Genomic DNA, 115,343 nt, shown 5'->3' with positions numbered 1-115,343 from the left:
CATGGCGCGCCAGGCGGCCGAGTACGTCCACGGTCTCGGCCGCCCCGTCGGAAGCCTGATCGCGTCCCCGCTGCAGCGCACGCGCGAATCGGCGGAGGCCTTCACCGAACTCCTCGGCATCGAACCCGTGATCGATGACCGGGTGATCGAGCCGACCAACGTGTTCGAGGGACGCCGGATGAGCCGGGCGATGATGAACCCGTTGAGCTGGCGACACCTCTCCCGCCCCGAGATCCCGTCGTGGGGCGAGCCTTACGCGCAGGTCGTCGACCGGATGCAGGCCGCGATGTCCGACGCGTGGCACGACACCGGATCCGGCGACGTCGTGATCGTGAGCCACCAGCTGCCGATCTGGGTCACCCATCTTTTCGTCGCCGGCCTGCCCACCCGTCACGATCCGCGCCGCCGGCGCTGCGCCCTCTCCAGCGTCACGAGCTTCGAGCTCTCGGGAGATGTGTGGCGCGAAGTGGGTTACGTCGAACCGGCGTCGACCGCCGGTGCGGTGGATGTGGGGGCGGTGTGATGCGCGGCATCCGTTCGTCTTCGACCCGTCGCATCGCGGCGCTCGCCGTCAGCGGCGCGCTCGTCTTCTCTCTCGCGGCCTGCGCGAACGACCCGCTCGCGGACCAGTACCGTCAGGGCGACAACAAGGGTTTCATCGCCGGCGACGGTGCCGTGCAGGAGATCGCGGAGGATCAGCGGGGAGAGCCTGTCGAGTTCGCCGCCACGACCGAGAACGGCGACCCGGTGTCCAGTGCGGACTACGCCGGAGACGTGCTGGTCGTGAACTTCTGGTACGCCGCGTGCGGACCGTGCCGCGCGGAGGCGAAGGATCTCGAGGCCGTCTACCAGGAGTTCGCCGGCGAAAACGTCGACTTCCTCGGGGTGAACACGCTGGACTCGCCGGCGGCCGCGACCGCGTTCGCGGAGAACTACGGCATCACCTACCCGAGCGCGATCGCCGCCGAGACGCCCGCGATCAAACTCGCGTTCGCGGAGAAGACGCCGATCCAGGCCACGCCGACCACTCTCGTCCTCGATGCGCAGGGCCGGGTCGCCGCCCGCATCATCGGCCCGATCGACCCGTCGATCCTGAAGACCCTCGTGCAGGACAAGCTCGCGGAGACCTCGTGAACCCGGGCGCCGTGATCGCCGACGGCGCGCTGTGGCTCGCGCTGCCGATCGCACTGCTCGCCGGGCTCGTGTCCTTCCTCTCGCCCTGCGTCCTTCCGCTGGTCCCCGGCTACCTGGGCTTCCTCGGCGGCGCCGTCGCGCCCCGCACGCCGAGCGGCGCGCCGACGGATGCCGCTCCCGCCGCGACCGCGACGGTCACCGAGACGGGGCGCGGCCGTCTGCTGGGCGGCGTGCTGCTGTTCATCGCCGGTTTCACCGTCGTCTTCATGGCGATGAACATCCTCGGCGGCGCGGTCGGGCTGTTCTTCCTCGAATACGCCGAGCCGATCACGCGTGTGATGGGCGTCGTGATCATCCTGCTGGGGCTCGTGTTCATCGGGCTGTTCGGGTTCGCCCAGCGCACGTTCAAGCCGCAGGTGCGCGGCAATCTCGGTCTCGTCGGGGCGCCGCTCCTCGGCCTGGCGCTCGGTATCGGCTGGGCTCCCTGCATCGGCCCGACCCTGGGCGCGATCCTCGCGATGTCGTGGAACTTCGGCGATCCGCTGCGGGCGGGGCTGCTCGGGCTCGCGTATTCGCTCGGTCTCGGCATCCCGTTCGTCCTCCTCGCCCTCGGCTTCGGCTGGGCGACGCGATCCGTCGGCTTCCTCCGCCGTCACATCCGCACGGTGAACATCATCGGCGGCGTCCTCCTCGTGATCCTCGGTGTCCTGATGGTCACGGGTGTCTGGACCGCGCTCATGGCTCAGCTGCAGGGGGTGTTCCTGAATGTCCCGCTCCCGCTCTGACGCACCCGGCGACGCGGCGCCCACCGAGGGGATGCTGCGCCCGGCCGATCACGCCGACTCCGGCGCGGCATCCGACGGCGACATCGCCCAGCCCGCGCTCGGGTTCGTCGGCTGGCTGCGGTGGGGCTGGCGGCAGCTCACGAGCATGCGCACGGCACTCGTGCTCCTCCTGCTCCTCGCGATCGCCGCGGTGCCGGGGTCGCTCGTGCCGCAACGCAGCGCCGACCCGAACGGCGTGACGCAGTACTTCACCGACAACCCCGACCTCGCGCCGGTCCTGGACAACCTCCAGCTGTTCGACGTGTACACGTCGGCGTGGTTCTCGGCGATCTACATCCTGCTGTTCATCTCGCTCATCGGCTGCGTGATCCCGCGCACGAAGCACCACTGGAAGGCGCTGCGTGCCCGCCCGCCGCGCACTCCGGCGCGGCTGGAGCGTCTGGCCGACCACCGTGAGTCGCTCGTCGAGCTGGCTCCCGGCGCCTCTGCCGAAGACGCGGCGGTGACCGCGATCGAGGCTGCTGCGCAGCAGCTGAAGCGCGGCGGCTACCGCGTCGAGCGGTACGACAGTCGCGGCACGCTGTCGGTCTCGGCCGAGCGCGGCTACGTGCGCGAGACCGGGAACCTCGTCTTCCACACCGCACTGATCGGCGTCCTCGTCGCGGTCGGCGTCGGAGGCGGCTACACGTACACCGGGCAGGGCGTGATCATCGAGGGCGGCACGTTCGTCAACACGCTGCTGGACTACACATCGTTCAACCCGGGGCGCTTCGTCGACGAGGGGACGCTCGAGCCGTACTCCCTGACCCTCGACGAGTTCGACGTGACCTACCAGCCGCTCGGCTCGCAGGGATCCGGCCAGGCCGGCGACTTCGTCGCGCACCTGACCACGCAGCTCGCCGGGCAGGAGCCGCAGGAGGGCGACGTCCGGGTCAACCATCCGCTGGAGATCGCCGGCGACCGCGTCTACCTGATGGGCAACGGCTACGCACCCACGATCACGATCCGCAACGCCGCGGGCGACGTCGTGTTCTCCGAGTCGGTGCCGTTCCTCGCCCAGGACACCAACATGACCTCTCTCGGTGTGGTCAAGGTTCCCGACGGCATGCCCGAGCAGCTCGGGCTCGTCGGCTTCTTCTACCCGACCCAGGCGCCGCTCGCGTCCGGGGCGTTCACATCGGCGTACCCCTCACTCACCCTGCCCGTGCTCACTCTCGACGTCTACGAGGGCGACCTCGGCATCGACGACGGCACGCCGCGTTCGGTGTACGCGCTGGACACCTCGGACATGACCCAGCTCACCGGCCGCAAGATCGACGTGCCCTCGCTCGAGCTCGAGCCGGGGGACACCGTCGATCTGCCGAACGGGCTCGGCACGATCACGTTCGAGGACGTCTCGCCCCCGGGTGCCCGGAGATCCGAAGAGTCCGTCAAGCGCTTCGTCTCGCTCTCGATCCACCGCGACGCCGCCGCGAGCTGGGTGCTGCTGTTCGCCTCCCTCGCCGTCGTAGGCCTGCTCGCCGCGCTGTTCGTCCCGCGGCGCCGGCTCTGGGTCAAGGCGACCGTCGACGGGCACACCCTGCGGCTCGAGTACGCCGGCCTCGCGCGCGGTGAGGATCCGACGATCGCGACGGCGCTGGACCAGTTCGTCCGCCGTCACGGGGATGCACTCGAGCCGCTTCTGAAGGACGCGCAGCCGGCTGATCCGGCCGGCTCGCGGCAGGGCTCGCCCGACGCGCCGCGCGTAGACTGAGACCATGCCCGAAGCCCTCACGCTCGACGCGGTTTCCGTGCTCCTGGTCTGGACCGCGATCTCGATCTACGCACTGGCCTTCATCGCCTACACGGTCGATCTCGCTCGCCGCGGGGCGAGTGCAGTGGAGAAGCAGGATGCCGCCGCCCGCGAACTCGTGACGGTCGGCGCAGCCGCCGCATCGGCGGACGGCGCTCCGGTCTCGGCGGGTCGGTCGGCGAACGACCGTCTGCGCGCGGAGGAACGCGACGCCGAGATCTCCTTCTCCGCGCGTCCCGCGGACCGGCCGCGCCTGGTCTGGGCGCGGATCGGCACGTCGCTCACCGTGCTCGGGCTGCTGTTCCACATCGCCGGCGACGTCACGCGCGGCATCGCCGCCGGGCGTGTGCCCTGGTCGAACATGTACGAGTTCGCCCTCACGGGGACGATGCTCATCGTCGCGGTCTACCTCTTCTCGCTCATCAAGTACGACCTGCGCTTCCTCGGGGCATTCATCACCGGCATGGTCGTCCTCCTCCTCGGCGGTGCCGCGCTCGCGTTCTACGTCGAGATCTCCCCGCTGATGGATCCCCTCAAGAGCATCTGGCTCGTGATCCACGTTTTCGTGGCCTCGCTCGCCACGGCGATCTTCGCGCTCGCGTTCGGCCTGTCGGTGCTGCAGCTCATGCAGGCCCGGCGCGAGCGCAAGACGGCTGCACTGGCGGACGCGTCAGCCGAGGCGGTCGCCGCCGCGAAGACCGGTCCCCGATTCCTCCGCACCCTGCCCAGCAGCGACGCCCTCGAGTCGATCGCGTACCGGTTCGCGATCATCGGCTTCATCTTCTGGACGTTCACTTTGATCGCAGGATCGATCTGGGCCAACGACGCATGGGGACGCTACTGGGGCTTCGACACGAAGGAAGTCTGGACCTTCGTGATCTGGGTGCTCTACGCCGGCTACATCCATGCGCGCGCGACGCGCGGATGGCGCGGCTCGCGCTCGGCGTGGCTGTCGATCATCGGCTTCAGCGCCGTGATGTTCAACTTCACGATCGTCAACATGTTCTTCAAGGGCCTGCACGCCTACAGCGGCCTGAGCTGAGCCGCCCCCGTTTGAGTGTCCAAGACACGCCGTCTTGGCGCGCGCGGACACGGCGCGTCTTGGACACTCAACGGGACGGCATCCAGCCGCGCGAGCTGAGGGCGCGACGAGTACGGGCCACGACCAGGCCGGGATCCGCGAGATGGTGCGAGAGCACGCGGATGAGGATCCAGCCGCTCGCTTCGATGTCCGCCCAGCGGTCGGCGTCCCGTTCGAACTGACGGTGTTCGGCGTGCTGACGACCGTCGTACTCGACCGCGACGCGGTAACGCGGGTAAGCCATGTCGAGGCGGGCGAGCAGCCGTCCGGATGCGTCGCGGAGGTTCCAGTTCAGTTCGGGCTCGGGCAGCCCGCCCCTCACGAGCAGTAGCCGGGTCTCCGTCTCCTTCGGTGACTCCGCGCCCGCCCGCGCCTGCTCGATCGCCTCGCGCAGGTCGACCGCGCCTCGTCGGCGCAGGCGGTCGACCGCCGTGCGCAGCATCTCGTGGTCGGCGAGGTGCTGGTGCAGGAGATGATCGGCCGCCACGGTGAGTCCATCGCGGTGCAGGACGGCGCCGAGCTGGGCCCACACCTCGGCGGGGTGCGGCACGGGAAGCGACCCGCGCAACGTCAGGTCATCCCACGTCAGGCTCAGGCGGTGTCCGACGACGCCCGGCGTGCGCGGCTCGCGCTCGGGCGCGATCGCCCCGACATGGATCAGCCCGTCGCTGCGGCGGGGGAGGGGGAAGCCCCAGAGTTCGGCCGCTGTGAGTCCGCAGAAGAACTGGGCAGCCGTCAATCGCGGCAGGTAGGCAAGACAGCGCTGCTCAGTCGACTCGATCGGCAGGGCTTCGGGTGCGCGGACACCGGCGTAGGGGCGAGTGAGGTCGTTCGCGCGGAGACGACGAGAGGGCACGCCCGCGATTCGCGCCTCGTCCGCGACGAACGGACGGCCCCGCAGCTCGTCGGGAAGGGGCCGCCGCTGCATGCGTCCCATCTCACCCGGCATCGACGAGACCAGATGCTGTCGACGACCGAGCGGTGCACTTCTGGTCAGCCGGGATCGTTGGGGAGGAGTCGACGCGATGCGCGACCCCCGTCGCTCCGGGCCTTGACCCGGCCCCGCCAGAGGTCTAGCGTGACCCGCGGATGAAGCGTCGACTTGGGGGTCCACGCAAAGCAGGGCCGGTTCGGGGGAGCCGCAGCCGCGGGACGAGGATGTGCCGGCGCTTTGTACGGTGTCGATCCGAAGAAGGCGCGATGGTCGAGGCAGATGCAGGTGAGTGCTTGGGCAGCGCCGCTCACGGCGTCCGCGCGCCCCGCCCGAACCCCGATCTTCGGCTCGCCCGCGAAGCGCCGCGCCGGCGTGGAATCCTCGCCGTTCGGCCACGAGAAGGTGCGCGCCGTCCACCGGACTGAGCCTGTTGCCGAGGGTGTTGGGGCGCCCTCGGCAACGCCACATCAGGCGGGGGAGACCACCAGCAGATCGCGCGGGCGGGCGACACGGCGTCTGGCCACGGCGATCGTCGTCGAGATGAACGCGAGCCCCGCCCAGATCAGGAGCCCGGCGATCGCGGATCCGAATCCGCCGGCATCCGTCAGCGCCGCCAGCATGCCGGTGTAGGCGGGCGACGTCGGGAGCAGCGAGGCCGCTTGCGAGAGAACCCCCGGCACGGTGGAGACCACCCCGGTGGCGACGGTCAGCACGCCGACCAACGCGGCGAGCCAGCGACCGGCACCCCCGAACACGGCCACCAGCGCCTGGTTGACCGCGGCGAAGGCGACGCCGGCGATCACGCACAGCAGCGCGAACAGCGACCACTGCCCGAGGTCGTACGTGGCGGCGAGCTGCACGACGCCCGCCACGAGCAGACCCTGGATCGCGCCGATCGCCGCCGCCGGGGCGAAGCCGCGCAGCGCGAGCGCCGCGGACGGCGATCGCGACGTCAGCGCGCGCCGGGACGCGGCCTGCAGGGCGATGAACGTCCCGAGCCCTCCGAACCACAGGGCGAGACTCGCCAGCAGCGGCACGGCGGAGGCTCCGAACAGCGACGAGCCGAGGCCGTCCGTCGTCACCGGGTCGGACACGACGTTCGCGAGGCTCGTCGCCTCACTGTCGGTGTAGCTCGGAAGAGAGTCGGATGCCGTGGCCAGGCCGTCGGCGAGGCTCGACGTGCCGGTCGAGAGCTGGGCGACGCCGTCCGCGAGCGAGGTCGCGCCGTCGGCGGCCTGCGTCGCGCCGTCGGCGAGCTGGGCGGCGCCGGACTGCAGTTCGCGCGCGCCGTCGGCCGACTGGGTCGTGCCGCTCGCGAGCTGGCCGAGGCCGGAGGCGAGGGTCCGGGTTTGGTTCGCCGCCTCCGTCAGTCCGGCGCTCGTCTCCGAGGTCAGCTGTGCGATGCCGGCTGCCGTCGGAGCAGCGTAGCCGCTCGCCGTGCCGGTGCTCGTCGCGGCGGCGACAGCGGCGGTCGCGGATGTACCGGCGGAGCCTGCAGCGAGGCCCAGCCGGGTGCAGAAGTCCGCTGATCCGCCCTGGGCGATGCACTCGGCCGAGAGTCCGCCCAGCGTCTGCGCAAGACCACCGACGCCGGCGGCGAGCGCAGCGGTCTGCGACGCGGCCGTCGCGGCGTTGGACGCACTCAACTGCGCGGCGCCGACGAGCTGCTGGTTGTTCACCTGCGACGCTGCAGTGTCGAGACCGGCGGCGAGCTGGGTCGCGCCGGACTGCGCCCCGCCGATGCCGCTCGCGATCTGGTCGAGACCGCCCGCCAGCGTGCCCGCGCCGGATGCGAGTTGAGATGCGCCGTCGCCGAGCTGCGTGATGCCGCCCGGCAGCTGGGCCGCGCCGTCCGCGGCGCTCGATGCGCCGTCGGCGAGTTGGCGCGCGCCGTCCGCAGCGGTGCCGAGCTGGTCGCCGAGCGTCGTGAACCCGAGGAAGACGTTCTCCAGGTACACCTCCGAGAGCTGGCGGCCGAGGATGGATGCCGCGGCCGAGGTCACCTGGGCGGTGATCGCATCGTCCACGACCTTCGAGTCGGGCGGGGTCGTGACCTCGATGGTCGCCCGCTCGGGAGTGCCGCCGGGGGCGGTCGACGTCGCCGCCGCGGAGAAATTCTCCGGGATCGTCACGACCGCCTGGTACGTGCCGTCCGCGAGGCCGGCGGCCGCGTCATCCGGGTTGGAGAGGGTCCAGTTCAGGTTGCTGGCGATCTCATCAGAGCCCTCGACAAGACCGGCCGTCAGCTGGCGGCCGAGCGGCACGAGCTGATCGTCGATCGTGACCGGCTCGTCCTGGTTCACGATCGCCGCGTTCATGTTGTCGAGGCGCTCGGCCGGGTTGTACAGGGCCGCGACGAGGATGCCGCCGATCAGTACCGGCAGAAGCAGCACTCCGATGAGGGTGAGCCAGGTGACGGGGCGCCGCGATCGCGCGCGCTCGATGTGGAGGGTCATGCGTGCACCTCGGTTGCAGAAGCATCGGTGGGTGCGGCGTCACGCCGCGGGAAGAGGAGGGACTCGGGATCATCCGTGTCCGCGGTCGATCCGGCAGGTTCGGGTTCCGACGGTGCGGCTTCGGGAACCGTCACGTCGACCTCCCCGATCTCGGTCCAGCCGGCGTCGACCAGGAGCGCCCGCGCGGCATCCGGTCTCGTCGTGGACACGAGGACCACCAGACCCGGCGCGTTCGCGGCCGCGTCCCGCAGGGCGACCGATGCGCCCTCGAGCGCGGAGCCCGGGGTGAGGGCGTCGAGACCCTCGACCACCACGATGCGCGGGCGCCCGGAGAGCGCGCGGCGCAGGTCGCGCAGCGGCTGCGTCGACCCGTCGAGCAGCGCGACTCCGACGTGCGCGCGGACCCACGCTTCACGTCCGGGAAGCAGATGGCCCCCCACGCGGGCGGCGCCCTCGAGCGGCGCGCGGCCGGCGAGCGCGAGCAGCAGTGCGCGGGCGCTGCGCGGGTCCTCGGAGGTCACGATGAGCGCACCTCCCGGCTCGACGCGCACGGCGGCGTCCTCGACGAGCGTCGTCGGGCCGGCGCTCACCCGCACACCCTCCGCGACGACCGCTGCGGTCGAGTTCGGCTCGGGCCAGTCGGTGAGCGCGAGCTCGCGCTCGACCGCTTCGCCCTCGATGTCGAAGTGGGGGAGGATCCGGTCGAGCCAGCGCGGCATCCACCACGCCTTGTCGCCGAGGAGCGCCATGACGGCCGGGACGAGCGTCATGCGGACCACGAACGCGTCGATCGCGATGCCGACCGCGAGCCCTAGGGCGATCGGCTTGATCGCGGTGTCTCCTTCGGGGATGAACGCGGCGAACACCGAGAACATGATGACCGCGGCGGCCGTGACGACGCGCGCCGACGCCGTGAAGCCGGAGCGCACCGCGCCGACGGCGATCTCGCGGTCGTGCAGGCCGCCGAGCGCGCGCACCTTGTGCACGTAGTCCTCGCGCATCCGGGAGACGAGGAACACCTCGTAGTCCATCGCGAGTCCGAACAGCACGCCCATCAGGATGATCGGCATGAAGCTGATGATCGGCCCGGTCTTCGCCACGTGCAGCAGGTCCGCACCGACGCCCTGCTCGAAGACGAGTGCGATCACCCCGAACGCGGCGGCCACCGAGAGCAGATAGCCCACGGCCGCCTTGATCGGCACCCAGATCGACCGGAAGACGACCATGAGAAGGATGAGCGAGAGCCCAACGACGAAGATCGCGAACGGGACGAGCGCTTCGCCGAGTCGGTCGGAGATGTCGATCGCGACGGCGGTGAAGCCGGTGACCTTCAGGTCGACGCCGTACTGCTCGAGCCACTCGTCATGGTGCGAGCGCAGTTCGCGCACGAGGTCGGCCGTTGCCGGGTCATCCGGCGCGGTCGTCGGGATGAGCTGCACGATTCCGGTGTCGGCGGTCTCGTTCGGGGTCGCGAGGGCCACCTCCTCGACACCGGGGATGCTCTCGACCTCGTCGGCGAGGTCCTGCATGAGTCCGAGGGGATCGGTCGAGGTGACGATCGTGCCGGTGAGGATGAGCGGTCCGTTGAAGCCCGGGCCGAAGTACTCCGACGTCAGGTCGTACGCCTGGCGGGCTTCGCTGGAGGTCGGCTGCATGCCGGCGTTCGGCAGGGCCAAGGTGAGCGTGGTCGCCGGGAGCGCCAGTGCGCCGAGGCCCGCCACCACCGCGACCGTCGTGATGACGGGATGACGGGTGACGCCGGTGACCCACCGGTCGGCGAAGCCGCGGCGCACGCGCGCCGGAGTCCCCTCGGTCGCGTCGGGGGCGGCATCCGATCGGCGGGCGGCGCGCCGCGGCCGGCGCTTCCACCCGACGACACGGCCCTTCGAGAACCCGAGGAGGGCGGGGGTGAGCGAGACGGCCACGAGCACCGCGATCGCCACGGCGACGGAGGCGGCGATCCCCATGGTCGTCAGGAACGGGATGCCGGCGAAGGAGAGCCCGATGAGGGCGATGAGCACGGTCACGCCGGCGAAGACCACGGCCGAGCCTGCCGTGCCGGTCGCGCGAGCGACCGACTCCTCGGGATCCACGCCGTCGCGGACCTGATCCTGATGTCGCGCGACGATGAATAGCGCGTAGTCGATGCCGACTGCGAGCCCGAGCATGATCGCCAGCAGCGGCGTCGTGGAGGAGATCGACGCGAAGGCGGTCGAGACGAGAATGAGCGAGATCGCCAGTCCGACGCCGATGATCGCGCTGATCAGCGGGAACCAGGCGACGGCGATCGAGCGGAACGTGATGATGAGGACGAACAGCGCCACGAGCACGCCGACCGCCTCGATGAGCGAGACGGCGGGGACGGACTGCGAGAACAGATCGCCGCCGATTGCGACCTGGGCGCCCGCCGGGAGGGAGTCTTCGAGCTCGGCGCTGATGTCGCGCAGCTGGTCCTTCGTCTCGGCCGACACGTCGGTCGCCTGGCCGTCGAACTGCAGGCGCACGATCGCGGCGTCGTCGTCCTCGGACACGAGCCCCGTCACCATCTCGTCGAACGGATCGGTGACCGCCAGGACGCCGTCAAGGTTCTCCAGCTGCCCGATCGCATCCTCGATCGCGGTGGAGTACGGGGCCTGATCCACGCGTCCGCCGTCATCGGCGACGATCACGAGCTGCGCACTCGTGCCGCTGGCCTGAGGGAACGAGCGGCTGAGCTGTTCGAGGCCTGCCTGAGCTTCGGTCCCCGGGATCGAGAACGAGTTGTCGGTTCCCTTCATGAACACCGCGGCGCTGCCGCCGGCGATGCCCAAGAGGAGCAGCCACGCGATGAGCACACGCCAGGAGTGACGGTACGACCAGCGCCCGAGCGCGTACAGAAGAGTGGACACAGCGCCTCCGGATGCCAGGATTCAGACAGATCGGATACAGCGTTGTATCGGATACATGAGTGTATCGTAGGGCGAGCCGCCCGGGCCAACCTGGGGACTAGATGTGAAGATGAGGCGAGGAGACGCATGACCGACACCGTCGACATGGACCCCGCCGGCACCGCCCCGGCGACGTCGCGCCGCCGCGAGGCGACGAGGCAGAAGCTTCTGGATGCCGCCGCCCAGGTCTTCGCCGAGGAGGGCCTGGATGCGGCATCCGTCGAGGCGATCTGCGAGCGCGCCGGCTTCACGCGCGGTGCGTTCTACTCGAACTTCGAGACCAAGGACGAGCTGTTCCTCGAACTCGCCGGGCGCGTCGCCCGGGCGCGCGTGCAGTCCGTCCGCGAGCGGGTCGCGATGCTCGAACGTGACGGGCGTCTCACGGATGTGGCGACCGATGCGCTCGCGGTCGTGCAGCAGGTGCTGGATGTCTCGGGCGATGACCGGCTCGCGATCCTGCTGATGAGCGAGATCCGCATCCACGCTCTGCGCGACCCGCGCCTGGGGGCGGCCTATCTCGCGCAGGACGCGGAGATGCGGGAGAGCGTCGCGCAGATCATCACCGACATCGCCGAAGCGAAGCTCATTCGGTTCCGGCTCCCCGCGGACGAGGTCGCCCGCCTGATGCTGACCGTCTGGGAGAGCGAATCGGTGCGTGCGACGATGGCCGGGCTCGACTATGCCGCGGTCTGCCGGCGCACGGGCGAAGAGCTCGCCCGCGTCGCCCCGCTCGTCATCGAGGTCTGACGCTCAGCGCCGCGCGAGCGGCCCACGCAGCCAAGGCCTGCCCGCCCGCCCCCGACCTTCGGCTTCACCGAGTTCCACCGGTCCCGGATACTGCTGGGTGCGACGGGTGGCGGGCGCCGCGTGCCGCGGAGTGCTCACCGGTCACTTACTGCAGTATCTCGGCACGTCGGCATCGGCGAATCAGACGCAGGAAGGGTGGTCACTGCACGGCATCGTCTGCGGCGCGCGCGAGCTCGGAATGACAGCGCGCGATTCGCGCGTGCCACCACTCGCGCCGCTCGTCCGGGGCCGCGTGGCGCTCGAGGAGGGCGAGGTCGGGTGTCACCCGCCCGACCGGCAGGGCGCCGTTCCGCGGCAGGAGTGCGGGGTCGGTGACGTCCGCAGCCAGGAGCGCCGCCGTGCCGAGCCCGCAGTCGTAGTCGAGATCGGGGAGGGCGGCGGCGAGCGTCGCGCCCATCGCCAGGCCGATCGAGGTGTCCAGCGCGCTGGAGACGACGGCCGGCAGGCCCGCCTCCGCCACGATCCGCAGGGCGCGCCGGATGCCGCCCAAGGGCTGGGCCTTGATGATCACGATGTCCGCGGCGCCGGCGCGGGCCACCGCCAGCGGGTCACTCGCCTTGCGGATGCTCTCGTCCGCCGCGATCGGGATGCCGAGGTACTTCACGCGGCGGCGCAGTTCGGCGAGCTCGTCGATCGTGCCGCACGGCTGCTCGACGTACTCCAGATCGAACTCGGTGAGCGCGTGGATCGCGTGCTCGGCCTCGTCGAGGTTCCACGCGCCGTTCGCATCGATGCGGATGCGGCACTCGGGGCCCATGAGGGTGCGGACCTCGCGCACGCGGGCGACGTCGTCGGACAGGCGCTGGCCGGGCTCGGCGACCTTGATCTTCGCGGTCCGGCAGCCGTCGAAGCGGCCGAGGATCTCGGCCACCGCGGCCGCGTCGACCGCCGGCACCGTGGCGTTCACCGCGATGGACGTCCGCCGCGCGGTGGGGGTCGGCATCCACCCGTAATCGATCGCGCCGGCGAGCCAGGTCGCGGCCTCGGCGTCGTCGTACTCGACGAACGGCGAGAACTCCGTCCACCCCTCGGGTCCCTCGATCAGCACGGCCTCGCGCTCGAGGATGCCGCGGAATCGGGTGACGAGCGGGAGGGACACCACTCGCGCCGTCTGGAGCAGGTCCGAAAGCGGAGGGAGGGCGGCGTCGGTGCTCACCCGACCATCATGCCCTGCGCCGGTCCCTTTGACCGTGAGACGACAACTGCACGTCGAGAGGGTGGGTGAACCCCACGGTCTTGACGTGCAGATGGCGTCTCACGGCTGCCGGGTGAAGTGTGTGGTTGACGATAGTGTGTGACGCACAGTACCGTGTGGGGCATGAGCGAAACCGAGGCACTCGAAACGCATCTGCAGGAGCTGCGGCGGGGGACCGTCGTGCTGGCCTGCCTGCGGCTGCTGCACGTGCCCGGATACGGGTACGGGCTCCTCGAGGAGCTGAGCACCCGTGGCTTCGAGACGGACGCCAACACGCTCTACCCCCTGTTGCGTCGCCTCGAGAAGCAGGGGCATCTCACCAGCGAGTGGAACACCGAGGACGCGCGACCGCGCAAGTTCTACCGCACGAGTGAGGCGGGAGCGCGCCTTGCCGCAGCCCTCGCCACCGACTTCCACGCGATCGCCGCGGCGATCGATGACCTTCCGGAGGACTGACATGAACGACACCGACCTGATCGACCGCTACGTCTACGCCGCAACCCGGAGCGTGCCCGAGCGTCAGCGCCGCGACGTCGCCGACGAGCTGCGCGCCTCGATCCACGACCAGATCGACGATCGTGCCGCCTCCGGCGAGGATCTGCGCACGGCCGAGCGCGCCGTCCTCCTCGAACTCGGCGACCCCGACAAGCTGGCGGCCGGGTTCAGCGACCGTCCCGCGTACCTGATCGGACCGCGGTACTACTTCGAATGGTGGCGACTGCTCAAGCTCCTGCTCTGGGTCGTCGTGCCGATCGCCGCCCTCGGTATCGCGCTCGGGCAGGTGCTGAGTGGCGCCGGCGTGGGCGACATCTTCGCCGGCGCGACTGTCGGCGCGCTCGCGGTGGCGCTGCACGTCTGCTTCTGGACGACCCTCGTCTTCGCGATCCTCGAGCGCAGCCCGGATGCCGCCGCACGGGCAGACCGTGGCGTACGTGGCACGCCGTGGCCGCAGTGGACGCTCGAGCAGCTGCCCGACCCCCGTCCGGCGGGCCTCGGCGTCGGTGACCTCGTGGCCTCGCTGGTCTTCCTCGGGATCGCCGCGATCGCGGCGGTCTGGGACCAGCTGGTGGGCTTCGTCCGCACGGACAGCGCGCCGCTGCCCGTTCTCAACCCCGACCTCTGGCCGTGGGGCATCGCGTTCCTGTTGGTGCTGATCGCGGCCGAGGCGATCTTCGCGGTCGTTCTGCACCGTGCGCGGCGCTGGACCTTCGCCCTCGCGGTCACGAACGCCGTGCTCGCGCTGGCCTTCGCGGCTCCCGCGCTGCTGCTGCTCCTGCAGGGCGAACTGCTCAACCCGGCGTTCTTCGACGAGGTCATCCCGGCGGATTCGTCGGCTGAAGTGTTCCGGGTGACCGCGGTCGTCACGGGCTGCGCGATCATCGGCATCGCCGGGTGGGACATCGTCGACGGTGGCTTCAAGGCCTGGCGGTCGCGCCGGATCACGGCATCCGATTCGCCGTCCGGGCGCCGAGGCCGCCGCGCCGGCTCCTAGGCTGGAGCAATGCCCCTTCTCGACACTCCGGTGCGCCTCGGCGTCCAGATCCAGCCACAGCACGTCACCTATCCGCAGATCCGCGACGCGGTTCTGCGTCTGGAGGAGATGGGGGTGGACATCCTCTTCAACTGGGACCACTTCTACCCGCTGTACGGCGACCCCGACGGCCTGCACTTCGAGTCGTGGACGATGCTCGCCGCGTGGGCGGAGCAGACCGAGCGCGTCGAGTTCGGTGCGCTGGTCAACTGCAACAGCTACCGCAACCCCGACCTGCAGGCCGACATGGCCCGCACGATCGACCACATCAGCGCGAAGGACGGCGGTGAAGGCCGGTTCATCTTCGGGACCGGGTCCGGATGGTTCGAGAAGGACTACGCGGAATACGGCTACGAGTTCGGAACCGCGGGCTCGCGCCTGAACGACCTCGCCGAAGGACTCGAGCGCGTGCACGCCCGCTGGGACGTGCTGAACCCCGCGCCGACCCGCAAGATCCCGGTGCTGATCGGCGGCAAGGGGGAGCAGAAGACCCTGCGGCTCGTCGCCCGCTACGCGGACTACTGGCACAGCTTCGTCACTCCCGAAGAGCTCCCGCACAAGCTCTCGGTCATCCAGAAGTGGGCCGACCAGGAGGGCCGCGACACGTCCGACCTCGTGCTCTCGAACGAGCTGAAGGACCGCGACCAGGCTTTCGCCGACCGACTGTTCGACGGTGGCGTGCGCCTGTTCACGGTCGGCTTCCCCGGGCCGGACTTCGACTACGACGCGATCCGTCGCTGGCTCGCATGGCGGGACGCGAAGAACGGCTGAGACGCGGTCGCCGTGTGACGCCGGCCCCGAGACGGCGTCATCGGCGCCGATAGAATCGCGCGGGTGACCGCCCGATCCGCTGCGCCCCGCTTCGATCTCGACATCGACGGGATTCCGCGGACGGAGCGCGCCGAACTGCTGCTGCAGACCCTCCGCGAGCGCGTCGTGATCGCCGACGGCGCGATGGGCACGCAGCTGCAGGAGCACGACCCGACGCTGGAGGACTACCAGCAGCTCGAGGGCTGCAACGAGATCCTGAACGTGAGCCGCCCCGACATGATCGGGGCGATCCACGACGCCTACCTCGCGGTCGGTGTGGATGCGGTCGAGACGAACACGTTCGGGGCGAACTGGTCGAACCTCGGCGACTACGGCATCGAGGACCGCATCACCGAGCTCGCCGAAGCCGGCGCCCGCATCGCCCGCGAGCGGGTCGAGGCGGCCGAGGGCCGTGATGGACGCGTCCGGTGGGTGCTCGGGTCGATGGGGCCGGGGACCAAGCTGCCGAGCCTCGGGCACACGACGTACGACCACCTGAAGCGCACTTTCACCGAGCAGGCGGTCGGGCTCATCGACGGCGGGGCGGATGCGTTCCTCGTGGAGACCTCGCAGGATCTGCTGCAGACCAAAGCCGCGGTCAACGGCTGCAAGCAGGCGATCGTCGAGCGCGGCATCCGCCTGCCGATCTTCGTCGAGGTGACCGTCGAGACCACCGGCACGATGCTCATGGGCAGCGAGATCGGTGCGGCGCTGACCGCCCTCGAGCCGCTCGGGGTCGACGCGATCGGCCTGAACTGCGCGACCGGACCCGCCGAGATGAGCGAGCACCTCCGGCACCTGTCGAAGCACTCGAGCGTGCCCGTCGCGTGCATGCCCAACGCCGGGCTGCCCGTGCTCACCGCAGACGGCGCGCACTACCCGCTTTCGCCCGACGAGCTCGCGACGGCGCACGAGCAGTTCGTGCGGGAGTTCGGGCTGGGTCTGATCGGCGGATGCTGCGGCACGACCCCGGCGCACCTGAAGGCCGTGGTCGATCGGCTGCGACCGGTCGGTGCGCCGTCTCCGCGCACGCCCGCGGCCGAGCCGGGCGTCGCGTCGCTGTATCAGCACGTGCCGTTCGCGCAGGATGCCGCGTACCTCGCGATCGGCGAGCGGACGAACGCGAACGGATCCAAGGCGTTCCGCGAGGCCATGCTCGAGGGGCGGTGGGACGACTGCGTCGAGATCGCGCGCGGGCAGATCCGCGTCGGCGCGCACCTGCTGGACGTCTGCGTGGACTACGTCGGCCGCGACGGCGTGGCCGACATCCGCGAGGTCGTCTCGCGCTTCGCCTCGGCATCCACTCTTCCGCTCGTGATCGACTCGACCGAGCCCGCCGTGATCCGCGCGGGCCTCGAGCTGATCGGCGGCAGGCCGGTGGTGAACTCGGTGAACTACGAGGACGGAGACGGGCCCTCGTCGCGCTTCGGACGCATCATGCCGCTCGTGAAAGAGCACGGCACCGCGGTCATCGCGCTCACGATCGACGAACAGGGCCAGGCGCGCACCGCGGCCGACAAGGTGCGGATCGCCTCGCGCCTGGTCGACGCGCTCGTCGGCGAGTGGGGGATGCGGGTCGAGGACATCATCGTGGACTGCCTGACCTTCCCGATCGCGACCGGGCAGGAGGAGACGCGGCGCGACGCGATCGAGACGATCGAAGCGATCCGGCAGATCTCGGCGAAGTACCCCGGGATCCAGACGACGCTCGGTGTCTCGAACGTCTCGTTCGGGCTCAACCCCGCCGCGCGGAGCGTGCTGAACTCGGTGTTCCTGCACGAGGCCGCCGAGGCGGGGCTGACCTCGGGCATCATCGACGCCGCCAAGATCGTGCCGCTCGCCTCGGTCCCGGACGACCGGCGCAGGGTCGCGCTCGATCTCGTCTGGGACCGCCGGGAGTACGACGCGGACGGGACCCTCACCTATGACCCGCTCGCGGCGATGCTCGACCTGTTCGACGGCGTCGACAGCGCCGCGCTCAAGGACCAGCGTGCCGCCGAACTCGCGGCGCTCCCGGTGAACGAGCGGCTCGAGCGGCGCATCATCGACGGCGAGGCCAAGGGTCTCGAGGAGGATCTCGACCTCGCGCGCGAGGGCGGGCTCAGCGCGCTGCAGATCATCAACGACCACCTCCTGGAGGGCATGAAGGTCGTCGGCGAGCGGTTCGGATCGGGCGAGATGCAGCTGCCGTTCGTGCTGCAGTCCGCCGAGGTCATGAAGACCGCGGTCGCGCTCCTGGAGCCGCACATGGAGAAATCCTCCGCGGCCGGAAAGGGAACGATCGTGCTCGCCACCGTGCGGGGCGACGTGCACGACATCGGCAAGAACCTCGTCGACATCATCCTCACGAACAACGGCTACGACGTGATCAACCTCGGCATCAAGCAGCCGATCGCCGACATCATCGCCGCGGCCGAGGAGCACGACGCCGACGTGATCGGCATGTCGGGGCTGCTCGTGAAGTCCACGGTCGTGATGAAGGAGAACCTGCAGGAGCTGCAGTCGCGCGGCCTGGCGAAACGGTGGCCGGTGATCCTGGGCGGTGCGGCGCTCACTCGGGCCTACGTCGAGGACGATCTCGCCTCGCTGTTCGACGGAGAGGTGCGCTACGCCCGCGACGCGTTCGAGGGGCTCGCGCTCATGGAGCCGCTCGTGAAGATCGCGCGTGGGGCATCGCCGTCGGAGGTCGGCCTGCCGGCCCTCAAGAAGCGGATCCACGCCGCCGGGGCGCGACTCACGCTCACCGAGCCGGAGGCCATGCCCGGTCGTTCGGACGTGGCCTCCGACAACGCCGTGCCGGCGCCGCCGTTCTGGGGAACCCGGATCGTCCGCGGCGTGGCGCTCGCCGACTACGCCGCGTTCCTCGACGAGCGGGCGACGTTCATGGGGCAGTGGGGACTCAAGCCCGGTCGCGGGGAGGACGGTCTCACGTACGAGCAGCTCGTCCAGAACGAGGGTCGGCCGAGGCTGCGGTACTGGCTCGACCGGATCCTCGCGGAGGGGATGCTGGACGCGTCGGTCGCGTACGGGTACTTCCCCGTCGTGGCGGAGGGCGAGGATCTGGTGGTGCTGCACCACGGCGACGACCCCGCCGGTGCGCTCGGCGTGCCGGGGCTGCTCGCGCCGGACGGCGGATCGGGCGGAGCGGTCGGCGCCGACCGTCTGCGATTCACGTTCCCCCGGCAGCGCCGCGACCGCCACTTGTGCCTGTCGGATTTCGTGCGCTCACGCGGATCCGGCCAGATCGACGTTCTGCCCGTGCAGCTCGTGACCGCGGGTGCCCACATCGACACCGTGACCGCCAGGCTCTTCGCGGCGGACCGCTACCGGGACTACTACGAGCTGAACGGACTCGTGATGCAGCTGACCGAAGCCCTCGCGGAGTTCTGGCATGCCCGCATCCGATCGGAGCTCGGCTTCGCGGGCGAGGACCCGACCGACACGGCGGGCCTGTTCAAGCTGCAGTACCGGGGTGCGCGCTTCTCGCTCGGGTATCCCGCGTGCCCCGACATGGAGGACCGGCGCAAGATCGTCGAGCTGCTGCGGCCCGAGCGCATGGGGGTCGAGCTCAGTGAGGAGCTGCAGCTGCATCCCGAGCAGTCCACGGACGCGTTCGTGTTCCACCACCCCGAGGCGAAGTACTTCTCGGTCTGAGATCGCGGTCAGCGCAGCGCGGGCACGGGGATCGCGGTCGGCGCGGTGACGGGCTTCGCGCGGCGCAGAGCCGTGAGCACCGGACGGCCGATGATCAGGATGCCGAGCACGGTCGTCAGCGCGCGCAGGGTGTCCCACGTCAGCGTCGAGGTCACGAGCGTGTACACCAGAAAGCTCGCGAGGTTCTGCCCGACCGGTGCACCGGCCTCGTACGAGATACCTGCCCCTGCGCCGACCGCGAACGGCCAGAACCACAGGTTCATGATGAGCCCGAACGCATACGACGCGGCGATGCCGTAGAGGCACAGCATCCCGATCTCGGCCCTGCCGCGCAGCCGTGGGAGGAGTCCGGCGCCCGCGCCGACCCAGGCGCACGCGAACATCTGGAACGGCGTCCAGGGTCCGATCCCGCCCCACATGAGGGAGGACAGGCCGATCGTGAGGATGCCGAGGAGCAGTCCGAAGCGCGGCCCGAAGGCCCGCCCGGCGAGGATCAGCAGGATGAACACCGCCTCGACGCCGCCGACGCCCGTGCCGGCGATCCGGATCGCGGCACCGATCGCGGCCAGGGTGCCCAGCAGCGCGAGGCTGTGCGCGGAGCGCACCGTGCCGTCCAGCAGCGCGAGCACCAGCAGCGCCGCGACCGGAACCAACGCGACCGCGATGACCGGCGCAGCCGCCTGCGCCTGCGCGGGAAGCGCGGCAGCCAGGAGGGGCCATGCGAACGCGGCCAGGGCGACCAGGTTCATCGCGAGCAGGCCGATCACCGGCAGCCGCGACCGGTCGACCGGCGTCCCCCCGATGCCGAATTCAGGCCGGTTCCGCACCGGGCTGTCATCGCTCGCGGAACCCAGGGGCCCACCGACCGGAATGCCCTCAGCATGGATCCCGCATCGAGGGGTGGGGTGTATCGGGTCGCCGAGCCGCCCGCCGGCGATCGGGAGGAGCCGGTGCGCGATCGCGTCGGCGAAGGCGCGGTCGTGCGTGGCGATCACGACCGCGGTGCCGCCCTCGGCGAGGTCGGCGAGGGTGCGGGCGAGAAGATCGCGGGCACGCGCATCCAGTCCGCGGGTCGGCTCGTCCACCATGAGCACCCGGGGAGCGCGGGCGAGCTGCAGAGCGACGGCGAGCACGCGGCGCTCGCCGGCGGAGAGATCGCGCGGATGCCGCTCCGCCCGCGGTCGGCTGCCGGCATCTGCGTCGAGGAACCGCGCGAACCGGCCCAGGGTCGTCCCGACCGGCAGGTGCGCCCGCCGGTCCGCGCGCCGGCATTCGTCGCGGACGGTGTCGCAGAGGAAAAGGTCATCCGAGGCGTCCGGCACGAGCGCGACGACGCCCTTGGCGTGGACCTCAGCGCGCCCCGGCAGGGCGAGCGCGGTCAGGAGGCTCGACTTCCCCGCTCCGTTCGGCCCGACCACCGCAACGATCTCGCCGGCTGCGACGTCGATCGCGGCGCCCTGCACCGCCACCCGATCCCCGTGCCGCACGGTCAGCTCCGCCGCCCGGAGGGCGACGTCTCCGAGTGGCGGGGAGGGCGTTCGCACCGGGTCGGTCACTGCAGCGACAGGTGCGCCGTCGATCACGAGTCCTTCGTCCGTGATCGTGAGCCATCGATCGGCCACGCCACCCAGTTCTGCTCCGCGGTGCTCCGCCACCATGACGCACATGCCCGCCCGGTGCGCAAGGTCGGCGAGGAGACCCACGATCCGCGCCCGGGAGGCGACGTCGAGGTCGGCGAGCGGCTCGTCCACGAGCAGTAGGACGGGCTGCTCGACGATCGCGGCCGCGACCGCGACGAGCGTCGCCTCGCCGGCCGACAGCCCGGACAGCCGCCGATCCAGCAGCGCGGTGATCCCCACGCGATCGGCGACCTCCGCCACCCGCGCGCGGATGATCTCCGGCGCGACGCCGCGCAGGCTCAGCGAGAGACCGATCTCATCGCAGACCCCTTCGGTCGTGAACGCCTCACGCGGATGCTGCAGCACGACGCCGACGAGTCGCGCCATGTCGCGCGGCGGCACGTTCGAGCGGTCATGTCCGGCGACGGTGACGAGCCCGGCCGCGGTTCCGCCGTCCAGGTGCTGGTGCACTCCGCTGAGCGCGCGGAGAAGGGTCGTCTTCCCTGATCCCGTCTGTCCCGTGAGCACGGTCAGCGTCCCCGGCGCGAGCCGGAGGTCCGACGCACGGACGATCGTGCGCCCGCGGTGCCCGATCTCGGCATCCCGCACCACGACGGGACGCGCGCAATCGCCCTCACGCGGTACGCCCGCCAGCCCCCGCAGCTCGAGCGCCGCGGCGACCGCGGTCGCGCGTTCGAGCGTGCGCTGCAGCAGCGGCGCGAGCATGCGCACCCCGGCCCGCTCGCCGCGCAGCCGCTGGGCGGAGCGCACCGCGCGCACCCCGTCGACCAGAGCGGGAAGCGTCGCCCATGCCACCGCGAGCGTCCGGGCGATGCCGCGGAGGGGGCCGCCGCGTGCACCCCGCCCGAACAGGCGCGAGATGTCCACGATCGCGTTCAGCAGGCCGAAGACGAGGATCACGAGCGCGATCGGGATCGCGCTCGCAGCGGCATCCCCCAAGCCCTGCGTCGTGGCGGGCCCGAACATCACCACATGCCCGAACGGCGGAGGCAGACGCAGTTCGGGGAGCGGAAGCACGACCTGTCCCGCCCCGTCCGCCCCGTGGAACAGCACGCGGTACACGACCCGCACCACGACGAACCCGGCGGCGAGGACGGCCGCCGCTTTCAGCGGTGCGGGGCGGAAGGTCATGCTCAGGGGGAGGCGGGCTCGCCGTTCAGGGTGAACAGGAGCTCGAGCGTGTCGCCGGGCTCGAGCGCAAGGGTCGACAGGCCCTCCTGCGCGTAGTCCCACTCGCCGCCGGCGGGCTTGACCCACAGCGCCCAATAGGCGAACGCGGCCGGCATCGACGCGCATTCCTCGCGATAGTCCGACCCGTCTTCCGCGGTCAGCACGAGATCGGCGGCAGGGACGCCGTCCACGCGGCAGACGACCTGATCACCGTACTCATCGGTCCCCTCGACCGGGATGCGAGCGAGGTCGAGCGCATCGGAGCCGACGATCGTCTCCTCGGTCGGCACGCACCAGGTCGCCGACGCCTCGTCCGCGTCGCCGAGCGCAGCAGCGTCGACGATCACCGTGACGCCTTCGGAGTCTTCGCACGTTCCCGCGAACGCCGGGATCACGATGTCGGCGGAAGCGGTCGGCGCTGCTGTCCCTCCGTCGGCGCATCCGGCGAGGGCCGCGACCAGCAGCGCGGCGGCGGTCACGGACAGCAGACGAGGCACGGAAGTCACCGGATCAGCGTAGGCGAGCGCGCCCCGAGCCGCCGCCGGATGACGTAACCCCCGCGCGTAGGCTGGGCGCGTGAGTGTTTCCGAGCTGTTCGACGAGAACGAATGGATGCCGGCCCCCGGGTCCGAGGCGTACACCGACATCACCGCGCACGTCTCGCGCGACGGCCGGATCGCGAGAATCGCCTTCGACCGTCCCGAAGTGCGCAACGCCTTCCGTCCGCACACCGTCGACGAGCTCTTCCGGGCGCTCGACATCGCGCGCCAGGACGCCCGGATCGGGGTCGTCCTGCTCACCGGCAACGGCCCGAGTCCGAAGGACGGGGGCTGGGCGTTCTGCTCCGGCGGCGACCAGCGCATCCGCGGGCGTTCGGGCTATCAGTACACGGGCGACGATCGCGACCCGTCGCAGTCCGCGCTCGGACGCCTGCACATCCTCGAGGTGCAGCGGCTCATCCGCTTCATGCCGAAGGTCGTGATCGCGGTGATCCCGGGGTGGGCGGCGGGGGGAGGGCACTCACTGCACGTCGTGTGCGACCTGTCGATCGCGTCCGCCGAACACGGCCGCTTCAAGCAGACCGATGCGGATGTCGGCTCGTTCGACGCCGGATACGGCTCGGCGTACTTCGCCCGGCAGATCGGGCAGAAGTTCGCGCGGGAGGTGTTCTTCCTGGCCGAGGAGTACTCCGCCCAGCGCGCGTACGAGATGGGTGCCGTGAACCGGGTCGTGCCGCACGCCGAGCTCGAGCGTGAGGCGATCGCGATGGCCCGGACGATCCTGACCAAGTCGCCGACCGCGATTCGCATGCTCAAGTTCGCCTTCAACGCCGTGGACGACGGGATGGTCGGGCAGCAGGTCTTCGCCGGCGAGGCCACGCGGCTGGCGTACGGCACCGACGAGGCAGTCGAGGGCCGGGATTCGTTCCTCGAAAAGCGCGATCCGGACTGGTCGCCGTACCCCTGGCACTACTGATGCGCGGCGCCGTGTGCACAACTCCTCGGATTCGCGGAGCGGCGCCGCGATTCGTGCCTGCAGGGCGGCCTCGCCGCATGGATCTGAGGAGTTCTGCACGCCCATGAGGCTCGAACCGGTCACGGGAGAGAACCCGCGCGAGATCCTGCGCGCCGTGCGCGGCGCTCTGCACGGCGCCGGTCCCGCCCTCGGCCTCGGGCTCATCGGCGACGCGCCCGCCGAAGTGCCGGCCGGCACGGCGGTCGTGCTCACCACCTCCGGCTCGACCGGCGTCCCGAAGAGCGTGGTGCTCAGTCGCGACGCGCTCACGGCGAGCGCGTTGGCCACCGTCGACCGCATCGGCGACGGGACCTGGCTGCTCGCGCTGCCGGCGACGTACGTCGCGGGCCTTCAGGTGCTCGTCCGCTCGGTCGTCGCCGACCGCGAACCCGCCTGGCTCACCGGAGCCTTCACCGCGCAGGGTTTCGCCGCGGTCGCGGCGACCATGGTCTCGACGGTGCGGGGTGAGCGCGTGCCCGCCTTCACGTCGCTCGTGCCCGCGCAGCTGTCGAAGCTGCTGGATGCCGCCGCCGACGACTCCGCCGTGCTCTCCGCACTGCGCTCGTTCGAGGCGATCCTCGTGGGCGGGCAGGCGATCCCCGCGGCGATGCTCGAGCGGGCGACGGATGCCGGAGCCCGGGTGGTCCGCACGTACGGGTCCACGGAGACCAGCGGCGGGTGCGTATACGACGGCGTGCCGCTGCGCGGCGTGAACGTGCGCATCGAGGACGGCGAGGTCCGGATCGCGGGGCCCACGCTCGCGGACGGGTATCTCGGCGCTCCCGAGCGGACGGCCGATGCCTTCGTCCGCGACGGCGACGGCACCCGGTGGTACCGCACCGGCGACGTCGGAGTGATCGAGCACGACGTGCTGCGCGTGCGTGGGCGCATCGACAACGTGATCGTCTCCGGCGGCATCAACGTGTCGCTGGACCGCGTCGAGAACGTGGTGCGCGGCATCCCGGGTCTGCAGTCCGCCGTGGTGGTCGGGGTGCCTGATCCGAAGTGGGGCGAGGCGTCCGTGGTCGTCGTGGCGCGCGGCGAGGCGCTCCGGCGCAGCGAGTCCACGCAGCTGGAGGCCGCCCGCAACGCTGTCGCCGCCGAGATCGGCGCGCACGCGCGGCCGGCCCGTCTCGTTCTGGTGGACGAGGTGCCCGCGCTCCCGAGCGGGAAGCCCGACCGGGAGGCGGTCAGGGCCGCGGTCGCCGCGTTCCACTGAGCGCAGGTCGCGCCGGTACCGAGGCCATAGGATGACTGCTCGTGGCAGGCACCCCCAGCAAGAAGCGCAAGCGTCCGGCTCCCCGCAAGAACACGCCCCGCGGTAATCCGCAGAAGGCCCACGTGTCCCGCGATCCACGGCACGTCGAGAAGGCGACCGTCGGTGACTGGATCGGCGCGGCCCGGCTGCGCACGCTGCCGCTCGCGGTCACGCCGGTTCTGATCGGCACGGGCGCGGCGATCCTGGTGGACGGGCTGTTCCACTGGGTGCTCGCGCTGCTGTGCCTCGTGGTCTCGGTGAGCCTGCAGATCGCGGTGAACTACGCGAACGACTACAGCGACGGCATCCGCGGCACGGACGACCATCGGGTGGGTCCCGCACGCCTGACGGCGTCGAAGAAGGCGTCTCCCCGCGCGGTGCTCGCCGCGGCCGGGATCTTCTTCGCGATCGCCGCCGCGGCGGGCCTCGCGCTCGTGATCCACAGCGCCCAGTGGTGGCTGCTGCTCGTCGGCGCGGTCTGCATCGCGGCGGCATGGTTCTACACCGGCGGCAAGCGCCCCTACGGCTACTACGGCCTCGGTGAACTGTTCGTGTTCGTCTTCTTCGGGCTCGTCGCCACGGTCGGGACGACGTTCGTGCAGGTGCTGTCCGTCCCGCAGGAGGCGTGGTTCGGCGGCGTCGGCGCGGGGCTCCTCGCGTGCGCGGTACTGCTGGCCAACAACCTGCGCGACATCGACCAGGATCGCGCGGCAGGCAAGCGCACGCTCACGGTGCTGATCGGCCGCCGCGGCACGCGTGTGCTGTTCACGGTCTTCGTACTCGTGCCGTTCGTGATCGCCGGGTATCTCGGGCTCTTCTACCCGATCGCGTGGCTCGCATTGCTCGGTCTGCTCGGAGCGCTTCCGGCGATCCTGATCGTCTGGACCTACCGGCTGCCGCGCGAGCTCGTCGTGGCCCTGAGCGTGACCTCGCTCACGTCACTCGCGTACGGTGCGTTCCTGCTCTGGGCGTTCGTCGGCTGAGTCGGTCGGCGGAGCCGGGTCGATGACCGCGTCCGCGGCGGCATCCTCGTCCTCTTCGTCGGTCGATGCCGACGTGTCTTTCGCGCGCCGTTCGGCGAGGCTCGTCGTGACCTCCGTCAAGGGTCGGCGCAAGAACAGCAGCGAAAGGCTCAACCCGATCAGCGCCGCGAAGATCGCAGCGAGCCAGTACAGGCTCTGGAACACCGGGAAAAGCATCAGGATGCCGAACGGCACCAGGAAGGCCAGGAGCCTCAACACCGTGTAGACGAGAGCGGAGCGGGCTTTCACCGTTCCATCGTAGGTCGGCGCAGACTCACGCCGAACGCATCTCGGTCCGGTCACAGCCTTCTGCCCGGACGGGGCCGCGTCGGCATAGCGCGCCTAGGATGGGAGATGTGACTCGGGTGCTGCTCATTCTGGCGCTGGTCCTGACCGCTTTCTGGGTCTACACCATCGTCGACTGCAGTGTGCAGCCCGCGAACCGGCACCGCGGCGTGAGCAAGCCGATCTGGATCCTCATCGTGGTCCTCGTCCCCGTCCTCGGCGGGTTGCTCTGGTTCGCCGTGGGCCGCGTCCGCAACTCCACGATCGCCGCGCGCCGCGCGCCCGACGACGATCCGGAGTTCCTCGAGAAGATCGGCACGCTGAGCGACCAGGACGAGCGCATCCGCCGCCTGGAGGAAGAGCTGGCGATGCTGGATGCCGAGGACGACGATCCGCGCTGGAACAGCCCCGGCGCGTCGACCGCCACGCCCGAGACTCCGCCGGCGACAGCCGAGACTCCGCCGAAGTCCGCCGAGCGCCCGACGGACGGCGACGACGACACCCGCGGCCAGCGCGGCGCCGTCGGCTGATCGTGCACGACCGCTCCGCGCCGGCGACCGACGCTGCGGCCGCTCTGGTGGGTGCGTTCGTCGAGCTCGGTATCCGCCACATCGTGGTGAGCCCCGGCTCGCGGTCGCAGGCGCTCGCGCTCGTCGCGGCCGAGCTCGAGAGGCTCGGCGCCGTGCGTCTGCACGTCCGCATCGACGAGCGGGTCGCGGGGTTCACCGCGCTCGGCATCGGCCGCGAGACGGGGATGCCGGCGGCGGTGATCTGCACGTCGGGGACGGCGGCGGCGAATCTGCTGCCCGCCGCGCTCGAGGCGCACCACTCCGGCGTCCCGCTGCTGCTGCTGACCGCGGACCGCCCGCCCGAGCTGCGCGGCGTCGGCGCGAACCAGACCACGCGCCAGCTCGGGATGTTCACGCCCAGTACGCGGCTTGAAGCGGACCTGCCCGTTCCGGAGGCGGTGGATCCGGACGGCGACGGCGAGCAGAGCCTCATGCTGCGCCAGGTCGCCGCAGATGCCGTCACCGCGGCCCTCGGCGAGGGGACGCGCGCGGCCGGCCCGGTGCACCTGAATCTGCCGTTCCGCGAGCCGCTCGGGGGAGTGATCCCGGGGTGGCTCGTGACACCCGTCGCCGAGCTGGACGCCGCCGTGACCGTCGACCCCGACGCCGCACCGGTGGACGAACCGGCGGACGAGGAGGCCTCCGGTGCCCTGTATCAGGGCGGCGGCGGCATCGGCGAGGCCGACCTGCCCGCCGAGCCCGACGAGCTGCCCTTCGTGCTGCCGCGCGGACCGCGCACGGTCGTCGTCGCCGGCGCCGACGCGGGACCGGATGCCGAGACCCTCGCCCACGCCGGCGGCTGGCCCCTGATCGCCGAGATCGTGAGCGGTTCGCGATTCGGGCGGAACCTCGTTCACGGATACCGGCGGCTGCTGGCGGATCCGCAGCTCGGCGGGCGCATCGAGCGCGCCGTCGTACTCGGGCACCCCACGCTCAGCCGCGAGGTGACCGCGCTCCTCTCCGATCCCGAGATCGAGGTCTTCGCGATGCGCGGACCCGGCGAGCCGCTGAACCTCAACGGCTCGACGACGGCACTCGATGCGATCGCGGTGCAGGTGGGGGAGGCGGACCGGGAATGGCTCGGTGCGTGGGTGCAGGCGTCGCGCGCGGCATCCGTCGATCTGAGTCCGGCGGCGCCCGATGCCGACGGCCTGGCCTCCGGCGTCCCGGCCGAACGGCTCGGTGCGATCCAGGCCGAGATGGCGGCGATCCGCGCGCCCTTGGACCGGCAGACCCTCGTGGATGCCGTGTGGCGGGCGACGTGGCCTCACGACCGGCTGTTCTTCGGATCGTCGCGTCTCGTGCGCGTCGCCGACACTGTGCTCGGCGGCAAGAAGGTTCCGGTTCACAGCAATCGGGGGCTCGCGGGGATCGACGGCACGATCGCGACCGCGACCGGCATCGCGCTGGCGTCCCAGGACGGACCGGGCGTGACGCGCGTGCTGCTCGGAGACCTCGCGCTCCTGCACGACGTCGGCGCGCTGCTGCTGCCGCCGACCGAGGCCGACCCGCGGCTCCAGGTGATCGTCGGCAACGACGGCGGCGGCACGATCTTCGACTCGCTCGAGGTGCGCGATGTCGCGTCGGATGAGGCGATGGATCGCGTGCTGTACACACCGCACACCGCGCGGCTGGAGCAGCTCGCTCTGGCGTACGGATGGGAGTACACCCGCGTGACGACCCGTGCCGCACTGGATCAGGTGCTGACGGCGCCCGTCGGCGGGCGGCAGATCATCGAGGTCCCCCTGCCGCGCTGAACCTCGCTTTCGGCATGATGGGCTTCATGACCCAGAACAGCGAGAAGAACTGGACCGGCGAGGTCGCCGATCTGCTGCGCGTGCGCGAGGGATTCGTCCTGTCCGGCGTCGACCCCGACTCCACGCCGGGCTACGCAGACGACAAGGATGCCGCGGCGCAGGATCTCGCCGCGGGCGCGGGCGACCTCGACGAACTGCAGGAGCGGCTGTATGCCCAGAGCCGCAGCGAGGTCTCCGACGCCTCGGTGCTGCTCGTGCTGCAGGCGATGGACTCCGCGGGGAAGGGCGGGATCATTCGGCACGTCGTCGGCTCGGTGGACCCGCAGGGCGTGCTGCTGACCGCGTTCAAGAAGCCGACCGCCGAAGAGCTCGCCCACGATTTCCTGTGGCGCATCGAGAAGCGGGTCCCGCAGCCGGGCTTCATCGGCGTCTTCGACCGGTCGCACTACGAGGACGTGTTGATCGGGAAGGTGCGCGCCCTCGCCGCGCCCGAGGAGATCGAGCGGCGCTACGGCGCGATCAACGACTTCGAGAAGCGTCTCGCCGACGGCGGGACCCGGATCATCAAGGTCATGCTGCACATCTCGTACGAGGAGCAGGGCGAGCGGCTCATGGAGCGGCTGGACCGCCCCGACAAGCACTGGAAATACAATCCGGGCGACGTCGACGAGCGCGCACGGTGGCCGCACTACATGGATGCGTATCAGACCGTGTTCGAGCGGACCTCGACCGCGCACGCGCCGTGGTTCGTCGTGCCGGCGAACCGCAAGTGGTACGCGCGTCTCGCGGTGCAGCACCTCCTGCTGGGCGCTCTGCGCGGCATCGACCCACAGTGGCCCGTCGCGACGTTCGACATCGCGGCCGAGAAGGCGCGGCTCGCGGCGACCTGAGCGCGCGCGGGTCTGCAGAACTCCACGGATCGGCCACCCCGGAGGCGTCGGGAACCGCGCACACCTCGATTCCTCACGCGATTCCGTGGAGTTCTGCAGTCGTGCCTATGGTGGGTCGGTGAGCCACCGCACCGACGCCGTCCGTGAGATCGCCGACCGCTACGTCGCGGAGCTCGCGACGCACGAACCCGACGCCGCGCAGGCGGCGGGCCTCCCGAATCCGCGGCCCCTCCCCGACATCGGGCCGGACTGGCTGCAGCGAAAGTACGCCCTGCAGGGCGAGGTCCTCGGCGAACTCGCGGCGCTGCCGACCGATGCCGGCGACCAGACTCTGCGCGCGGCGCTCACCGAGCGGCTCGAGCGCGAGCGTCTCCTCTTCGACACCGGATTCACCCCCCGCCTCGTCGCCGGGCTCGCGACCCCCGTGCACCTGATCCGCTACGCCGTCGAGGGGCTGACGGTGACGCCGGATGCCGCCGGCGAGAGCCTCGTGCAGCGTCTGGAGGCCGTGCCGGACGGGGTCGCGCAGTACATCGCGGCGTTGCGCTGGGCGCGCGACCACGCCACCCGCTTCACGGGGACCGGCGTCGCACCGGTGCGGCAGCTCGACACGCTCGCCGAGCAGATCGACCTGTGGATCGAGGCCGACTGGTTCGGCTCGGTCCCGATCGCCGAGGGCGTGGACTCCGACATCCGCGCGCGCGTCCGTGCCTCCGCCGACCGGGCGAACGGCGCGCTCGCCGATCTCGTCGACGTGCTTCGCGGCGAGCTGCGGCCAGCCGCCCCGACGACAGACGGCGTGGGCGCGCAGGTCTACGCCGATCTCGCCGCCGCGATGCTCGGCGCCCGCATCGACGTCGCCGACACGTACGCGTACGGCTGGCGCGAGCTCGAGCGCCTGGTCGCCGAAGCCCGCGCGCTCGCCCGCGATCTGGGCGGCACGGGTGACGACCCGGTGCGCAGCGTCGCCGCGCAGCTCGATGAAGATCCCCGGTATCGGTTGGACGGCGTGGCGGTGATCCGGGACTGGCTGGAGCAGCGCGTGACCGAGACGACCGACGCCCTCGCCGGCGCGTTCGACCTGCCGTCCGGCATCCGTCATGTCGAGTGCGTGGTGGCAGAGGCCTCGAGCGGCGTCGTGTACTACACGCCCGCACCGCCCGACGGCTCGGCGCCGAGCCGGATCGTGTGGACGATCCCGAGCGGTGTGCCGGTCGCGGCGACGTGGCAGGAGGTGACGAGCGTCCACCACGAGGGGCTGCCGGGCCATCACCTGCAGTTCGTCGTGACCGCGTCCGATCCGGACCTGCACCCCTGGCAACGACACTTGTGCCACATCCACGGCTATGCGGAGGGGTGGGCGCACTACGCCGAGCAGCTCTCCGACGAGCTCGGGCTCATCCGCGACCCGGCCGAGCGTCTCGGGCTGCTGCTCGGACAGATCTGGCGCTCGGTGCGGATCGTCGCCGACATCGGCCTGCACACCGACTTGCCGGTCCCGCCGAACACGCTCGTTCCCGACGCCGCGTGGACGCCCGAGTTGGCACAGCGGATGCTGGTCGATCTCGCTCTTGTGGAGCCCCACCTCGCGGGCTTCGAGGTCGACCGCTATCTCGGCTGGCCCGGCCAGGCGCTCGCGTTCAAGGTCGGCGCGCGGCTGTGGAACGAGGCCCGCGCCGCACGCGCGGCGGTGGACGGCGATGCGTTCGACCTGCGCGAGTTCCACCGCGCGGCTCTTGCCCTCGGACCCATGGGCCTCGAGCCGCTGCGGGCGCGACTGCTCGCCTGAGCTCAGTCGCGCAACTGCGGGAGCACCTCGCGGCCGAGCAGCGCGATGCCCTCGGCGGAGTCCGCGCCGTGCGGCGTGCCGAACTCGATGCGGTCGACGCCGGCATCGATCAGCAGCCGGCACTGCGCGGCGATGTCGGCCGGAGTGCCCGCGAAGCAGAACAGGTCGAGCACGTCCCGCGGGATCAATCGGCCCGCTCCCGCGTCATCGCCGTCGGCGAGTCGGGCGCGGATCGCCGGCAGCAGATCCTCGGGCAGTTCCACGGTCGGATCGAGCGCGGCGATCACATCCAGGTACATCGCCACTTCGCGCCGGGCGAGCGCTCGCGCGGCATCCCCGTCGCGATCGACGACGGTCACCGCGCCGAGCACGACGCCGACGGCATCCGACCGCCGGCCGGCGCGCGCCAGGCCGCGTGCCAGCCGCGAGCGCACGACCGCGACCATGGCCGGGTTCGCGCTGCCGCCGATCTTGATCTCGTCGGCGACCTCGCCGGCGAGGGACATGCCGAGCGGGCCCCACGATCCGATCAGGATCGGCGCGCGCGACCGCGCCACCGGGTACCGCAGCCGCACACCCTGCTCGACGCGGAACACCTCGCCCTCGTACCCCGCGCCCTCGCCCGAGAGCAGCGCCTGGATCACGCCGACCGCGTCGCGCAGGTGCGCGATCGGCTTCGGATCGTCCAACCCGATCGACGACAGCCACGACCCCCGCGCGAGTCCGAGGTAGGCGCGGCCGGCGGACGCGGCATCCACCGCGGCGAACTGACCCGCGATCTCGTACGGATGCAGCGTGTACGGGTTCCAGCACGCGCACCCCAGCCGCACCCGCGAGGTCGCCCTCGCCATCTCCAGGAGCGCCCCGATCGGCGGCTGGTAGAGCAGGTCGGAGAACACGCTCACGCCGTCGAAGCCGACGTCCTCGGCGAGCCGGGCGAGCTGCGCGTACGAGCCGGGCACCTTGTCGGTCTGCAGGCCGAGCGAGACCTCGACGCGGCTCACGTGAGGTCGTCCGTGGCGATCGAGCGGATGCCGGTCCGCACAATCCGCATGATCAGACGCTCTTCTGGATCGGGGCAGGCGACCAGGTCGTCGCGCTCGAGCCAGTCGCCCGGGGGCAGCTTCCGCTGCTTCGCGGGAAGAAGGGGGAGGACGGCCTGCAGCGCGTACAGGCAGAAGTGCCCGCCGTCCGGAAGACACAGGCGGCTGCTCTCGACGAGGTCGATGTGGTCGCCGACCTTCATGCCGCACACCGAACGCCCCTCGATGCGCTCGACGATCACGCTCAGGTCGTACAGCTCGGTCCGGTCGTCGGTCATCTCCGTGCCCCTGTCCGGCCGGCGTCGTCGCGGACGACGACCCCACCCTTCATCACGAGGTCGATCCCGCGCAGCGCCGCGATGTCGGCGGAGGGATCGGCGGGCATCGCGATCAGGTCGGCGAAGCGGCCCGGGGCGAGGACGCCGACCCGGTCGTCCGCGTCGAGCCATCGGGCAGGCGCGGCGGTGGCCGCGTGCACGACGCCGGATGCCGCCAGCCCGCCGGCCTGCATGTGCTCGAGTTCGCGCACCACGGCGCTCGTGCCCTCGAAATCCCAGAACGGCGGCATGTCGCTGCCGAGCAGGACGTCGACGCCGGCCTCGAGTGCGTACCGGTAGGACGCGAGGTGACGAGGTCCCGCGCCGAGCGAGCGCTCCTGCATCCACGGCGGCACGCCGAGGTCGTCGAAGAACGCGCCCGCGCGCGTCACGACGAGCGTCGGAACGAGGGCCACACCGCGCGCGGCCATCACCGCCGCGACCTCGGGCGTCAGCTCGTAGCCGTGCTCGACGCAGTCCAGGCCCAGCTCGATCGCCTCCGCGATGATCGCGGCGGGACCGGCGTGCGCGGTGACCTTGCGTCCCCACGCGTGTGCGGTGGAGATCGCCGCGGCCATCTCGTCCCGTGTGAGCTGGGGAGTGGTGATCTGCTCGTGCTCGCCGGCGATGCCGCCCGAGATCATGAGCTTGATGAGGTCGGCGCCGGCTTTGACCTGACTGCGCACGCCGCGCGCGAACGCGTCCGCGCCGTCGCACTCCACGGTGTCGTCGGCGTCGTGGCCGTGCCCGCCCGTGCAGCAGAGCGCCCGGCCGGCGGTGAAGATCCGCGGCCCCGGCACATGTCCCGCCTCGATCGCACGGCGGAGCGCGAAGTCCGCTCCGCCCTTCTCGGCCACGCACCGCACGGTGGTCACACCCGACAGCAGAGTCCGGCGAGCGCCGTCGGCCATGTGAAGGGCGAGCTCGTGCGGCTCCAGCGCGCTGACCGCGTCGCCGCCCGGCCCGGGAAGCGAGAGCGAGAAGTGCGTGTGCATGTTGATCAGACCCGGCATGACGTACGCGCCGCCGAGGTCGGTCGCGTCGGGACCGGCGTCCGCCTGCGGCACGATCTCGGCGATGCGGCCGTCGCGGACCACGATCGCGAGGCCCTCCTGCTCGTCGGGCGTGATGCCGTCGATCAAGCGCAGGTTCGCGAGCACCGCATCACCGCGGGTCGGCAGGGACGGCACGGCTCCGCTCATGCGAGGGCGTCCACGATCGGGCGGAACTTCACGCGGGTCTCGAGCATCTCGGCCTCGGGGTCGCTCCCGGCGACGATGCCGGCGCCGGCGTGGGCGCGCAGTGGGATGCCGTCGCCCGACGACCCCTCGAGGTCGAACTGCGCGCAGCGCAGGGCGATCGCCCACTCGCCGTCGCCGTTCGCGCCGACCCACCCCACCGGGCCGGCATAACGACCCCGGTCGAACGGCTCGAGCCGGCGGATCACCGCGATGGCGGAATCCGTCGGCGTGCCCGCGACCGCGGCCGTCGGGTGCAGTGCCGCCACGAGATCCAGGGCTGACGCGCCTCCGCTCAGGTCGCCTTCCACGTCGGTGGCGAGGTGGAACACGTTCGGAAGCTTGAGGAGGAACGGCTGCTCGCTCGCCGCGAGCGCGCTCGTGTGCGGACGCAGCGCCGAAAGCACGCTCTGCACGGCGTACAGGTGTTCGTCCTGGTCCTTCGCGCTCGTGGCGAGAGCGAGCGAGGCCTCGGTGTCGGCATCCGCATCCGCGCCCCGGGCGGTCGTTCCGGCCAGGACGCGCGCGGTCACTGTTCCCCCCGAGACCGTGACGAGCGTCTCAGGGCTCGCGCCGATGAGTCCGTCGACCGCGAACGTCCAGCAGTCGGGATACCCGGTGGCCAGCGCGCGCGCCAGACGCCGCAGGTCGGACCCCGCCGGGAGCGACCCTGCGAGGTCGCGGGCGAGGACGACCTTGCTGACTTCGCCGGACGCGATCGCGGCGAGGCCGCCGCGGACGGCATCCTGGTATCCGCTCGGGTCGAGCGCGCCGGGGCCGAGCGTCGCCGACCAGTGTGGACCGTACTCGGTGCGCGCGGGGGAGATGTCGCTGAGGTCGTCGCCGACGTGCGTGATGCGGGTCACCCAGGACCGCCCGCCGCGGCGACCCACCACGAGCCACGGCACGCTCAGGATGCTGCGGGCCGAGGACTGCGGATCGAAGGCGAACGAGCCGAAGGCGATGAGTCCGGTGCCGGGGAGCCCGATCGGGTCATCGATTTCGGCATCCGCCGCGACAGCACGCCACCAGTCCGCGAAGCCGGCCTCGGCGGGGCCACCCGCGCCGATGAAGCTCGTCGTCTCGCCGAGTGCGGCCATGACGTCGCCGCGACGGTTCCAGTAGGTCGGGTGCGAGGGGGAGGTGTAGGAGAGCACGTCCTCGAGCGGGTCGATCTCCCGGGTCACCACCCGAAGCCGCGGTGCGGGCGGGAGGCGCGGGTCGGTCACCGCTCCAGCCTAGGGTCGGCGGGGCGGTCCGGGGTGTGCCCCCGCGTTCGGCCGCGGACCACCACGGCGTCCGGAGCCGGTCATAAGCTGAACCGTGATGAGCACTGAACCCGACCGTCCTGCCCCGGGCACACCCGTGCTCTTCCGGTGGCGCAAATGGGACGGCAGCGCGCACTGGGTGCACGAATGCGTCTACCTCGGCAGCGACCGCTGGGGCGACTGGGTCGGTCAGCGAGCGGGGTGGCGCAGCCACCGGCCGGAGCGCGACTACCAGGTGGACGGCGACAACGTCACGCTCATCCCGCCGAGCGGGCAGTACGCGCTCACGGTCAATGTCGCGCCGCCGGCGACGTACCGCATCTACATCGACCTCGGGTGGGACGTGCGGTGGGAGGAGCGCGACGGACAGCGCGGTCCCTACGGCATCGACATGGATCTCGACGTCGTCAGCGCCGTCGATGGGCGCGGCATCTGGATCGATGACCGTGACGAGTGGGACGAGCATCGCGTCGCCTACGGCTACCCGCTGCACATCGTCACCGAGCTCGAGGACGTCGCGATCGATCTGGAGCAACAGGTGCGGGCGGGCACCCCGCCGTTCGACGACGCGACCGCCGACGGATGGCTCCGGCGCCTGGCCGCTCTGGATCTGCCCGACCGTAGACTTGGGGAGTGATCCCCGAACCTCCGCACACCCGCGCCGACCTGCAGAAGGACCCTGCGCGCGTGAGCGGCATGTTCGACCAGGTCGCCAAGAACTACGACCGCACGAACACCGTGCTGAGCATGGGCAACGACCGCTTCTGGCGGGCTGCGACTCTGCGTGCGGTCGCTCCGAAGCCCGGCCAGCGGATCCTCGACCTCGCAGCGGGGACGGGTGCGAGCTCTGTCGCGCTCGCGCGCAGCGGCGCCGAGGTCGTCGCGGCCGACTTCTCGCCGGGCATGATCGCGGAGGGCCGACGTCGCTACGGTGCGGGGTCCGCGGGCGGCGGCATCCGCAATCTGTCGTTCGTCGAAGCCGACGCGACCGCCCTGCCGTTCGGTGATGACGAGTTCGACGCCGTGACGATCTCGTTCGGGCTGCGCAACGTGAACGAGCCGAAGAAGGCGCTCGCCGAGATGCTGCGGGTCACCAAGCCCGGCGGCCGGCTCGTGGTGTGCGAGTTCTCGCACCCGCCGTCGCGGTCGTTCGAGGGGCTGTACCGCTTCTACAACGACCGCGTCCTGCCCGTCGTCGCGAAAGCGGTCAGCTCGAACGCCGACGCGTACGACTATCTGAACGAGTCGATCCGCGACTGGCCCGACCAGCGCACCCTCGCGACCTGGATCCGCGAGGTCGGCTGGATCGGTGTGGCGCACCGCAACCTCTCGATGGGGATCGTCGCGTTGCACCGGGCCACCAAGGCCCCCGATAGGCTGGGCGGGTGACTCCCTCAGCGCAGGGCTCGCGCGTAGCGGGCAAGCTGGGCCTCACCGACCGCACATTCGCCGGTCCCCGCTCCCGCAAGCTCCGCAAGGCCGTCGATGCGGGCCTGATCGAGGTCGACCGCGTGCTCGCGGAAGAGCTGCGCATGACCGACCAGATCGCCGACGCGGCGAGTCGCTACCTCTACGAGGCGGGCGGCAAGCGCGTCCGGCCGATGCTCGCCCTCATCACCGCGCAGCTCGGCGACGGGGCGAACGAGAACGTCGTCCTCGGCGCGACGGCGCTGGAGATGACCCACCTCGGAACGCTGTATCACGACGACGTGATGGATGCCGCGGACAAGCGCCGCGGTGTTCCCAGTGCCCACGCCGTATGGGGCAACAGCGTCGCGATCCTGACCGGAGACCTGCTGTTCTCACGCGCGAGCCAGATCATGGCGCGCCAGGGCGACCGGGCGATCCGGCTGCAGGCCGACACGTTCGAGCGCCTCGTGCTGGGCCAGATGCACGAGACGGTGGGCCCGCAGGAAGGTGAGGACCGCGCCGCGTTCTACCTCAAGGTGCTCTCGGACAAGACCGGGTCGCTCATCGCCGCGGCGGCCCAGTCCGGCGTCATCTTCTCGAACGCCCCCGAGGAATTCGAGCAGCCGCTCGTGCTCTTCGGCGAGAAGGTGGGTGTCGCGTTCCAGCTGCTGGACGACGTGATCGACCTCTCCGCCGATCCCGACGAGACCGGCAAGGTGCCCGGCACGGATCTGCGGGCGGGCGTTCCGACGATGCCGTACCTCGTGCTCGGACAGCGGACGGATGCCGATTCCATCGCCCTCCGCGAGCGCATCGACGAGGGCGTCGAGCGCATTTCCGCGGGGGAGGACCCCGCGATCCTCGACGACGAACTGGCCGATCTCCGCCGGCACGACGCCACGCAGGCGACCCTCGACCTCGCCCACGCCTGGTCGAACGAGGCGATCGCGGCGCTCGCGCCCCTGCCGGACGGGGCCGTCCGCGAGGCGCTCACACGCTTCGCCCAGGCCGTCGCAGACCGCTCCTCCTGAAAGGACACCACATGACCAAGCTCAGGCTGGCCATCGTCGGTGCAGGACCGGCGGGCATCTATGCCGCCGACATCCTGCTGAAGGCTGAACGCAAGTTCGACGTGTCGATCGACCTGTTCGAGCAGCTCCCCGCTCCGTACGGCCTCGTCCGCTACGGCGTCGCCCCCGATCACCCCCGCATCAAGGGGATCATCACGGCGCTGCGCGAAGTTCTCGACCGCGGCGACATCCGCCTGTTCGGCAATGTGCGATTCGGCGAGGACATCACGCTGGAAGACCTCAAGCGCCACTACAACGCCGTGATCTTCGCGACCGGCGCGACCAAGGACTCCTCGCTGGACATCCCCGGCATCGAGGCGACGGGGTCCTACGGGGCCGCGGACTTCGTCAGCTGGTTCGACGGTCACCCCGACGTGCCCCGCGAGTGGCCTCTGGAGGCGGCATCCGTCGCGGTCATCGGCAACGGCAACGTCGCGCTGGATGTCTCCCGCATGCTCGCCAAGCACGCGGAGGACCTGCTGCCCACCGAGATCCCCGAGAACGTGTACGAGGGCCTCAAGGCCTCGCCGGTCACCGATGTGCACGTGTTCGGGCGCCGCGGTCCGGCGCAGGTGAAGTTCACCCCGCTCGAGCTTCGTGAGCTCGGCGAACTGCGTGATGTCGACATGGTCGTCTACGACGAGGACTTCGACTACGACGACGCGTCGCGCGCCGCGATCGCGAGCAACAAGCAGGTCATGGTGATCGACCGTGTGCTGCAGTCGTGGCGCAAGCGCGATTCGGTCAACAACGCCGGAGGGACGGCATCCCGTCGCCTGCACCTGCACTTCTACGCGAAGCCGCTCGAGGTCGTCACGGATGCCGAGGGCCGCGTGTCCGCGTTCCGCTGGGAGCGCACGCGGCCGGACGGCGAGGGCGGGGTGATCGGCACCGGCGAGATCCGTGAGGTCCCGATCCAGGCCCTGTACCGGGCCGTCGGCTATTTCGGTTCGCCGCTGCCCGGCATCCCGTTCGACAAGCGCCACGGCGTCATCCCGAACCACGAAGGCCAGGCGTTGCGCAAGGACTCGAACGACCGCGTGCCGGGCGTCTACGCGACCGGCTGGATCAAGCGCGGGCCCGTGGGCCTGATCGGGCACACGAAGTCGGATGCGATGGAGACGGTGCGCCACCTCATCAACGACCAGGGATCCTGGTGGCAGCCGGCGGATCCGTCGGAGGAAGCGATCCCCGCACTTCTCGCCGAGCGCGGCGTGCGCTGGACCGACCTCGACGGCTGGCACCGGCTCGACGAGCACGAGGTCGCCCTCGGTGCGCCGCACGAGCGTGCGCGCATCAAGGTCGTGCCGCGCGACGAGATGGTGCGGGTCTCGCGCGGAGAGTGACCCGCGCGGCCGGGGACGGGACGGATGCCGTGCTGAGGGCCGCCGGTAGGCTGGCGCGATGGCGCATGACTGGGTCGCGGATGTTCTCGGCGAGCCGTTCGAGCAGCTCACCCTCGACCTCGGCGAGGATTCGGAAGGACCGGTCGTCGCGACGCTCGTGCGATCACTCGCGCGCCACTCGGTCTTCGCGAACCTGCTCGGCGACCGGAGGCCGCTGCACGACGTCGACGTCCTGTACGTCCACGGCTGGTCGGACTACTTCTTCCAGCGCAGTCTTGCGCGCTACTGGAACGATCGGGGAGCCGACTTCTACGCCCTCGATCTCCGCAAGTACGGTCGCAGCATCCGCCCGGGGCAGACTCCGGGCTACATCGCCGACCTGACGACATACGACGAGGACATCGCCGCCGCGCTGATCGCGATGGGTCGCCCGGGCGACGGGTCGTCCACCGATCGCCGTCTCGTCCTGGTCGGTCACTCGACCGGCGGGCTTACGCTCAGCATCTGGGCGTCGAATCATCCGGATGCCGCGTCCGCGCTGATCCTGAACAGCCCGTGGCTGGAATTCCAGCTCGGGGTCGTGCGAGGGGCCGTGGCACCCGTCGTGGAGCTGCAGTCCCGGCTGCGACCGCTCGGCACCCTGCCGCAGGTCGACATGGGCTTCTACACGCGGGCGCAGCGCGAGGCGGCGGGCCGTGAGCTCGACGTGAACCCGGAGTGGCGCCCCGAGCAGACGACGGCCGTGCACCACGGCTGGTTGGCGGCGATCCTGGCCGGCCACGCGAAGGTCGCCGCAGGACTGCACGTGAGTGCGCCGGTGTGCGTGCTCCTGTCGCAGAAGTCCGCCGTCCCCGCCCGCTGGTCGGACGAGCTCACGCGGACCGACAGTGTGCTCGTGGTCGACGACATCGCGCGCGCGGCCTTGAAGCTGGGGGACTCCGTGACGATCGAGCGAATCCCGGGCGCCCTGCACGACGTGTTCCTGTCCCGACCTGAGGCGCGCGACACCGCATACGAGCGGATGGATCGCTGGGTGATGGGCAGCCTCGGCACGTCCCGGCTTCCACTCGCACCCGGAACATACGGAGCCTGAGAACGCCTATGTACGGTCCGCCGACTAGGCGGGCTCTCGGATCCGGGGCCTCGTAGGAAGCTGCCTGCGGCGCATCGGGTGCGGACGGGGGCGGCTGGTTGCTCGCCGAGCGGGCGACGAGCTCTGCGTGCCCGGAGTCGGCAGTTGTCTGTCAGGAAGTCGGGCGCAGCGGTGGATCCCGTTCGGCGCCCCGAGCTAGCAGCCGGGCGGCTTCTCACTGATGTCGAGTGGTGGTTGCGAGTCTCAGACATCGAGGGCGACGCCCCTGATCTCGTCGTGTGCGACCTCGAAAACCGTGTCGCCTGGCAGGCGCATCCAGCCGATCTGATCGACGCCGGTGGTGGCGACGATGCGGACTCCGCCGTCGGTCGTCGTGCTCAGCAGTGTGTTGTAGTCCTCGCCGTGGCCCGACGGGAGCGACGAAAGGTCGGCGCCGCGGTCGACGAAGGCGGCGAGGGGCGCGGGCGCGGTGCCCGTGGAGTGCACGACTCGCAGACCGGATTCCGAGAGCAGCATCGCGTTCAGGCAGGCGACCGGGAACCGCGCACGCACCTCGGCGACGCCGACCGCGAGGCTCGATGCCGCCCATTCCGTGCGCCCCGATCGAACGGCGCCGACACGGTCCCGTACCACGGCGAAATACGCCTCGCTGTCCGTCGTTCCCAGAAGCCGGGTGCGCTCCAGAGGATGGAGCAGATCGACGAGCCTGTCGCGCGGGGCGAGGAGACCGTTGTGCTGGAACGCGACCCCGTCGCGGTGGAACGGCTGGCTGTTCTCTGAGGAGGCCGGAGAGCCACGGCTCGCGAAGCGCAGGTAGACCATCCGTGCCGATGCGGGGCCCGCGAGGGCTTCGAACCATCTGCGGCTCCCGACCTCGGTGCCGGCACCGCTGACGCACGTCACGGCGCCGCTCTCGGGATCGAGCCACGCCGTACCCCAGCCGTCGGAGTGCACTTTCGCGAGCGCCGCGAACTCCGTGAGCAGACGGTCCCCGATCGCATCGGCGGTCGCCGCGGGCTGGGCGGCGACGAAGGCGAGCATTCGTGACATTTCATTCTCCTGAGGACACTTTAGACATGATGGATCCATTTGTGATAGTTTTGGATCCTGTTTGAGAGGACACGGAGTTCCATGACATCGTTGCCCGCGGCTGACGCCGCTCGACGAGACGCGGTCGTGCCGCTGGTCGGCGCCACGCTCGATGTCGCGCTGGAGCGTGAACTCACTCGCGGCGCGGCCGCGTCCCATCACTTCAACGCGGCGGGCTCCGCTCTGCCCACGGCCGCGGTGGTATCGGCGGTCGTCACGCATCTCCGCCTTGAGGAGCGCATCGGGGGCTACGAGGCAGCTGCACAGGTCAAGGAGAGCGTAGAAGCGGTCTACGGGTCGGCGGCCGCCGTGCTCGGTTGCGACGCCGAAGAGATCGCCCTCTTCGACAGCGCATCGACCGGACTGCGCGTGATCCTGGATGCCTTCCGCCCTGCTCCCGGCTCGCGCATCATCGCCTCGCGCAGCACATACGTCAGCCACGCACTGCACCTCATGACGCTCCAGAAGGAGCAGGACGTCCAACTGGTCCTCGCGCCCACCGACGCGCAGCGCCGCGTCGACCTCGAGGCGCTCGAAGCGCTCCTCGCCGACGGGCGCCCGACGATACTCACGATCGCACACATCCCCACATCGTCGGGCTTGGTAGAGCCGGTGCACGAGATCGGCGGGCTAGCCCGCCGCTACGGTGCCGCCTACGTCCTCGACGCGACGCAGTCCGTCGGGCACCTCGACATCGACGTGGCCCGGATCGGCTGCCACGTGCTGGTGACGACTGGCCGGAAGTTCCTGCGCGCCCCGCGGGGGACGGCGCTCGCATTCGTGCAGCGCGACTGCGCGGCGATGCTGCCGCCCTCCGCTCCGGACGTCCGCGGGTCGCAATGGGTGGGCGCGTCGTCGTGGGACGTCACGACGACCGCCCGTCGATTCGAGACGTGGGAAGCAGGTATCGCTGGTCGACTCGGACTGGGCGTTGCACTCGAGGAGGCCAACAGTCGGGGCATCGCCCAGACCGCGAGGTGGCTGACCTCGACAGGCGAGCTGGTCCGCGAGTCCTTGCGGGACATTCCGGGCGTGACGATCGCCGACCCCGAGGGATCCGCCTCTGCTATCGTCACTTTCCTGATCGACGGCGTGGAATCGGCTCGTGTGTCCACGGCGCTCGCCGACCGGGGCGTGCGCGTGGTCTCGGTCCCGGCGACGCACGGGCAATGGGATCTCGGGGATCGTTCGATCGCCTCGGTCGTGCGGGCCTCTCCGCACGTGTACAACGACGGCGCCGATATCGTCGAACTGCTGGAGGGCGTCGCGGACATCGCGCGGAAGGAAGCCCGGCCGTGACCGCACGCGATGCCGACGTCGTGGTCGTGGGCCTCGGCATCCACGGCAGCGCCGCCACGGCCGCTCTCGCACGTCGCGGGGTCGACGTCATCGCCGTCGATCGCTTCGAGCCCGCCCATACGCGTGGCTCTTCTCACGGCCGCACCCGCATGATCCGTCGCGCGTACCCGAACCCGATCTGGAACGACTTCGTCGCGCGCGCCTTCGACGGGTGGGGCGCGCTCGAGCGCGAGAGCGGGGAGACGCTGCTGCACCGCACCGGCGGGCTGTACGCCCACCGCGGGGAATCGCAGCTGCAGGGCCCCGGCTGCGTGGTCGTCGACGAACGCGCACGGATGGCCGAGCTTATGCCGGGATTCGCGGTGCCGACGGGATACGGCGCCGTGTACGACCCGGATGCCGGAGTGCTCGAGGCGTCCCGTGCGGTGAGCTCGCTGCAGCAGTCGGCCGCCGCGCACGGCGCCGCGCTGCGGTGGGGTGTGCGCGCTGAGGGGTGGGAGCGGGTCGACGCCGGCGTCGTGCTGCGCACCGATGCGGGCGAGCTCCGCGCGCGCCGGCTCGTGATCGCGGGGGGCAGCTGGATGGGCGCGCTCGTGCCCGAGCTCGCGCCGCTCGTGGAAGTCTGGCGCATCCTGACCCTGACCGTGGCAGCCGGTCAGGCGGTCGGGATGCCGCCGTCACTGGGCGCCTTCTCGGTCGACAGACACGAAGGGCTCGTCTTCGGGATTCCGGACGCCGATGGCAACGGCGTGAAGCTCGGCATCGACGCGGGACTGATCTGGGACCCGGAATCGCCCGTCGCACCACCCTCCGAGGCCGAGGCGGAGGCGCTGCGGCAGCTGCTCGGTCTCTACGTGCCGCGGATCGACACCGCCGCGGTCGAACTCGCCGCATGCCTGTATACGATGACGGCGGACAAGCGATTCGTGATCGGTCCGCTGCGGCGCGCACCCGAGGTCGTCGTGGCATCGGCCTGCTCCGGCCACGGGTTCAAATTCGGACCCGCCGTGGGCGAAGCGCTCGCCGATCTCGCCACGGGAGCAGAACGCCGTGATCTCGATTTCATCTCTACGTCCCGACGGGGGATCTGACATGACCATCGCACTCGCCGCACCGCATCCCGAAGCGGTCGCCGCCGGCAAGCGCGCCGTCGCGGGGGGCGGGAACGCGCTCGACGCGGCGCTCGCCGCTGCCGTCATGCTCACGGTCGTCTACCCCCACCAGTGCGCGCTGGGCGGCGACCTCATCGCCCTCGTCCGCACTCCGGGCGGCGAAACCACCGCGGTGATCGCTGCCGGAACCGCGCCGGCGGCGATCAGCGATGTGGTGTCGGGTTGGACCGAGGTGCCCCGGCAAGGGGCGCACGCCGTCACGGTGCCGGGAATCGTCGCCGGATGGCGCGAGATCGCCGCGATCGGCGGCCGGCACGATCTGTCTTCCGCGTTCACGGACGCCGCGAACGTCGCGGACGGGGGATTCCCGGTGAGCGCAGGTCTGGCGCGCGCGATCGCGTCGCGTGCGGATGCGGTGGAGGAAGACCCTGGAATGCGCGGGGTGTTCGCGCCCGCCGGGATCCCGCTCACGCAGGGCGAGACGCTACGTCAGCCCGCGCTGGCCGTGACCCTGCGCAGCCTGGCCGACGATGTGGACGACTTCTACCGGGGCGGCATCGCGCGGTCCCTGGTCGACACTCTGCGCGCGGGTGGGGGGACCCACACGGTCGAGGACTTCTCGGCCTACGCCGCGGAAGTCGTGCCCGCCCTGACGCGCCCGATCGGGGAGCAGACTTGGCACGTCGCGCCGCCGCCGTCCGTCGGACCGGTGTTGATCGGCGTCGTCACCGCGGCGACGGCGGGGGCCGCAGCCGGATCCGTCTCGGGTGCGATCCTGGTGGATGCCGCGATTCGCGGCGTACATGCGCGGGCCGCCGCGCTGGGAGATCCGCGATCGAGCGACATCGACCTCGACCTTCTGCTCGACCTCGGCGTCCGTACCCCCGCACCGGCGTTCGCCGAACCGCGCCCTCTCGGTGACACCGCCGCGGTGACCGCGTTGGACGACGAGGGGTGGAGCGTCACGATCGTGCAGAGCGTGTATCAGACCTTCGGCGCGGGCCTGCTCGATCCCGGCACGGGGATCATGCTGCACAACCGCGGCAGCGCATTCAGCGTCGATCCGGCGTCGCCGGCGGCGGTGCGCCCCGGCGCCCGCCCGCCGCACACCCTGTGCCCCGCGATCGTCGATGCCCCGGGCGTGACCGTCGTCGCAGGCTGTCAGGGGGGACGCGCACAGGCGTGGATCCTGTCGCAGATCCTCCCGGAGGCCGTCGATGCCGAGCAGGCACTCTCGACGATCCTCGATCGTCCTCGCTGGGTGGTCGGCGACCGCGATCTGGGGCAACCCGAGCTCTCGCTGGTCGCCGAGCCGGGGGTCGCCCCGGACGTGCTCGATCGTGCGCGCGAGAACGGCCTGCCCGTCGTCCGATTCCCCGCTCGCGCTGATGAGGCCGGGCACGTCCAGCTCGTGCGCCGCGCGCGCGGCGAGATCACGAGTGGCAGCGATCCCCGTGCCGACGGTGTCGGCATCGTGATGCATCCCGATTCCGCGACCGAACAGAGCATCGCATGACGACCACGTCCCCCGATCCGACACGACACGTATCGACCCGCCCGCACACGGAGGAGGCCCCCATGCACGCCGCCCGACACTGGACCGAACCGCTCACCGCGGACGAAATCGCGGAAGTGGCGGCGTTGGTCCGCGCCGATGCGCGCCTCGGCGAGAACCCGCGGTTCTGGGGCGTCGCGGTGGAGGAGTCGCTCGCGCGCAGCCTCGCCGACGGGCAGGGTCGCCCCGTGCGCCTCGTCGTCATGAACCCCGATGCGCACGCAGCGTGGGAGGTCACGGCATGGACGAGCGGGACCGACCGCGAGGCATCCGTCGGCTCCTGGTCGCCGGTGGACGCCAAGCGCCCCGGCGTCTCCTCCGACGAAGCCCGCATGGTCGCCCAGGCGGCGCGCAATCACCCCCTCTTGAAAGAGGCGCTGGCCAAGCGCGGCATCACCGACACGTCTCTCGTCTGGGTCGATCCCGAGTCGATGACGGGATTCGAGCCGGAAGGGTACGAGGACCGGCGTCTGTCGTGGGGATCCGTCTGGCACCGCGAGAGCGTCGACGACAACGGCTACGCGCGCCCGGTGGCGGGCCTCGTCCCGATTCTCGATCTGGAGACCCTCGACATCATCGAGCTGGAGGACCACGGCGTCATCCCGCTCGCGAGCGAGGGGGGCAACTATCGTTCGGGGACCTGGGGTCCGGATCGCGAGGTCGCGCCGCTGGAGATCATCCAGCCCCAGGGGCCGGGCTTCGAGGTCGAGGGACACCTCGTCCGGTGGCAGAACTGGTCCTTCCGGATCGGCTTCACCCACCGCGAAGGGTTGATCCTCCACGACGTGACCTATCGTGACGGCGATGTCGAGCGTTCGGTGCTCCGGCGTGCGTCGATCAACGAGATGTACGTGCCGTACCTGGACTCCGACCCCACTGCCTACCGCAAGAACTTCTTCGACTGGGGCGAGTACGGCGCGGGGCCGCTGACCGCATCGCTCGAGCTCGGCTGCGACTGCCTGGGCGAGATCCGCTACTTCGATGCCCACTTCCTCAACGGCCACGGCGAGGCGAAGACCATCGTCAACGGCGTCTGCCTGCACGAAGAGGATCACTCAATCCTCTGGAAGCACGTGAACACGCGCATCGGCGAGGCCGACGTCCGTCGCTCCCGCCGGTTGGTGGTGTCGTTCTTCGCGACGGTGGCCAACTACGATTACGGCTTCTACTGGTCGTTCCACCAGGACGGCAACATCGAACTCGAGGTCAAGCTCACCGGCATCCTGTCGGTGTCGGGCATCGACGACAGGCAGACGCCGCGCTACGGGCGGATGGTGAGCCCCAACGTGCAGGCGCCGACGCACCAGCACTATTTCGCCGTGCGTCTGGACACGGCCGTCGACGGACCGAAGAACCGGTTGGTCGAGGTGCACGCCGAAGTCGAGGACGACGACGAGCTCAACCCCTACGGCAACGCGGTGAAGATGGTCTCGGAGACGATCTCGTCCGAGAAGGACGCGGCGCGCACCGCGGATGCCTCTCGAGCGGTGCACTGGCGGATCGAGAACACCGAGAAGACGAACCGCTTCGGCGAGGCCACGTCGTACCGGCTCACCCTGCCCAACACGACACGCCTGTTCGCCAAGCCGGGAAGCGTCGTCGAGCGCAAGGCGCCGTTCGTCGCGAAGCACCTGTGGGCGTCGGCGTACGACCCGTCCGAGCGCTACATCGCGGGGGAGTACCCCAATCAGGCGCCGTTGTCGGCCGAGGGCATCACGGCATGGCAGGAAGCCGATCGCTCACTCGACGGGGCTGAGCTAGTGGTGTGGCCGATCGTCGGCGTGCACCACTACCCGAAGCCCGAAGAGTGGCCCATCATGCCGGTTCACCGGATCGGCTTGCGGCTCGAGCCGGACGGCTTCTTCACCCGCAACCCGTCCTTGGACGTCCCGCCGTCGGCGAGTGACGCCGATTGCCATGCCTCCGCGCACGCCGGTCACGCTCCGGGCCACCATGATGACCACGATCACAACGCGCACGGCGATCACGGACACGGGCACCACCACCACGGATCCGACGACCACTCGCGCTGATGGCGGAGGTCCTGCACGCGGGTGCGTGGATCGCGACAGCGGTGAGCACCTGCTGCGTCGCAGGGTCGGGGCGTCGACTCCGCGTGCGGGAGTCCGTCCTCGCCCTGGGCATGCTCCTGGCGATGTCGGACGTGGTGCTCGGCTGGGGCCTGCTGCCGACGGTGGGCTGGGCGGGAGTGCTCCTCGTGGCCGCCCTGGCGTGTGCGACGGCGGTTCCCGGGACGCGTTCCGGCTGTCCGGAGGACCGCTCCGGACCGGCGATGGACGCGATGGGCGCCGTCCTCATGGCGGGCCTGCTCCTGCTCATGTCGGGCGATGTCCACGCGTCCGGCGGCGGGCACGGCTCGCACGCGGCGTCGGGTGAGGCCATGGCGTGGCTGGCCTTCGCGGCCGGTGTCGCATTCGCGTCGGCATCCGCCCACATGTCCCTGACCATGAGGGTGCCGACGGGAATCCCTGCGCGAGCGTGCGCGCTGCGCCGTACGGCTCCCCTCGCGATGGGGGCATCGGTGGTGCTCATGGCGGCGGTGGCGCTCGCCTGAGCGAAGTGGTCTTCGGAGAGGCGGTCAGCCCTTGAAGACCGTGGACGAGCGGCGCTCGTACCAGCGTGCGAGCTGCTCGCCCGCCTTGATCACGTGCTCGCGCATCTCGGCGCGCGCAGCCTCGGCGTCGCCGCGCTCGAGCGCGTCGAGGATGCGACCGTGCTCGGCGAAGTTCTCCTCGCGATGGCGGCTGTCGTTGACCAGCAGCTGGGCCGACACGTTGCGGGGGAAGGTCTCGTTGATCTCGTCGATCGAGCGGGCCAGGCGCGAGTTGCCCGAGAGTTCGGCGATCGTGCTGTGGAAGATGTCGTTCTCGCGCCGGCTGTCGAGTGCCGCCTCGTTCGCCTCGTCGCGTTCGGCGAGGGAGCGATCGTACATGGCCTGATTGGCGACACGCAGCCGTTCGATGTCTTCGTGCGAGGCGTTGCCCACCGAGAGGACGGCTGCGAGCCCTTCGAGCTCGGCGCGCACGGTGTAGGCCTCTCTCACCTCCCACGGGGAGGGGATCCGCACGACAGCGCCGCGGTTGGGCACGACGTCGATCAGGCCGCCGGTCTGCAGCTGGCGCAGAGCTTCACGGACGGGCGTGCGGCTCACGCCGAAGTCGTTCGCCAGTTCGGCCTGACGCAGCTGAGCGCCGATGGGGATCTCGCCCGAGATGATGCGAGCGCGGATCTTCGCGGCGATGTCGTCCACGAGAGCGTGGCCCGTCATCTCGGAGGCGGGCTGGACTTCGGCTGCCATGCGATCTCCCTCTCATCGACCGCCTTCGGCGATTCGTTGGGAACCGTAGCAGAACCCCGGCGGAGCGAGAGCCGTGGCGCGCGACAAATGTCCACGATGCGACATATTGGATCCAGAACGGTTGTGTTAGGATCCAAACATGGCGGTGGAAGAGGGAGTATCGGAGCGCACCGCTCGCGTGCGCGCCATGACGTTCGAGGCGGACGATGTCATCGCCGTGGAGCTTGAGCCGGTCGACGGCGGTGCCGCCGACTGGGCTCCGGGAGCCCACATCGATCTGGTGCTGCCGGATGCGCCGGTGCGGCAGTACTCCCTGACCGGAGCGCCCGGCTCCTCCCGGTACCGCATCGCGGTGCTGCGTGAGGAGCACAGTCGCGGCGGCTCGCGGGCCGTGCACGAAAGGCTGCGTCCGGGGGATGTGGTCACTCTGCGCGGGCCGCGAAACCACTTCGCCCTCGAGCCCGCGGCGGAGTACTTCTTCGTCGCTGGAGGCATCGGGATCACCCCGATCGTGCCGATGCTGCACGCCGCGGACCGCGCCGGCGCGCGCTGGCGCCTCCTCTACCTGGGGTCGACGCGTCGTCGCATGGCCTTCCTCGACGAGGTGATGGGGATCGGCTCCGGTGTGGTCACCGTCGTCGCGCGGGATGAGGGCGGTCGTGCCGACCTCGCCACCGCGGTGGCGGCCGCGCCGGACGCGGCGGTGTACGCCTGCGGTCCGGAGCGGATGCTGAGCGCGCTCCGAGAACTGCTGCCCGAAGACGACGGACGGCTCCGCCTGGAGTACTTCGCCGCACCCGACATCGAGTACGAGCCCGGCGGTGTCTTCGCCGTCCGGCTCGCCCGGACCGGTGTCGAGCTGACGGTCGATCCGGAGCAGTCGGTGCTCGAGGTGATGCGGTCGGCCGGCGTGGAAGTGCTCACCGACTGCGAGGAAGGCATCTGCGGTAGCTGCGAGACCCACGTGCTCGAGGGCGAGGTCGAGCACCGCGACTTCGTGCTGACCTCGCAGGAGCGAGAGCGCATGGACTGCATGATGGTGTGCGTTTCGCGCGCGTCGTGCCCCCTCCTCGTGCTGGATGCCTGAGCTGTGGATACAATAACAACAAGATCGGATACCGAAGGGTAAGTCGCGATGCTGAAACAGGAAGACAACGAGAAGATCACGCGCTCCGGCCCAGGGACGCCCCTCGGCAATCTGCTGAGGTCGTACTGGCAGCCGGTGGCGCTGGTCTCGGAGATGCCGGGCGAACGTCCCGTCAAGGCCGTGCGGATCATGAGCGAGGACCTCGTGCTGTTCAAGAAGCGCGAGGGCTGGGGTCTGATCAGCCGCTTCTGCGCGCACCGCGGGGTGGACCTGTCGTACGGGCGCCTCGAGGAGGACGGCATCCGGTGTCTGTATCACGGCTGGCTCTACGACGGCCAGGGACGATGCGTCGAACAGCCCGCAGAACCGGACCACAGCCAGTTCCTCGGGAAGATCCGCATCTCGAACTACCCCTGCGTCGAAAAGAACGGCCTCATCTTCGCCTACATGGGAGCGGGAGATCCCCCGCCGTTTCCGCACTACGACTGCTTCGTCGCGCCCGACGAGTACACGTTCGCCTTCAAGGGTCTCTGGGAGTGCAACTGGCTCCAAGGGCTCGAAGGAGGAATCGACCCCAGCCACGTGTCGTTCCTGCACCGGTTCATCCAAGAGGATCCACGCGACATGTACGGCCAGCAGTTCGCCGAAGAGGTGGAGGGGACCGGCAAGAAGCTCTCGATGCTCGTCGGCGAGAGCTACCGCCCCGACATCGAGGTCGAGAGCGCCGAGCACGGCCTGCGCGTCTACGCGCTGCGACAGCTCACCGAAGACATCAAGCATGTGCGGGTCACGAACCTGCTCTTCCCGAACGCGTTCGTCGTGCCGTTCGGCAACACCAAGGTCTTCACGCAGTGGCATGTGCCGATCGACGACGAGAACCACTACTGGTTCATGATCTGGTACGACTTCGCCGAAGTCACGGACAAGGACACCCTGCTGCAGCAGCGACTCGAAGGCGTCTCGCTCCCTGACTACCGTCCGCTGCGCAATCGCAGCAACAACTGGGGCTTCGACCCGCAGGAGCAGAAGGAGCTCACGTACACGGGCATGGGGCTCGACATCAACGTCCACGACCAGTGGGCGGTGGAGAGCATGGGCGCGATCCAGGACCGTACGGTGGAGCGGCTGGGCATCTCCGACCGCGCGGTGACCGCCAACCGTCGCATGCTGCTGCGCGCGATCGATTCCTTCGCCGCGGGCGGCCAGACCCCTTCGCATCCGGTGAGCGAGGAGGAGGCCGCGCGGCTGACCGGGCCGATCGCGATGGACACCATCGCCGCGAACGATGCCTGGCAGGAACGGTGGGTGCAGCGAGAGCAGGAGCGCCGCGACGCCTCGCCGTGGGCCGGCCCGCGCGAGAGCGTGCAGGAGTCGGTCGATGCGTGAGCGCAACGTCGACGAGCGTCCCGTCGCCGAAAGCGGTGGGGGCATCTCCGCGCGCCCCATGCTCGCGAAGGACCGTGAGGGTCTCATCGATCGTCACGGGCTCTGGAGCGAGGAGCAGTACGCCGCTGCGGGCCAGATGCGCCGCGTCATCGACGAACTCGGCATCGAGATGGTGCGCTTCTCCTTCGTCGACCAGCACGGCGTGCTGCGGGGCAAGACGATCGCACGCGGCGGCATCGCCGCGGCCATGCGCTCCGGGGTGACCGCGCCGAGCTCCCTGTTGCTCAAGGACACCTCGGGTCAGTCCGTCTTCTCGGTGTTCGCGGCCGAGACGGGGGTCGGGCTCGCCGGCTTCAGCGGCGCGGGCGACATCGTGATGGTGCCCGATCCGGCGACCTTCCGCGTGCTCCCCTGGGCGCTCAAGACCGGGTGGATCCTGTGCGACGTCCATTTCCCCGACGGATCGCCGGTCCCCCTGTGCACCCGGTCGATCCTCCGCAACGAGCTCACGGCGCTCGCTGCGCGCGGCTACGGCATGACGGTCGGCGCCGAGCTCGAGTTCCACGTGTACCGAGCGGATGCCGTGGCGCTGACGACCGCGAACATCGGCGCGCCGGGAAGGCCCGGCGCGGCTGTCGCGACCAGCCCCACGACGCGCGGTTCGCAACTGCTGTACGAGGAGGGACTGGACCGGATGCAGCCACTCGTGGATGCGCTCTACCGCGGTCTCACGCTCCTCGACCTGCCGCTGCGGTCGATCGAGCTCGAGTTCGGCCCCAGCCAATTCGAACTCACGATGGAGGCCGGCTCCGCGCGCGGGATCGCAGACGCCATCGTGCTGTGCCGCAGCGCCGTCCGGCGCATCGCGGCGGGCCTCGGCTACCACGCGACGTTCATGTCGCGTCCGCAGGGCACCGAGGGCGCCTCGACCGGCTGGCATCTGCACCAGTCGATCACGTCCGCGGGAGGCGCCAACGTCTTCGTGCCCGATGCCCCCGGTGCGTCGATGTCCCTGCTGGGTGCGTCGTACCTCGCCGGGATCCTCGACCACGCGGCGGCGGCGGCCGCTTTCGCCACACCGACGGTGAACGGCTACAAGCGATATCAGCCTCACTCGCTGGCTCCCGACCGCATCGCGTGGGGGATCGACAACAAGGGCGCGATGGTGCGCGCGGTCGGCGGTTACGGCGACCCCGCGACCCGGCTCGAGAACCGCTCCGGGGAGCCGGCCGCCAACCCGTACCTCTATATCGCGTCGCAGCTGATCAGCGGCATGGACGGTGTCGATCGCGGACTCATCCCTCCGGCCCCGACGAACGACCCGTACAACACGTCCGCGCCCGCGCTGCCGGCCTCGCTCGGCGAGGCGGTCGACGCTCTCGAACAGGACGCCGCATTCCGTTCGGCGCTGGGCGAGGTCGTGGTGGACTGGTTCTCGGCGATCAAGCGCGCCGAATTCTCCCGCTACCTCCGCCACGTCTCCGACTGGGAACAGCGCGAGTACTTCGACATCTTCTGAACCACCCGAGAACGAGGAATGATGAGCATGAGAGCCGCCGTCGAGGCGCTGCCGACCTACGAGCCCTTCTTCTGCGCGGGCGAGTGGGTGCCTGCGGATGATCGGGAGGTGCACACGGTCATCGATCCCGCGACGGGGGAGGTGCTCACGACCGTGGCGCAGCCGACGCCCGCCGACATCGACGCCGCCGTCGAGGCGGCCGTTGCAGCGCACGCGGACAAACGGTGGCGCGGACTCGCGCCGCTGGAGCGATCACGGATCCTCCATCGCGTGGCCGACCTCATCGAGGAGGAACTCGAGGATCTCGCGATCCTCGAGACGCGCGACAACGGGAAGCCCATCGAACGCTCCCGCGCCGATGTGGGCAACGCGGCACGCACGTTCCGCCACTTCGCGGGTGCACCGTCGCGCATCGGCGGCACGGTGGTGCCGATCGACGGCGGCGCGCATCACGTGTACACGACGATGGAGCCGGTCGGGCCGGTGGCGATCATCCTGCCGTGGAACTTCCCGTTCATGACCGCATCGTTCAAGATCGCACCCGCGCTGGCCGCCGGGTGCCCGGTGGTCGCCAAGCCCGCGTCCTACACCCCGCTGTCGCTGCTGCGCATGGCTCGGATCCTGCAGCGCGCCGGCGTTCCCCGCGGCGTCGTGAGCGTGCTGACGGGAGACCGCCGCGTCGGGGCGGCCCTCACCGAGCACCCCGGCATCGCCAAGGTCACCTTCACCGGATCGACCGAGGTGGGACGAACCGTCGCGCACGCGGCGGCCGAGGACTTCAAACGCGTCACGCTCGAGCTCGGCGGCAAGAACCCGAACATCGTGTTCGAGGACGCCGATCTGGACGCCGCGGTCCTCACCGCGATGCGCGCGTCGTTCGGGCACTCGGGGCAGATGTGCACGGCGGGCAGTCGTCTGCTGGTGCAGCGTTCGATCCTGGCGGAGATGAACGAGCGCATGGCCGCGGCGGTGGCGAGGGTCTCGATGGGCGACGGCCTGGCGGGGGGTGTGACGGTGGGACCGGTCGTCTCGGCGCAGCAGCGCGACAGCATCCTCGGCTTCATCCGTGCCGGCGTTGACGAGGGCGCCACTCTCGTCGCGGGGGGCGGGACGCGGGAGCCGGGCTTCTACGTCGAGCCGACGCTGTTCACCGACGTCACGAACGACATGACGATCGCGCGGGAAGAGATCTTCGGTCCGGTCGTCGGCATCATCCCCTTCGAGGACGAGGCCGACGCCGTGCGGATCGCGAACGACACGCCGTACGGCCTCGCCGCGGGCGTGTGGACGAACGACGTGGGTCGCGCCCACCGCATGGCGCAGGCGCTCGATGTCGGAACGGTGTGGGTGAACACGTACAACATCTTCGACCCCGCGCTGTCGTTCGGCGGCGTCGGTGTCTCGGGACTTGGGCGCGACCTGGGCGACGAGGGCCTGCGCGGATTCCTCGAGCCGAAGAGCGTCGTCATCGCCATCCCCGAGGCCTGACCCGCCGCGGATCACCGACCCAGGAGCCGTCATGACCGACACCGCCGCCTCGAGCGCCGACGCCGCGCACATCGTGGGCGCCCCCGTGCTCATCGTCGTAGACATCCAGGGCGGCGCCGGCCAGACGCCGCCCGACCAGGCGGCGATCCCGATCCACATGCCGGGCCGCGAGGAGCGCCGTGCGCGGGTGCGTCGGCTGGTCGACCGGTGCCGCGATGCCGGCATCCCCGTGGTCTGGATCCAGGAGGTGCACAAGCGCTCCCTGATCGACATCGGCCGTGAGCTCGACGGGTCCGAGGGGCCGCACTGCCTCGAGGGCGCCCCCGACACGGAGATCGCGGCCTGGCTCGACCCGCAGCCCGAGGAGTTCGTCATCCGCAAGCGTCGATACTCGGCGTTCTTCGGCACCGAACTCGAGATCGTGCTGAAGGCCTACAAGGCCGACACCGTCCTGCTGGTCGGCGGGCTCACCGACGTGTGCATCCAGTACACGGCGGTCGACGCCCATCAGCACGACTACCGGGTGCGTGTGCTCACCGACTGCGTCGCCGGATCGACCCAGCAGGCGCACGACAGCGCCCTCGCCGCGGTGCGCTACCTGCAGCGCGACGCGCTCGTCACCGCCGGCGACGTGCACGCCTACATCGACTCGCGCGTCGACGCGGGGCCGGCGCGGGCCCGCGCATGACCGCCGTGCCGCAGGCGACCGTGTACGTCGCGCCGATCGTGACGATGGATGCCGACGCTCCCGACGCCGATGCGTTCGCCGTGCACGGCGAACGCATCGTCGCCGTCGGCTCGGTCGACGCCGTGCGCGACACGGTCCCGGATGCCGCGATCGAAGAGCTCGACGGCGTCGTGCTCCCGGGGTTCATCGACGCGCACATGCACATGCAGCGCGCGGGGCTCAAGGCGATAGACTACGTGTCGCACGAAGACGACGTGGACGTCTACATGGCGCGGATGCAGGACAGCTTCCACGACGACGGACCCGAGGATCCGCCGTTCGAAGACCGGATCCGCGCGCTGGTGCGCGTGCAGCCGCTGCTGCATGCGCTGGGCATCACGGGCGTGGTCGATCCCGCGGTGACGATCGACGAGATGCGCGGGTACCAGGAGGCGCACCGCCGCGGACTGCTGACGATGAGAACCGTCGCGATGCCGTTTCTCGATATCGGCTCGCCCCGCTTCCCCGACGTCGATGCGGCGATCGAGCATCTCGACGGCACCGGCGTCTCGACCGGCTTCGGAGACGACGTGCTGCGACTCGGCCCCATCAAGGTCTACGCGGACGGCGAGGCTCTCAAGGGTCAGGCATTGCTCGAGACGCCCTGGGATGACACCGGGTACAGCGGACTGCAGCGGATCACCGACGAGGATTTCACGCGCCTCGTCCAGTGGTGCGGCGCGCACGGCTGGGGCGTCGGCACGCACGCGGTCGGCGGCGGCGCGATCGCGCTGCTGGCCCGGGCGTACGCCGCCGCGGGTGACGCGGTCGCGGAGCGGCGATTCCAGGCGATACACGCGTATCTCGAGCCCGGCGAAGACAGCATCCGCGCCCTCGCGCACCTCGGGACCATCGCCTCGCTCCAGCCGTCGATCATCTGGCACAACGGCTCGGGTCTGCGTGCCAAGCTCGGGCAGCGCGCCGAGCGCGCCAACCCGGTGCGAACCTGGCTGGACGCCGGCGCGGTGCTCGCGCTCGGCTCGGACGGCCCCTTCTTCCCCTTCGACCCGCGCCACCTCATGTGGCAGACGATCACCCGGTGCGTGGCCGGCGAGGACCGGCCGTTGAGCATGGCCGAGTCGATCACGATCGAGGAGGCACTGGCCGGCTACACCACAGGTGCCGCCTATGCGAGTCTCGCCGAGCGCGATCGGGGAGCGATCCGCATCGGCATGTACGCGGACTGGGCCCTGTGGTCCGCCGATCCGCGCCGGGTCGCGTCGGGAGAGCTCCGCGCGCTCCGGATACGGCGCACCGACGTCGGCGGCCGGACGGTGTACGGAGGCGACGCATGATCGAGACGGTGCTGGGGCCGGTTGCGGCCGACGAACTGGGCGCGGTGTCGACGAACGAGCACGTGCTCACCGACTGTCGGCACCTGCGGCGTCCCACCCGCGAGGGCGGGTCGCTCGAGGGGCCCATCCGGCCCGAGATCCTGGGCGATCTGCGATGGAGCTGGATGTCGCTGGCCGACAACCTGACCCTCGACGACGAATCGGACGCCGTCGCCGAACTCGCTGCGGCGGCAAGAGCCGGACTGGGCACGATCGTCGAGGCGACGTCGTGGGGGATGGGCCCCTCGCCTGCGCGGCTCGCCGACATCTCGCGGGCGAGCGGCGTGCGGATCGTCGCCGCGTACGGCACCTACATCGACAAGACACTTCCCGCGCCATGGCGCGACCTGTCCGAAGCGGAGCTCGAGAGGGCCTTCACCGCCGCGCTGACCCAGGAGATACCCGGCACGGGATTCCGGGCGGGACTTCTCGGCCTGCTCGGCACGAGCGCAGACATCGCCCCCTCGGAGCTGCGCGCACTCCGTGCGGGGGCGCGGGCCGCAGCGGCAGTCGGCGTGGGCGTGAGCATCCGTCTCGACGGTGCGGCCCGGCGCGGGCCCGAGGTCGCCGAGATCCTCACCGGACAGGGTCTGGAGGCGTCTCGCATCCTGTTCTGCAACATGGACAAAGTGCTCGATGACGCCTACGTCCGCGAGGTGAGCGACACGGGTGCCGTCGTCGAGTTCGCGTTCGGCAGCGAGAACCACTTCGCCGACCGTGCCCGCGATGCGACCGACACCGAGCGCCTCGGCTTCCTCGTCCGGTTCCTCGATGACCGGCCGGAGGCGGCCGTGACGCTGTCCTGCTCGGTGTGGACCAAGGGGCAGCTCTCCCGCCATGGCGGGATGGGGTACGGGCACGTCGTCGCCCGGGTCGCCCCGGCACTGCGGCGGCTCGGGGTCTCGGACGATCGCCTCCACGCCATGCTCGAGCGGACACCCGCCGGCTTCCTCGACCGAACGGAGCACTCATGACCGACACGCCTCTGCACTGGAGGAGCGCCCGCGCTCTCGTCGAGGGCATCCGCTCCCGCGAGATCTCGGCGGAGGAGGTGATGCGTGCCCACTTGGCGCGCATCGAGGAGCTCAATCCACAGGTGCACGCGATCGTGTCGATGATTCCGGAGTCGGCGGCGCTCGCCGCTGCGTGCGCTGCCGATGCCGCCGTCGCACGGGGCGACGACGTCGGTGTGCTTCACGGTCTGCCCACCGCGGTGAAGGATCTTCTCGACGTCGAAGGTCTCCCGACGACTCACGGCTCTGCGGTGTACGCCGACGCCGCCCCCGCAACCGCCGACGCGATGGTGGTCGGCCGGATGCGTCGCAACGGCGCGATCATCATCGGCAAGACCAACACACCCGAGGGTGGCCTAGGCACTCTCACGTTCAGCGCGATCCACGAGGTGTGCCGCAATCCCTGGGACCTCTCGCGGCATGCGGGAGGCTCGAGCGGCGGTGCGGCCGCGGCTCTCGCGGCCGGCATGCTCCCGATCGCGGACGGCTCCGACAGCGGCGGCAGCCTCCGCTACCCCGCCTCCTTCTGCAACGTCGTCGGCATGCGGCCGACACCGGGCCGTGTGGCCAGTGGCCGCCTCGGCAACGGCTGGACCGCGCACGGTGTCCTGGGGCCGATGGCGCGCTCCAGCGACGACGTCGCATTGATGCTGGCGGGGATGGCCGGTGCCGACCCGATGGCGCCGATGTCGATCGCTGAAAGCGCGTCGCGCTTCGCCGACGTCATCGCGGACGGTCCGACCGGAGTCCGCGTCGGGTGGAATCCGGACGCCGCAGGTGTGCCCATCAGTGCGGACGTCGCGGCCGTCCTGCGCGAGGCGCGCGCCGCACTCGTCGCCGCCGGTTACGAGGTGGTCGACCTCGACCTCGATGCCGCACTCGCCGACGCCGAGCAGGCGTGGGAGACCATCGAGATGTTCAACTTCTACGCGTCGTACCGCGGCGAGGCGGAAGCGCACGCCGAGCGACTGCGCCCGGATCTGCTCCGGAACATCCGCCAGGGCGAGCGGGTGACGGCGTCCGAGCTGGCCGACGCCCTCGCGATCCGCACGAACGTCTACCGCCGCACCGAGCGCCTGTTCGATGACGTCGATGTCATCGTGACCCCCGCGACGCCCGTGGTCGCCCCGCCGGCCACGGACGAGTGGGTGCGCAAGGTCGGAGAAGTCGAGTGCGACCGGTACTTCCGCTGGCAGATGCTCGCCAACCGCATCACAGTGACGGCGCACCCGGTCGTCGTCACCCCCGCCGGTTTCAGCGGCGGGCTCCCGGTCGGCATGCAGGTCGTCGGTCGGAACCGCGGTGAGTTCGATTTGCTCTCGCACACGGCAGGCTTCGAACGGGCGCTCGGCCTCACCGCGCGGCATCCCCTGATCTGACCCCGATCGGGACCGCCCGTCGTCGATCAGCATCGGCGACGGGCGGCGGCGTGTCCGGAGTGCGGATCAGGGGGCGGGCGGCGCTGCCTCGAAACTCAGCCAGAGTTCGAAGCAGTTGTGCCGGGAGAGGCTCGTCACCCCGACGGAGGCGCGCCCGACGGCGCCGACCTCGGGGCCGAAGACCTCGAGGAAGAGTTCGGTCGCACCGGCGGCGACTTCGTGCAGCCGGTCGAATTCCGGTGTGGTCCGCATGAAGCACAGCGCACGGGAGAGGCCCGCGACGTTATCGAGCGATCCGACGGCCAGGCGGATCAGGCCGAGAGCCTGCGTCGCGGTGAGGGCGGCGGCTTCTCTCGCCTGCGTCACGCTGATGTCCGCGCCGACGACCCCGGGGTGCAGCCGATTCCCCGCACGATCCTCAGGTGTGATCCCGCTCAATTCCACGAGGTCGCCGATGCGATGGAAGGCCTTAAGTCCCGTGCCGTAACGGCCGCCGTACGGCGGATCGGTGTAGTCGGGGATCTCGAGGCCGAGCGCTGCGGCGCGCTGTTCGGGGGTCGACATGATGGGCGGTCCTCCTGGTCGGGTGTCGGCTCACTCTATCGTCGAGGATCCGTTAGAAGTAATATTGGATGCAGAAGCGCAGGTTTGTATCCATCCTTCCTCGTCGTCACGGCGGGTGAGGGGTGCGCGATCGGTCACCCATTCATTGACGGTGTCGGAGCAGTAGTGGGTGGTTCGCCGGACTCACGGGCTGACGAAACGCGGCGGAAACACCCTCGACATTCAAACGTATCCATAATAGAATAGATTGGATCCATGATGGATCCCCTCGCAAAGGAGCGTCCCGCATGACTGTGTTCACTCGTGCCCTCCGGGTCCCGGTGGTCGGGACGCCGGATCGTCGCGCTGCGCGCGATCGACACCGCCATCCTGCCGTGCCTCTCGGCGCGCCGCGGGATCCACACTGCACCACCCGTCCCGAGCAGCGTCACCCGCCACGACACGTGTGCGGCGCCTTACCCGACCCCGACGCACCCGCAAATCACTGACGTATTGAGAGGAATGAGCATGCGCAACAAGAAACCGCTCGCCGGAACCGCGCTCGTCGTGGTGGCAGGCATGTCACTCGCCGGCTGTGCCGCAGGCAACGCCGACGAGGCGCCGGAAGCAGCAGCGACCGACACGATCAATCTTGAGCTCTGGTACGCACCGGCGACCTTCAATCCGGCCCTCGCGACCGCGACCTCCGACCTGCAGAACGCGCGGCTCGGATTCGACACGCTCCTGCGAGCAGGGGAGGACGGCCTGATCGGAGGCCTGGCGACGGAATGGGAGTCCGCGTCTTCGTCGGACTACACCTTCACCCTGCGGGACGACGCGACATGCGCCGACGGCACGGCGATCACGCCGAGCGTGGTCGCGGGGTCGTTCGAGTACCTCGTCGGACTCGAAGACGCCGCCGCGGTGACGTGGAAGAACCAGGCATTCGGGTCCGGAACACCCACATTCACCGCCGACGACGGAGCGGGCACGCTCCAGATCACCCTGAGCGAGCCCTACTCGCAGCTGCTCGGCGGCGTCTCGCAGCCGGGTCTCGGCGTGATCTGCCCCGCCGGCATCGAGGACCCGGAGGGACTCGCCGCGGGGAGCGTCGAGGGCGCGTTCTCGGGCCCCTACACGCTGAGCGACCAGCAGCCGGGCGTCAGCGTGAGCTTCGCCCTGCGCGACGACTACGACGCGTGGCCGGCGTGGACGAGCGTGGAGGGCGTGCCGGCGAAGACGCTCAACTACAGTGTCCAGCCCGACGGCAACACGAGCGCCAATCTGCTCGAGTCCGGCGGCATCGACGGTGCGCGGTTCTACGACTCGAATGCGCTCCGCTTCGCCGACGAAGAGGGCTTCAGCACGGTGACCTTCGCGAGCTCGGCCTACAACCTCGTGTTCAACCAGACGCCCGGTGCGGGATCGATCTTCGAGGGCAACGAGGCGCTTCGCGCGGCGGTCGCGCAGGCGATCGACCCGCAGGGCTTCAACGACGCGGGGCTGGACGGTCTCGGTGAGACGCAGTACACGGTCAACTCGGCCGGATACGCGTGTGCGCTCGAGGAGCCGTCGCTGCTGCAGAGCTACGACCCGGCGGCGGCGTCGGCCGAGCTGGACGGCCAGACGGTCCGTCTGCTCATCATGAGCAACTGGGACCCGGCGGCGGACTACCTCGCCGAGTCGCTCCGCGCGGCCGGTGCCACCGTCGAGGTGTCCGCCCCGGATCCGGCCGAGTGGTCGAAGCAGATGCGCACCGAACCCCAGAAGTGGGACGTCGCCCTTGCCGCGGAGAACGCCGGGCCCGGCCTCATCCACCTGTCGATCGCCCGCTACCTCGGCGCGACCTACCCGCAGGGGGGCACGAACGTGGTCGGTGCGGACAACCCCGAAGGCGCTGCGTTCTTCGCTGAGGCGATGCAGTCCGCCGACCCCGACGAGCAGTGCGCGGCGTTCGAGTCGGCGCAGGAGACGATCCTCGAGCGCGTCGACATGATGCCCTTGATCACCGACACGCATCGGTACGTGACCCGACCCGGCTTCGCCGCGTACGTGTTCAACGGATACTGGGACCCGTCGGCGGTGCGAATCACGGGGTGACCGTGACACGCTGCCCGGGCCGGAACCAACAGGAGACTCGAACATGAGCATCGTCCCCATCGTGACCTCCATGCCGACCGGCCCGGGCGGCCCACCCATCTCCGCCGGCGGGCCCGAGAGCCCCGACCCGGGAGGCGGCCCCCGTGCCGCATCCCTCGCCGGGGCCTGGCGCCGCTTCCTGCTGCGCAGGGCGGCCGGTCTGCTGGTCAACGTGGCCTTGCTCGTGGTGATCACCTTCCTGATCGTGCAGCTGATCCCCGGTGACCCGGCGACGGCCATCGCCGGCGAGAACGCCACGCTCGACCAGGTCGAGATGGTGCGCGAACAGCTCGGCCTGGACCAGCCGGTCCCGGTGCAGTTCGCCACGTATCTGGCCGGCGTCATCCAGGGAGATTTCGGTGACTCCTACCGGTTCCGGGTGCCCGCGCTGGATGTCGTGATGGCCGCCGTGCCCTACACCCTCGCCATCACGATCCCCGCCGTGCTGCTGCTCCTCGTGATCGGCATCGCCGCAGGCATGGCGGTCGGCGTCGCGACGCGCGGCGACCGTCGCCGCATCCTCGGGACCTCGTTCAACGTCGTGACCGGTTTCATCTCCTCGGTGCCCGTCTACGTCCAGGCCACCGCGCTCGTCGTGATCTTCGCCGTCTGGCTGCGTGCGCTCCCGCCGGCGTACTCGCAGGCGTACGACCTCAGCCAGGCGGCGATCCTGCCGGTGCTCTCGCTGACACTCGGCGGTGCCTGCGCGGTGGCCCGGGTGGTGCGCCGGGAAGCCGCGGTCATCCTCGAGCAGGACTACATGCGCACCGCGCGCGGGTGGCGTCTTCCCTCGCTGACGCTGTACGCGAAGCATATGCTCCCGAACCTCCTCACCACCGCACTGACGCTGTCGGGCATCATCCTCACGGCACTGCTCGGCTCGGCCCTGATAACCGAGGCGGTTTTCGCGTGGCCCGGCCTGGGTGGCGTGATCGTGCAGGCCATCTCGATCGACAAGGACTACCCGGTGATCCGGGCGGCCGTCTTCGTCATCGGTGTGATCTCGCTCGTGATCACACTCGTCATCGACGTGATCCTCGGCATCATCGACCCGCGAACCCTGGGAGACTGACCGTGCCCGCGACCACCTCAGCCGTGCGGACGGCGGAATCAGTCCGACCCCGCGCCTTCGCGTGGAACGGCGGGCTCATCGCCGGCCTGGCGATGCTGGCGATCATCGCCCTCGTGGCGATCTTCGCACCCGTCTTCCTCGCCGACCAGGCGAGTGGACTCGGAAGCGGTCCGCCCAACTCTCCGTCCACGCCCGAACACCCGCTCGGCACCGACACGCTCGGGCGCGACATGCTCGCACGCACTCTCGTCGCCACCCGCCCGACGGTGCTGATGGCGGTCATCGCGACAGGGCTGGCAGCGATCGCCGGCATCGCGGTCGGCATCGCGATCTGGCTCGCCCCCAAGCGTGTCCGCGAATTCGGCCTGCGATGCATCGAGTTCGCGGTGAGCTACCCGACGATGCTCGTCGCGATCATCATCGCCGCCATCCTCGGACAGGGCATCGTGCAGGTCGTCATCGCGATCGCCGTCGCCAACACGGCGGGGTTCGCGCGGCTGACAGCGAACCTGGCCGCGCGCATCTCCACGAGTGAATACGTCACCACGGCGCGCCTGATGGGTGTTCCCACGGTGCGCATCGCCAGTCGCCACGTTCTGCCGAACATGGCCGAGCCGACACTGATCCTGATCGCGGGAGCGTTCGCCGGGACGCTCGTGGAGATCTCGGGATTGTCGTTCCTCGGTCTTGGCGCCCAGTCGCCGGCGTTCGATTGGGGCACACTCCTCAATGAGGGGCTCAGCAAGATCATGGTGAACCCCATCGTGATCGTCGGACCCGCCGTCGCCCTCACCTTCACGTCGCTGGCTGCGCTCCTCGTGGGCGACGGTCTGGCTGCTGCGGCCAACCCGCGCTCCAACGGCACCCAGGCTCGACTCGTCCGCTCGGCAGAGCCGCCGTCCACGGCTGCCGTGCCCGCGGACGCCGTGCTCATCGCGGAAGGCATCACCGTCACCCACGAGTCCAGCGGTCGCGAACTCGTCTCCGACGTGTCCTTCACGATCGGCCGCGGCGAAGTGCTCGGCATCGTCGGCGAGTCAGGCTCCGGCAAGTCCCTCACCGCCTCGGTGGTCGCGAAGCTGCTCGGTGAAGGATTGTCCGCGTCCGCCCGCAGGCTGGAGCTCGCCGGCACCGACCTGCTCGGCAAGGTTCCCGCCCGCAAGATGGCGTCGAGCATCGGGCTGGTCTACCAGGACCCGGGCACCTCCCTCAACCCGGCGCTTCTGCTGGGCAGTCAGCTCACCGACGTCCTCCGGCTGCGCCTGGGCTACTCGCGACGAGGAGCGACCGCGAAACTGCTGGAGGGCTTCCGGGACGTCCGGCTCACCGACCCCGAGGGGCGGCTCCGTCAGTACCCTCACCAGCTGTCGGGTGGCATGAAGCAGCGGGCGATGATCGCGTCCGCCATGAGCCCCAATCCCGACCTGCTCATCGCCGACGAGCCGACCACGGCGCTCGATGTGACGGTCCAGCGGGAGGTGCTGACCGTGCTCAAACGCATGAACGCCGAGTCCGGTACCGCGATCTTGTTCATCTCGCACGACCTCGGGGTCGTGCGGGCACTGTGCGATCGCGTCCTCGTCTTGAAGGACGGCCATATCGTCGAGCAGATCGACGACACCGCGCATCTCACGGACGCGATGGTGAAGCATCCGTACACGAAGCGGCTCCTCGCGGCGACACCCGTCGTGTCGCTGCCGGATCGAGTCGCCCCGAAGGAGGTCGGTGTATGAGCGAGCCCATGGTCGACGTCCGCGGACTCGATGTGTCGTTCGGATCCGTTCAGGTCCTCCACGGCGTGGATCTCATGGTGCAGCGGGGTCGCACCGTGGGCATCGTCGGCGAATCGGGGTCGGGAAAGTCGACTCTCGCCAAGGTGCTGGTGGGCGAGGTGCGTCCGTCGGCCGGGCGTGTCGTCGTCGACGGCGACGACCTGACGGCGCGCCACAGGGCGACGATGCGTCGGCACCGTCGTCGCACGCAGATGATCCCGCAGGATCCGTATTCGTCGCTGTCACCGCGTCGCACGATCGCGCAGACCCTGGCCGAGGCGATCGATCCGGCGCGCGCCCGCGTGTCGCGCCACGAGGAGCAGATCGCCTCGTGGCTGACGCTCGTGGGCCTCGAGCCGGAGATGATGCACCGCTATCCGCACGAATTCTCGGGTGGACAGCGTCAGCGCATCGCGATCGCACGCGGCCTGGTGATCAAGCCTGACGTCGTCATCGCCGACGAGATCACCTCGGCGCTCGACGTCTCCGTGCAGGCGCAGATCCTTGATCTCCTGGCGGAGATCAAGGACAAGCTCGGCATCACGGTGATCTTCATCTCGCACAACCTCGCGGTCGTACAGCGGGTGAGCGACGAGGTCATGGTCCTGTACCAGGGCAAGGTCGTGGAGTCCGGTCCGGTCGAGCAGATCTATGCCGACCCGCAGCACTGGTACACGCGCCGACTGCTCGATGCCGACCCGGGCTCGCCCGGTTTCACTCTCGCGAGCTGATCGGCGGTGCGCGCGCGTGCTCGGCTTCCGCTGACCCCGATCGGGCCCGGGCGGACGGTGCTCGTCGGGGCGACTCTCATCGACGGTGCGGCATCGGCTCCGCTGCCTGATGCCGAGGTCGCCGTGCTCGACGGCGTCGTGGACTACGCCGGACCGCGCCGTCGTGGCGGTGTCGAGGACGGCGGCCGTGTCGTCGATCTGTCGGGCTCCTGGATGCTCCCCGGGTTCATCGACGTCCACGTCCACCTCGCGATGGTCGCCGCCGGCGGCGAGCAGCAGCGTGCCTGGTTTGCGGAGGAAGCGGTTCTCGAGGTCGCCGCCCAGCTGCGGAGGACCGTAGAGGCGGGTGTCACGACGGCGCGCGATCTCGACGGGCTCACCCCCGGGTATCGACTCGCGGTGGGCAACGGCACGGCGGTCGGGCCCCGACTGCATCTGGCCATCGCGATGCTCTCGCCGACCGGCGGTCACGCAGACCCGTTCCTTCCGAACGGGAGCCTGCCGGCGTGGGCGGCGCGCGCGGGCATGCCGTCCCCGGCGCTGGTTGACACCGACGATGACATCGTCCGGACGGTTCGTCGGCTCATCAGCATGGGTGCCGATGCGATCAAGGTCTCCACGTCGGGTGGTGCGGGCTCGCCGACCGACGAGCCCGATGACGTGGGCATCACGGAGCAGCAGGTGCGATTGATCCGCCGTCTCGGTGACGAGCGTGGCGGCGTTCCTGTCACTGCCCACGCGCTCACCGATGCCGCCGCACGCGCCGCCGTGCAGGGCGGCGCGGCGAGCATCGAGCACGGCTACGACCTGTCGGACGCCACCATTGAGCTCATGCTCGAACGGGGCACCGTCCTGGTGCCGACGCTGAGCACCCTCCTCCGGGAGATCTCTACGCACATCGACCCCGGGCGGCGACGGGAGCGGGAGCGGATGCGCGAGCGGGGGATGGACTCCGTGCGGCGTGCGATCGCCGCCGGTGTGCCCGTCGCTCTCGGCACCGACGCGGGGGTCGTCCCGCACGGAGCGAATCTGCGCGAGCTGGCCTGGTTGGTCGAGGCCGGGCTCACGCCGATCGATGCCATTCGTGCCGGCACGTCCGCGGGCGCCGAGCTGCTCGGGATCGGCGACCGGGTCGGGACGGTCGCGGCCGGGAAGATGGCCGATCTCGTCGTGACGGATGCTGATCCGCTGGCGTCCGTCGGGCGACTCGCCGAGCCGGGCGCGGTGCGCATGGTCGTGCAGTCGGGCAGGGCGGTCGTCGACCTCGACCGGCGGCTCGGCTGACGCGCAGCCGTCACCGCTGAGTGGCGACGGCTGCGGCCGAGGCGACCTCGGCGACGGCCGCCCGAGCAGTTCACGCCGGTGCGAGGGCCTCCGCTGCGCGCGAGACGAACGCGCGGACGACTTCGGGCGCCGCGAGGGGCACGGAGTGGCTCGTCGCGACCTCTTCGACCGTGGCGTCCGCGCGTGCCGCCATGTCACGCTGCGCTTCGGGGCGCAGATGCCTGTCGAGCGTGGCCACCAGGTACCACGCGGGCTTGCCCGCCCACGCGGGCACCCCGGAGGGCTGCGTGAAGATCGCATCGGCACTCGCGCGACCGCGGGTGCTTCGCACCAGCATGGCCTCCTCGGGCACATCCCAGGACAGCGCCTGATGCGCTTCCTCGCTCTCCACGCCGATCCATTCGCCGTCCGGGCCTCGGGTCATGAACCGCGAGACCTCTGCGGGCTCGTAGCGGGTCACGATCTCGTTCACCGTTTCGCCCTCGGCCGGCGCGAACGCGGCGACGTACACCACACCGAGCACCCGCTCATGCATCCCGGCGTTGGTGATGACGGCGCCGCCGTACGAATGGCCGACGAGGAGCGCGTCGTCGTCGACGGCGTCGATCAGTGCTCTCACCGCCGCGACGTCGTCGTCGAGCGACTGCGACGCGTTGTCGGCGACGGAGACGTGGAATCCGTCGGACTCGAGCAGCGGAGCGACCGCGCTCCAGTCGAAGTCGGATCCTCCCATGCCGTGGACCAGGACGATGTGCATCGCGCCTCCCTTTCTGGATGCGGAATCAGTGGTGAAGGATCGGATCAGAGCCCGCGAGCCGCGGGGTTCAGGGGGAGCAGCACCGTGGGCGCCGGTGCGGCTTCTCTCCCCGCGAAGGGGACGGGCTGGCAGATCATGAGGTAGTCGTCCGGTTCGACCGCGGACAGGTCGGCGTTCTCAAGGATCACGACGCCCGCTGTGCAGAGGATCACGTGCGTCGGCCACTCTTCGGTATGGGCCGGCGCCTCGATGGTCATGTAGTCGTTGCCCGCGAAGCGCACGCCGTGGTCGACGAGCCACTGGGCGCCGGTCGGGCCGAGGCCGACCCATGTCTCGGACTTCTCCGATCGCGTGAGCGCGTCGGTGGAGTTGCGGGTTCGGAACAGCACGCGTTCGGCGCCCGAGGCGCCCGCAGCCTCGAGGTCCTCGGCGGTGATCTCTTCGTCGACGCCGCGCAGATCCAGAACGCGGACGGGGCCGACGACGCTGTCGAGGGCGATCTGGTCGACGCTGGCCGCGCCCGGAACGAAATGCGAGGGGGCGTCCACATGCGTCCCGGTGTGAGCGCCGATGAGCCAGCGTGAGACGTCGGAGGGATAGCCGTCGGAGATCTGCTCGACCATCTCGTACGTGGGGCGGCGTCCCCAGTGCAGCATGTCGCCGTGGATCGGGATGTTGATGTCGATGGCGTCGGTCACGGTTCCTCCACTTGGGTCCTGCCGTATGGATCCATTCTGACAGAAAATGTATCCGATGCCTATGGCGAAGGCTCCCCGCCTTCTCCCGGGCTCACGCGGGGGCGGGGGCTGGGATCGGGTGTGAAGACGGTGAGCACTGCGAGCGCGACCAGTTGCAGCATCCCGACGAGCAGGAAGGCCCACGTGGATGACATGGCCGCGAGAACGATCCCGCCCACGAGTGCGCCGGACGCGTAGCCGAGGCTGGTGAAGCTCGCGAACAGGCCGAGCCCCAGTGCGCGGTTGCGTGAGCGCAGGCCGCGTGCGGCGAGCATCGTGAGCGATGGATAGAGGGGGGAGAACCCCACGCCCATGAGCGCGGCCCCCACTGCCGCGACCGCGAATGATCCGGCGATCCCCAGGATGACGAGTCCGCCGCACAGCAGCACGAGCGAGATCGCCGCCGCGCGCAGCGGGCCGATGCGGTCGGGCAGACGCGCTAGAACGAGGCGGGCCACGACGACGCTGGCCGCGAAGACGCCGAACACCGACGCGGCCCCGAGCAGCCCGGTCGCCGGCACCCCGGCCGACCCGAGGTGAACGATGAGGAATGCGAGCATCAGGCCCTCGCCGCACCACGCGGCCGCCGCGGCGACACCGGGCACCCACACCACCCGGAGCACCTCCCAGACGGCGCCCGCTCCACGCGGTGCGACAGTGGGGATGGGGGAGGTGGCGGTGGAGGGGGAAGGGTGTGCGGGCTGCGGCAGGAGGCTGAACAGGATCAACACCGCGATCTCGATGCCCACGCACGCGGCGAACACCGCGCGGGGCTCGGCGACCGCCGAGATGCCGGCGGCCAGCTGCGGGCCGGCGGCGAGGCCGAGCCACACGCTGAGGCCGTAGATGCTCAGGGCTCTGCCGCGCTGGGTGTTCGGCGAAAGAGCGACCAGCCAGGTCAGGGTGAGTGCCATCGCCGCGGCATTGCCGAGCCCGAACAGCAATCGGCTCGACACCGCGGCCCACAGGTGCGGCACTGCGGCCAAGAGCGTCAGGGCGGCGGCGGAGAGTGCGATGCCGGACATCGCGACGACGCGATACCCGAAGCGATCGGCCAGGTGTCCGCCGAGGGGCATGGCGACGATGGAGGTGACGGCGGAGAGGGCGATGAGCAGGCCCGAGAGCTCCGGGCCGCCTCCGAGATCGGCTGCGACGAAGACCGGGATCGTCGGGGTGGAGGCGGAGTTGGAGATGCCGCCGAGGGCCGACACACTGAAGATCATCCAGAACGGGAGAGTCCTGATGATGTCGCTGCTCCGCGTCATGTTCCTCTTTCCGCCGTGCGAATGTATCCTATAAGCGGAAGAATGGATCCATGATCCAACGGAGAGGCGAGTGCATGATCATCGACGCGTACAACACCACCCAGGACGTGCGGGGGCGTTCCGACTACCTGACCGGTGCCCGCCCCGGGGAGGAGCCCCCCGCCTACACGCCGTTCGACCCCGACCGGATCCTGACCCGCATGGATGCCGCGGGTGTGGACATGGCGATGGTCTGCTCGCTGGCGCAGCGCATAGAGAACGACTTCATCATCGGACTGCAGGATGCCTATCCTGAGCGCTTCATCGGGTTCGGGCAGGTCATGCCGCAGGCTGACGACGCACTCGACGAGATCCGCCGCATGAACGCCGCCGGGATCCGCGGGCTGAAGCTGCACCCCAGCATGCACGGGTACCACGTCGCCGACCACGGACTGCTCGATCCCGTCTTCCGGCTCTGCGCGGAACTCGGGATGGCGATCATCATCAACGCGCTCGACGATGCGTTCTGCGCACCCTTCGCGATTGAGGAGATCGCCAAGGATCATCCCGATGTGCCGACGATCATCGCCCACATGGGCGCGGTGTGGAACGTCCCCGAGGCCATCATCGTCGCCGAGCGGCGCGACAACGTCTACCTCGAGACATCCGCCACCCTGATGGCCGACGTCAAACGCGCCTACGCGCGTCTGGGTGGCGAGAAGATCCTCATGGGCACCGAGTGGCCGGGTTCCGACTTCGACATCGAACGACTGAAGATCTCGAAGGCGATTCCGGATGCCGCGGACCGCGCGCTGGTCGAGGGCGGCAACTACGCTCGCATCCTGCGCATCGGAGGCTGATATGGCGGATGCCGCGGACCGACCGCCGGCGGAGCGCCCCGCCGGAATGACGGATGCCGACGCCGAGCTGCTCGCGAGCGCGCTCGCGCTGCTCGAGCAGGTCTACGTGCCGGGGCGTCATGAGGTCGTCGCCGCCATGCGCACGGCGGACGGCGAGATCCACCTCGGTGTGCACGTGGACGGCTCCGCCCGCCGCAGCAGCGTGTGCGCGGAGGGGGTCGCGGCGGGGGTCGTGTTCGCCCATGGTGCGTCGGGCAGCTCCGAGGTCGTCTCCATTCTGAGTGTCCTGCGCCGCCCGGAAGGGACCACCCATGTGATCGAGCCGTGCGGTGTGTGCGCCGAGCTTCTCGCGGACTACTGGCCGGAGGCCGGGGTGTGGATCACGCAGGGCGCGGATGTCGTCCAGGTCCGTGTGGCCGCTCTGCTTCCCGCCAAACGCCTCCGGCGCTGGTGAGTCGGGGCGCCGCGTGTGCGTCGCCCCGATCCTTCACCGGTAGACGACGTAGAACTTGCGGACCGGCTCGGCCACCGTCCAGACGCCCGTCCAGCCGATGGGGAAGTAGGCGACACTCCCCGGAGTCAGGGCGACCGCGTCTTCGCCGTCGCGCTGGACGGTCATGGCGCCCTCGAGAAGGTGGATGATCTCCCCGCGCGTGAGGAACTCCCAGCGGGACGTACCGGGATCGCTCTCCCAGGTGCCCGAGATGATGGTGCGCTCGTCGTTGGCGAACTCCACCCGCGAGCGCGTGATGATCTCTCCGGACAGTGGCTCGGCGGACGGGGGCGCGAGCGGCTTCGACTCGAGGTCGGCGGCGACGATCTCGACAGGATTGTAGGTGTGGGTCATGATTGGATCCTAAACAATGCATAATGGATACTCAATAGGGCCCCGAAAGAACGGACCGCGCATGGCTCTCGAGTCCTCGTCCGCCCCATCCGGTCCCGCGAGCGTGCGCTCCGACGCGCGTGAGCCTCACGAGGAGAGGGGCGTGAGCGCCGTCAGCCGCGTGCACGCCGCGTTCGCGCGCGTGCGAGAAGTGGATCGCCCGGAGATCTGGATCGCCCTGCGCGACGAGTCCGATGCGGTCGCCGACGCAGCGGCCGTCGATGCGCGCGTCGCGGCGGGTGAACGCCTGCCGTTGCACGGCCTCGTCGCGGCGGTGAAGGACAACATCGACGTCGCGGGGTTCGACACGACCGCCGGCAGTCGCGCGTTCGCCTCGACGCCGGTGGGGGACGCGCCGAGCGTCGCGCGATTGCGGCAGGCCGGCGCCGTCGTGCTCGGGAAGACCAACCTCGACCAGTTCGCCACAGGGCTCGTGGGCACGCGGAGCCCATTCGGCGCCGTGCGCAACGCGTGGGACCCGGAGCGGATCTCCGGCGGATCGAGCTCCGGTTCGGCTGTCGCCGTCGCGCTGGGGATCGTGGACCTCGCGCTCGGCACCGACACGGCGGGCTCGGGTCGTGTGCCCGCCGCCCTCAACGGCATCGTCGGCGTGAAACCCACGATCGGCCTCATCCCGACCACGGGTGTCGTGCCCGCATGTCGAACGCTCGATTGCGTGACCGTGTTCGCGCGCGACCTCGCGACCGCGCGCCGAGCGGCCGAACTCATGGCGGGTCCGGACGGGGTCGATCCCCTCGCGCGCGTCGACCGGCCCGCGCCTGCGCTCGACGCTTCGCCCGTCGTCGCGGTGCCCACCGCCGAGCACCTCGGCGACCTGGCCGAGGGCTGGGCCGACGCATTCGCCGGCGTCGTGCGCCGGCTCGCCGCATCCGGTGTCACGATCGTCGAGGTCGACATCGCGCCGCTCCTCGAGGCCGCCGCGCTGCTGTACGGCGGGGCGTTCGTGGCAGAGCGCACCGCGGCCGTCGGCGAGTTCATCGCCGCGCATCGCGAGCTCATCGGGACCGATCTGGATCCCACCGTGGCCGGCATCATCCTCTCCGGTGCCGATGCCCGGGCCGCGGACTACTTCCGCGACCGCGAGAAGCTCGAGCGGCTAGGCCTCGAGGGGCTCCGGCGCCTGAACGGCGCGGTCGCCCTCCTCACGCCGACCACGACCGGGCATCCCACCCTCTCCGACGTCGCCGCCGCCCCGGTCGCCGTCAACAGCCGGATGGGCCGCTACACCAATTTCGCGAACCTGCTCGACAGGAGCTCCCTCGCCGTGCCGGCGGGATTCGTGGGGGGACTGCCGTTCGGCGTGATGCTCACCGGAGCACCGTTCGCCGACCGCACGTTGGCGCAGCTCGCCGAGCGTATCGCCGGGCCCGAGACCGAGCTGCTCGTCGTCGGCGCGCACCTGCGGGGTCAGCCCCTCAATCCGCAGCTCGTCGAGGCCGGCGGTTCCTTCGTGGAAGACGTCCGCACGGCGCCCGAATATCGGCTGTACGCGCTCGCCACGTCGCCTGCCAAGCCCGGGCTCGCCCGGGTGCCCACGGGGGGTGCGTCGATCGTTGGAGAGCTCTGGCGGCTCCCGGCGGCGGGATTCGCGCGCTTCGTCGCCGCTCTGCCGCAGCCCATGGGTGTCGGACCGGTCCGACTCGAGGACGGGCGAACCCTCACCGGCTTCCTGTGCGAGGCGCTCGCCCTGGAGGGGGCGTCGGACATCACCGCGCACGGCGGCTGGCGCGCGTACCGCGGGTCGCTCTCGTGACGGTGGTGAGTCGATGGGCGGATGCCGCCCCGCTGGCGCTCACAGGTCGACCGCAGCGACTCGTGCCGATGGTGCTGGGCTTCGAGCCGATCCGCGAAGCCATCTCGGTGCGCGGCGGCAGCGCCTTCCGCCACCTGATGGAGCCGGTGACGGCGGCCGCCGTCGTCTTCGAGAAGGGCTGGGTGCTCCTGGACGGCGGCTTCGACCCGTCCCGTGTGCGCGACGCCGCACGCCGTGCCGCGAGCTTCGACTACGAGAACTACGTGCCGATCGTGCCACCCGGCGATCCACTCGTCGACCAGGTCGCCGAGGCCGGTCTGGAGTGGCATGATCTCGCCGCCGCCGCGATCTCCCACGCCCATTTCGACCACACGGGTGCCGCGCGCCTGCTGCAGATCGGGCAGCCGCTGCTCATGCAGCGTCGGGAGTGGGAGCACGTGCAGGCCACGGACTCCGAGCGGGCGGCATTCCTCTTCCGCGGCGACTTCGACCATCCCGGGCTCACGATCGCGCTGCTCGACGGCGACACGGAGGTCGCGCCCGGGCTGAGGGCGATCGACACCGCCGGTCACACGCCCGGTCACCAGTCGTTCGTCATCGAGCTGCCGGGACGCACGGTCGTCCTCGCCGGCGACGCGGCCGACTTGCGTGCGAACATCGACCGACGCCTGGCCACCGGGTCGACGGCGACTCCCGAGGACGCCGGCCGTGCCGACGCCGCCATCCGTCGGCTGGCCGATCTCGACGCGCGCCCGGGGGTCGAGGTGTGGCCGGGGCACGATCCCGAGTGGGGTCCGTGGCGCGACGTCGTCGACGCGCGCTGACGCACGAGTCCTCAGCGCAGATCGTCGGCCAGTCGCGCGGCTGCGCGCCACGCGAGCGCCTCGATCGTCTCCACCGGGCCCCGTCCCCCCGTCGAAGGGAACGTCGACGAGCCCACGACGACGAGCCCCGGCACGCCGTGGAAACGCCCGTAGGAATCGACCACCGACGTTGCCGGATCCGCACCCATCCGCACCCCTCCGTAGAGGTGCGTGCCCAGGGGCTGCGGCTGGAGGGGCGCCCGCCAGGTGGTGCGCGCGCCCGCCGCGTCGAGCCACTCCGCCGCGCGGTCGGCGAGGAACCACCATCGTCGCCGATCGTCGTCGGCGAGCGAGAAGGTCATCCGCGCGACGGGACGGCCGGCCGGGTCGCGGTGCACGGGGTCGAGGTCCACAATGTTGTCGGCGCGGGGGACCTGATCGGGTTGGCCCCACACCGTCCCGATCGACCGATGGTGGGCGCGCACCCAGGTTGCGGCATCCACGTTGCCCGTGGTCCGTCGTGAGAGTCCCGCTGTCGCCGCGTCCAGGCGCGCTGTCGACCAGGGGCCGGTCATCGCCGCCTGCAGCAAGGACCCACCGACGAACCCCAGTCCGGTGTGATCGAACCGGTCGCCCTCGAATTCTGCGACTGCGACCGCGCTCGCCGGGCCGCCGTCCCGGCGGCGGAGGTCGATGCCCGCGAAGTCGCCGTGCACGACGAACGTATTGTGTGAGAGGAGCCAGCGCCCGACGTGCCCTGCAGCCGTCAGGCCTGACAGCAGCAGGAGCCGGACGGTGGGAAGGACGGATGCGGCGACCACGACCGCGCCGCACGCGATGACGCCCGTAATCCCGTCGCCGTCGACGTACTCGACGCCCGCGACGGCGCCCGTCGGTCCCTGCTGCACGACGGTCGCGGTTGCGCGTACGATCTCGACGCCCGTGCCGGCGAGGAGGGGAGAGATGTCGGGGGAGGCGGCGGCGGGGGCGGGGAACGGGTGCCAGCCGAGGCGCGCCGCCGCCGAATGCATGCGGTCGGTCCACGGGGTGGGCGCGCGCGGTGCGACCCCGGTCGCGTCCTCCACGCGGGCGTACCACATGTCGAGGTCGGCGGCGACGATCGGCCAGTCCGCCAGATCTGCGGCCGCGGCTGCGCCGTAGCGCTGCACGGTCTCGGAGCGCATGCGGAAGGACCACTCCTCCAGCCGGTACGCCTGGGCGGCGGCGAGCCGCTTCGATCCGCCCACGCCGTCGAGACCGGCCGGCGGCGCAGGCTGGAGCAGAGCCTCTTCGTCCGGCCGGGTGCGGAGGGTGGGCGGTGGTGCGGCGAGGGGCGCTCGGCCGCTCGGCTGCGCGTCGGGCTGCAGAGCGAGCACCCTGTGCCCGGCTCGCGCCAGTTCGCGTGCGGCGACGACGCCGGCGGGGCCCAGACCGACCACGACGACATCAGGCATACCCCTCGCCTTCCCGTCGATGTTCGTATCCGACATTACTAGTATTGGATACATTTCAGGAAAGGTCGATCATGACTCCGTCACACATCGCTCGGCGTACGCCGCGGGGCATCGCGCTGTGCATCGGCATCGGGCTGCTCGCGGGTTTGCTCTCAGGACTTTTCGGGGTCGGGGGCGGCACCGTGGTCGTTCCGCTGCTGGTGCTGCTGCTCGGGTTCGACCAGCGACTCGCCGCGGGCACCTCTCTCGCCGCGATCGTGCCGACCGCGGCGGTCGGTGTGATCTCCTACGGGCTGAACGACGCCGTCGCGTGGATCCCGGCGCTGCTGCTCGCCGTCGGTGCGGTGGGCGGGGCGCAGATCGGCACCTGGCTCCTGCCGAAGGTGTCGCAGACCATCTTGCGATGGATCTTCGTCGGCTTCCTCGTGATCGTCATCGTTTCGCTGTTCGTCGTGATCCCTTCGCGCGACGCCCAGCTCGAGCTCATGTGGGGGAACGGCATCGCTCTGGTGGTGCTCGGCCTGGCCACCGGCACGGTGTCGGGCCTCATCGGCGTCGGCGGCGGCATCATCGTCGTTCCGGCTCTGATGATGGTGTTCGGAACCAGCGACCTCGTCGCGAAAGGCACATCGCTCCTCATGATGATCCCCGCAGCGATCTCGGGGACGATCGGCAACCTCCGCCGAGGCAACGTCGATCTGGTGGCGGCCGCGTCCGTCGGTCTTGCGGCCTGCACGACGACGGCGCTCGGGGCGTGGCTCGCGACGGTCGTCGACCCGTTCGCCGGCAACGTCCTGTTCGCGATCTTCCTGGTCTTCATCGGGGCGCAGATGGCCGTCAAAGCGGTCCGCGCTCGCCGCACCCGCTGACACGGCGAAGGCGGGGCACCCGAGCGCCCCGCCTTCGCCGCCCGATCAGAGGGCGGCCGCGCCCGCCTCGGCGACGGTCTGGTCCTGCTCTCCGGAGCCGCCGGACACGCCGACCGCGCCGACGACCTCGCCGCCGCGGGTGAGGGGAACGCCGCCGGCGAAGATCGCCACGCCGCGGCCGTGGGCGTTGGTGGAGTGGATTCCGAAGAACTGCTGCGTCGGCTGGGCGTTGTCGCCGAGGTCCTTCGTCGAGATGTCGAACGCCTTCGACGTCCAGGCCTTGCTGATCGAGATCTCGATGCTGCCGATCCAGGCGCCGTCCTGGCGCACGTGCGAAACGAGGTTGCCGCCCGCGTCGACGACGGCGATGTTCATGGGCTGGCCGATCTCGTTCGCGCGACTTTCGGCGGCGGCGATGACGCGGCGGGCGTCTTCCAGGGTGACGGACATGAGGTGGTTCCTTTCGTGGGTGATGGCTGCCGGGACTCCGGGAGCCGGGATCGCCGCATCACGCGGTCTTGATGTACCCGTTCGGGTTGAGCACGTAGTTGCGCGCGGCGCCCTGGTCGAAGACGGCATAGCCCTGCGGGGCTTCCTCCAGCGAGACGGGCGTCGCGTTCACCGCTTTCGCGATGTGGACTTCGTCGTGGAGGATCGCCGTCATCAGCTGCCGGTTGTACTTCATGACGGGGCACTGGCCGGTCGTGAACGACAGCGACTTGGCCCAGCCGAGTCCGAGGCGCAGCGACAGCGAGCCGACCTTCGCGGCCTCATCGACACCCCCGGGGTTGCCGGTGACGTACAGGCCCGGGATGCCGAGCGCGCCGCCGGCGGCGGTGATGTCCATCAGCGAGTTGAGCACGGTCGCGGGTGCCTCGTGCGAGGCTTCCGACCCGTGTCCGCGCGCCTCGAAGCCGACGGCATCGACACCCGCGTCGACCTCGGGCACCCCGAGGATCTGCTCGATCTGGTCTTTCGGGTCGCCCTGGGTGACGTCGATCGTCTCGCAGCCGAAGGAGCGGGCCTGTGCGAGGCGAGCCTCATTCAGTTCGCCCAGGATGACAGCCGCCGCCCCGAGCAGTTGGGCGCCGACCGCCGCGGCCAGGCCGACCGGCCCGGCGCCCGCGATGTACACCGTCGAACCGGGGCCGACCGCGGCCGTAACAACGCCGTGGAAGCCGGTGGGGAAGATGTCGGACAGCATCGCCAGGTCCAGGATCTTCTCCATGGCCTGATCGGCGTCTGGAAACCTGAGCAGGTTCCGATCGGCGTAGGGGACCAGGACGTATTCCGCCTGGCCGCCCACCCAGCCGCCCATGTCGACGTAGCCGTAGGCGCCGCCGGGCCGGTCGGGGTTGACGTTCAGGCAGATCCCGGTCTTGCCCTCCTTGCAGTTGCGGCAGCGTCCGCAGGCGATGTTGAACGGCACCGAGACGATGTCACCGACCCGGATGAATTCCACGTCGGGTCCGACCTCGACGACCTCCCCCGTGATCTCGTGGCCGAGCACGAGTCCTTGCGGCGCGGTCGTGCGTCCCCGCACCATGTGCTGGTCCGATCCGCAGATGTTGGTCGCGACGGTGCGGAGGATCGCTCCGTGGCGCACCTGTCTGCCGACGTTGGCAGGGTGCACACCCGGTCCGTCCTTGAGCTCGAACTCGGGATAGGCGGTGTCGATCACCTCGACGACACCGGGCCCCCTGTAGGCGACGGCTCGATTCGTGGACATCTTTGTCCTTCCTCGCGAAGCGGGTCGGATCAAGCCTAGCAAGTGGATCCGGAAATAAGAAGATTGGATCCACGAAGAGGCACGCGAGTGCGCGGTCGGTAGTCAGCGGGGCAGACGCGCGCAGCACACAGCGCGGCGCTCTCAGGAAGAATCGGATATTCGGCGCTCGACGCGCGCGCAGGGTGTCCCTTTTCCTGACGGCTCTTCACCCGGCGGGGACGACGCCGTGCGCCGGAGGGCGGGTGCTAGCGGTAGTTGGTGAACTGCAGGTCGACGTCGAGGTCGGCGGCCTTGAGGAGGCGCTGGACCTCCTGCAGGTCGTCGCGGCTCTTGGACTGCACGCGCAGCTCGTCGCCCTGGATCTGCGACTTGACGCCCTTCGGGCCCTCGTCGCGGATGATCTTGCCGATCTTCTTCGCGTTCTCCTGGGAGATGCCGTCCTTGAGCGTCGACGTGATGCGGTACTCCTTGCCGCCGGCGACCGGATCGCCCGTCTCGAGGCTCTTGAGCGAGATGCCGCGCTTGATGAGCTTGGACTGGAAGACATCGAGCACGGCCTTTGCGCGCTCTTCGGTGTTCGCCTTGATCAGGATCGCCTCACCGCTCCACTCGATCGACGCGCCGGTGCCCTTGAAGTCGTACCGCTGCTCGACCTCCTTGCGGGCCTGCTGCAGGGCGTTGTCCGCCTCCTGGTGGTCGACTTTGCTCACGATGTCGAAGGAAGAATCAGCCATGCCGGGCAGTCTACTCGGCACGGATGCCGGGGCCTCGGAGTCCGGATCCTCAACTGCGCAGCGGGTCACCGAGTTCGCGATGAAGCCGCGATCCGTGAGCAGCCGCTCCGCCAGCAGCCTCTCTGTCGCGGCTTCGACCTGATCCAGCATGTGCTCCGCTGCAGAACCCGTGAGCGCGCCGCTCTTCACGTACTGCGCGTCGACGTCGTCGTGGGACACCGGTTCCGGCGAACCGGGTGCGTACGGACCGGTGCCGGTCTCGCGGCGAGCGGGCGGTTCGTCATCCCCCCAGCCTCTCATTCGCTGCACCGAGGCTTGACGGGGCACAGACTGTGCAAGCGCTTGCACCGGCGATGGCGGTTATGTACGTCTCGGGCCGCCGAGAGCGGTATCCGCTTGTCGTCAACCTCTCATCAGGTCACGAACCCGTATCGATCAGGAGAGTGAAGGGTTGCGGTTTTCCGGGTCCGTGGTAAAAATGTAAGCGCTTGCATATCGCGAGCGGAAGAACGGCCTTCACGGTGCACCCGCCCCGGCTCGGCCGGACATCCCCCTATTGCACGTAAGAGAGGCACACCGATGAAGGTGAACAGGAAGAGCGCGATCGGAGTAGGCGCGCTCATCGCCGGAAGCATGGTCCTGCTGGGCGGCTGCGCCGGCGGAAGCACGGATGGCGGCGACAGCGGCGGCGACAGCGCCGACTCGACGCCCATCACGGTCTGGGTCGACATCGAGCGCAAGCCCGCGCTGGAGGGTGTCGCCAAGAGCTTCACCGAGGAGACCGGTGTCGAGGTCAAGCTCGTGACGAAGGACTTCGCCACGGTCGACCAGGACTTCATCAGCCAGGTCCCCACCGGCAAGGGCCCGGATGTGATCGTCAGCCCCCACGACAAGCTCGGCTCCTACGTCGCCGCGGGTGTGGTCGCGCCGCTCGAGCTCGGTGACGTCGCGGACGGCTTCGCCGAGTCCTCCATCCAGGCCATGACGTACGACGGCAAGGTCTACGGCGTGCCGTACTCGATCGAGAACGTCGCGCTCGTGCGCAACACCGATCTGGTCGCCGAGCCCGCCACGACGTACGACGAGGTCATCGCCAACGGCACCGCCGCCGGCACGGAGTACAAGTTCCTCGTCGGACTCAGCCCCGAGCAGGGCGACCCGTACCACCTGTACCCGCTGCAGACGTCGTTCGGCTCCCAGGTGTTCGCCCAGAACGCCGACGGCAGCTACGACGCATCGCAGCTCGTGCTCGGTGACGAGGCCGGTATCGCGTTCGCCGACTGGCTCGCCACGCAGGGTGCCGCCGGATCGAACGTCATCAACGCCAACATCGACGGCGACCGTGCTCGCGAGTTCTTCCTCGCCGGCCAGTCCCCGTACTACCTGACGGGCCCGTGGAACATCCCCGCGATCTCCGAGGCCGGCATCAACTACGCCATCGACCCGCTCCCGAGCGCCGGTGGCCAGGAGGCCAAGCCCTTCATCGGCGTCAACGGCTTCTTCCTCTCGAGCAAGTCCACGAACGCTCTGGCGGCGACGAACTTCATCGTCAACTACCTCAGCACCGAGGACGCCCAGCTCGCGCTGTACGAGGTCGGCGGCCGTCCGCCGGCACTGACCGCGGCCTACGAGACCGCTGCCGCCGAGAACCCCGACGTCAAGGCGTTCGGTCAGATCGGCCAGACCGGTGCTCCGATGCCCGCCATCCCCGAAATGGGTGCCGTGTGGTCGGACTGGGGCAACGCCGAGCTGCAGATCATCAAGGGTGAGGGAGGCGAGCCGGCGACCATCTGGACGACCGCTGCCACCAACATCCAGGGCAAGATCTAAGGCCCGAAAAGCAATCCAGGTGGGTGGGGCTGTTCGCGGCCCCACCCACCTGTCTAATCTCTGAGGCACGACACTGCGATGAAGGAGCGTCCATCGATGGCGACCGCTGATCAGGAGACGGTGAAGCCGACCGGCACCGCCGGAGGCTCCTCGCTCAACCGCTGGGGCGATGACCCCCTCTTCACGCCCAAGAAGCGTCTGACCTCGGGCGGCCTCATCGCCCTCCTGTTCAAGGTGATCCTGCTCGGCATCATCGATGCGGTCGCGATCCTCGCGGTCTACATCCTGATCGGCAAGGGCGACTGGATCGCCGCCGGCGTGCTGGTGATCGTCGTCGCGCTCGTCAACTTCATCTACCTCCGCCCTGGCCTCCTGCCGGGCAAGTACCTGACACCGGGACTCTTCTTCCTCGCGATCTTCCAGATCTTCGTGATCATCTACACCGGCTACATCGCCTTCACGAATGCCGGTGACGCGCACAACAGCACCAAAGAGGATGCGATCGCCCAGATCATCCGCACCTCCCAGGATCGCGTGCCCGATTCGCCGTCGTACACCGTGCAGGTGTTCAAGCAGGGCGACCAGTTCGGGATGCTGGTCGCCGAGCCCGGCGGCGATCTCTCGTTCGGCACGAACGAGCAGCCCCTCGAGAGCGTGAACGCCGCGCCCGACGGCTGGGACCAGCTGAACCTGAACCAGATCATCCGTTTTCAGGACCAGGTCCTCGACCTCAACGTCCAGGTCACCGATGACGTGAACGACGGCACGCTGCGCACGTCCGATGGGCAGAACGCGTACGTGTTCGTCTCGAGCCTGGCCTATGACGAGGCCGCGGACACGTTCACGAACACCCAGACCGGTCAGGTCTACGTCGACGACGGCGAGGGCAACTTCCGCGCCGAGGACGGGGCGACCCTGACGCCCGGGTGGCGTGTCGTGATCGGGTGGGACAACTTCGCCAGCGTCTTCACGAACGAGCAGATCCGCGACCCCCTGCTGCGTGTGACGGTGTGGACGTTCGCATTCGCCGCGCTGTCCACCCTCGTTTGCTTCGCGTTCGGCCTCTTCCTCGCGATCGTGCTCAACCACCCGACCCTGCGCGGCAAGCGGATCTACCGCATCCTCGTGATCCTGCCGTACGCGTTCCCGGCCTACCTCACGGGCCTCGTGTGGGCGGGCATGCTCAATCAGGAGTTCGGCTACATCAACGAAGTGCTGCTTGGAGGTGCGTCGATCCCCTGGCTCGCCGACCCGTGGCTGGCACGCTTCAGCGTGATCTTCGTCAACATGTGGCTCGGATACGGATACATGTTCCTCGTGTGCACCGGGGCCCTCCAGTCGCTTCCCGACGACATCGTCGAAGCGGGCAAGATGGACGGCGCGAGCGCGTGGCGCATCTTCCGCTCGATCAAGATGCCGCTGCTGTTCGTCGCGGTCGCGCCGCTGCTCATCGCGACGTTCGCATACAACTTCAACAACTTCGGCGTGATCTACATGCTGACGCGAGGCAATCCGCGCTTCACGGACACGACCCTCGACGTCGGAGCCACCGACATCATGATCACGATGGTCTACAAGGTCGCCTTCGGCGGTGGCGGCGGTCGTGACCTGGGCCTGGCATCGGCGCTGTCGATCCTCATCTTCATCATCGTGACGGTCGTCGCGATCGTGAGCTTCCGGCAGACCAAGGCACTGGAGGACATCAACTGATGAGCGAGAACACCAACTCCGCCGGCACGCGTCGCGAGCGCGCCGCCATGCAGGACGCCGTCGTCGGAACCTTCTCCGGCCAGGGCGCGGTCGAGGGGGAGCTCGTGGGCTCCGCCCTGGCTCCCGCGCAGACCACCGTCGCTCCGCCGCAGAACAGGCGCAGCTTCAAACGATGGTTCACCGACACGGGCTGGCGGCACATCGTGGCCTGGGTCGCGATCATCTTCGCGCTGTTCCCGTTGCTGTACATCGTCTCGGCATCGTTCAACCCGGTGGGGACCCTGACCGGCTCGAACCAGCTGTTCTCGTCGTTCTCGACGCGCAACTACGAGCGGCTGTTCAACGACCCGAGCATCCCGTACGCCACCTGGTACGTGAACTCGCTCATCATCGCGATCGTGACGAGCGTCGCCACCGTCTTCCTCTGCGCGCTCGGCGCGTATGCGTTCTCGCGCATGCGCTTCCGCGGACGCCGATTCGGCCTGGCGACCCTTCTCGTGCTGCAGATGTTCCCGCAGCTGCTGGCCATCACCGCGATCTTCCTTCTCATGATCCAGATCAGCGACGTGTTCCCGGCGATCGGCCTCGGCACGCACGCGGGGCTCATCATGATCTACCTGGGCGGCGCGCTCGGCGTGAACATCTTCCTGATGTACGGCTTCTTCAACACGATCCCGCCGGCGCTGGACGAGGCCGCCAAGATCGACGGCGCGGGACACGCGCGCGTGTTCTTCACGATCATGCTCCCACTGGTCACGCCGATCCTGATCGTGGTGGGTCTGCTCACCTTCATCGGAACGATCGGCGAGTTCGCGATCGCGAGCGTCATCCTCACCGACCCGAACCAGCAGACCGTGGCGATCGGGCTCTTCCAGCTCGTGTCGGGCTTCCAGTCGCAGAACTGGGGCATCTTCTCGGCCGGCGCGATCCTCGCGGCGTTCCCGGTGATGCTGATCTTCCTGTTCTCGCAGAAGTACATCGCCGGCGGCTTGGTCTCGGGTTCGGTGAAGTGACGGATGCCGCCGGGCGCGGCATCCGTTCGGTATAACTGAAGAACAATTCAAGGGCTCTGCCATGGCGACCGGCCGTGCAACCACGTCGATTCCTCGGCGGCGTTGCCGCCCGTCTCCTCGAAAGGCACACCATGACCACCCTTGAACCCCACCACGACGGCTCACCGCTGTACGTCTCGAACTCTTCGCCGGAGATCGGCGACGAGGTCACCGTCCGTGTGCGTGTCCCCGTCGGCTATGGACCGCTCGAGCGTGTGCTCGTGCGGTCGAACCCCGATCACGAGCCGCTGTGGGTGGAGGCCTCGCTCGACGGCGAGTCGGACGGGTGGGAGTGGTGGTCGGCGCGCATCGTCGTGGCCAACCCGCGCCACGGCTATCGCTGGCACCTCGTGCACGACGGCGGCCGTGTCGAGATCCTCAGCCAGGGCGGGCTCAGCGGGATAGACACGCTGGACGCGGTCGACTTCGCGCTCGTGGCCGGCAATCCGCCGCCGAGCTGGACGAGCGACGTCGTGATGTACCAGATCTTCCCGGATCGCTTCGCGCGATCGGCTGCGGCTGATGACCGCCCCACCCCGGAATGGGCGATCCCCGCTCAGTGGGACGACGAGCTCATCCCGGTGCCCCCGGGACGTGGCCAGCAGTTCTTCGGGGGCGACCTCGACGGCATCGTTGAGCACCTCGACCACATCGCCGCGCTCGGGGTCACGATGATCTACCACACGCCGATCTTCCCGGCGGAGTCCAACCACCGGTATGACGCGGCGCGGTTCGACGAGGTCGACCCGCTGCTGGGCGGCGATGACGCCTACCTCCGCCTGATCGATGCGGCGCACGCGCGCGGCATCCGCATCATGGGCGATCTCACCTCGAACCACTCCGGTTCGGCGCACGAGTGGTTCCGCGCCGCCCACCGTCACCCCGAGGCGCCCGAGAGCGCGTTCTACTACTTCCTCGATGATGAGAACGAGGACTACGAATCATGGCTCGGCGCCCCGACGCTGCCGAAGTTCGACTGGAGCTCGGACGAGCTGCGCCGACGCTTCACCGAGGGGGCGGATTCCATCGTCGCGAAGTGGCTGTCGCCGCCGTACGGCATCGACGGGTGGCGCATCGACGTCGCCAACATGACCGGGCGGCTCCGCGACATCGACCTGAACGAGTCCGTGCGACGCGCGATCCGCCGCACGATGATCGAGATCGAGCCCGAGACGCTGCTGGTGGCCGAGTCCACGAACGATGCCGCGAGCGACCTTCAGGGGGACGCATGGCATGGGGCGATGACCTACCCCGCCTTCACGCGGGGACTGTGGGCCTGGCTGAGCGATCCGACCGGCATCCCGCACATCAACGCGTTCGGCGAGGAGACCGACGAGATGTGGTACTTCGGTATCCCGACCGGGATGCCGAGCTACGACGCGACCCAGTTCGTCGCGCAGATGCAGCGGTTCACGAGCCAGTTGCCGTGGCGCGTGCGGCTCGGTTCCATGCTGCCGCTGGACACGCACGACACCGCGCGCTTCGCGACCCGCGCGCTGCCGGGCACGATCCCGGTGGCCGTGGGACTTTCGATGACGCTCCCGGGCATCCCGGTCGTCTTCGCGGGCGACGAGTTCGGGCTCACGGGTATCGATGGCGAGATGAGCCGGACGCCGATCCCGTGGGACCGGATCGAGGAGCCGGACGTGAGCGCACGGATCGACCTGTACCGCGAGCTCATCGGGCTGCGCCGCTCCCACCGGGCTCTCGGCGACGGCGGGCTGCGCTGGCTGCACGTGGGACCGGAGGGCGTCGTGTTCGTCCGCGAGTCCACGGAGGGGGTGGTGCTCGTGGTCGCCGCGCGCGATGACCTCGACATCGCGCTGCCTGCGGCAGCGGTGCACGGTGCGGGCTCCGCCGTGTCGGCGTTCGGAGACGCGACCCTCGGGGTCGCCGAGGACGGCGGGATCGTGCTCTCCGCCGAAGGCCCGACCTTCGCGGTGTGGTCGCTGCCCGGCATCCAGCCGCCGCCGGCGACGGCATCCGCTTCCGCGACGCTGCCGCAGGCGGGAGGCATCGCCGACGCGGAGATCGCGGCACTCGATACCGACTCGTGAAGCCCGACCCGCCGGCGGAAGAGCGATCTTCGTAGACTGATCCGAGGCGGCGAGGAGGCTTCATGCGTCAGTTGACCGAAGGCGACATCCGTGGGGTGTTCGTGAATGCGGACGAGGATGAGTTGCGGGTGCTGGCGTTGCCGCACGACTTCGTCCTGACCGATTGGTTCCACCAGGACTTCCTCGCGTGGCGCGATCCGCGCACGAGGGGGCGGGGCTACCTCATCGGCGAGTTGGACGACCGGCCGGTGGGCATCGTGCTCCGCGCCGCCGACGGGAACTCGCGAGCGGCATCCGCTCTGTGCAACGTGTGCCACACGATGCAGCCCGCCGACCAGGTGACGTTGTTCTCGGCGCGGAAGGCGGGTGAGGCGGGACGCCGCGGCGATGCGGTGGGCACGTACATGTGCGCCGATCTGTCGTGCCACGAGAACGTCCGGCTCGCGGCGCCGCTCGCTCCCAATGAGGTGCGGGCGAGTGTGGATGCGCGCATCGACGGTACCCGTCGTCGGGCCGAGGCCTTCATCGAGCGGGTGCGCGATGCGGCGAGGGCTGACGCATGAACGCCCGGGTGGTCGTCGTGGGCGATGCGCTGATCGACGAGCTGCGCGATGAGACCGGCATCCGCGAGTTCGTCGGCGGGGCGGCTCTCAACGTCGCCGTGGGGCTGACGCGCCTCGGAGTGCCGACGACCCTTGTCGCGATGGTGGGCGACGACGAGGCCGGCGCGCACATCCGGAGCTACCTGCGCGACTACGGCGTCGAGCTCATCTCCTCGCCGTCGCCGCACGGATCCTCGCGAGCGGTCAGCACGCGCAGTCCGGGCGGCGAGCCGGTGTACGAGTTCAACGCCGCCGCGCAGGCGCGGGCGCTCGATTTCGGCGCCGACACGCGCGCGGCGCTCGCCGAGGCGGGCATCGTCGCGGTCAGCTGCTGGCCTTTCGATGACATCGAGCAGACGCGCCTCCTGGCGGAGGCTCTCGGCTCCGGATCGGCGGCGCTCGCGATCGACCCGAATCCGCGGGCGGGGATGCTGAAGGACCGGTCCGCGTTCGTCCGCGGGTTCGAGAGCCTCGCGGCGGAAGCAGCCCTCGTGAAGGTGGGCGAGGATGACGCACAGCTTCTCTACGACGAGCCCCTCGACGCTCTGCGCACCCGGCTCGTCGACCTCGGCGTGCGGGCCGTGCTGGCGACGCAGGGTTCGGCGGGGGCGACGGTCGAGGCGGGTGACGTCACCGTGACGCGTCCGATCTCCGACCTTCCGGGGCGCATCGTCGACACGATGGGCGCCGGCGACGCGGCCTTCGCGGCCGCGGTGGCCGCCCTCGGGGACGGCGGACCGCAGGGGGAGGACGCCTGGGGCGCCGTGCTCGAACGGGCCATGGACGTCGCCGCCGCGACGTGCCGATTCGAGGGTGCGCTGCTGCGTCTTCCCGAGTCCCTGGCGGAGATCGACCTCGACCGGATCGGTACCTGACCGCGCTCGGCGGCGCGGATTTTTCCGCCGCGCTCCGGACGCGTAAGATGGGTGATCGCGCCTCCGCTCGACTGTACAAGCCGGTCGGGTGCGCCCTGGCGAGTTACCCAAGCGGCCAAAGGGATCTGACTGTAAATCAGCCGGCGTAGCCTTCGGGGGTTCGAATCCCTCACTCGCCACGCTCGGAAATGCCCCGCTTCGGCGGGGCATTTCGCGTTTCTGGGCGGAACGCCGCCGGTCGGCCCTCGGCCCGCCGTGCACAACTCCTCACTCTCGGGCCGGTGTTGGTCGTACCGGGCCCGGGAGCCCTGCCGGACCCGAGATCTTGAGGAGTCGTGCACGCCCAGGTCGGCCTACCACCGCCTTCGCGCGCTGACAACCCCATGCTCGTGGCCTGCGACGGAGCCCAGAGCGAGCGTACGATGACGCGACCGCACCCCACGAAGGGACACATCATGAGCGACACCCAGGGCAACACCGAAGAGGCCACGCAGGCAGCGCGCGACGCCGCCGCGAAGGTGCGCGAGGCCGCCGCCGACGGCGCAGAGTCGCTCGGAGCGACGGCCGAGCAGATCGCCGAGGACGTCAACGAGCGGGCCTCGGCAGCCGCGGCCGACGCATCGCGAACCGTGGGCGATGTCACCGACAAGGTCACGGACAAGATCAGCGACGTCGTGGAAGGCGCGAAGGGAGCGGCATCCGATGTCGCCGCATCCGTGAGCAAGGCCGCCGACGCCGCGGCCGATGCCGCGAAGGCCGCGAGCGAGAAGCTCAAGGACGCCGCCGGCGACCTCGACGTCGACCAGCTCGTCGCGCAGACGCGGACGGTCGCGGGCGAGTGGACGGACAAGCTCAAGGAGGCCTACCGCGAGCGCCCCGCCGTCGTGATCGCCGCGGCCGCCGGCGCGGTCGTCCTCGTCGGCGCGATCATCCGCAACCTCGGCCGACGCTGAGGGGATGCCGACCGCCGGGTCCGCGCCGCCTCCCGGTGGCGCGGCCCGGCGGTCGGCGGCCATAGGATCCGTGGCATGCCCTGGCACGCGACCGGAACCCTGACCGCCCTGCCCGCGACGGCGCACCTGGACCTCGTCGCCGCACCGGTGGCGGCGGCGCTGGCCTCACTGGACGAGACCCTCGCGGCCCAGGTCGGCGTGACGCCGATCGATGCGACCCTCGCCGACACCGCCGAGTTCTGCGCGCGCTACGGCGTCGCCCCCGAGGTCTCGGCGAACTGCGTGATCATCAGGGGGCGTCGAGGCGGCGAGGAGCGCTTCGCGGCCGCCGTGGTCCTCGCGACCACGCGCGCCGATGTCAACGGAGTGATCCGGCGTCGGCTCGACGCGCGCACCGCCTCCTTCGCCCCGATGGATGAGGCGGTGGCGCTGACCCACATGGAGTACGGCGGCATCACGCCCATCGGGTTGCCCGCAACGTGGCCGGTCTTGATCGATGCGGCGGTCGCCGCATCTCCCGAGGTGGTGATCGGCGGCGGCGTGCGCGCGAGCAAGATCTTCCTCCCGGGTGCGGTGCTGGCTGCGCTCCCGGGCGCCGAAGTGATCGAGGGCCTCGCCCGCCTCGTCGAGTGATCCGGCCTGGGGAGAACCCTCCGGTGCCGGGGGCGCGCATGCCAGGATGGCCGTGAGCGCAAGCTCCCGCCGACGAGAGGAACGCCATGACCGCGCCCGATCCGAACACTCGCGACGCCACATTCGACCCGTCGGCGTCCTCGCTCGTCCGGGCGGCCATCTGGGTCGCGATCGGCGCCCTCATCGCCGCCGCGATCGTCTGCGTGATCTGGGTGCTGATCGGATCGCAGAACGGCATCGTCGGCCGCGCGTTCCTGACGATCCTGCTCCTCGCGGGTTTCGCCGGTGTCGCGATCATGGATGCGCACCTCGCCGCCCGGCGGCCCGCGTGGTTCGCGCTGGCGAGCATGGCGACGTGGGTGGTGACGCTCCTGATCGGGGCGGTGCTCATCTGGATGCCGGAGCGCTACTCCTTCGGCGGCTTCGGACGCTTCATCCAGTTCCTGCTGATCGTGCTCGTCCTGCAGCTGGCCCTGCTGCACATCCGTCTCTACACGAAGGCCTTCCAGCGGCACGTCACGACGTTCACGCAGATCATCACGATCGTGACGATCTCCCTCGTCGTGATCCTCGCGATCATGCTCGTTCTGCCGCTCATGCTGGCCGAGTGGGTGGACTTCCGTGACCTGTACTGGCGCTTCGTCGTCGCGATCACGATCCTCGCCGCCGTCGGCACCGCGCTCGTGCCCCTCGTCAACGTGCTCTTCGCGCCGCGCAAGCCGAAGCCGGCCTACCTCACGGCCCCGCCCGCCGCGCCGGCTCTGCCCCCGTGGCCGACGTATGCCGACGGCGTGACGCCGCTGCCGATCATGCCCGACGGCTCACCGGACTGGAATGCCTACTACACCGGCTACCCGTCGCAGACGGCGCAGGCGATCGCCCCGGTCGCGCCGTTCGCCGCGCCTGCCGGTCAGCAGTGGGCGCCGCAGCCGGGTGTCGATCAGCAGTGGGCGGCGCAGCCGGATGCCGGGGCCCAGAATGCACCGCAGCAACAACCGACCGTGCCGCACGGTTACGAGGGCTTCCCGCCGCCTCCGCCGCTGCCGCCGCGGTCGTAGGCCGACACCTCAGTCGAGGATTTCGAGGGCCGCCATCGCGGCGTTGTGCCCGCCGATGCCGCTCACGGCACCGCCGCGCCGCGCGCCCGATCCGCACATCAGGACGCCCGGGTGCGCGGTGGCCACCCCCCAGCGCTGCGCCGGCCCGTTCAGCGGCTCCTCGTCGTCCGCCCACGGCCAGGACAGACCGCCGTGGAAGATGTCCCCGCCCGCCATCCCGAGCGCACGCTCGAGGTCGCCGGTGGTCTTGGTTTCGACGCACGGGAGGCCGTCCGGCCCGACGTACACGCAGTCCGCGATCGGCTCGGCGAGCACCGAGTCGAGTGAGCGGGTCGCCGCCTCCAGCAGCGCCGCGCGCGCGGCATCCGGATCGTGTCCGCTCAGCAGGCGGTGCGGAACCTGCAGGCCGAACAGAGTCAGAGTCTGGGCGCCTTCGGCCTGGAGGTCCGGACCGAGGATCGACGGGTCGGTGAGCGAGTGGCAGTAGATCTCGGCGGGGAGGGGATCGGGGATGCCGCCGCCGGTGGCGACCGCGAAGGCGTCGTCGAGCTGTGACAGGCTCTCGTTGATGTGGAACGTGCCGGCGAACGCGGCTTCGGGGGAGACCGTCCGATCCCGGAGCCGCGGGAGCCGACGAAGCAGCATGTTCACCTTGATCTGCGCGCCCTCCGGCTGCTCCCGTGCCACCACGCCGTCGGCACCTCCGGCGGCGAGCAGGCGTGCCAGGACGGCGGGGCCGACCCCGCTGAGGACGAGCCGCCCGCGGATGACGGCCGCGGAATCGCCCGCGAGCTGCACCTCGCCGTCGGGGCTCACGGCGACCACCTCGGCACCGGCGCGCAGGTCCGCTCCGGCGGCGCGCGCGGCGCGCTCCAGCTCGCCGCTCACGCGCCCCATCCCGCCGACGGGGACGTCCCAGTCACCGGTCCCGCCGCCGATCACGTGATAGAGGAAGCAGCGGTTCTGGCGCAGGCTCGCGTCGTCGGCCGAAGAGAACGTGCCGATGAGCCCGTCCGTGAGGGCGATGCCGCGGACGAGGTCGCTCTGCAGCGACGAGCGCAGGAGTCCGCCGAGCGGTCGCTCGACGATCGCGTCCCACAGATCGCGGTCGGCGAAGCCGTCCCTGACCGCCGCGCGACGAACGAGGGGCTCGGTCACCCCCGGGAACAGGTGCTGAGCGAGCGGCGTCAGGCGTCCCGTGAACGCGGCGTAGCGGTCCGCCTCCGCCGTGTCGCCGGTCGTCCTGGCGAACGATTCCGCCGTTGCGGCGGCATCCGCGGTGTCGATGAGGATGCCGCGCTCCGGATCCGCCGGATCCGCCGGATCCGGCGTGTACGACGAGAAGCGGCGGCGACGCAGGTCGATGCGCAGGCCGAGGTCGTCGATCACCCGGCGAGGCAGCAGGCTCACGAGGTAGGAGTACCGCGAGAGCCGGGCCTGCACCCCCTCCCACGGCGTCTCGGACACCGCGGCGCCGCCGAAGTGCAGGAGGCGCTCGAGGAGGAGCACCGAACGCCCGGCGCGGGCGAGGTAGGCGGCGGCGACCAGAGCGTTGTGGCCTCCGCCGACGATCACGACATCGTGAGTGTGCGGCATGGTTCCACGCTAACCGGCGAGCGGCGCGATCGACCCACCCCGATAGCGTGGAGGTATGGCATCAGCGCACGAGCTCGAAGCACTCGCGATCGACATCGCGCGGGAGGCCGCGGAGCTCGCCCACCGGCGGCGGACCGAGGGTGTGGCGATCGCGGCGACGAAGTCCTCGATCGCCGACATCGTCACCGAAGCCGACCGCGAGGTGGAGGACCTCATCCGCGGAAGGCTCGCCGCCGAGCGGCCCGATGACGGTTTCCTGGGGGAGGAGTCCGGCGCCGAGAGCGGCGCGAGCGGCATCACGTGGGTGGTCGACCCGATCGACGGCACCGTGAACTACGCGTACGGCATCCCCGCGTACGCCGTGAGCATCGCCGCCGTCCGCGGCGAGCCGGTGCCCGATCGCTGGGAGGGTCTGGCTGGTGCCGTGTGCAATCCCGTCTCCGGCGAGCTGTTCCACGCGTCGGCCGGCGGTGGGGCGTGGCTCGGCGACGAGCGTCTCGCGGTGAATGAGCCCGTGTCCGCGGCGGGCGCCCTGCTGGGGACCGGGTTCGGGTACGACCCCGCGACGCACGCCGGCGACCTTGCGAGAGTGGCCCGTGTGATGCCGCTGGCGCGCGATCTGCGGCGCATCGGAGCGGCATCCCTCGATCTGTGTTTCGTCGCGGCAGGCAGGCTCGACGGTTACTTCGAGCGCGGACTCAACCCCTGGGATCACGCGGCCGGGGCTCTCCTGGTGACCGAGGCGGGCGGCCGCTTCGCCCGTGCGGAGCTCACGGACGATCCCGGGAGGCCGCTTTTCGTCGCTGCCGGGCCGACGCTGTTCGGCGGGTTGTTCGCCGCCGCGGTCGGTTCGTGAAAAGATCGAGAAGGAGCGATCCGGTCCGCCGGGGTGTGCCGCACATGGCATTCTCAGGTCGGTCCGGATAGTCTTTACCCGATCGTTACTTTCGTCACCCGAACCGGCGGAAGTGATCACAAGCCCGACATCCGACCGTTGCCCCCCTTTGCGACACGATCTGAGAGCCCCTCTGCGCATTGCCTCTTGATGCCCTCCAGGCTGACGCCGCCCCGACGCGCCGTTCCAGCCGGAAGCCCTCCGCCACGCCGTCCTCGGCGCCGGTGGAGACCGCAGGGCTCTCGCGTGCAGAGTTGCGTCGGCGCGCGTCGCGGCCAGCCGGCGCTCCGGATGCCGTGACCGAGGCCCCCTCGGATGAATCCGTCATCGCAGCGGTGGAGACCGTCGTCGCCGTGGCGGTCGCCGCGGACGCGCTCGCCGCAGAGGCGCTCGGCACCGAGACCGCGGAGCCGGTCGCCGCGCCGCTGACGCGTCGCAGCCGCCGCGCGAATCGCCCGGCCGAGCCCGCCGCCGTCGAGGCGGAGGTCGAGGTCGCCGAGCCCGTGGCGGACGCGCAGCCCGTGACCACCGTCGAGGAGCTCATCTTCGACGAGGTGCCGGCCGAGCCTGTCGTGATCGCCGCCGAAGACGCCCAGGATGCGGCATCCGCCACCGCGACGCCGGACGAGGCCGCCGCCGCGACGCCGGACGCGGCCGCCGACGCGTTCGAAGCCGCTGCACGGCTGTTCTCGTTCACGGGTGAGACCGCGATCCAGCGCCCTGTGGAAGAGCCGGTCGCGGACGAGAAGCCGGATGTCACGCATGTCGCGCCCCGTCGACCGCGCGGCGCGTCGTTCAAGCGGGTCACCGCGGCCTCGTTCTCGCTCGGCGTGATGGGCATCGTCGGGCTCCTGACGGTCGGACTGACCACGCCTGCCGAGGCGGTCGCCGCGCCGGCGTCGAAGGCCGGCACCACGAACCTCACCGTCGCCGCGGGGGATGTCGCCCCTGAGGCCGGCGAGATCCAGGCGTACGTGACGCCGTCGGACATGCAGAGCGCGCCGATCAGCCGTTCCGAGACCTACACGACACTCACGATGGCGCAGCTCGCCGCCGATTCGGGCATCTCGAACTTCTCGAACTTCTTCGTCAACGACCCGAACTCGCCGATCCAGTGGCCGTTCGCGGTCGGCGTGCCGATCAGCTACGGCTTCGGCATGCGCGACGGGACGATGCACGAGGGCGTGGACTTCACCCCGGGCGAAGGATCTCCGATCCAGGCCGTCGCCGACGGCGTCGTCCGCGAGTCCACCGATTCCGGCGGTGCGTTCGGCGTCCACATCGTGATCGATCACATCATCGACGGCCAGCTCGTCTCGAGCAGCTACTCGCACATGCTGTACGGATCGCGTCAAGTCGAGGTCGGCGACCACGTCACCGTCGGCCAGATCGTCGGGCACACCGGCAACACCGGTCGGTCGTTCGGCGCTCACACGCACTTCGAGATCCTGATGAACGGAACGACTCCGATCGACCCGATCCCGTGGCTGCGGGAGCACGCGGGCGGCTGACCTCCGATTCAGACGGATGCCGTCGCTCTGGTATTCTCTTCTAGTTGCCCAGGTGCGCCTGGGTACGCCCCGATAGCTCAGTGGCAGAGCACTTCCATGGTAAGGAAGGGGTCGTCAGTTCAATCCTGACTCGGGGCTCGCAGCATCCGGTGTTCATCCACCGGCATGACGCGGCGGGGTAGCTCAGTTGGTGAGAGCGCACGACTCATAATCGTGAGGTCGCGGGTTCAAGCCCCGCTCCCGCTACGAACGAAGAGGCCCCCTTGTGGGGCCTCTTCGTTCGTCGCAGGGTGGTCAGCACGGTTTGGGCGGCATCGCGCTCCGCACGCGCAGTCTGCCGGCGCCGAAACCGGACTCAGAGAATGCCTTGTGAGGTGGTTCCTGCCGCGAGCGGAAGCATCGTGGTGACAGCGACCGGACGGTCCAGGTGCGGAGCGATCAGTTCGTTCAGACGCTCGACGGCGGGTCCTGCAGCGTGCGCGTCGAGTGCGGCGCGCGACGTCCACTTCTCGATCATGACGATCGAGTCATCGTCGGCGTCGTGAATCGCATAGAGGACGCACCCAGGCTCGGCGTGGACGCTCGGGATCGCCGCACGCAGTGCCGCGAGCAAGCGCTCCTTGGCGCCAGCGGATGCGTGGAACACGGCGGTGACAATCACATCTGTCATGAGTGGGGTGCCCTCCAGGGGTTCGGTGTGATGGTGACGGTACTCGAGCGTGCCACGAACTCGGCCGGGACGGAGATCGTCCGCGGCTCGTCGGTGACCCGGCCGCGCAGGCGCGCAGAGACGAGTTCGAGAGCGTGCACCGCCAGCATGCTCGTGGGGGGGCGCACGACGCTGAGCGGAGGGCTCACGAGTTCGGTCCAGGGATTGTCGTCGAAGACCACGACGGAAAGGTCCTCCGGGATGGCGATCCTCGTCTGAGCCAGTCGCCGAAGGGCGTTTCTGACCTGCGCGGTATTCGCCACGATGAGAGCGGTCGGAGGCTCTCGCAGGTCCAGGAGCGACCCGACGGCGTCCGCGCCTGCGTCGCCACGGAAGCGCACCGAGTGCACCAGCTCGCTGCGGTATGCGATGGCGCGTGCCTCGAGGGCGCGGCGGTAGCCGTCGACGCGCTCCGCTCCGGTTGTCGTCGTCGATGGGCCGGAGATCAACGCGATGCGCTCGTGGCCGAGGTCGAGCAGGTGGTCCGTGGCCTCCTGTGAGGAGGTCACGTTCTCGATGCGGACGACATCGATCGGCAGGTCGCGGATCGCCCGGTCCACGAATGTGATCGGCACTCCCAGATCCAAAAGCCGATGCCACTTGTCCACGTTCGCACCCGTCGGTGTGGCGATGATCCCCGCCACCGACCGATCCTGGAGGCGATCCAGGATCTCCCGCTCGAGCTGTGCGTCCTCCTGTGTCGTCATGAGCTGCACCTGCAGTCCTGCGCCCCGCGCTTCCCATACGACCCGGTCGGCCAACCGCGCGAAGAAGGGATTCTCGAGGTCGGTCACGATCAGGCCGATGGTCGTCGTACCGCTGACCAGGCTCCGAGCCGCCGCGCGCGGGCGGAAACCGAGTTCCTCGATCGTCTCCATCACCTTGTCGCGCGTCTTCGCAGCGACGGGGCCGGTCCCTTCGTTGATGACCCGGGACACGACGGCGACGGACACACCCGCGGCAGAAGCGACGTCCCGGATCGTCGGCTGCTTCCTCATCGCGATCCTCCCATCGTGTCCGCCATGCTAGCGAGGCTCATCCGACACCGAGTTTCGGCTCGGTCCTTGACGGTGCGTAAATCGGAGTGGTACAAAAGTGGAACCGTTACCACTTTATCGCTTCTCGACACCGACGTCCACCGCATCAGCGGCCTTCCTCGTCAGGGTCGAACGAGGGAGAAATTAGAGATGAACCTTCACCATCAACTGACCCAGCGCGAGGCCGACGGGCGGCCCATTCGCGTCGGTCTCATCGGCGCGGGACGCTTCGGGAACATGTACCTCGCCCAGGCGCGAAACATTCCGGGCATTCACGTTGCCGCCGTGGCCGACATCAACGTCGAGCGAGCCCGCAACGCATTCGCCCTCGCCGGGTGGCCGGACTCGCTGATCGCAGACTCGGTCGCGGACGCGCTCGAGCACCGTACGACCGCCATCGTCGGCTCATCGGCCGAGCTCTTCCGCGGCGACATCGACGTGATCGTCGAAGCGACCGGAAATCCCATCGTCGGGATCGATCACGCCCTGCGCGCGTTCGCCGCGACGCAGCACATCATCATGGTCACGGTGGAGGCCGATGCGCTCGCCGGCCCGGCGCTGGCGCGACGCGCCGAGCAGGCCGGTGTTGTGTACTCGATGGCGTACGGAGACCAGCCTGCCCTGATCATGGAGTTGGTGGACTGGGCCCGCACGTCCGGATTCGACGTGGTCTGCGCGGGCAAGGGAGCCAAGTACCTGTCGCACTACCACGAGATGAATCCGGACAACGTCTGGGAGAACTGGGAGTTCTCCAAGGAGCTCACCGACTCCGGTCAGCTCAACCCCTACATGCACACGTCGTTCCGCGACGGAACGAAGGCGGCGATCGAAATGGCGGCCGTTGCGAACGCGGCGGCGCTCGTCCCCTCGGACGAAGGGCTGACCTTCACTCCCGGCGACGTCGAGCAGATCGCGACGATCTGCCGACCGGCGTCTACGGGAGGGGTGCTCGCCCACGAAGGCAGTGTTGATGTGATGTCCAGCGTTACGCGCGAGGGCGACTGGATCCCCCACAACACCCAAGAGGGCGTGTTCGTTGTGGTCAAAGCGACGAATGCATATGTCGCCGATTGCTTTGTCGAGTACCCCTGGCACCCGGACCCCAGCGGGCAGTACGCCGCTCTCTACCGGCCGTACCACTACGTCGGGCTCGAGTTGAACATCTCGATCGCCAATGCGGCCATTCGCGGCGTCGCGACCGGATCCCCGGTCGGCTTCTACGCCGATGTCGTCGCCACCGCCAAACGCGACCTGACCGCTGGCGAGTTCCTCGACGGTGAGGGCGGTTACACCGTCTGGGGCAAGCTCGTGTCAGCTGCCCGCTCGACTTCGACGCACGCGTTGCCCGTCGCGCTCGCCCACCACGTCGAGCTGGTCCGTGATGTCCCGAAGGGCGAGATCGTCAACTGGGATGACGTGAAGATGGACGACTCCCTTACGACAGCGCTCGAACTTCGACGCGAAACCGAAGCCCTCTTCGTGTCGGCTTAGCCTGCGACACCCGACCTGAACACCCTCCTTACAAAGATGAAAGGTATGAGAATGACCCGCACTACCCGACTAACGGTCGCTGCTCTCGCTGTTGCTGCGCTGGGCGTCAGCGTCGTCGGCTGTTCCGCTTCGCCTGACGGTGGTGGGGGGTCCGCTGAGGGCTCCGACGTCGTCTCTCTTGTGCAGGCGGATGAGGTCCGGCCGTATGAGGATGTCCTCGATTCGTTGGGGGACCCGTCGGTTCCGGATGGCGCGAAGGTTTGTTATGTGACGCGGACGCTGTCGAACGAGTATTGGTCGTTCGTGGCGTCGGGTGTTGAGGATCGTGCGAAGGAGTTGGGTGCGGAGGTGCAGATCTTCGCCGTCAATGACGAGGCCTCGATCACGGAGCAGCTCGATAAGGCCAAGGGTGCGTTGACTCAGGGCTGCACAGTGCTATTGGCGTCGCCTATCTCGGCGACGGGGCTGGACTCTGTTTTCACGGAAGCGCTGGCTGCGGGTGTTCCCGCGATCGTGCTGAACGATGCGAAGGGCACTCTGCCCGGCGTGGTGTATTCCGGTCCTGACTCGCTGACCACAGGTCGCACGGCTGCGGACTACATCGCGCAGAAGCTGCCGGAGGGAGGCCAGGTTGCGATGGTCGAGGGCGATCCTGGGTCCTCGAACGCGCTGAACCGGGGTGAGGGCTTCAAGGAGGGTCTGGCTGAGCACCCGAACCTCGAGTTGGTGGCGTCGGCGACGGCGAACTGGGACCAGACCAAGGCTCAGGACATCGCGACGACGATGCTGACGGCAAACCCGGATCTGAAGGCGTTCTACGTGCAGAACGACGGGATGGCGCTGGGCGTTGCCACCGCGGTGGAGCGGGCAGGGAAGACCGGTGAGGTCTTGATCGTGGGGACCGACGGGATCCCGCAGGCAAAGACCGAGATCCAGAATGGGCGGATCACGGCGACGGTGAGCCAGAAGCCCGGTCAGGAGGGCGCGGCGGGCGTCGATGTCGGCCTCTGGCTGCTTGCCGGCGAAGAGGTTCCCGGGTGGATTGAAGTTCCGGCTTTCATCATCGATTCCGAGAACGTCGCCGATTACGCCGAGGGTATGCCGTAACCGGCAGCCCAGGTTTCGAGACAACGAGGTGATCGAAATGGATGCACTGCTGCAGCTCGAGGACATTGCGAAGAGCTTTCCCGGGGTTCGCGCACTGGATGGGGTGACCTTCGAGGTCAAGGCCGGAGAGATCTGCACCATCGCCGGCGAGAACGGAGCGGGCAAGAGCACGCTCCTGGGGATCCTGGGTGGGTCGCTCACTCCGGATCGCGGTTCGATCACCATCGACGGCGTCCGGCGCGAGGAGTACTCCCCGCGCCGGGCGCTGGCCGACGGGATCGTCATCGCCCAGCAGGAACCCGCCGTGGTCCCGCAGCTGACCGTTGCTCAGAACGTCACGCTCGGCAAGTCCCGGGCTCAGCGTCGTGACACGCCGGACGCGGTCTCGGGTGTGATCGCCGATTTGAAGCGGATGGGGTTCGAGATGACCCCTTCAACTCCGGTATCGGCACTCAGCCCGGCGGAACGTCAGGCGTTGACGATCGCGCGGTCGTTCGCGTTCGGCGCGAAGATCATCGCGTTGGACGAGCCGACCACGAGCATGCTCGAGCACAATGCCGTGCACGTGCTGGAAAGGGTGCGTGAGATCGTTCAGGAACGTGAAGTCGCGGTGCTGTTCGTCTCACACAAGATGCCTGAAGTGATGCGGGTCTCTGACAGCGTCGTGGTGCTCCGCGATGGGAAGACCGCGTTCCGCGCGGAGATCAGCGAGACCAGCGAACACGAGATCGTGCAGAAGATGGTCGGGCGAGAGCTGCTCGCGTTCACCCGCGAGCACCCCGTGAAGGCGGACGCCCCGGTCCGTTTCGAAGCGAAGGACATCCGTCACCCACGTCATCCCGCCCCCCTGCAATTGACTGCTCGTGCCGGGGAAGTGGTCGGGATCGCCGGTCTGGTCGGATCGGGCCGGACCGAACTCCTCCGCGCGATCGTCCACGCCGACGCGGGCAGCGCCGGTCACATCACCATCGACGGCACGCCGCACCGAGTCGTGGACCCGCACACCAGTCGCACCGCCGGCATCGCGTTCATCCCGGAAGAGCGCAAGCGTCAAGGCCTCGTGCTGCAGATCCCGGCATACGCGAACATCGCGATGACCGCCGATCGACAGTTCCACGCCGTGGGCCCGATCGTGAGCAAGAAGCGTGAGATCGACACCGCCACGATTCAGACGCAGGGAATGTCGCTGCGCCCCGCGAACGTCAAGTTGAATGCCCGCCAGTTCTCCGGCGGCAACCAGCAGAAGCTCGTGATCGCGAAATGGACTTGGCGCGGAGCGACGGTCTACCTCTTCGACGAGCCCACCAAGGGCGTGGACGTCGGCGGTCGCATCGAGATCTATCGGCTCATCGATCGGCTGGCCTCCGAAGGCAACTCGATCATCGTCGTGTCATCCGATCTCCCCGAGATCATCTCCCTCAGCGACCGCGTGCTCGTCATGCGCGCCGGCCGCTTCGTCGGTTCCTTCGAAGGAACCGACATCAACGAACAGACCCTCGTAGCCGCCGCTATGGGCGTCGCGGAAGGAACCCAATGAGCACTCCCACCACCGGTCGACGCCGACCACGCGTCAACGTCCAGACCCTCGGCATCTTCGGCGCTGCGATCATCATCTTCGTCGTCTTCGGCATCCTCAGCCCGTCGTTCCTCACGATCGGGAACCTCCGTGACATCGCCGTCGCCGCCAGCATCAACGCGATCATCGGCCTCGGTGTCACCTTCGTCATCATCACCGGCGGTATCGACCTCTCGGTCGGCTCGATCGCCAGCCTGGTGGGAATCGTCGCGGCCACGTTCATGGTCAGCGGCGGCGTTGCCCCGATTCTCGCGCTCTTGATCGGCATCCTCGTCGGACTCGCCTGCGGCACCGCGAACGGGCTCCTGATCACACGCCTCAAGCTGCCGCCTTTCATCGCCACTCTCGGCACGATGAGCGTGTTCCAGGGCCTTGCCTACGTCACCACCGATGGGAAGCCCGTCTACAACATCCCGCCCGAGTTCGTGCTGATGCTCAACAGCTACATCGGCGGCGTCCCCGTGATGATTCTCATCGTCGCCGCCGTCGGCATCCTCAGCTGGTTCCTGCTGCGACGCACCGTCTTCGGCGAAAACGTGATCGCCGTCGGCGGCAGCGAGGAAACCGCATGGCTCTCCGGCATCCGAGTCAACCGGGTCAAGATCGCCGTCTACGCACTCTCCGGCGGACTGGCCGGCCTCGCCGGCCTCATCCTCGTCGCCCGCATCAACGCCGCACAGACAGAAGGCGGCAGCCCCTACCTCCTCACCGCGATCGCCGCAGCCGTCATCGGCGGAGCGAACCTGATGGGCGGCGAAGGACGCATCGCCGGCACCCTCGTCGGCGCCCTCATCCTCGGCGCCCTCACCAACGGACTCGTGCTCCTGAACGTCCCCAGCTTCTACGAACAGATCGTCACCGGCCTCGTCGTCATCATCGCCGTCGCCCTCGACCAATCCGCCAAAGACTGGCCCATGCTCAAACGAGGCAAAACCAAAAACGACATCACCACCCAAACCCCCGCCCAACAACCCGCCGGCTAAGCCGCGAGCGATCGCCGGGCAGCGCAACGCTCGAGGGTTGCGCTGACCGACGATCAGACATGACTGACCAGGACGCTTCGACCACCCCCGAAGTGCAGTTGCCAGAGTATTCGACGCCGGACTTCTGCAGGATCACCTGCGAACTGCGCCGAGCGCCGCTCCCGCTACAGAATGAACGCCCCCTCGTGGGGCGTTTCTTCGTCCGGGGGATGGTCGCGTCCGTCGGCGGGCGAGCCCTCTGACAGGCTGGGGTGATGGAGTACTGCACCTTCACCGAGCCCCAGCAGGGGTACAGCTACGACGACCAGCTCGCTTTCGCGCGGGCGACCGAGCATGCCGGCTTCGACGGGTACTTCCGGTCAGATCACTTCATGCGCATGGGCTCGGGTGATCCGCTGCCGGGTCCGACCGACGCATGGACGACGCTCGCGGGCCTTGCGCGCGAGACGGAGTGGATCCGCCTCGGGACCCTCGTGTCGTCGGCCACCCATCGCCTCCCCGCCGTACTGGCGATCCAGGTCGCGCAGGTCGACGCGATGTCCGGCGGGCGCGTCGAGCTCGGGCTGGGCACCGGCTGGTTCGAGGCCGAGCACCGGGCGTACGGCATCCCGTTCCCCGAGAAGCGCTTCGGGATCCTCGAGGAGCAGCTCGCGGTCATCACGGGACTGTGGGCGACGCCGACGGGCTCCACGTTCGACTTCGCGGGGGAGCACTACACGCTGGAGGACTCGCCCGCGCTGCCCAAGCCCGTGCAGCGACCGGTGCCTGTGATCGTCGGTGGCAACGGTCCGCGTCGGACACCCGCGATCGCCGCCCGGTTCGCGACGGAGTTCAACATCGGCTTCCTGCCCGACGACGAGCTCGCGACGGCCTTCGCCCGCGTCCGTGAAGCGTGCGAGCGGGTGGATCGCGATCCTGCGACCCTGAAGCTCTCGGTCGCGCTGACGACGATCATCGGCGACGACGAGCGGGTCCTCGAGCGCCGCGCCGCAGCGACCGGCCGCTCGCTGGAGGAGTTCCGCGCCGGAGCCACGATCTGCGGCGATGCGGCGCACATCGGCGAGCGGGTCGCACGACTCGGCGCTCTGGGGGCCGATCGCATCTACTTCCAGCTTCTGGACATGCGCGACCTGGAGCAGGTGGCGGAGCTCGGCGCGGCGCTCGCCTGAGAGACAGGGGAGTAGGGTTCCCCACGTGCCCGACACCCTGATCCTCATCGACATCCAGCGCGACTACTTCCCCGGCGGGCGCTTCCCGCTCGTGGGGCCGGAGGCCGCGGCCGAGCGGGCCGCGGCGCTCCTCGGCGCGTTCCGGGACCGGGGTCTTCCCGTGATCCACGTGCGTCACGAGAGCCTCGAAGCGGATGCCGGATTCCTGGCCGCCGGAACCGAGGGCGCTCAGCTGCACCCGGCGGTGGCCCCGGCAGACGACGAGATCGTGGTCACGAAGCACCACCCGAACGCGTTCCTCGAGACCGACCTCGAGGGCCACCTCGCCGCGGGTTCCTCTCTCGTGGTCGCCGGGATGATGACGAGCATGTGCGTCGACGCGACCGTGCGGGCGGCATCCGATCTGGGGTATTCCGTGACCGTGGCGGGTGACGCGTGCGCGGCCCCTGATCTCGAATACGCGGGCACGCGCGTGGCCGGCCCGGACGTCCACGCGGCGTTCCTCGCCGCGCTCGGCAGCGCCTACGCGGAGGTCCGTACGGTCGACGAGCTCATCAGAACCCCCTGAACGACGGCGTCCCCCGTGCGCGGCGAGGCGGCACGGGGGACGACGGGTCTGATCAGGCGAGTGCCTTGGCCTTCAGGGCGTCGAACTCGGCCTGCGTGATGGCGCCGGAATCCAGCAGCTTCTTGGCCGACTCGATCTCGGAGGTCGGCGAGGTGCCGGCCACTTCGCGGATGTACGCGTTGGCCTGCTCCTGAGCCTGCTTGGACTCGGCGATTCGCCGCTCGGTCATCCCGCGGCCCCGCGCGATCAGGTAGATGAACGCAGCCAGGAACGGCAGGAACACCAGGAAGATCAGCCACAGCGCCTTGCCCCAGCCGTTCAGACTCGGGTCGCGGAAGATGTCGATGACGACGGTGATGAAGATCCAGATGCACGCGATCAGCACGTAGACCCAGAAGATCCAGACGAAGAATTCCCAGATATTCACTTGATTGCCTTTTCTTGAGGGATGCGGCGAGGTGCCGACGATGCCCAAAGCTACCCAGGCTGCGGCGGCCGGACATCATGCGGGAAGGGTGATCCCGGATGCCGCCGTGCGCGAGCGTCGGAGACCTCAGTTCACCGCGGACGTGAGCCGCGCGAGCCCGTCGAAGAACGTCGCCTTCAGCGGCTCCTTCCGCCACTGCTCGAGGGTGAGTTCGCGCCCGGCATCCCGATAGCCCTGCTCGACCTCCCGCATCGCCCGGACGAACGACGCGCCGCGCACGAGCAGTGAGGACTCCGCGTTCAGGCTGAAGGAGCGGATGTCCATGTTGCTGGATCCGATGAAGGCGACGTCATCGTCGATCGACATGTGCTTGGCGTGCAGGATGTACGGCGCCGGGTACATGAAGATGCGGACGCCCGCCTCGAGCAGGTCGCTGTAGTACGAGCGCTGCGCGTGGCCGACGAGCCACTGGTCGGCCTGCTCGGAGACGAACAGCTGTACCTCCAGACCCCGCTGGCATGCGGTCGTGATCGCGTAGACCATCGCTTCGTCCGGCACGAAGTACGGGCTCGTGATGATGACCTTCTCGGTCGCGCCGTAGATGAGGGAGAGGAACATGCGGAGGTTGTTCTCGGTGTCGTAGCCGGGTCCGCTCGGCACGACCTGGCACAGCAGCGCGTCCGGGGAGGTCGAGGCCGTGAGCTCGGTCGCGGGCACCCGGTCGGTCAATTCCTCGCCCGTCTCGATCAGCCAGTCCGAGAGGAACACGGCGTTGACCGCGGCGACGACAGGTCCGGTCAATCGCGTCATGAGCTCCTGCCACTGCAGACCGCGCTTGATGTTCCCCGGAAGGTCGTACGTGCGCGCGATCAGGTTCTGCGACCCCATGAAGGCCACCCGCCCGTCGACGACCACGATCTTGCGGTGGTTGCGCAGGTCGGGGCGCTGGTACTTGCCTTTGAACGGCTGGACGGGCAGCATCCACGACCACTTCACGCCCATCCGGTCGAGCTCGGCGAAGGTCTTCTTGCTGTCGGGGATCTTCGCCGACGGCAGGTGGTCGGCGAGCAGGCGCACCGTCACGCCGCGGGCGACCGCGCGCTCCATCGCCGAGAAGAACCCGCGGGTGGTGTCGTCCCACGCGACGATGAAGAACTCCACGTGGACGAAGCGCGTCGCGCGATCGATCTCGGCGGCCATCGCGTCGATCGAGGCCTGGTAATCGCCGATGAGCGTCGCCTCGTTGCCGTACGAGGCGGGGAGTCCGGTGAGCGCCTCGTTCTGCTGCACGACGCGCTGGAACCAGCGCGGCCACGCGGTGTCCATCGTCTCGAGCCCGGCAGTCCGCACGCTCGCCCGGATCTCCTCGTCGATGCGCGCCTGCTCCTGCCGGCGTCGCTTCGGGAGCTTGAAGCTGCCGATGAGCAGATAGAGCAGGATGCCGACGTACGGGATCAGGAAGATCGCGAGCAGCCACGCCATCGCCGCGGTGGGTTTCCGGCGACGGGGGATGATGATGAGCGCGGCGATCTTGATCGACAGGTCGATCAGCGCGGCGATGATCCAGGCGAGATTGGTGGCCGAGGTATCCATTTGCGCGTCACGCTATCGCCCCCGTCGCGCGCCCCGCGTCATCCGATCAGGGCGAGAGCGCCGCGGCGCGCTCGGTTAGGCTCGACAGGCGACCGGCTCCCGATGGCCGACGCGCGAGAGGGATGAGCTGATGGCCGACAGGACGACGCCTCCGGGCTGGTACGACGACAGCCGCGGCGCCCTGCGCTGGTGGGACGGGACGCAGTGGACGGAGCACGTGCAGACTCCGGATGCCGAGACCGGCGAGACCGCGTCGGATGAGGGCATCGATGCCGCGACATCCCTCCCCGCCGAACTCGCACCCGAGGGCGCGAGTCCCGCGGTGTCCGCGCCGCCCGGATACCCGGGCGGCTTCCCCGGGGGGACGGCTCCTTCCGGCGGATTCATCTCGGCGACCGAGCCAAAGAAGTCGAAGCTCTGGATCGTCTGGGTCGTGGTCGGGATCGTGCTCCTCGGCCTCGTCGTGGCGATCGCCGTCCTGATCCCGCTCATCATCGGCCTGGTCAACGGCGCGCAGGGCGTGTCGGACGCCGACCGCGCCAGCGCGGTGTCGACGGTGGAGTTGTACGACGAGGCGTGGCAGACCGGCGACTGCGACAAGTTCCAGGCCTCGACGACGGAGAACTTCCGGGAGGGCCTGCAGATCGTCGACTGCGCAAGCTTCACCGCCGCGTCGCAGGGCTTCGTCGACTCGGTCGACGACTACAAGCTCAACGTCACCTCGGTCCAGAGCGAAGACGCCGATCAGGTAACGGTGCTCACGTCCGAGACCTACACGAGCACGGTGGACGACCAGGGCAACCAGACCGACGAGGCGCTTCCCTACGAGGATCGCTACGCGTACATCCTCATCCCCGCGGGCGACGGCTGGGCGATCGACCAGGCGCTGGACGCCTCCGAGTGAGGTCAGCCCCGCTCGGCTGAGCCGGTGCGGGGCGCGTCCTCGTCGCGTCCGCCGGGACGGCGGAGCGGCGTGACCGCGCCGCCGGCTGCGGCCGGATCGATCCCGAACACCGCGTGCAGGCCGGCCTCGAAGTTCGACACGCGGCCGCCGGCGGCGAGATCCCGGGCCCGCTGGGTCGGCTCGTGAAGGAGAGCTCCCGCGAAGTGCCGGAGCGCTTCGGTGACCGCCGCCGCCTGCTCGGCCGGCATCGACTTGGCGGACAGGCGGCTCAGCTCGACCTCGAGGGCGTCGAACACGTGGGAGCGCAACGCCACGATCGCCGGTGCCGCGGTCTGCTCGGCGGCGAACACCGCGGCCGCGGAGGAGACGAGTTCGCGCGCGGTCGCATCGGGGGCGAGCATCGGCAGCCGCGCGTGCGTGGCGATCAGCTCGAGGTCCATGAGCTCCACGCCCGGCAGGCGCCCGACCGCGGGGTCGACGTTGCGCGGCAGGCCGAGGTCGATGATCGTCCGGCGGGCGTCGTCGGGCACATCGCCGACGGTCACGGTGTAGGTGGTCGTGCACGTGATCACGACATCCGCCGATCCGACGGCATCCCGCAGATCGTGCGCCGCGCGGACGTGATACTTCTCGGCGAACTGCTCGGCGCGCCCGGTGAGGGAGTAGACGGACAGATCCGAGACGCCGAGCGTCCGGAGCGCGGCGACGGTCGTCGCGGCATAGTTGCCGGTGCCGACCACGAGGGCGCGGGTACGGCGCCAGTCGGGTACGCGGGTGCCGGCGAGCTGGAGGGCGAACTGCACGAGGGAGCGTCCGGCCTTGCCGACGGCCGTCGCCGCACGGACGTCGCGGGAGACTTTCGCCGCGCGCTGGAAGGCCGTGTCCAGTTCGGGGGTAGTCGCCTTCGCGGTGCGGGCGGACTCGTAGGCGCGGCGCACCTGCCCGGCGATCTCCTCCTCGCCGACCGCGATCGACTCCAGGCCGGAGGTCACCGCGAACAGGTGGTGCAGTGCGGGAGCCCCGGCGAGCACTTCGGCCCGCTCGCGGAGGGCGTCGCGCGAGAGGTCCGCTGCGGTCGCGATCGCGCGCAGCGTCGCTTCGGCGGCGCTCGTGTCGGCGCCCTGCTCGACGTCGAGGTACGCCTCCACCCGGTTGCACGTGGAGACCAGGACCGCGCCGCGCGCCCGCCCGCCGTCCACGAGTGCGGTCGCCGATTCTGCGGTCACCGCCTCCGAGAGGCGGCCCAGAAGATCGAAATCCGCCGTCCGGTGGGACACGGAGACGCAGAGAAGCACTACTCCATGGTACGTAACCCCCGGGGCACCCGGCGCACCGCCCGCACCGGACGGACAGGTTGCGGTGGGACAATGGTCCATATGTCTTCCCCCGCGTCACATCCCCTCCGTGACGGTCGCACCACCACGTCCCCGCTCGTCCGGGCCCTGCGCGGCGACCGGCCCGAGACCACCCCGATCTGGTTCATGCGCCAGGCCGGCCGGAGTCTCCCCGAGTACCGCGAGCTCCGCGTCGGCACGGCGATGCTCGACGCCTGCCTGAACCCCGAGCTCGCGAGCGAGATCACGCTGCAACCGGTGCGCCGGCACGGCGTGGACGCCGCCGTGTTCTTCAGCGACATCGTGATCCCGCTGCGGCTCGCCGGCGTCCCAGTCGAGATCGTCCCGGGCCGCGGGCCCGTCCTGGAGGCGCCGATCCGGTCGGCATCCGACATCCTGAGACTGCGCCCGATCGACCCGGATGCGCTCGACCCGATCCGCGAAGGCGTCGCCCGCACGGTGGCCGAGCTCGGCAGCACACCGCTCATCGGCTTCGCCGGCGCCCCGTTCACCCTCGCTTCGTACCTCGTCGAGGGAGGTCCGTCCAAGGACCAGTTGAGGGCTCGCAGCCTCATGGTTTCCGACCCGCAGGCGTGGGCCCAGTTGTTGAACTGGTGCGCCGATGTGTCCGGTGCGTTCCTGCGTGCGCAGGTCGACGCCGGCGCGAGCGCCGTCCAGCTCTTCGACTCGTGGGTGGGTTCCCTGTCACGCCGCGACTACCAGCGCCGCGTCGCCCCGCACTCGAAACGGACGCTCTCGGCATTGCGCGGGCTCGACGTGCCGATCATCCACTTCGGTGTCGGAAGCGGCGAGGTGCTGGACCTCATGGCGGGGATCGGCGCAGACGCCGTGGGTGTGGACTGGCGCCTGCCGCTGGACGAAGCATCGCGCCGACTCGACGATCGCGTCGTGCTGCAGGGCAACATCGACCCGGCCTGGCTCGGGGCTCCGTGGGAGAAGCTCGAGGCGCACGTCCTCGACGTCCTCGAGCGCGGCAAAGCCGCCCCCGCACACGTGGTGAACCTCGGTCACGGCGTGCCGCCCGAGACCGATCCGGACGTACTCACGCGCATCGTCCGGCTCGTGCACGAGGTCGGCTCCGTCGCACCCGAGCCGACGTGGGCGGGCTGACCCACGCTCCCACCGGTCTCGCCGCTGTCTGACGGCGTGCCCGCACCCGCGGGCGCGCCGGTGCTCGTCGTGGGCGCAGGGATCGGCGGTCTTGTGATCACCCGTGACCTGGCCCGTGCCGGCATCCCCGTCACGCTGCTGGAGGCGTCGGATCGTGTCGGCGGGCAGCTCGCCCCGCTCCGCATCGACGGCGTCGAGGCGGATGCGGCCGCTGAGTCCTTCGCCACGCGGGACGGGACGGTCGCAGCGCTCGCCGCCGAGATCGGTCTCGGAGGCGACGTCGTCGCCCCGCGCGACACCCCGGCGTGGGTGATCGGCCCGGGCGGCGCGGCGCATCCGCTGCCCGCCGCGAGCGTGCTCGGCATCCCTGGCGACCCCTCTGCGCCCGACGTCGTCCGCGCGATCGGGCGACGCGCTTCCCTGCGTGCGGCGATCGACCGCTGGGTGCCGCTGCGCGCCCCCGAGGACTACCGCTCCATCAGTGACCTGGTGCGCCGGCGGATGGGCGAGCGGGTACTCGCCGAACTCGTGGCACCGGTCGTCCGCGGGGTGTACTCGACGAGTCCGGACGAGCTCGCCGTCGCACTCGCCTCACCGGGGCTCCCCGCCGCGTTGCGGAACGCCCGCTCGCTCGGGGAAGCCGTGCTGAGTCTGCGCGCCGCGAGCGCGGCGGGGTCGCAGGTCGCGGGGATGCGCGGCGGTGTGCACCGCATCGCGACGACCCTTGCCGCGGATGCCGTCGCCGCAGGCGCCCGCATCCGTCTCGGTTCCCGCGTCACGGCCGCCGGTCACGACGGTGTGACGCTCGTGGGCGGGGAGCGCCTCGCGGGGCGGGTCGTGATCGCCGCCTCGGACGCGCAGGGGGCGGCATCCCGAACCCGATCGATCACGGTCGCGATCGCCTCGCTCGACGCGCCCCAGCTGGATGCTGCGCCGCGCGGCACGGGTGCACTCGTCACGCGCGGCGCGCCTGGCATCACGGCGCGGGCGTTCACGCACTCCTCGGCGAAGTGGGAATGGGTCGCGGATCTGCTTCCGGCGGGCCGCCACCTCGTGCGCCTCTCGTACGATGAAGTGCCGGGTGATCCGGAGGCCACGGTGGCCGCAGACCTGCGGGCCGTCACGGGCGCGGAGATCGGCGGACTCCGCGACCTCCAGGTGCGCACCTGGACGCGGACGCTGGAGGTGGCGCCGCCGCCGAGCGGTGTGGAGGCCGCGGGAGAAGCGGCTTCGCTCACCGGATTGGCCGCGATCGTGGCGGACGCCCGTGCGAGCGCCGCCCGGATCGCCGAGACCGTCCGCGAGGACCCGCGCACGCGGGCAGACCAGCCGGACCGCACGGAAGGACGAGCATGACCACCGAGACGAACGAGACGATCGGGTACGGCCTCTGGGCGATCCTGGCCCGGCCCGCAGGCCCCGCGGCGGCTCCGCAGACGACCGAGCTCGCCGCGGCCATCGCGGGCCTCGAGGCGACCGGCGTCACGCTGCGCGGGCTGTACGACGTGTCGGGTCTCCGCGCCGACGCCGACCTCATGATCTGGCTGACCGGCGCCGACGCGCAGGCACTGCAGGCGGGTCTGCGCTCCCTCCGTCGCACGGCCGCTCTGGCCTCGCTCGAGCCGCGGTGGAACGCCCTCGGAGTGCATCGCGAGGCGGACTTCACACGCGACCACGCCCCGTCCTTCATGCGCGGTCTGCCGCCCAAGGGCTGGGTGAGTGTCTACCCGTTCGTCCGGAGCCTGGACTGGTACATCCTCCCCGAGGACGAGCGGCGCGGGATGCTGAGCGAGCACGGCCTGAAGGGCCGCGACTTCCCGCAGATCCAGCCGAACACCGTCGCCGCCTTCGCCCTCGGCGACTATGAGTGGATCCTCGCGCTCGAGGCCGACGACCCGATCGACCTCGTGGACATGATGCGACACCTGCGCGCGACCGAGGCCCGCCGTCACGTGCGCGAGGAAGTCCCCTTCTTCACCGGCCGCCTGATCACGCTCGACGAACTCCCCGAGGTGCTGTCATGACCGATACGACCCCCCTCGTCCGCTCCGCGAGCGACGCCGCCGCGACGGGCGCGCCGCACATCGAGGTCCCCGTCGCGTACGACGCGATCCTCCTCGCGGGCTTCGGCGGACCGGAAGGCCAGGACGATGTGATCCCGTTCCTGCGCAACGTCACGCGGGGGCGCGGCATCCCGGATGAGCGTCTCGAGGAAGTCGCCCACCACTACCGCCACTTCGGCGGCATCAGCCCGATCAACGCGCAGAACCGCGCGCTGAAGGCCGCGATCGAGGGCGAGCTCGCCGCCCGCGGCATCGACCTGCCCGTGTACTGGGGGAACCGCAACTGGGCGCCGTACCTCGAGGAGGCCGTCCAGGAGGCCGCCGGGGCGGGCGACACGACCCTCCTGGCGATCGCCACGAGCGCGTACAGCTCGTACTCCAGCTGCCGCCAGTACCGCGAGGATTTCGCCCGCGTTCTGGAGGCGACCGAGCTCGTCGGCACCGTCACGATCGACAAGGTCCGGCAGTTCTTCGACCACCCCGGCTTCGTGCACGCCTTCACGGAGGGCGTCCGGGATGCCGTCGCGGCGCTCATCGCCGACGGCGTCGCCGCAGACCGCATCCAGGTGCTGTTCTCGACCCACAGCATCCCGACCGCCGACGCCGAGCGCTCCGGCCCTCGCGACCGCGACTTCGGCCCCGGCGGCGCGTACGCGGCGCAGCACGAAGCGGTTGCGGCGTTCGTGATGGCGAACGTGCGCGACGAGGTGCCCGCCGCGGCGCAGACCGACTGGGAGCTCGTGTACCAGTCGCGCTCCGGCCCGCCGAGCCAGCCCTGGCTCGAGCCCGACGTGTGCGACGTGATCGGCGAACTGCCCGATCGCGGCAAGGACGCGGTCGTGATCGTGCCCCTCGGCTTCGTGAGCGACCACATGGAGGTGCTCTGGGACCTCGACACCGAGGCGATGGAGGCGGCCGAGGAGGCCGGCATCCGCGCGGTCCGCACCCCGACGCCGGGCGTGGACCCCGCGTTCGTGAGCGGCCTGGTCGACCTCGTCGTCGAGCGCCTGAAGGGCACCCCGGCCTCCGCGCGTCCGCACCAGACCGATCTCGGTCCGTGGTTCGACGTCTGCCGGCCGGCGTGCTGCGAGAACGTCCGCGCGGGGTTCAAGCCGGCGGTGTCGGGCCTGCTTCCGTGAACGCGCTGCTCAAGCCCGGCGCGCCGCTGCGCGTCGGCACGCGTGCGAGCGCCCTGGCGGTCGCGCAGAGCTCGGCCGTCGCCGCGCGGTTCGGTCCCTTCGAGCTCATCACCATCACGTCGGAGGGCGATCGCTCGTCCACGCCGCTCGCGTCGATGGGCGGCACCGGTGTCTTCGTCTCAGCGCTGCGGGACGCGCTGCGCGACGGCCGCGTCGATGTGATCGTGCACTCGTTCAAAGACCTGCCGACCGCGCCGGCGGACGGCATCGACCTCATCGCCGTTCCCGAGCGGGCCGACGCGCGGGATGCGCTCGCGACCCGAGACGGCATCACCCTCGCCCGGCTGCCGCACGGCGCGCGCGTGGGCACCGGTTCGCCCCGCCGCCGGGCTCAGCTGCTCTCGGCTCGTCCCGACCTCGAGGTCGTCGGCATCCGCGGCAACGTCGACACGCGGCTCGGCCGGCTCTACGACGCCGATGACGACCGCCGCATCGACGGACTCGTGCTCGCTGCGGCGGGGCTGGAGCGCCTCGGCCGCCTCGGCGAGGCGTCCGAGCTCTTCGACCTCGCCGCCTGGCCGACCGCGCCGGCGCAGGGCGCCCTCGCGATCGAAGTCCGCTCGGATGCCGCTCCCGCGCTGCGCGAGCGGATCTCGGCGGTGGACGACCCGTCCACGCGCCGCGCGGCGATCGCCGAACGCGGGGTGCTGTCCCGGCTGGAGGCGGGCTGCTCGGCGCCGATCGCCGCCCACGCCGCCCTCCGCGGCGCGGACCTCGCGCTCACCGCGAGCGTGTTCGCCCCGGACGGCTCCGGCGAGCTGACGGTCGTGCAGACCGCGCCCGCCGACACGGATGCCGCGGCATCCGATCTCGCCGACCACGTCGCCGCCGAACTGCTCGACCGTGGCGCCGCGCAGCTGGCACCCCTGGGCGCGGCGGGATGACCGCCGCGCGGAAAGGACGCCCATGACCACGCCCCTGCCCGACATCCGTCCCCGACGCACCCGCGCGACTCCCGCCTGGCGGCGCCTGGTCGCCCAGACGCGGCTGCACGCGCGCGAGCTCGTCCTGCCGATGTTCGTCCGCGAGGGCGTGAGCGAGCCCGTCCCGATCTCCTCGATGCCCGGAGTCGTCCAGCACACGACCGACTCGTTCAAACGAGCCCTGCATGATGCCGCGGATGCCGGCATCGGCGGCGTGATGCTGTTCGGAGTCCCCGCGCACAAGGACGCCACCGGCTCCGGAGCGGATGACCCGGACGGCATCCTGAACGTCGCCACGCGGATCGCCGCCGCCGAGGTCGGCGGTGACCTCGTGGTGCAGACCGATCTGTGCCTGGACGAGTTCACCGATCACGGCCACTGCGGCGTGCTCGACGGAGCCGGCCGCGTCGACAACGACGCGAGCCTGGAGCGGTACCGCGCGATGGCTCTCGCGCAGGCGTCCGCCGGCTCGGCGCTGCTCGGCTTGTCCGGGATGATGGACGGTCAGGTGCGCGCGGTCCGCGACGTCCTCGACGCCCACGGCCACCACGACACCGCGATCCTCGGCTACGCCGCGAAGTACGCCTCTGCGCTGTACGGACCGTTCCGCGAGGCGGTGCAGTCCTCCCTCGAAGGCGACCGCCGCACGTACCAGCTCGACCCCGCGAACGCGCGGGAAGGGGAGCGCGAGGCCGCGATCGACGTCGCCGAGGGCGCGGATGTCGTCATGGTCAAGCCCGCCTCGCTGTACCTGGACGTGCTGTCCCGCGTGGCCGCGGCATCCCCGGTCCCGGTGTGGGCCTATCAGGTCAGCGGCGAGTACTCCATGATCGAAGCCGCCGCGGCGAACGGCTGGATCGACCGCGAGCGGGCGGTGCTCGAATCGCTCGTCTCCATCCGGCGAGCCGGCGCCGACGGCATCCTCACCTACTGGGCCGTCGAGGCGGCGCACCTTCTCCAGGACGGAGCCGGAGCATGACGAATCAGACAGAGTTCGCGCGCGCGCAGGCGGTGATCCCGGGCGGGGTGAACTCGCCCGTCCGTGCCTACCGGTCCGTCGGCGGCACTCCGCGGTTCCTCGTCTCAGCCCGCGGGCCGTACGTGACGGATGTCGAGGGTCGCGAATACGTCGACCTCGTGTGCTCGTGGGGTCCCGCCCTGCTCGGCCACGCGCACCCCGACGTCGTGGCGGCCGTGCAGCGCGCCGCCGCACACGGGCTGTCGTTCGGGGCGACCACGCCCGGAGAGGCGCAGCTCGCGGAGCTGCTGCGGGAGCGGACGACCGTGGGCTCGACCCGCATGTTCGAGCGGGTGCGCCTGGTCTCCACCGGGACCGAGGCGACGATGACGGCGGTCCGTCTCGCGCGCGGCGCCACCGGCCGAGACCTCGTCATCAAGTTCGCCGGCCACTACCACGGGCACTCGGACGGGTTGCTCGCCGAGTCGGGTTCGGGCGTGGCCACCCTCGGTCTGCCGGGGTCGGCCGGCGTCCCCGCCGCCGTGGCCGCCCTCACGATCGTCCTGCCGTACAACGACCTCGGAGCGCTCGAGGCCACGTTCGCGGCCCACCCCGGTCGCATCGCCGCGGTGATCACGGAGGCCGCGGGTGCGAACGCGGGCGTGCTCGTGCCCGGACCCCGGTTCAACCGGCACCTGGCGGACCTGACGCGACGCGAGGGCGCACTGCTCATCCTGGACGAAGTGCTCACCGGCTTCCGCGTCGATCCGGCCGGATGGTGGGGCCTGGAGGCGCGGAGCGCGGACGAAGAGCCGTGGACACCGGACCTCGTGACGTTCGGCAAGATCGTCGGCGGCGGGCTGCCGCTCGCGGCGGTCGCCGGACGTGCCGAGATCATGGAACTCCTCGCACCGCTCGGCCCCGTCTACCAGGCCGGGACGCTGAGCGGCAATCCGCTCGCCGTCGCGGCCGGCCACGCCACGCTGCGCGCCGCCGACGACGGCGTGTACGCGCGTATCGACCACTCCGCGGCGGTGCTCTCCGGTGCCGTCGAGGATGCGTTCGCCGCCCAGGGGCTCCCGGTGACCGTGTCCCGTGCCGGCAACCTGTTCTCCCTCGCGTTCCGCGACGGAGAGGTCCGCGACTACGACGATGCGAAGGACCAGGAGGCCTGGCGCTACCGGGCGTTCTTCACCTCGATGCTCGAGTCCGGCATCAGCCTGCCGCCGAGCGTGTTCGAAGCGTGGTTCCTGTCGGCCTCGCACACCGACCGCGAGCTGGACCGCATCATCACCGCCCTCCCCGCCGCGGTGCGGGCCGCTGTCGAGGCTCCGCGCCCCGACGCGGCAGGATAGAGGGCATGCCCGAGATCGACGCGCCGCACACCTCCGAACCGAAGGGCGCGAAGTACATCCTCACGTGCCTGGGCATCGGACTCCTCGCGGGTCTCATGTCGGGGCTGTTCGGTGTCGGCGGCGGGACGGTGATCGTCCCGCTCCTCGTGCTGATCCTCGCCTACAACCAGCGGCTCGCGGCGGGCACGTCTCTCGCCGCGATCGTCCCGACCGCGACGGTCGGCGTGATCGCGTACGCGCTGAACGGGTCGGTCGCCTGGATCCCCGCACTGATCCTCGCCGCCGGCGCGGTCGTCGGCGCCCAGATCGGCACGTGGCTCCTGCCGCGGGTGTCCCTGTTCGCGCTGCGCTGGGCATTCATCGCGTTCCTGCTGGGAGTGATCGTCAGCCTGTTCCTGGTGATCCCCTCGCGGGATGCCGGGCTGCCGCTGACCGTGTGGTCGATCATCGGTCTCGTCGTGCTGGGTCTGATCACCGGGACGATCGCGGGACTGATCGGCGTCGGCGGCGGGATCATCGTCGTCCCCGCCCTCATGCTGCTCTTCGGCACGAGCGACCTGATCGCGAAGGGCACGTCGCTGCTCATGATGATCCCGACCGCGATCTCGGGCACGATCGGCAACATCCGCCGCGCGAACGTCGATCTGAAGGCCGCCGCCCTCATCGGCGTCGCAGCCTGCACCACGACCGCGCTCGGAGCCTGGATCGCGACGCTCGTCGATCCGTTCTGGGGCAACGTCCTGTTCGCCGCGTTCCTCGTCTTCATCGCCACCCAGATGGCGGTGCGCACGATCCGGTCCCGGAAGGCCTGAGCCGCGGCGGTCGCGGGGCCGCTCGGTAGACTTGTCCGGTGCCAGTGAATCCCGAGCTCGTCGGGCGGGTCTTCCCCCCGACCGCCCCGTATCTCGTCGGTCGTGAGAAAGTGCGGGAGTTCGCCCGTGCGGTCTTCGCCGACGACCCGCAGCACGTCGACCCGGCGGCCGCGGAGGCGCTCGGGTACGCCGACGTCGTCGCACCGCCGACGTTCGCGATGGTCATCCAGGACCAGACCCTCCAGCAGCTGCTCGCCGAGCCCGACTCCGGCATCGTGCTGCAGAACGTCCTGCACGCCGAGCAGCGCTTCCGCTACACCCGCCCGATCGTCGCGGGCGACGAACTGACCGGCACGCTGTCGGTGACCGGCATCCGCGCGATCGGCGGCAACGCCATGGTCACGAGCGAGGCGGAGATCACCGACGCCGCGGGTGCGCACGTCGTCACCGCCACGTCGGTGCTCCTGGTCGGGGAGGGCGAGAAGTGAGCGCCGCCGCCGTCGGAGACGTCGTCGCCGAGCGCAGCGTCCACCTCACGCGTGAGTCCCTCGTCCGCTACGCCGGCGCCTCAGGTGACTTCAACCCGATCCACTACCGAGACGACGTGGCGGCATCCGTCGGTCTTCCCGGTGTGCTCGCACACGGCATGCTCACGATGGGCCTCGCCGTCGAGACGCTCGTGCCGTGGCTCGGCGATTCCGGGCGCATCCTCGAGTACGGCGTGCGCTTCACGCGTCCCGTCGTCGTGGACCCCGAGACCGGCGCCGAGCTGCGCATCGTCGCGAAGGTCGGCGCGGTGCAGGACGACGAGCTGCGCATCGACCTCACCGTCACCCACGCCGACACCACCGTCCTCGGCAAGGCGCAGGTGCGGGTGCGGTCCGTCTAGCCGATGCCCGAGATCGACCCGATACCGCTCTCGCAGCTGACGACGCTCCGCACCGGAGCCGCGCCGGCGCGCATGGTCGACGCGCTCACCGTGGACGAGCTCATCGGCGTGCTCCGCGAGGCCTGGGCCGACGGCGAGCCGCTGCTCGTCCTCGGCGGCGGCTCCAACCTGTTCGTCGGAGACGAGCCGTTCGAGGGGACCGTCGTGCGCGTCCTCACGAAAGGCATCGAGCGGTTGCCGTCACCCCGGCCCGGCTTCGTACGGCTGCGGGTGCAGGCCGGTCACGACTGGGACGACCTCGTCGCCCACGCCGTCACCGAAGGGCTCGCCGGCATCGAGGCGATGGCCGGGATCCCCGGGACCGTCGGCGCGGCCCCCGTGCAGAACATCGGCGCCTACGGCCAGGAGATCGTCCAGACCCTCGCCGAGGTCGAGCTCATCGACGAGGCGACCGGCGATGTCGCGACGGTGCCCGCGTCCGAGCTCGGGCTGGGGTTCCGCACGTCGGTGTTCAAGCAGCACTACGGTTCGGTCGCCCAGCGCCCGGCCGTGATCCTGTCCGTCACGCTCGAGCTCGCCGACGTCGGGCACGGGGAGCGGCCGGTCGCGGGAGAACAGCTGCGCGCCGCCCTCGGACTCGCCCCCGAGGACACCGTCTCGCTCGCATGGGTGCGGGAGCACGTCCTCGAGACCCGACGCCGCAAGGGCATGGTGCTCGACGCGTCCGACCCCGACACCTACAGCGCGGGGTCGTTCTTCCAGAACGCGATCGTGTCGGCATCCTTCGCCCGCACGCTGCCGCCGGAGTGCCCGCGATGGCCGGTGACGCCCGACCTCGACCCGGTCCTGGTGATCCCGCTCG

General features: G+C 70.1%; 102 protein-coding genes and 3 tRNA genes (2 of these 105 cut by a window edge). 77 read left to right on the top strand and 28 right to left on the bottom strand.

The window, feature by feature from the left end; all coding sequences use genetic code 11:
• The 5 genes in view from ABD197_RS14275 to ccsB are tightly spaced (at most 4 nt apart) and all read left to right on the top strand, a layout consistent with a single transcriptional unit that may run on beyond the window.
• On the top strand, nt 1-523 hold the 3' portion of the coding sequence (locus ABD197_RS14275; protein ID WP_344055521.1) for a histidine phosphatase family protein. 107 nt of this gene lie to the left of the window's left edge; only the last 523 of its 630 coding nucleotides appear in the window; the start codon falls outside the window, past its left edge; its stop codon occupies nt 521-523.
• The gene (locus ABD197_RS14270) at nt 523-1,134 is read left to right on the top strand and encodes a TlpA family protein disulfide reductase (protein ID WP_344055520.1); all 612 of its coding nucleotides are present in this window, start codon (nt 523-525) and stop codon (nt 1,132-1,134) included. Before ABD197_RS14275 ends, ABD197_RS14270 begins: the two co-directional genes overlap by 1 nt.
• Entirely contained in the window at nt 1,131-1,919 is a 789-nt protein-coding gene (locus tag ABD197_RS14265; protein WP_344055519.1) for a cytochrome c biogenesis CcdA family protein, read from the top strand. The genes ABD197_RS14270 and ABD197_RS14265 overlap by 4 nt, the downstream gene beginning before the upstream one ends.
• Nucleotides 1,900-3,672: a cytochrome c biogenesis protein ResB gene (gene resB, locus ABD197_RS14260; protein WP_344055518.1), complete on the top strand. Its 1,773-nt coding sequence runs from the start codon at nt 1,900-1,902 to the stop codon at nt 3,670-3,672. Before ABD197_RS14265 ends, resB begins: the two co-directional genes overlap by 20 nt.
• Before the next feature lie 4 nt (nt 3,673-3,676).
• On the top strand, nt 3,677-4,753 hold the full coding sequence (ccsB, locus tag ABD197_RS14255; protein WP_344055517.1) for a c-type cytochrome biogenesis protein CcsB: 1,077 nt from the start codon (nt 3,677-3,679) through the stop codon (nt 4,751-4,753).
• A gap of 67 nt (nt 4,754-4,820) precedes the next feature.
• Here ccsB and ABD197_RS14250 read toward each other — a convergent pair whose 3' ends face one another.
• The 3 genes from ABD197_RS14250 to ABD197_RS14240 form a co-directional block, all read right to left on the bottom strand.
• Entirely contained in the window at nt 4,821-5,720 is a 900-nt protein-coding gene (locus ABD197_RS14250; RefSeq protein ID WP_344055516.1) for an endonuclease domain-containing protein, read from the bottom strand.
• A 473-nt stretch (nt 5,721-6,193) separates the two neighbouring features.
• Nucleotides 6,194-8,182: a YhgE/Pip domain-containing protein gene (locus tag ABD197_RS14245; protein ID WP_344055515.1), complete on the bottom strand. Its 1,989-nt coding sequence runs from the start codon at nt 8,180-8,182 to the stop codon at nt 6,194-6,196.
• Complete coding sequence (locus tag ABD197_RS14240) at nt 8,179-11,070, bottom strand: MMPL family transporter (RefSeq protein ID WP_344055514.1); 2,892 nt, start codon at nt 11,068-11,070, stop codon at nt 8,179-8,181. Before ABD197_RS14240 ends, ABD197_RS14245 begins: the two co-directional genes overlap by 4 nt.
• 126 nt (nt 11,071-11,196) lie before the next feature.
• Between ABD197_RS14240 and ABD197_RS14235 the strand changes: the two genes are divergently transcribed.
• Nucleotides 11,197-11,856, top strand: a complete 660-nt coding sequence (locus ABD197_RS14235; protein WP_344055513.1) for a TetR/AcrR family transcriptional regulator — start codon at nt 11,197-11,199, stop codon at nt 11,854-11,856.
• A gap of 199 nt (nt 11,857-12,055) precedes the next feature.
• Here ABD197_RS14235 and ABD197_RS14230 read toward each other — a convergent pair whose 3' ends face one another.
• Entirely contained in the window at nt 12,056-13,072 is a 1,017-nt protein-coding gene (locus ABD197_RS14230; RefSeq protein WP_344055512.1) for an o-succinylbenzoate synthase, read from the bottom strand.
• Nucleotides 13,073-13,234: 162 nt separating this feature from the next.
• Between ABD197_RS14230 and ABD197_RS14225 the strand changes: the two genes are divergently transcribed.
• The 4 genes from ABD197_RS14225 to metH all read left to right on the top strand — a co-directional run bounded on the left by ABD197_RS14225 (nt 13,235) and on the right by metH (nt 19,106).
• The gene (locus ABD197_RS14225; RefSeq protein WP_344055511.1) at nt 13,235-13,567 is read left to right on the top strand and encodes a PadR family transcriptional regulator; all 333 of its coding nucleotides are present in this window, start codon (nt 13,235-13,237) and stop codon (nt 13,565-13,567) included.
• Nucleotide 13,568: 1 nt separating this feature from the next.
• Nucleotides 13,569-14,603, top strand: a complete 1,035-nt coding sequence (locus tag ABD197_RS14220) for a permease prefix domain 1-containing protein (protein ID WP_344055510.1) — start codon at nt 13,569-13,571, stop codon at nt 14,601-14,603.
• A gap of 9 nt (nt 14,604-14,612) precedes the next feature.
• A complete protein-coding gene (locus ABD197_RS14215; RefSeq protein WP_344055509.1) occupies nt 14,613-15,413 on the top strand; it encodes an LLM class F420-dependent oxidoreductase in 801 nt (266 codons plus the stop codon).
• Between the two features lie 63 nt (nt 15,414-15,476).
• Complete coding sequence (gene metH / locus ABD197_RS14210; RefSeq protein WP_344055508.1) at nt 15,477-19,106, top strand: methionine synthase; 3,630 nt, start codon at nt 15,477-15,479, stop codon at nt 19,104-19,106.
• 8 nt (nt 19,107-19,114) lie between these two features.
• Here metH and ABD197_RS14205 read toward each other — a convergent pair whose 3' ends face one another.
• Nucleotides 19,115-21,877 carry an ATP-binding cassette domain-containing protein gene (locus tag ABD197_RS14205; protein ID WP_344055507.1) on the bottom strand — a complete coding sequence of 921 codons (2,763 nt, stop codon included), beginning with the start codon at nt 21,875-21,877 and terminating at the stop codon, nt 19,115-19,117.
• A gap of 2 nt (nt 21,878-21,879) precedes the next feature.
• Nucleotides 21,880-22,422 (bottom strand): hypothetical protein, encoded by a 543-nt coding sequence (locus tag ABD197_RS14200; protein WP_344055506.1) that lies wholly within the window; start codon nt 22,420-22,422, stop codon nt 21,880-21,882.
• A gap of 70 nt (nt 22,423-22,492) precedes the next feature.
• On the opposite strand from ABD197_RS14200, the gene ABD197_RS14195 reads away from it, so the two are divergent.
• From ABD197_RS14195 to ABD197_RS14185, 3 genes are all read left to right on the top strand, one after another.
• On the top strand, nt 22,493-23,392 hold the full coding sequence (locus ABD197_RS14195) for a 1,4-dihydroxy-2-naphthoyl-CoA synthase (protein ID WP_344055505.1): 900 nt from the start codon (nt 22,493-22,495) through the stop codon (nt 23,390-23,392).
• Nucleotides 23,393-23,495: 103 nt separating this feature from the next.
• Complete coding sequence (locus ABD197_RS14190) at nt 23,496-24,650, top strand: AMP-binding protein (protein WP_344055504.1); 1,155 nt, start codon at nt 23,496-23,498, stop codon at nt 24,648-24,650.
• Nucleotides 24,651-24,691: 41 nt separating this feature from the next.
• Entirely contained in the window at nt 24,692-25,672 is a 981-nt protein-coding gene (locus ABD197_RS14185; RefSeq protein ID WP_344055503.1) for a 1,4-dihydroxy-2-naphthoate polyprenyltransferase, read from the top strand.
• Here ABD197_RS14185 and ABD197_RS14180 read toward each other — a convergent pair.
• Nucleotides 25,628-25,960, bottom strand: coding sequence for a DUF4229 domain-containing protein (locus ABD197_RS14180; RefSeq protein WP_344055502.1), 333 nt, complete (start codon nt 25,958-25,960; stop codon nt 25,628-25,630). The two genes, ABD197_RS14185 and ABD197_RS14180, sit on opposite strands and share 45 nt — an antisense overlap.
• A 107-nt stretch (nt 25,961-26,067) precedes the next feature.
• Here ABD197_RS14180 and ABD197_RS14175 point away from each other — a divergent pair, with 107 nt between their 5' ends.
• The 4 genes from ABD197_RS14175 (at nt 26,068) to ABD197_RS14160 (ending at nt 31,001) form a co-directional block, all read left to right on the top strand.
• The gene (locus ABD197_RS14175; protein WP_344055501.1) at nt 26,068-26,526 is read left to right on the top strand and encodes a PLDc N-terminal domain-containing protein; all 459 of its coding nucleotides are present in this window, start codon (nt 26,068-26,070) and stop codon (nt 26,524-26,526) included.
• A gap of 2 nt (nt 26,527-26,528) precedes the next feature.
• Complete coding sequence (gene menD, locus ABD197_RS14170) at nt 26,529-28,322, top strand: 2-succinyl-5-enolpyruvyl-6-hydroxy-3-cyclohexene-1-carboxylic-acid synthase (RefSeq protein ID WP_344055500.1); 1,794 nt, start codon at nt 26,529-26,531, stop codon at nt 28,320-28,322.
• Nucleotides 28,323-28,348: 26 nt separating this feature from the next.
• Complete coding sequence (locus ABD197_RS14165; RefSeq protein ID WP_344055499.1) at nt 28,349-29,212, top strand: PPK2 family polyphosphate kinase; 864 nt, start codon at nt 28,349-28,351, stop codon at nt 29,210-29,212.
• Between the two features lie 118 nt (nt 29,213-29,330).
• Complete coding sequence (locus ABD197_RS14160) at nt 29,331-31,001, top strand: DUF885 domain-containing protein (RefSeq protein WP_344055498.1); 1,671 nt, start codon at nt 29,331-29,333, stop codon at nt 30,999-31,001.
• A gap of 2 nt (nt 31,002-31,003) precedes the next feature.
• Here the strand turns inward: ABD197_RS14160 and ABD197_RS14155 are convergent, their stop codons facing one another.
• Genes ABD197_RS14155 through ABD197_RS14140 form a run of 4 tightly spaced genes read right to left on the bottom strand, consistent with a single transcriptional unit; the run spans nt 31,004 to nt 34,828 of the window.
• Nucleotides 31,004-32,005, bottom strand: coding sequence for an LLM class flavin-dependent oxidoreductase (locus tag ABD197_RS14155; RefSeq protein WP_344055497.1), 1,002 nt, complete (start codon nt 32,003-32,005; stop codon nt 31,004-31,006).
• Nucleotides 32,002-32,322 carry a TIGR04076 family protein gene (locus tag ABD197_RS14150; RefSeq protein WP_344055496.1) on the bottom strand — a complete coding sequence of 107 codons (321 nt, stop codon included), beginning with the start codon at nt 32,320-32,322 and terminating at the stop codon, nt 32,002-32,004. Before ABD197_RS14150 ends, ABD197_RS14155 begins: the two co-directional genes overlap by 4 nt.
• The gene (locus ABD197_RS14145; protein WP_344055495.1) at nt 32,319-33,563 is read right to left on the bottom strand and encodes a metal-dependent hydrolase family protein; all 1,245 of its coding nucleotides are present in this window, start codon (nt 33,561-33,563) and stop codon (nt 32,319-32,321) included. The genes ABD197_RS14150 and ABD197_RS14145 overlap by 4 nt, the downstream gene beginning before the upstream one ends.
• Entirely contained in the window at nt 33,560-34,828 is a 1,269-nt protein-coding gene (locus tag ABD197_RS14140) for an isochorismate synthase (protein WP_344055494.1), read from the bottom strand. The genes ABD197_RS14145 and ABD197_RS14140 overlap by 4 nt, the downstream gene beginning before the upstream one ends.
• A gap of 97 nt (nt 34,829-34,925) precedes the next feature.
• Between ABD197_RS14140 and ABD197_RS14135 the strand changes: the two genes are divergently transcribed.
• Genes ABD197_RS14135 through ABD197_RS14115 form a run of 5 tightly spaced genes read left to right on the top strand, consistent with a single transcriptional unit; the run spans nt 34,926 to nt 39,786 of the window.
• Nucleotides 34,926-35,504, top strand: a complete 579-nt coding sequence (locus tag ABD197_RS14135; protein ID WP_344055493.1) for a DUF402 domain-containing protein — start codon at nt 34,926-34,928, stop codon at nt 35,502-35,504.
• Complete coding sequence (locus ABD197_RS14130) at nt 35,501-36,256, top strand: demethylmenaquinone methyltransferase (protein ID WP_425561023.1); 756 nt, start codon at nt 35,501-35,503, stop codon at nt 36,254-36,256. Before ABD197_RS14135 ends, ABD197_RS14130 begins: the two co-directional genes overlap by 4 nt.
• A complete protein-coding gene (locus tag ABD197_RS14125) occupies nt 36,253-37,308 on the top strand; it encodes a polyprenyl synthetase family protein (protein ID WP_344055492.1) in 1,056 nt (351 codons plus the stop codon). Before ABD197_RS14130 ends, ABD197_RS14125 begins: the two co-directional genes overlap by 4 nt.
• An 11-nt stretch (nt 37,309-37,319) precedes the next feature.
• The gene (locus ABD197_RS14120; protein WP_344055491.1) at nt 37,320-38,693 is read left to right on the top strand and encodes an FAD-dependent oxidoreductase; all 1,374 of its coding nucleotides are present in this window, start codon (nt 37,320-37,322) and stop codon (nt 38,691-38,693) included.
• Between the two features lie 58 nt (nt 38,694-38,751).
• Complete coding sequence (locus ABD197_RS14115) at nt 38,752-39,786, top strand: alpha/beta hydrolase (RefSeq protein ID WP_344055490.1); 1,035 nt, start codon at nt 38,752-38,754, stop codon at nt 39,784-39,786.
• Nucleotides 39,787-40,029: 243 nt separating this feature from the next.
• Here ABD197_RS14115 and ABD197_RS14110 read toward each other — a convergent pair whose 3' ends face one another.
• Nucleotides 40,030-40,836 (bottom strand): class II glutamine amidotransferase, encoded by an 807-nt coding sequence (locus ABD197_RS14110; protein ID WP_344055489.1) that lies wholly within the window; start codon nt 40,834-40,836, stop codon nt 40,030-40,032.
• Between the two features lie 81 nt (nt 40,837-40,917).
• Between ABD197_RS14110 and ABD197_RS14105 the strand changes: the two genes are divergently transcribed.
• The 5 genes from ABD197_RS14105 to ABD197_RS14085 all read left to right on the top strand — a co-directional run bounded on the left by ABD197_RS14105 (nt 40,918) and on the right by ABD197_RS14085 (nt 47,416).
• On the top strand, nt 40,918-42,174 hold the full coding sequence (locus ABD197_RS14105; protein ID WP_344055488.1) for an aminotransferase class V-fold PLP-dependent enzyme: 1,257 nt from the start codon (nt 40,918-40,920) through the stop codon (nt 42,172-42,174).
• A complete protein-coding gene (gene solA, locus ABD197_RS14100) occupies nt 42,171-43,265 on the top strand; it encodes an N-methyl-L-tryptophan oxidase (protein ID WP_344055487.1) in 1,095 nt (364 codons plus the stop codon). Before ABD197_RS14105 ends, solA begins: the two co-directional genes overlap by 4 nt.
• A gap of 1 nt (nt 43,266) precedes the next feature.
• Entirely contained in the window at nt 43,267-44,802 is a 1,536-nt protein-coding gene (locus tag ABD197_RS14095; protein ID WP_344055486.1) for a gamma-glutamyltransferase, read from the top strand.
• A gap of 62 nt (nt 44,803-44,864) precedes the next feature.
• Nucleotides 44,865-46,874 (top strand): primary-amine oxidase, encoded by a 2,010-nt coding sequence (locus tag ABD197_RS14090; RefSeq protein WP_344055485.1) that lies wholly within the window; start codon nt 44,865-44,867, stop codon nt 46,872-46,874.
• Nucleotides 46,874-47,416, top strand: a complete 543-nt coding sequence (locus ABD197_RS14085; protein WP_344055484.1) for a hypothetical protein — start codon at nt 46,874-46,876, stop codon at nt 47,414-47,416. The genes ABD197_RS14090 and ABD197_RS14085 overlap by 1 nt, the downstream gene beginning before the upstream one ends.
• A 24-nt stretch (nt 47,417-47,440) precedes the next feature.
• On the opposite strand, the gene ABD197_RS14080 is transcribed toward ABD197_RS14085, so the two are convergent.
• Entirely contained in the window at nt 47,441-48,160 is a 720-nt protein-coding gene (locus ABD197_RS14080) for a GntR family transcriptional regulator (protein WP_344055483.1), read from the bottom strand.
• A 139-nt stretch (nt 48,161-48,299) separates the two neighbouring features.
• Here ABD197_RS14080 and ABD197_RS14075 point away from each other — a divergent pair, with 139 nt between their 5' ends.
• The 8 genes from ABD197_RS14075 to ABD197_RS14040 are packed head-to-tail and all read left to right on the top strand — an operon-like array spanning nt 48,300 to nt 58,093.
• Complete coding sequence (locus ABD197_RS14075; RefSeq protein WP_344055482.1) at nt 48,300-49,247, top strand: PDR/VanB family oxidoreductase; 948 nt, start codon at nt 48,300-48,302, stop codon at nt 49,245-49,247.
• Between the two features lie 48 nt (nt 49,248-49,295).
• Nucleotides 49,296-50,633 (top strand): Rieske 2Fe-2S domain-containing protein, encoded by a 1,338-nt coding sequence (locus ABD197_RS14070; RefSeq protein ID WP_344055481.1) that lies wholly within the window; start codon nt 49,296-49,298, stop codon nt 50,631-50,633.
• Nucleotides 50,626-52,152, top strand: a complete 1,527-nt coding sequence (locus ABD197_RS14065) for a glutamine synthetase family protein (RefSeq protein ID WP_344055480.1) — start codon at nt 50,626-50,628, stop codon at nt 52,150-52,152. Before ABD197_RS14070 ends, ABD197_RS14065 begins: the two co-directional genes overlap by 8 nt.
• Before the next feature lie 21 nt (nt 52,153-52,173).
• Nucleotides 52,174-53,640, top strand: coding sequence for an aldehyde dehydrogenase family protein (locus ABD197_RS14060; RefSeq protein ID WP_344055479.1), 1,467 nt, complete (start codon nt 52,174-52,176; stop codon nt 53,638-53,640).
• A 31-nt stretch (nt 53,641-53,671) separates the two neighbouring features.
• The gene (locus ABD197_RS14055) at nt 53,672-54,328 is read left to right on the top strand and encodes a cysteine hydrolase family protein (protein WP_344055478.1); all 657 of its coding nucleotides are present in this window, start codon (nt 53,672-53,674) and stop codon (nt 54,326-54,328) included.
• The gene (locus ABD197_RS14050) at nt 54,325-55,662 is read left to right on the top strand and encodes an amidohydrolase (RefSeq protein ID WP_344055477.1); all 1,338 of its coding nucleotides are present in this window, start codon (nt 54,325-54,327) and stop codon (nt 55,660-55,662) included. Before ABD197_RS14055 ends, ABD197_RS14050 begins: the two co-directional genes overlap by 4 nt.
• Nucleotides 55,659-56,675 (top strand): phosphotriesterase family protein, encoded by a 1,017-nt coding sequence (locus tag ABD197_RS14045; protein ID WP_344055476.1) that lies wholly within the window; start codon nt 55,659-55,661, stop codon nt 56,673-56,675. The genes ABD197_RS14050 and ABD197_RS14045 overlap by 4 nt, the downstream gene beginning before the upstream one ends.
• Nucleotides 56,672-58,093, top strand: a complete 1,422-nt coding sequence (locus ABD197_RS14040; protein WP_344055475.1) for an amidase — start codon at nt 56,672-56,674, stop codon at nt 58,091-58,093. Before ABD197_RS14045 ends, ABD197_RS14040 begins: the two co-directional genes overlap by 4 nt.
• Nucleotides 58,094-58,159: 66 nt before the next feature.
• Here the strand turns inward: ABD197_RS14040 and ABD197_RS14035 are convergent, their stop codons facing one another.
• Entirely contained in the window at nt 58,160-58,657 is a 498-nt protein-coding gene (locus ABD197_RS14035; RefSeq protein WP_344055474.1) for a RidA family protein, read from the bottom strand.
• Nucleotides 58,658-59,164: 507 nt separating this feature from the next.
• On the opposite strand from ABD197_RS14035, the gene ABD197_RS14030 reads away from it, so the two are divergent.
• From ABD197_RS14030 to ABD197_RS14010, 5 genes are read left to right on the top strand one after another with little or no spacing between them, the layout of a single operon-like run.
• A complete protein-coding gene (locus ABD197_RS14030) occupies nt 59,165-60,736 on the top strand; it encodes an ABC transporter substrate-binding protein (protein ID WP_344055473.1) in 1,572 nt (523 codons plus the stop codon).
• 43 nt (nt 60,737-60,779) lie between these two features.
• A complete protein-coding gene (locus ABD197_RS14025) occupies nt 60,780-61,847 on the top strand; it encodes an ABC transporter permease (RefSeq protein WP_344055472.1) in 1,068 nt (355 codons plus the stop codon).
• Nucleotides 61,848-61,849: 2 nt separating this feature from the next.
• A complete protein-coding gene (locus ABD197_RS14020; protein WP_344055471.1) occupies nt 61,850-63,580 on the top strand; it encodes a dipeptide/oligopeptide/nickel ABC transporter permease/ATP-binding protein in 1,731 nt (576 codons plus the stop codon).
• A complete protein-coding gene (locus ABD197_RS14015; protein WP_344055470.1) occupies nt 63,577-64,350 on the top strand; it encodes an ABC transporter ATP-binding protein in 774 nt (257 codons plus the stop codon). The genes ABD197_RS14020 and ABD197_RS14015 overlap by 4 nt, the downstream gene beginning before the upstream one ends.
• Before the next feature lie 6 nt (nt 64,351-64,356).
• On the top strand, nt 64,357-65,634 hold the full coding sequence (locus ABD197_RS14010; protein ID WP_344055469.1) for a metal-dependent hydrolase family protein: 1,278 nt from the start codon (nt 64,357-64,359) through the stop codon (nt 65,632-65,634).
• Between the two features lie 70 nt (nt 65,635-65,704).
• Here the strand turns inward: ABD197_RS14010 and ABD197_RS14005 are convergent, their stop codons facing one another.
• Genes ABD197_RS14005 through ABD197_RS13995 form a run of 3 tightly spaced genes read right to left on the bottom strand, consistent with a single transcriptional unit; the run spans nt 65,705 to nt 68,393 of the window.
• Nucleotides 65,705-66,391 (bottom strand): alpha/beta fold hydrolase, encoded by a 687-nt coding sequence (locus ABD197_RS14005; protein WP_344055468.1) that lies wholly within the window; start codon nt 66,389-66,391, stop codon nt 65,705-65,707.
• Nucleotides 66,392-66,435: 44 nt separating this feature from the next.
• Nucleotides 66,436-67,089 carry a cyclase family protein gene (locus ABD197_RS14000; RefSeq protein ID WP_344055467.1) on the bottom strand — a complete coding sequence of 218 codons (654 nt, stop codon included), beginning with the start codon at nt 67,087-67,089 and terminating at the stop codon, nt 66,436-66,438.
• Between the two features lie 59 nt (nt 67,090-67,148).
• A complete protein-coding gene (locus ABD197_RS13995; RefSeq protein ID WP_344055466.1) occupies nt 67,149-68,393 on the bottom strand; it encodes an MFS transporter in 1,245 nt (414 codons plus the stop codon).
• 50 nt (nt 68,394-68,443) lie between these two features.
• On the opposite strand from ABD197_RS13995, the gene ABD197_RS13990 reads away from it, so the two are divergent.
• Both ABD197_RS13990 and ABD197_RS13985 read left to right on the top strand, forming a co-directional pair.
• Nucleotides 68,444-69,232 (top strand): amidohydrolase family protein, encoded by a 789-nt coding sequence (locus ABD197_RS13990; RefSeq protein ID WP_344055465.1) that lies wholly within the window; start codon nt 68,444-68,446, stop codon nt 69,230-69,232.
• A 1-nt stretch (nt 69,233) separates the two neighbouring features.
• Nucleotides 69,234-69,686 (top strand): cytidine/deoxycytidylate deaminase family protein, encoded by a 453-nt coding sequence (locus ABD197_RS13985; protein WP_344055464.1) that lies wholly within the window; start codon nt 69,234-69,236, stop codon nt 69,684-69,686.
• A 33-nt stretch (nt 69,687-69,719) separates the two neighbouring features.
• Here the strand turns inward: ABD197_RS13985 and ABD197_RS13980 are convergent, their stop codons facing one another.
• Nucleotides 69,720-70,079, bottom strand: coding sequence for a cupin domain-containing protein (locus tag ABD197_RS13980; protein ID WP_344055463.1), 360 nt, complete (start codon nt 70,077-70,079; stop codon nt 69,720-69,722).
• Between the two features lie 16 nt (nt 70,080-70,095).
• On the opposite strand from ABD197_RS13980, the gene ABD197_RS13975 reads away from it, so the two are divergent.
• Together ABD197_RS13975 and ABD197_RS13970 are read left to right on the top strand one after the other, a co-directional pair.
• Nucleotides 70,096-71,892, top strand: coding sequence for an allophanate hydrolase (locus ABD197_RS13975; RefSeq protein ID WP_425561022.1), 1,797 nt, complete (start codon nt 70,096-70,098; stop codon nt 71,890-71,892).
• On the top strand, nt 71,889-72,716 hold the full coding sequence (locus tag ABD197_RS13970) for an N-acyl homoserine lactonase family protein (protein ID WP_344055462.1): 828 nt from the start codon (nt 71,889-71,891) through the stop codon (nt 72,714-72,716). The genes ABD197_RS13975 and ABD197_RS13970 overlap by 4 nt, the downstream gene beginning before the upstream one ends.
• An 11-nt stretch (nt 72,717-72,727) precedes the next feature.
• On the opposite strand, the gene ABD197_RS13965 is transcribed toward ABD197_RS13970, so the two are convergent.
• Complete coding sequence (locus ABD197_RS13965; protein ID WP_344055461.1) at nt 72,728-74,149, bottom strand: GMC oxidoreductase; 1,422 nt, start codon at nt 74,147-74,149, stop codon at nt 72,728-72,730.
• A 71-nt stretch (nt 74,150-74,220) separates the two neighbouring features.
• On the opposite strand from ABD197_RS13965, the gene ABD197_RS13960 reads away from it, so the two are divergent.
• Nucleotides 74,221-75,018 carry a sulfite exporter TauE/SafE family protein gene (locus tag ABD197_RS13960; RefSeq protein ID WP_344055460.1) on the top strand — a complete coding sequence of 266 codons (798 nt, stop codon included), beginning with the start codon at nt 74,221-74,223 and terminating at the stop codon, nt 75,016-75,018.
• 45 nt (nt 75,019-75,063) lie between these two features.
• On the opposite strand, the gene ABD197_RS13955 is transcribed toward ABD197_RS13960, so the two are convergent.
• The 3 genes from ABD197_RS13955 to ABD197_RS13945 all read right to left on the bottom strand — a co-directional run bounded on the left by ABD197_RS13955 (nt 75,064) and on the right by ABD197_RS13945 (nt 77,481).
• Nucleotides 75,064-75,468 carry a GlcG/HbpS family heme-binding protein gene (locus ABD197_RS13955; RefSeq protein WP_344055459.1) on the bottom strand — a complete coding sequence of 135 codons (405 nt, stop codon included), beginning with the start codon at nt 75,466-75,468 and terminating at the stop codon, nt 75,064-75,066.
• A 58-nt stretch (nt 75,469-75,526) separates the two neighbouring features.
• Nucleotides 75,527-76,747 carry a formaldehyde dehydrogenase, glutathione-independent gene (gene fdhA / locus ABD197_RS13950; RefSeq protein WP_344055458.1) on the bottom strand — a complete coding sequence of 407 codons (1,221 nt, stop codon included), beginning with the start codon at nt 76,745-76,747 and terminating at the stop codon, nt 75,527-75,529.
• A gap of 245 nt (nt 76,748-76,992) precedes the next feature.
• Nucleotides 76,993-77,481, bottom strand: coding sequence for a YajQ family cyclic di-GMP-binding protein (locus ABD197_RS13945; RefSeq protein ID WP_344055876.1), 489 nt, complete (start codon nt 77,479-77,481; stop codon nt 76,993-76,995).
• A 579-nt stretch (nt 77,482-78,060) separates the two neighbouring features.
• Between ABD197_RS13945 and ABD197_RS13940 the strand changes: the two genes are divergently transcribed.
• From ABD197_RS13940 to ABD197_RS13895, 10 genes are all read left to right on the top strand, one after another.
• Entirely contained in the window at nt 78,061-79,311 is a 1,251-nt protein-coding gene (locus ABD197_RS13940; RefSeq protein WP_344055457.1) for a sugar ABC transporter substrate-binding protein, read from the top strand.
• 96 nt (nt 79,312-79,407) lie between these two features.
• Nucleotides 79,408-81,021 (top strand): ABC transporter permease subunit, encoded by a 1,614-nt coding sequence (locus tag ABD197_RS13935; protein WP_344055456.1) that lies wholly within the window; start codon nt 79,408-79,410, stop codon nt 81,019-81,021.
• Entirely contained in the window at nt 81,021-82,034 is a 1,014-nt protein-coding gene (locus tag ABD197_RS13930; RefSeq protein ID WP_344055455.1) for a sugar ABC transporter permease, read from the top strand. The genes ABD197_RS13935 and ABD197_RS13930 overlap by 1 nt, the downstream gene beginning before the upstream one ends.
• A gap of 131 nt (nt 82,035-82,165) precedes the next feature.
• On the top strand, nt 82,166-84,130 hold the full coding sequence (locus ABD197_RS13925) for a glycoside hydrolase family 13 protein (RefSeq protein WP_344055454.1): 1,965 nt from the start codon (nt 82,166-82,168) through the stop codon (nt 84,128-84,130).
• 62 nt (nt 84,131-84,192) lie between these two features.
• On the top strand, nt 84,193-84,693 hold the full coding sequence (locus ABD197_RS13920; protein ID WP_344055453.1) for an FBP domain-containing protein: 501 nt from the start codon (nt 84,193-84,195) through the stop codon (nt 84,691-84,693).
• Nucleotides 84,690-85,607: a PfkB family carbohydrate kinase gene (locus tag ABD197_RS13915; RefSeq protein ID WP_344055452.1), complete on the top strand. Its 918-nt coding sequence runs from the start codon at nt 84,690-84,692 to the stop codon at nt 85,605-85,607. The genes ABD197_RS13920 and ABD197_RS13915 overlap by 4 nt, the downstream gene beginning before the upstream one ends.
• A 97-nt stretch (nt 85,608-85,704) precedes the next feature.
• A tRNA-Tyr gene (locus tag ABD197_RS13910) sits at nt 85,705-85,786 on the top strand.
• A gap of 276 nt (nt 85,787-86,062) precedes the next feature.
• Nucleotides 86,063-86,560, top strand: a complete 498-nt coding sequence (locus tag ABD197_RS13905; protein ID WP_344055451.1) for a hypothetical protein — start codon at nt 86,063-86,065, stop codon at nt 86,558-86,560.
• A 75-nt stretch (nt 86,561-86,635) separates the two neighbouring features.
• Nucleotides 86,636-87,193, top strand: coding sequence for a YbaK/EbsC family protein (locus tag ABD197_RS13900; protein WP_344055450.1), 558 nt, complete (start codon nt 86,636-86,638; stop codon nt 87,191-87,193).
• A gap of 86 nt (nt 87,194-87,279) precedes the next feature.
• Nucleotides 87,280-88,251 (top strand): hypothetical protein, encoded by a 972-nt coding sequence (locus ABD197_RS13895; RefSeq protein WP_344055449.1) that lies wholly within the window; start codon nt 87,280-87,282, stop codon nt 88,249-88,251.
• Between the two features lie 9 nt (nt 88,252-88,260).
• Here the strand turns inward: ABD197_RS13895 and ABD197_RS13890 are convergent, their stop codons facing one another.
• A complete protein-coding gene (locus ABD197_RS13890) occupies nt 88,261-89,847 on the bottom strand; it encodes a phytoene desaturase family protein (RefSeq protein WP_344055448.1) in 1,587 nt (528 codons plus the stop codon).
• Between the two features lie 55 nt (nt 89,848-89,902).
• Between ABD197_RS13890 and ABD197_RS13885 the strand changes: the two genes are divergently transcribed.
• From ABD197_RS13885 to ABD197_RS13870, 4 genes are all read left to right on the top strand, one after another.
• The gene (locus tag ABD197_RS13885) at nt 89,903-90,703 is read left to right on the top strand and encodes an inositol monophosphatase family protein (protein WP_344055447.1); all 801 of its coding nucleotides are present in this window, start codon (nt 89,903-89,905) and stop codon (nt 90,701-90,703) included.
• A gap of 335 nt (nt 90,704-91,038) precedes the next feature.
• Nucleotides 91,039-92,253, top strand: coding sequence for a M23 family metallopeptidase (locus ABD197_RS13880; protein WP_344055446.1), 1,215 nt, complete (start codon nt 91,039-91,041; stop codon nt 92,251-92,253).
• A 66-nt stretch (nt 92,254-92,319) separates the two neighbouring features.
• Nucleotides 92,320-92,391 (top strand) — tRNA-Thr (locus ABD197_RS13875).
• A 34-nt stretch (nt 92,392-92,425) separates the two neighbouring features.
• Nucleotides 92,426-92,499, top strand: a tRNA-Met gene (locus tag ABD197_RS13870).
• A 109-nt stretch (nt 92,500-92,608) separates the two neighbouring features.
• On the opposite strand, the gene ABD197_RS13865 is transcribed toward ABD197_RS13870, so the two are convergent.
• Nucleotides 92,609-92,923 (bottom strand): putative quinol monooxygenase, encoded by a 315-nt coding sequence (locus tag ABD197_RS13865; protein ID WP_344055445.1) that lies wholly within the window; start codon nt 92,921-92,923, stop codon nt 92,609-92,611.
• On the bottom strand, nt 92,920-93,960 hold the full coding sequence (locus ABD197_RS13860) for a LacI family DNA-binding transcriptional regulator (RefSeq protein WP_344055444.1): 1,041 nt from the start codon (nt 93,958-93,960) through the stop codon (nt 92,920-92,922). The genes ABD197_RS13865 and ABD197_RS13860 overlap by 4 nt, the downstream gene beginning before the upstream one ends.
• 72 nt (nt 93,961-94,032) lie before the next feature.
• Here ABD197_RS13860 and ABD197_RS13855 point away from each other — a divergent pair, with 72 nt between their 5' ends.
• The 6 genes from ABD197_RS13855 (at nt 94,033) to ABD197_RS13830 (ending at nt 100,893) form a co-directional block, all read left to right on the top strand.
• Nucleotides 94,033-95,490 (top strand): NAD(P)H-dependent oxidoreductase, encoded by a 1,458-nt coding sequence (locus ABD197_RS13855; RefSeq protein ID WP_344055875.1) that lies wholly within the window; start codon nt 94,033-94,035, stop codon nt 95,488-95,490.
• Between the two features lie 51 nt (nt 95,491-95,541).
• Nucleotides 95,542-96,597, top strand: a complete 1,056-nt coding sequence (locus tag ABD197_RS13850; protein ID WP_344055443.1) for a sugar ABC transporter substrate-binding protein — start codon at nt 95,542-95,544, stop codon at nt 96,595-96,597.
• A gap of 37 nt (nt 96,598-96,634) precedes the next feature.
• Nucleotides 96,635-98,134 (top strand): sugar ABC transporter ATP-binding protein, encoded by a 1,500-nt coding sequence (locus ABD197_RS13845; protein ID WP_344055442.1) that lies wholly within the window; start codon nt 96,635-96,637, stop codon nt 98,132-98,134.
• Entirely contained in the window at nt 98,131-99,156 is a 1,026-nt protein-coding gene (locus tag ABD197_RS13840) for an ABC transporter permease (RefSeq protein ID WP_344055441.1), read from the top strand. The genes ABD197_RS13845 and ABD197_RS13840 overlap by 4 nt, the downstream gene beginning before the upstream one ends.
• A 254-nt stretch (nt 99,157-99,410) precedes the next feature.
• Nucleotides 99,411-100,325: an LLM class F420-dependent oxidoreductase gene (locus tag ABD197_RS13835; RefSeq protein ID WP_344055440.1), complete on the top strand. Its 915-nt coding sequence runs from the start codon at nt 99,411-99,413 to the stop codon at nt 100,323-100,325.
• 25 nt (nt 100,326-100,350) lie between these two features.
• The gene (locus ABD197_RS13830; RefSeq protein WP_344055439.1) at nt 100,351-100,893 is read left to right on the top strand and encodes a cysteine hydrolase family protein; all 543 of its coding nucleotides are present in this window, start codon (nt 100,351-100,353) and stop codon (nt 100,891-100,893) included.
• 52 nt (nt 100,894-100,945) lie between these two features.
• Here the strand turns inward: ABD197_RS13830 and ABD197_RS13825 are convergent, their stop codons facing one another.
• The gene (locus tag ABD197_RS13825) at nt 100,946-101,320 is read right to left on the bottom strand and encodes an SHOCT domain-containing protein (RefSeq protein ID WP_344055438.1); all 375 of its coding nucleotides are present in this window, start codon (nt 101,318-101,320) and stop codon (nt 100,946-100,948) included.
• Between the two features lie 126 nt (nt 101,321-101,446).
• The gene (gene cls, locus ABD197_RS13820) at nt 101,447-102,913 is read right to left on the bottom strand and encodes a cardiolipin synthase (RefSeq protein ID WP_344055437.1); all 1,467 of its coding nucleotides are present in this window, start codon (nt 102,911-102,913) and stop codon (nt 101,447-101,449) included.
• A gap of 130 nt (nt 102,914-103,043) precedes the next feature.
• On the opposite strand from cls, the gene ABD197_RS13815 reads away from it, so the two are divergent.
• Nucleotides 103,044-103,817 carry a DUF2510 domain-containing protein gene (locus ABD197_RS13815; protein WP_344055436.1) on the top strand — a complete coding sequence of 258 codons (774 nt, stop codon included), beginning with the start codon at nt 103,044-103,046 and terminating at the stop codon, nt 103,815-103,817.
• Between the two features lie 2 nt (nt 103,818-103,819).
• On the opposite strand, the gene ABD197_RS13810 is transcribed toward ABD197_RS13815, so the two are convergent.
• A complete protein-coding gene (locus ABD197_RS13810) occupies nt 103,820-105,112 on the bottom strand; it encodes a glutamyl-tRNA reductase (protein WP_344055435.1) in 1,293 nt (430 codons plus the stop codon).
• Nucleotides 105,113-105,193: 81 nt separating this feature from the next.
• Between ABD197_RS13810 and hemE the strand changes: the two genes are divergently transcribed.
• The 11 genes in view from hemE to ABD197_RS13755 are tightly spaced (at most 38 nt apart) and all read left to right on the top strand, a layout consistent with a single transcriptional unit that may run on beyond the window.
• Nucleotides 105,194-106,282, top strand: a complete 1,089-nt coding sequence (gene hemE / locus ABD197_RS13805) for a uroporphyrinogen decarboxylase (RefSeq protein ID WP_344055434.1) — start codon at nt 105,194-105,196, stop codon at nt 106,280-106,282.
• A 36-nt stretch (nt 106,283-106,318) separates the two neighbouring features.
• A complete protein-coding gene (locus ABD197_RS13800) occupies nt 106,319-107,638 on the top strand; it encodes a protoporphyrinogen/coproporphyrinogen oxidase (protein WP_344055433.1) in 1,320 nt (439 codons plus the stop codon).
• A complete protein-coding gene (hemQ, locus tag ABD197_RS13795) occupies nt 107,635-108,306 on the top strand; it encodes a hydrogen peroxide-dependent heme synthase (protein ID WP_344055432.1) in 672 nt (223 codons plus the stop codon). The genes ABD197_RS13800 and hemQ overlap by 4 nt, the downstream gene beginning before the upstream one ends.
• Nucleotides 108,303-109,484, top strand: a complete 1,182-nt coding sequence (locus ABD197_RS13790; protein ID WP_344055431.1) for a ferrochelatase — start codon at nt 108,303-108,305, stop codon at nt 109,482-109,484. The genes hemQ and ABD197_RS13790 overlap by 4 nt, the downstream gene beginning before the upstream one ends.
• The gene (gene hemC / locus ABD197_RS13785) at nt 109,481-110,428 is read left to right on the top strand and encodes a hydroxymethylbilane synthase (protein WP_344055430.1); all 948 of its coding nucleotides are present in this window, start codon (nt 109,481-109,483) and stop codon (nt 110,426-110,428) included. The genes ABD197_RS13790 and hemC overlap by 4 nt, the downstream gene beginning before the upstream one ends.
• 22 nt (nt 110,429-110,450) lie before the next feature.
• The gene (gene hemB, locus ABD197_RS13780; RefSeq protein ID WP_344055429.1) at nt 110,451-111,446 is read left to right on the top strand and encodes a porphobilinogen synthase; all 996 of its coding nucleotides are present in this window, start codon (nt 110,451-110,453) and stop codon (nt 111,444-111,446) included.
• A complete protein-coding gene (gene hemL / locus ABD197_RS13775) occupies nt 111,443-112,780 on the top strand; it encodes a glutamate-1-semialdehyde 2,1-aminomutase (protein WP_344055428.1) in 1,338 nt (445 codons plus the stop codon). The genes hemB and hemL overlap by 4 nt, the downstream gene beginning before the upstream one ends.
• A gap of 5 nt (nt 112,781-112,785) precedes the next feature.
• Nucleotides 112,786-113,592 (top strand): sulfite exporter TauE/SafE family protein, encoded by an 807-nt coding sequence (locus ABD197_RS13770; RefSeq protein WP_344055427.1) that lies wholly within the window; start codon nt 112,786-112,788, stop codon nt 113,590-113,592.
• Nucleotides 113,593-113,630: 38 nt separating this feature from the next.
• A complete protein-coding gene (locus tag ABD197_RS13765; protein WP_344055426.1) occupies nt 113,631-114,080 on the top strand; it encodes an FAS1-like dehydratase domain-containing protein in 450 nt (149 codons plus the stop codon).
• Nucleotides 114,077-114,481 (top strand): MaoC/PaaZ C-terminal domain-containing protein, encoded by a 405-nt coding sequence (locus ABD197_RS13760; RefSeq protein WP_344055425.1) that lies wholly within the window; start codon nt 114,077-114,079, stop codon nt 114,479-114,481. The genes ABD197_RS13765 and ABD197_RS13760 overlap by 4 nt, the downstream gene beginning before the upstream one ends.
• 3 nt (nt 114,482-114,484) lie before the next feature.
• Nucleotides 114,485-115,343 carry the 5' portion of a UDP-N-acetylmuramate dehydrogenase gene (locus ABD197_RS13755; protein ID WP_344055424.1) on the top strand. It continues 278 nt past the right edge of the window, so only the first 859 of its 1,137 coding nucleotides appear in the window; its start codon is at nt 114,485-114,487; its stop codon lies off the right edge, out of view.

Origin of the sequence: Microbacterium lacus, assembly GCF_039531105.1 — a bacterium.
GTDB classification, from domain to species: Bacteria; Actinomycetota; Actinomycetes; order Actinomycetales; family Microbacteriaceae; genus Microbacterium; species Microbacterium lacus.
The sequence above is the reverse complement of the archived record's forward strand: the minus strand, read 5'-3'. Positions and strand labels throughout refer to the sequence as shown.

Coding starts and splice junctions, on each gene's coding strand:
- ABD197_RS14270 (WP_344055520.1), top strand. CDS start 523: ATGCGCGGCATCCGTTCGTCTTCGACCCGTCGCATCGCGGCGCTCGCC.
- resB (WP_344055518.1), top strand. CDS start 1,900: ATGTCCCGCTCCCGCTCTGACGCACCCGGCGACGCGGCGCCCACCGAG.
- ccsB (WP_344055517.1), top strand. CDS start 3,677: ATGCCCGAAGCCCTCACGCTCGACGCGGTTTCCGTGCTCCTGGTCTGG.
- ABD197_RS14250 (WP_344055516.1), bottom strand. CDS start 5,720: ATGCAGCGGCGGCCCCTTCCCGACGAGCTGCGGGGCCGTCCGTTCGTC.
- ABD197_RS14245 (WP_344055515.1), bottom strand. CDS start 8,182: ATGACCCTCCACATCGAGCGCGCGCGATCGCGGCGCCCCGTCACCTGG.
- ABD197_RS14235 (WP_344055513.1), top strand. CDS start 11,197: ATGACCGACACCGTCGACATGGACCCCGCCGGCACCGCCCCGGCGACG.
- ABD197_RS14225 (WP_344055511.1), top strand. CDS start 13,235: ATGAGCGAAACCGAGGCACTCGAAACGCATCTGCAGGAGCTGCGGCGG.
- ABD197_RS14220 (WP_344055510.1), top strand. CDS start 13,569: ATGAACGACACCGACCTGATCGACCGCTACGTCTACGCCGCAACCCGG.
- ABD197_RS14215 (WP_344055509.1), top strand. CDS start 14,613: ATGCCCCTTCTCGACACTCCGGTGCGCCTCGGCGTCCAGATCCAGCCA.
- ABD197_RS14205 (WP_344055507.1), bottom strand. CDS start 21,877: ATGACCTTCCGCCCCGCACCGCTGAAAGCGGCGGCCGTCCTCGCCGCC.
- ABD197_RS14190 (WP_344055504.1), top strand. CDS start 23,496: ATGAGGCTCGAACCGGTCACGGGAGAGAACCCGCGCGAGATCCTGCGC.
- ABD197_RS14165 (WP_344055499.1), top strand. CDS start 28,349: ATGACCCAGAACAGCGAGAAGAACTGGACCGGCGAGGTCGCCGATCTG.
- ABD197_RS14150 (WP_344055496.1), bottom strand. CDS start 32,322: ATGACCGACGACCGGACCGAGCTGTACGACCTGAGCGTGATCGTCGAG.
- ABD197_RS14145 (WP_344055495.1), bottom strand. CDS start 33,563: ATGAGCGGAGCCGTGCCGTCCCTGCCGACCCGCGGTGATGCGGTGCTC.
- ABD197_RS14135 (WP_344055493.1), top strand. CDS start 34,926: ATGAGCACTGAACCCGACCGTCCTGCCCCGGGCACACCCGTGCTCTTC.
- ABD197_RS14120 (WP_344055491.1), top strand. CDS start 37,320: ATGACCAAGCTCAGGCTGGCCATCGTCGGTGCAGGACCGGCGGGCATC.
- ABD197_RS14115 (WP_344055490.1), top strand. CDS start 38,752: ATGGCGCATGACTGGGTCGCGGATGTTCTCGGCGAGCCGTTCGAGCAG.
- ABD197_RS14110 (WP_344055489.1), bottom strand. CDS start 40,836: ATGTCACGAATGCTCGCCTTCGTCGCCGCCCAGCCCGCGGCGACCGCC.
- ABD197_RS14105 (WP_344055488.1), top strand. CDS start 40,918: ATGACATCGTTGCCCGCGGCTGACGCCGCTCGACGAGACGCGGTCGTG.
- ABD197_RS14095 (WP_344055486.1), top strand. CDS start 43,267: ATGACCATCGCACTCGCCGCACCGCATCCCGAAGCGGTCGCCGCCGGC.
- ABD197_RS14090 (WP_344055485.1), top strand. CDS start 44,865: ATGCACGCCGCCCGACACTGGACCGAACCGCTCACCGCGGACGAAATC.
- ABD197_RS14085 (WP_344055484.1), top strand. CDS start 46,874: ATGGCGGAGGTCCTGCACGCGGGTGCGTGGATCGCGACAGCGGTGAGC.
- ABD197_RS14080 (WP_344055483.1), bottom strand. CDS start 48,160: ATGGCAGCCGAAGTCCAGCCCGCCTCCGAGATGACGGGCCACGCTCTC.
- ABD197_RS14075 (WP_344055482.1), top strand. CDS start 48,300: ATGGCGGTGGAAGAGGGAGTATCGGAGCGCACCGCTCGCGTGCGCGCC.
- ABD197_RS14070 (WP_344055481.1), top strand. CDS start 49,296: ATGCTGAAACAGGAAGACAACGAGAAGATCACGCGCTCCGGCCCAGGG.
- ABD197_RS14065 (WP_344055480.1), top strand. CDS start 50,626: ATGCGTGAGCGCAACGTCGACGAGCGTCCCGTCGCCGAAAGCGGTGGG.
- ABD197_RS14060 (WP_344055479.1), top strand. CDS start 52,174: ATGAGCATGAGAGCCGCCGTCGAGGCGCTGCCGACCTACGAGCCCTTC.
- ABD197_RS14055 (WP_344055478.1), top strand. CDS start 53,672: ATGACCGACACCGCCGCCTCGAGCGCCGACGCCGCGCACATCGTGGGC.
- ABD197_RS14050 (WP_344055477.1), top strand. CDS start 54,325: ATGACCGCCGTGCCGCAGGCGACCGTGTACGTCGCGCCGATCGTGACG.
- ABD197_RS14045 (WP_344055476.1), top strand. CDS start 55,659: ATGATCGAGACGGTGCTGGGGCCGGTTGCGGCCGACGAACTGGGCGCG.
- ABD197_RS14040 (WP_344055475.1), top strand. CDS start 56,672: ATGACCGACACGCCTCTGCACTGGAGGAGCGCCCGCGCTCTCGTCGAG.
- ABD197_RS14035 (WP_344055474.1), bottom strand. CDS start 58,657: ATGTCGACCCCCGAACAGCGCGCCGCAGCGCTCGGCCTCGAGATCCCC.
- ABD197_RS14030 (WP_344055473.1), top strand. CDS start 59,165: ATGCGCAACAAGAAACCGCTCGCCGGAACCGCGCTCGTCGTGGTGGCA.
- ABD197_RS14025 (WP_344055472.1), top strand. CDS start 60,780: ATGAGCATCGTCCCCATCGTGACCTCCATGCCGACCGGCCCGGGCGGC.
- ABD197_RS14015 (WP_344055470.1), top strand. CDS start 63,577: ATGAGCGAGCCCATGGTCGACGTCCGCGGACTCGATGTGTCGTTCGGA.
- ABD197_RS14005 (WP_344055468.1), bottom strand. CDS start 66,391: ATGCACATCGTCCTGGTCCACGGCATGGGAGGATCCGACTTCGACTGG.
- ABD197_RS13995 (WP_344055466.1), bottom strand. CDS start 68,393: ATGACGCGGAGCAGCGACATCATCAGGACTCTCCCGTTCTGGATGATC.
- ABD197_RS13990 (WP_344055465.1), top strand. CDS start 68,444: ATGATCCAACGGAGAGGCGAGTGCATGATCATCGACGCGTACAACACC.
- ABD197_RS13985 (WP_344055464.1), top strand. CDS start 69,234: ATGGCGGATGCCGCGGACCGACCGCCGGCGGAGCGCCCCGCCGGAATG.
- ABD197_RS13980 (WP_344055463.1), bottom strand. CDS start 70,079: ATGACCCACACCTACAATCCTGTCGAGATCGTCGCCGCCGACCTCGAG.
- ABD197_RS13975 (WP_425561022.1), top strand. CDS start 70,096: ATGCATAATGGATACTCAATAGGGCCCCGAAAGAACGGACCGCGCATG.
- ABD197_RS13965 (WP_344055461.1), bottom strand. CDS start 74,149: ATGCCTGATGTCGTCGTGGTCGGTCTGGGCCCCGCCGGCGTCGTCGCC.
- ABD197_RS13960 (WP_344055460.1), top strand. CDS start 74,221: ATGACTCCGTCACACATCGCTCGGCGTACGCCGCGGGGCATCGCGCTG.
- ABD197_RS13955 (WP_344055459.1), bottom strand. CDS start 75,468: ATGTCCGTCACCCTGGAAGACGCCCGCCGCGTCATCGCCGCCGCCGAA.
- fdhA (WP_344055458.1), bottom strand. CDS start 76,747: ATGTCCACGAATCGAGCCGTCGCCTACAGGGGGCCCGGTGTCGTCGAG.
- ABD197_RS13945 (WP_344055876.1), bottom strand. CDS start 77,481: ATGGCTGATTCTTCCTTCGACATCGTGAGCAAAGTCGACCACCAGGAG.
- ABD197_RS13940 (WP_344055457.1), top strand. CDS start 78,061: ATGAAGGTGAACAGGAAGAGCGCGATCGGAGTAGGCGCGCTCATCGCC.
- ABD197_RS13935 (WP_344055456.1), top strand. CDS start 79,408: ATGGCGACCGCTGATCAGGAGACGGTGAAGCCGACCGGCACCGCCGGA.
- ABD197_RS13930 (WP_344055455.1), top strand. CDS start 81,021: ATGAGCGAGAACACCAACTCCGCCGGCACGCGTCGCGAGCGCGCCGCC.
- ABD197_RS13925 (WP_344055454.1), top strand. CDS start 82,166: ATGACCACCCTTGAACCCCACCACGACGGCTCACCGCTGTACGTCTCG.
- ABD197_RS13920 (WP_344055453.1), top strand. CDS start 84,193: ATGCGTCAGTTGACCGAAGGCGACATCCGTGGGGTGTTCGTGAATGCG.
- ABD197_RS13915 (WP_344055452.1), top strand. CDS start 84,690: ATGAACGCCCGGGTGGTCGTCGTGGGCGATGCGCTGATCGACGAGCTG.
- ABD197_RS13905 (WP_344055451.1), top strand. CDS start 86,063: ATGAGCGACACCCAGGGCAACACCGAAGAGGCCACGCAGGCAGCGCGC.
- ABD197_RS13900 (WP_344055450.1), top strand. CDS start 86,636: ATGCCCTGGCACGCGACCGGAACCCTGACCGCCCTGCCCGCGACGGCG.
- ABD197_RS13895 (WP_344055449.1), top strand. CDS start 87,280: ATGACCGCGCCCGATCCGAACACTCGCGACGCCACATTCGACCCGTCG.
- ABD197_RS13890 (WP_344055448.1), bottom strand. CDS start 89,847: ATGCCGCACACTCACGATGTCGTGATCGTCGGCGGAGGCCACAACGCT.
- ABD197_RS13885 (WP_344055447.1), top strand. CDS start 89,903: ATGGCATCAGCGCACGAGCTCGAAGCACTCGCGATCGACATCGCGCGG.
- ABD197_RS13865 (WP_344055445.1), bottom strand. CDS start 92,923: ATGACAGATGTGATTGTCACCGCCGTGTTCCACGCATCCGCTGGCGCC.
- ABD197_RS13860 (WP_344055444.1), bottom strand. CDS start 93,960: ATGAGGAAGCAGCCGACGATCCGGGACGTCGCTTCTGCCGCGGGTGTG.
- ABD197_RS13850 (WP_344055443.1), top strand. CDS start 95,542: ATGACCCGCACTACCCGACTAACGGTCGCTGCTCTCGCTGTTGCTGCG.
- ABD197_RS13845 (WP_344055442.1), top strand. CDS start 96,635: ATGGATGCACTGCTGCAGCTCGAGGACATTGCGAAGAGCTTTCCCGGG.
- ABD197_RS13840 (WP_344055441.1), top strand. CDS start 98,131: ATGAGCACTCCCACCACCGGTCGACGCCGACCACGCGTCAACGTCCAG.
- ABD197_RS13835 (WP_344055440.1), top strand. CDS start 99,411: ATGGAGTACTGCACCTTCACCGAGCCCCAGCAGGGGTACAGCTACGAC.
- cls (WP_344055437.1), bottom strand. CDS start 102,913: ATGGATACCTCGGCCACCAATCTCGCCTGGATCATCGCCGCGCTGATC.
- ABD197_RS13815 (WP_344055436.1), top strand. CDS start 103,044: ATGGCCGACAGGACGACGCCTCCGGGCTGGTACGACGACAGCCGCGGC.
- hemE (WP_344055434.1), top strand. CDS start 105,194: ATGTCTTCCCCCGCGTCACATCCCCTCCGTGACGGTCGCACCACCACG.
- hemQ (WP_344055432.1), top strand. CDS start 107,635: ATGACCACCGAGACGAACGAGACGATCGGGTACGGCCTCTGGGCGATC.
- ABD197_RS13790 (WP_344055431.1), top strand. CDS start 108,303: ATGACCGATACGACCCCCCTCGTCCGCTCCGCGAGCGACGCCGCCGCG.
- hemB (WP_344055429.1), top strand. CDS start 110,451: ATGACCACGCCCCTGCCCGACATCCGTCCCCGACGCACCCGCGCGACT.
- hemL (WP_344055428.1), top strand. CDS start 111,443: ATGACGAATCAGACAGAGTTCGCGCGCGCGCAGGCGGTGATCCCGGGC.
- ABD197_RS13770 (WP_344055427.1), top strand. CDS start 112,786: ATGCCCGAGATCGACGCGCCGCACACCTCCGAACCGAAGGGCGCGAAG.